Genomic DNA, 90,082 nt, shown 5'->3' with positions numbered 1-90,082 from the left:
ACGCGCTTCAGAAGCTTGGCGATCTTGTCCCAGTCCTGGCGGGCGGCATAGCGGAAGGAGCTCCGCAGCAGGTGGAGCCGTACGGAAACAAGGTGTCGCTTTCGGCAGTGGGCCTCGTTGACCTGGTATGGCGTTTTCGGAGGAGGAGCACGGTCAACTCGCCTTGCGGTTCGAGGTGTTGCTGCCCCATCTGGACGAGCGGCAGCGGCGTTTGCTGCTGGCGGCCGAGGCGAGGTTGCTGGGACATGGCGGTGTCCGGGCGGTCGCGGGGGTGAGCGAGACCACGGTCCGCCGGGGTGTCTTCGAACTGGAGGCTGGCGAGGCCCCACCGCCTGCAGGCCGGACTCGCAGGTCGGGCGGGGGCCGCAAGCGGGCCGAAGACGTCGATCAGGCTCTGCTGCCTGCGTTGATGGCGCTGGTCGAGCCGGATGAGAGGGGCGATCCGACGTCGCCGCTGCGGTGGACGACGAAGTCGCTGCGGAACCTCGCCGAGGAGCTGACGCATCAGGGGCATCCGGTGTCCGCGATGACGGTAGGTCGGCTGCTGAAGGACAGCGGCTTCAGCCTCCAGGCCCAGGCCAAGACTCTGGAGGGCGAGCAACATCCGGACCGGGACGCGCAGTTCCGCTACCTCAACGAGCAGGTCAAGCAGCACCAGGCCGACGACGAGCCGGTCATCAGCGTGGACACGAAGAAGAAGGAGATGATCGGCCGACTGCCCAACCCCGGACGGCAGTGGCGCCCGAAGGGCGACCCGGTCCGGGTCGACGACCACAGCTTCTTCTCCGGGCCGACGGGTGAAGTGGCGATCCCGTATGGCATCTACGATCTTTCGGCGGACACCGGCTGGGTCAATGTCGGCACCGACCACGACACCTCGGTCTTCGCGGTCGCTTCGATCCGCCGCTGGTGGCAGGCGCGGGGCCGCCACGACTACCCGCAGGCCACCCGGCTGCTGATCACCGCGGACGCGGGTGGCTCCAACGGCTACCGCTTCCGCGTCTGGAAGGCGGAGCTGGCCAGACTCGCCTCCGAGACGGGCCTGTCGATCACCATCTGTCACTTCCCTCCCGGCACCTCGAAATGGAACAAGATCGAGCACCGGCTGTTTTCTCACATCACGATGAACTGGCGGGGTCGCTCGCTGACCAGCCATGAGGTCGTTGTCGAGTCCATCGCCGCGACACGCACCCGCAGTGGGCTGCGGGTCGAAGCCGAACTCGACACCCGCCGCTATCCCCTGGGTCCGACGTCGGTCAGGACTGTCTTGGAGCGTTTGCCGTTGCGGGAGTTGCCGCCGTTCTTGCCCTCCGGGTCGTGCTTGTCATAGCCGAGGTGGTCGGTGATTTCGCCCTCCAGGGCGGACTCCAGCAGCCGCTTGGTCAGCTGCTGCAGCAACCCGCCCTCACCAGTCAACTGCAGACCCTCGGCCTGAGCCCGGCCCACGTCGATCAACTGGTCGTCCACGGCCTTCGCCGGCACAGCCTCCACGGGCTCGACAGCCTCGGAGCCGGACACGTTCTCACTGGTCATCGATGTATCTTCCATGATCGGGAGTTACACCGAACGTTTTACAGTCCCCCACAAGACGGTCATCGCCCATCGCGCCGGCTACTCCCTGGCCAGGGCTCAAAGCTGAGGCAACGACGGCATGGGCTCGTCGTCGGCACCTGTGAGCGTCGCCTCCATCCAAGCGTCGCGAACATGTCCGCGACGCATTGGAGCAGCTCAGGAACATCCCGAGCGCTTCCAAACTCGGTAAAACGGACGAGGCGCACCGGACGTCGGGTCGGTTGGGCAAGCCGTGGGCGGTCGTTCACGACAACACCCGCATCCCGTCCCTGCGGCGCGCATGCCACACTGACCATCACCAGATTCCGGATGCGCTGCGTCTGCGTCGCGCGGCAGAGCAAAACACATGCCCTTTCCGTACTATCACTAGGACATTGCCGTGCAGGAGGGCCTGCTCCCGTACACGTGGCAGCAGGCCCTGAGAGTACACGCATGAGATTCGCACACGCCGCGAGCTTCGCCCCGTCGATCGTGGCACCCAGAAAGGGACCTAAGCACATGCCCGAAACCACTGCTCCGCCCAGCCAGTTGACCTCGCAGTACAGCACGAAGGTGGCGGATGACCTCGAGCTCAACCGTAAGGAACAGGAACGAATCAGCGGTGAAATCGAAGCGCTGAAGGCACAGTTGGTCGCGCTGGAGCAGGACCACACCGTCCTGGTGAACGTCCAGCAGGCCCTCGGGGCCGCGGCAGCACCCGCTGTATCCGAGTCCACCACAGCAGTGCGCGCACCCCGCAAGAAGAAGACGGCCACGTCGAAGGTCGACAAGCAGCCGCAGGTAAAGAAGTCCGCCACGCCGGCCCCCAAGCAGACCCGCAAGAAGAACACGTCCAAGGCATCCGCCGTACAATCGGCTCAGCCCACCCTCGTCGACTTGGTCCGCGAGCACCTGACAGGCCAGGGCGAGCCGCGCTCCGCAGCCGAAATCACCGCCGCGCTCGACAAGCAGCACCCCGAGCGCAACGTCAAGAACACCGTCGTGCGCACCACGCTCGAAAACCTCGTGGCCAAGAACCAGGCCCAGCGCACCAAGCAGGGCTCGTCCGTCTTCTACACCGCCGCAGAGGCCGCCGGAGCTGCCGTACAGGACAAGCCGGGAGACCAGCAGTCTGCGGGCTCTGACCGCTGAAGCGCGGTGGCCGTGTCGTCGTCGATATCGAGCAGGTCGGCCGTTGAGGTCGGGCCGATGGCTCCCGGGCGCCCCAGGGGGCGAGTCCGGCGACAGCCGTGCCCTCACCTACGCCGAGCTCAAGGACGGGGTGGCCATGACCGCCACAACACCCTGCTGGAGTTGGGAGTACAGGAGGGCGACCGGTCGCCGTCTACATGCCGATGATCCCGGAGACGGCCGTCGCGATGCCGGTCTGCGCCCTGATCGGCGCCGCGCGCTCGGTCGTCTTCGGCGGGTTCTCGGCGGACGCCCTCACCACCCGTATCCAGGAGGCAGACGCCAAGGTCATCATCACCTCCGACGGCGGCTACCGGTGCGGCAAGCCGTCCGCGCTCCCGCACGCAACCGTCGTGGTCGACGAGTCCGCCGCGTCGAAGCTGAAGCTCGCCGGCTACTTCAGGGCCACTACGCGGCCGAACCCGCGTGGCAGGATCGTTCCGCTGCGTAGGACTCCATGACCGTCACCACTGGCCGGGCCCGCTGATCTGACCGGTCGGCGGGCCCACACCGGCAGGCCGTCGAACGCAACTGATCCAATTCGCTGCTGATCGCATCCCGCAGCACGTCATGCTGCGGACCGAGCCTGAACCGCTCATCACTCCACCGCTCATGCGGATACAGCCATACAGGCTTGCCTACCAGCTCGGTCGGCTCCCACTCGAACCGCGGCCAGACGTGGGCATGCAAGAACGGGTCCGTGTTACCGAGGATCTCCAGGTTGACCCGGCGAAAATCGGGATCCAGCCGCCGACAGACTCGCTCAACCGCTTCCCCGAGCTGGTCCATATCGGACAGAAATGCCAGCCGCTTGGTCTTCGGCAGGTCAGACAGCCGCTGAACACCGGGGTCGTCCACCAGGAGGACTGAGTAGCCCGGCAAGAACTGAACATCCCCGATCACCGCGAATCCCGACTCAAGCCGCCGCAGAACGGTTGGGTTCTCCCCTCGCAGAGCAGCCCCGATCCGATCCATCCGCCAGTCACCAGTCATGGCCAGAACCTACCCGCAGGTGATCAAACCCCGCTCCTCGCTCCCCAGCGTCCCCACACATCAAGGACCAACCAAGTAAGGCGAGGAGCGGCCCCAGCCGTTTTCAGGGCTCTGGCCGCAGTTCCGTGAAAGCACAGGTCAGCGACAGGAAGGCAACACCTTCGCCTGGGACACCTCGCCTTGTGGCGATCAATTCGGCCGCGGAGGTATGGGCAGCGGCCGACGATCTCATGGTGATCCGATGGCTCGGCCGGTTCACGCCTGGAACTGGGTGAGATCGATGGTGTAGACGCGCAGCGGATAGCCGTACACGGGGTGTGTCGTCACGCCTTCCGGCACCATGCGGTGCCGCAGGGCCGTGGCCGGCTCGGGCCGCTGCCGGTGTGAGACTGCGAACAGCGGTCCCAGTTGCCGCATAGTCAGGTTCGTCCGGTCACACAGTGGCAGCAGCCGCTCGGCCAGCGGCAGACTCCACAGCCGGCCCTGCATCGTGCCACTGCCACCGCGCCCCCGCACTGCCTTGAGTAACTGCAGAAACTGCGTCAACCGCAGTCCCGTGAACGTCTCCACTCATACCCGCTCAGCCCTCAACACCTCAGCCATACCGAGGAAGTGCCCAGTTCGCAGCCGTGCGCAACACCCTTGAGTAAGCCCTTTATTCGCGCCTCTGACTGATCGGACCCTACGGCGCGGTGGCCTGGATGCCGGCCAGGACGATGTCGACGATCTTCTCGGCCACCTCTCGGGTGAAGGGGTGGCGTCGCCGATGGATGTAAAGGTACACCGGCCCGGACAGCAGTTCGGTGAGGAAGTAGCTGTCAACAGGGGGAATCTCTTCCTTGTCAACGGCGCTGTCGAATCGCTTTCGGGCGGTGGCGAGCCGTTGGTCGTAAGCAACCCGCACTGCCTCATCGAGATCCGTGTTGCCGGGAGTCGCGAGGGCGGCATGCACCAGGGCCCGGCCGATCGGGCTCGACATGCGCTCGGACAACACCATCAGGAAGTCGACCAGATCACGGCGAAGGTCGCCGGAGTTGTGGAGAGGCGCGGAGTCCTCTGCGTACTGCAGCAGTGCGTCGCTGATGAGTACGGCGCGGTCCGGCCAGTTGCGGTAGACGCTGTTCTTGTTGACTCCGGCGAGTTCGGCGATCTCTTCGTAGCGCAGGCCGACCACACCGTTTCGAGCGACGAGCTCCATCGTCGCCGCGAGGATCTGCGACCGCACCCGAGCGTTGCGACCGCCCGGCCGCGCTGCCCGTCGCGCGCCGGCATCAGTCGTTTCCACGGTCTCCGCGTTCTCTGGCACACCTCTGATTGTCACATCCACCTCTCCGTAGACGCCACGGCAGATCGGTAGTACCTTAAAGAGACTACTCGTCTCTTTAAGGGCGTGAGCGTTTTGAAGTCCACCTATCCGAGCGCACCGGACGACACCCTGGTGTTCGAGAACGATCGAGTGCGAGTCTGTTCGACGATGCTGGAGCCGGAGGGCATGTACGACGTCCATCAGCACCACCACGACTACGTGATCCTGTGTCCGGGCAGGAGGCAGGCCGTGACGCAGAGGCCCGGCAACCCCGACCGGGAAACCTCACTGGCGCCCGAGCCGGGCTTCATGTGGTTTCAGGCGGTTGACACTGCGAAGCCCCTCATCTCGCACCGCGTCCGCAAGGTGAGTGACACGGCGGTCACGCACTACATCATCGAGCGATCACCGAGTGAGAAACGCCTGCCCGCGGAGACCAACAGTCGGGGACCGTTCGTCAACGGGACCTGCGAGGGGCGGAAGTGACTACCGCGCTGGGCACGGTAAAGGCCGGCGAGATCGAGATTGCCTACGCGGAGTCCGGTGCCGGCGAGCCGGTGATTCTGCTGCACGGCGGCGAAAGCACCCGCATCCAGTACGACACCTTCCGGCCTCTGCTCGGTGACGGCATCCGCGCGATCGCCTATGACCAGCGCGACAGTGGAACGTCGGTCAACCCGCCCAGCCCCTACAGCATCCCCGACCTGGCCGAGGACTGCGCCGCACTCATCAGGGCACTCGGATACGAACGAGCTCACATCTTCGGATCCTCATTCGGCGGCTTCATCGCTCTGCAGGTCGCGGTATCGGTGCCTGACGTCGTGCAATCGCTGACGGTCGGCGCCACTTTTCCCGACGCCTCGGCCCTGCAAGCTCCCGTAGCCTCCGAGATCATCGAGTTGTCGCCGTCGCAGCGCGATGCGCAGATGCTTTCCTTCGCCCTGTCCACACGCGGACAGGCGGACGAGAAGCTGCTGGCCGAACTGCGGTCGATATTGGTCCACCGCTCACCGGAGGCGGATGCGCGACGACTGGCCGCAATCCTAGGCTACGACCTCACCGATCGCCTGCCCGAGATTACGGCACCCACCTTGCTCATCTACGGCGAGGACGATCCCGCCGCTCGTCCCGAAATCGGACAGAAGATAGCTGACGCGATCCCTGGGGCGAGGCTGGAAGTGATCCCGGGGGCGCGCCATGGAATCACGGTGGAGTTCGCACGAGAAACCGCCCAGTTGCTCCGTGATTTCGCGCTCACCCACCCGTCGCAACCGACACGGTAAGAGTCCTCCGGCCCATCGTCACTATTGTGGAGAACGCATGAAAATTCTTGTCTCCGGCGCGGGCGTCGCCGGCCTCTCACTCGGACGTACCCTTGGGATGCGAGGTCATCACGTCACGATCATCGAGCGAGCCGACCGGCTTCGGGGCAACGGTTCGCCCATCGATGTCCGCGGCGACGCGATCGAGGTCGCCGAGAAAATGGGCATCCTGTCCGCGGTCCGCGATGCGCGCATCCGAATGACCGAGCAGGTGCATTTCGTCGATGAGAACGGCGCGGCCGTCGGTCGGTTGCCTGACGGCATCGGCGATTCGCCCGACGACATAGAAATCGCCCGGGAGGACCTGTCCAGGATTCTGGCCGACGCGCTGCCCGAGAACGTGGACCTGCGTCTGAGAGAGTCAGTGAACTCGATCGCCGAGCACAACGACCGGGTGGATGTCGACTTCGCTTCCGGCAACTCGGAAAGCTTCAATCTGGTTCTCGGCGCCGACGGCATACATTCGACGGTGCGACGGCTCGTGTTCGGACCGGAGCAGGAGTGGATTCGGCATCTCGGTCTCTACGTCGCCATCACCGACATGCCCGACGAGGCCGATGCCGAAGCCGAGCGAATTAATCCCATGTACAGCTACCCCGGGCACCTGGCCGGCATCGCCCGGTTCAAGGACAAAGCAATAGGTCTGCTGATGTTCGCGTCAGATCCCATCGACTACGACTACCGCGACGTCGAAGCGCAGAAGAAGATCCTTTTTGGCCAGTTTGCCGAATGCCGCTCGTGGAAGGTCCAGAAGATCCTCGACGCGGTGGGCGCCGATCCCGATGTCTACTTCGACTCGGTCAGCCAGATTCACATGCCTATCTGGCACCGGGGCCGGGTCGCGCTGGTGGGCGATGCCGCCCACTGCGCATCCCCTCTCGCGGGCCGGGGCACCTCCCTTGCGCTAACTGGGGCTCAGTTCCTCGCCGAAGAGCTTGAGCGATCGGATGGAGATCACGTCACAGCGTTCCCGCAATACGAGGCTCGCCAACGGCCCTACGCCGATTTCGCCCAGGGAACGGTCGAGGGTGGCGGTGCGCTTCTCGTACCACCCACTGAGGAAGCGATCGTCGTACGGAACCAGCTGCTCCAGCCGGTCGAAGTCGGTCAGTGAGCTTTTTCAGAGTGGCCACTGATCGGGTCACACCTCGGACGATGACGTGTTGCGGGACTACAGCGACTGCCCTGCTCGCGGCTTCATCAGCGACTCGGCGAGCAGGCCTTCCAGTTCGCCGAGCACTCCGTCGGTTGAGATCTTGGCTGGCCCGAGTCTCAGTAAGCCGGTTCAGAAACAAGTACTCAGCTTGCCGTTCAACCTCGGCGCTCGATGAGACGGGCGAGTGATTCCGTGGGCCAGCAGAGCCACTGCAGGAGTGGGTCGGTGACCACGAAGTAGTGGGCGCTGACCCAACCTCGCTTCTTGTGCAGGATCTGCGGGGCCTCATCGCGGTAGACGTAGCGGAGATAGCGGCGGCGGATCGGTGCTCCTGCTATCAGCAATACTGGTGAGGCGACAAGGATGGCCAGCGGGATCAGGGTTTTCACGGCCGTGAGCTTGGCTCTCTCCTCATAGCGCATGCGCTCAGTGTGCTGGTCCTCTGTGTCGCTCGTCAGCCTGTTCTGAGGGTTTGGTGCCGATCTTGTGGTGGGTGGGACGGCTGTATGCCTCGCCGGTGGCGAGGACGCGTCCCACGTCATGACGGATAGCCGGATAGCGGTACTTCGAGCCGAGCGGTCGGCCGGGGCCGGGACGAGAGGGTTTCGGTGCACCGGTCGGCGAGCCGGTCTTTGTGTGGAGGTTTCTGAACCCTCTGCGGACGCGGGCGGGTGTCAGTTTGTTCGGCTCGGTCGGCTTCTCCCAGGGGCGTCGGAGGTCGGTGGCCAGTGGGCGGGCGAGCCGGAGCTGGGCATAGGCGGCGATCACCGGCCAGGTCCACCGGTCGGCCGCTTCCGGGCTGCGAAGCCGGGGCCTGGTCCAACCGAGGGTCTGCTTGCACACGCGAAACGTGTGCTCGATGTCGAAGCGACGGAGGAAGGACTGCCGAGCAGGCCCACCGCGCGATCACCCAAGCCCTGTCCCAACCGCCGTCGGCGGGCACGTGACCAGCCCGGGCCCGCATGATGCCGCTGCATCTGACCGGCCTCACCCGGCGCGTTACCCTTGCCCAGGCCCTGCACCGCGCCACCCTGCTGGTCGAGGGCAGCGGCCTGCTGCCCGCCGTCGAAGCCACACTGCACCACCACACCGGCGCACACAGGGAGTTCACCGCCCGCGCCCTGCTCGCCGGACTGGCAGTCCACGGGCTGCGGCTGGAGGAGATGCACCTCACCAAGGTCCTCGACACTCTCGCCAAGCTGCCCCGCACCGCCCATCGCGACCTCGGTCTCACCGGCCAGGCGACCTACCGGATGCTCTGGCACGCCCTCGAAACCGGCACCCTCGCCATCCCCCACAACCGCCTCCACCCAGCGACCGCACCCGACATTGACCCGGCGGCGGACGGCCGGCACGCGCCATGCCCCCACCAGGACTGCCCCTACGAACCGATCACCCTCAGGGCTCTCACCGGGCGTCTCCTGGACGCCTCCCTCCCCGAAGGGTTCCCCCTCACCGGGGTGCTGGCGATCGACTCCACCGACTACGAGACCTGGGCGCGCCGCCGGGCCTGGACACCCGATGTCGACCCCGACCATCCGCCGGTCAAGGACACAGCCCCGCCCCGCCACAAGCGCCCGCCGAACGAACCCGGCTGGCCGACCACCGGGCACGACGGCCACCTCCAGCGCACGATCGACCCCGACGCACGCGAGGGCTACCGCTCCGGCACCAACGCCTCACCCGGCAACGTCTTCTGCGGCCACAACCTCCACCTCGCAGTCAACGCCCGCGCCCTCGGCGGTGCAGAGGTCCCCTCCGTGATCAGCCCCATGCACCTGGCCCCGGCCGGATCCCACCAAGGCGATGCCGGTATCGCTCCGATCGACCAGCACATGGCCCTCCACACCGGTGCCCGCGAGGTCATCGCCGACCGCGGCTACTCCCACTGCACGCCCACCCGCTGGGCCCTCCCCGTACGACTCCGCGGTCTGGAAGCGGTCATCGATCTCCACCCGGCCCAGCGTGGCACCCACCCGAGCCCCCTCACCGGAACCGTCACCATCGACGGCACTCTCTTCTCCGCAGCCCTGCCGTCGCCGGACGCCTGCGCTGCCCCAACCACCCCCGCTCCATGCGCCTGCCCCACACCATCCCGCTCAGCAACTGCCGCCCGGGCGAGGACTGCGCCTGTGGAAAAACCATCACTCTCAGCCCCGACGAAATGGCCTGGACCCGCCAGCGCAACATCTGGGGCACCGCCACCTGGGCCACCGACTACGGACGTCCTGCCGCCGTCGAATCCGGCAACGCCGAAATCAAGACCCACCGCCTCCACATGGACCGCGGCTTCACCCGCGTCTTCGGCACCACGAAAAACAGCGTCCTCCTCGCCTTCGCCCTCGTCGGCCTCATCAACGGCGCACCACCCGGCTGACACCCCACCGAACCAGTACCACACACAGCCGCACCATCAAGCGGCCCCGTCACGCTCCCACATACCCTCGAGCCGCCCTCCGGGCCCTGGGCAACTCGACCCTCCGATCAACACCAGTGGGACAAGCCGACCAGAATCCCCGCCCGCCCCGGACGATGCAGCGGCACCGCACAAGATCCCCGAACACCAAAAGAACTCCCAGCCCGGACCAAGGGACGCATCGCCCGCAAAGGCAGCGAGTCCAATGAACGATTAGGGCGCCGCCGCTGGGTCAGCGAGCGCACGATGTCCTTGCTGTCCGGCTACCGCAGACTCAGCCCCCGCTACGAACGCAACCCCCGCAACTACCTGGCGTTTCTCGGCCTGGCCGCGTTCCTGTGTTGCTACAAGTGCCTTATCCACCTCACCACGTAGGACACGGTCTTCATTGATATACCGGCGAGGGTGTGAGGACAGTGAGGGCCCCTCCGGCACCGGTCAACCTCTCCGGCACCTACAAGCTGGGCTTCGGCAGCAGGCTCTTGGCGGCCTCGGTGATCGTCTCGACGGCATGGGTGAGCACGGGAATCTCCCTGGCTCCGAGGCGGGTGACGGCCATGATGCGACGGGCCGGGGCCGGTTCGCCGTGCAGCGGGATGCGCGCCACCAGCGGCTCCTCGTTCAGAGGCGCCAGGCGCGGTACGAGGATGACGCCGAAGCCGTGGGCGACCAGGGCGGTTCCGGTGGCCCACTCGTCCGCGTGGTGCGCGATATGGGGTGTGAAGCCCGCGCTCATGCAGGCCGTCAGTACCAACTGGTGGTACGTCGTGCCCGGATTGCCCACGATCCACGGCTCGCGCGCGGCGTCGGCCAGCGTGACGCGCCGCTGCCGGGCCAGCGGATGGTCCCGGGGGACGACCAGGTCCAGCGGATCGTCCAGCAGCGGCCGCTGGTCGAAGCGCTGATCGGTCATGGGCGGCGAATCGGCGGACACGACGAGCAGCGCGAGGTCGGCCTCCTCCGAGAGCAGCAGGTCGAAGCAGCGGTCGGGTTCGGCCTCGATGATCCGCACCGTGAGGTGGGGGTGGGCGTCGCGCAGGTCGGCCGCGGCGGGCGGCAGCAGACGGCTGGCCGCGGTGGAGAACCCGCACAGGGTGATCTGCCCCGTGGGCTCGGTACCGGCGGCGGCCAGCTCCGCCCGGGCCCGCTCCCACTGTTCCTGGAGGCGCTCCGCGTGGCGCAGCAGGATGCGGGCCGCGTTGGTAAGCCGGATGCCGCGGCCCTGCTGCACCACCAGGTCGGTCCCGATCTCGGCGGCGAGCTGGCGCAGTTGGTAGGAGACGGCGGACGGCGTGTAGTGCAACGCCTGCGCCGCGGCGGTCACCGTGCCGTGCTCGGCGACCATCTGGAGAATCCGGAGCCGAGAGTCAATCATGCGAATAGTTTGCATGATTGAGGCGAGAACCGTTTGATTCTCTTCGCCTTCGCCCGGCATCGGACTGGCTGGCGTGATGGAGCAAAGGGTGGGGTCGGAACGGGCGGTACGGACCTCCGTTCTGCTGGTGGTGGTGCTGACGGCGGGGGCGTATCCGCCCGGCCCGCTGTATCCCGGCTGTCAGCGTCTGTTCGGGTACGACGACCTCGTGATGACGCTGCTCTTCGCGACATTCGCATGGGCCAGCGGACCGGCGCTGCTGCTGTGCGGACCGGTGGCGGACCTCTCGCGCAACGGGCCGGTGCTGCGGCTGAGCGTGCTGCTCGCCGCCGCCGGTTCCGGCTGCTTCCTCCTCGCCGACAGCCCCGCGTGGCTCTTCACCGGCCGGATCGGCGACGCGCTGGCCCTGGGCGCCGCGACCGGGGCGGCGCAGGCACTCATCGCGGGCCACGCCCGCCCCACGGCCCGTATGGCCGGACCGCTGCTCGCGGGCCTCACCTTCGCGGCGGGCACCGCCCTGGGGCCGATGGTCTCCGGTGTGCTCGCTGAGTACGTCCCCGGGACACTGATCACGCCCTCGGTAACGCATCTGACCCTCCTGGCGTGGGTGTGGCAGCGACTGCGCCGGACCGTGCCCGCGCCGATGGCCGACCGCGCGGCAGGGATGCGGTGGCACCCCACGCACCCGCACATCCCACGCGATCTGCGCACGCTCTTCCTGGTCGCCGGGCTCGGCGGGTTCCTCGCCCGGGCCGTCGTCGGTATCTACCTCGCCCTCCTCCCGGCGCTGCTCGAACAGACTCCCGCACGGCGCCCATCCGGCCCTGACCGGGGGCGTGCCGGGGAGCGTCCTGGTGTGGTCCCTGCCGGCCCAGCTTCTCGGCGCGCGCCGCTCCCGTACGCCGCCCGGAGTTACGGCCTCGTCGCGCTCGCCGGGAGCCTGCTGCTCCTCGCATCCCCGGAGCCTCCTCCCTGCCCGCCATGCTCACCTCCACGGTCCTCGCCGGGTTCGGGCACGGGCTCGCTGTACGGCGGTGCCGCGCGGGCTCGCCCTGGCGGCCACGTTCTGGTTCGCCTCCCCCGCCCGGAGGCGCGTCCTCCGGCCGCGTCAGGCGTCGATCACCAGGTCCTCCAGGGGCGTTGAGCAGCACAGAAGGATCTTATTGCGCGCCACGTCCCCGGGACGGAGGCCGCCGTTGTCCCGCATGTCGACGGTCCCCTTCTCCAGGGTGGTGACGCACGTACCGCACAGGCCCTGCCCGCAGGAGGAGGGGAGGGTGATGCCCGCCCGGGCGGCGGCCTCCAGCAGGGGCGTACCGGTGTCGCAGGCGATGGTGGTGCCGCTGCGGGAGAGATGGACCGCGAAGCCCGTGTCCCCGGCCGTCTTCCTGGCGACCGGGGCCGGCGCCTCGAAGCTCTCCTCGTGACAGCGGTCCTCCGGCAGCCCCGCCGCGGCCAGCATCCCGCGGACCGCCCGCATGTACCCCGGCGGTCCGCAGGTGAACACCTCGCGCCGGGGCAGATCGGGGGCGATCCGCCGCAACATGTCAAGGGTGAGACGGCCCCGGTGGCCGTCCCACCGCTCCACCGGCCCGTCGTCCTCGCAGACATGGGCGACCCGGATGTGCGGCGCGGTCGCCGCCATCAGCTCCAGCTCCTGCCGGAACGGGATGTCGTCGGGGGTGCGGGCGCTGTGCACGAAGACCACGTCCGCCGGGGACGCCAGGTCGTACAGGGTCCTGGTCATGGACATCAGTGGTGTGATGCCGCTGCCGCCGGACAGGAAGAGGTACGCGGGCGCCGGGTGCCGCGCGGTCGAGAACCCGCCGAGCGGGCCCCGGGCGCGCACCACGTCGCCCGGTGTCAGGTGGTCGTGCAGCCAGTTCGAGACCCGGCCGCCGGGCACGCGTTTGACGGTGATCGCGGCGAGGTGTGGCCGCGACGGCGGGGAGGAGAGCGTGTAGCAGCGGTCGGTCTCCCGGCCGTCGATCTCGAAGGTGAAGGTGAGGTACTGGCCCGGGTCGTGCCGGAAGAGAGCGGATCCAGGCGCTTCGAAGACGAAGGTCTTCATGTCGTGGGTGACGTCGCGGACCTGCCTGCACCTCAGCGGGCCGGTCATCGTCGCCGCTCCTCGCGCAGCCGGGCGATGTACCAGCTGCAGAACGCCTCGACCTGGTATTCCGTCGGGGCGTACGGGCCGGGTACATAGGCCGGGCTGGAGACGCCCCGCTGGGCGCGGGCGACGAGGCGCGCGTCCTGCTCGTTCGTGGCCATCCACACCGCGAGCAGGGTGTCCGGGTCGTAGTCGACGCCCTCCTCGGCGTCCGGGTGGACCAGCCAGGTGGTGCGCAGCAGCGTCCTGTCCGGCGCGAGTGGCAGGACGCTGAAGGTGATCGCGTGGTCGCCGACCACATGGAACCAGGAGTTGGGCTGCATGTGCAGGGAGAGGTGGCCGAGGCGTGGCGTGGGCAGGTCGCCCAACAGTCGGCGGCAGGCGGCCCGGCCGTCCGGGGTGAAGGACTCACCGGCCAGGTCGAGCGCGTCGCGCTGGACGCGGAAGCCGGTGGTGCGGTGGTCCAGTTCCTCAATGAGCGCGTACGGCAGGCCGAGCCGTTCGTATGTCGCGCGCAGCTCGGCGTCGGCCCGCAGATAGCGTTCGTGGGCCGGGCGCAGCGGGGCGGGGATGTCCTCCTCGGCGTAGCCGTAGGTGGGGAAGAACGTGCGCAGCAACTCGGGGTGGCCGTCGCAGTGGTAGCACTCCCGGTTGTTCTCCATCACCAGCTTCCAGTTGCCGTCCTCGACGAGGTCGGTGCGGGCCGCCACCTTCGCCCGGCGCAGGCCGTGCGGCAGCAGATACGGCTCGATACGGGCGGCGACGTCGGCGAAGTCGGCCGGGGGCCGGTCGGCGAGGCAGACGAACACGAGTCCGCCGACGCTGCGCACGTGCACCGCCTTGAGGCCGAAGCAGTCGCGGTCGAAGTCGGCCGGCTGGGAGGGGGCGTACCGCAGGGCGCCATCGGTTCCGTACGTCCACTTGTGGTAGCCGCAGACCAGGTTGCCGACCGATCCGCGTTCCGCCTCCAGGAGGCGGGCGCCGCGGTGACGGCACACGTTGTGGAACGCGCGCAGGTTCTCCTCGTCGTCGCGTACGACGATGACCGAGTACGGGCCGATCTCCACCCTGGTGTAGTCGCCGGGCGCGGGGATCTCGGCGTCCACGGCCACGAAGAGCCAGTGGCGGGTGAAGACGGCCTCGATGTCGAGGTCGTAGAACTCCCGGTCGGTGTAGAAGGGCCGCTCCAGGCTGTGGCCGACGGCCCGTCGCGCCACCGCGTCCCGGACCCGGGACGTCTCCCGCTCCTCGGGGGGCCCGGCGGTGGCCGGTGGTGTCACGGTGCTCACGGTGCTCTCCTCTCACATCGGCAGGCAAAGACGCAGTGCGTCGAGCACCGCGGCGTGGATGTTGCGGCTGGTGACGGCGTCTCCGATGCGGAACAGCTGGAAGCGGCCCTCGGGGTTGTCGGCTTCCCGCTGCGGTTCACCGGCCAGCAGGGCCGGGTGGTTCACGCGGCCGAGGTTGCGCGAGGCGGGGAGCAGGTTCCAGTAGAGGTCGGCGAGGGGCAGCGTCCCGTGTTCCACCACCACGTGGTCCACGATCCGCTCCGCCTCGGTGTCCGCATACGGGCTGCGCAGCGTGGCCGCCAGACGGCCGTCCTCGGTGCGGCGTACGGACGTCAGCCGGTGGGCCAGGGTGGTGCGCACCGTGTGTGCGGCGAAGGCCCGCAGATAGGCGGGCGAGTTCATACTGCCGACGTCGGGTGCGAGGGTGCGCTCCGGCGTCACGTACTCGATGGGCAGCCCCTTGCGGGCCAGCACCTCGGTGGCGTCCAGGCCCGGGTAGGCGCCGTTGTCGTCGTAGACCAGGACGGGTCCGTGGGGGCGCAGGGCACCGCCGAGGACGTCCCAGGTGTCGGACACCAGGTCGGCGCCCTCGGCGAGGAAGGAGACGTTCGGCAGCCCGCCGGTGGCGACGAGCACGATGTCGGGGCGTTCGGCGAGGACGTCCTCGGGCTCGGCCAGCGTCCCGAGCCGCAGGTCGACGCCGAGCACCTTGCACTCGTCGACGCGCCAGTCCACGATGCCGAGGAGATCGCGCCTGCGGGTGTTGGACGCGGCGATGCGTATCTGCCCGCCGGGCAGGTCGCCGGCCTCGAACACGACCACCGCATGGCCGCGCTCGCCCAGCACCCGGGCCGCTTCGAGACCCGCCGGACCGGCTCCCACGACCACGGCCTTCTTCCGCTCGGCCGCGGGCGGAACGGTGTGCGGCAGCCGCTGCTCCCGCCCGGTGGCGGGGTTGTGGACGCACTTGGTGTCCCCGGAGTCGTAGATCGCGTCGAGGCAGTAGCTCGCCCCCACGCACGGCCGGATGCGGTCCTCGTCTCCGGCGGCCACCTTGGCCACGAGGTGGGGATCGGCGATCTGGGCCCGGGTCATGCCGACCAGGTCGAGCAGCCCCTCCCGCACCGCGTACCGCGCGGTGGCGACGTCGGCGATGCGGCCCGCGTGCATAACGGGCACATCGATCCGTCGCTTGATCCCGGCGGTGAAGTCGAGGAACGGCGCGGACGGCATGCCCATCGTCGGGATCGCCCTCGCCAGCGTGACGTCGCTCTCGATCGAACCCCGGATGGTGCTGACGAAGTCGATACCGTCCGCGACGTACGCCCGGAGCGCGGTCAGCGCCTCGTCCAGGACCAGCCCGCCAGGCCGGTCCTCGTCCATCATCATGCGGATGCCCACGATGAAGTCCGGCCCGACCGCCGCCCGGACCGCCCGGATCACCCGGCGCGGGAAGGCCATGCGATGCGCGAGGCTGCCACCGAACTCGCCGTCCCGGTGGTTCGTCGTCGGCGACAGGAAACTGTCGAAGAAGTGTCCGTACGACTGGATCTCGATCCCGTCCAGCCCCCCGGCCTCACAGCGGGCGGCCGCGTCCGCGTAATCCCGTACGACCCGGTCCAGGTCCCACGCCTCGGCCTCCTTGGGGAATGCCCGGTGCGCGGGTTCCCGCACCGGCGACGCGGAGAGCACCGGCAGCCAGTCCCCCGTGTAGTTGCTGGTGCGCCGCCCCAGATGCGTGATCTGGCACATGACCGCCGTCCCGGCATCGTGCACATCGTCGGCCAGCCGCCGGAACCACGGCACCACCTCGTCGCGGTAGAGCAGCAGATTGCCGAAGGACGGGGGGCTGTCGGGCGACACCACCGCCGACCCGCCGATCATCGTCAGCCCGACCCCGCCGCGCGCCTTCTCCAGGTGGTACATCCGATACCGGTCCCGCGGCAGCCCCTCTTCCCCGAACGCCGGTTCATGTGACGTGCTGACCACCCTGTTGCGCAGGGTGAGGCTCTTGATCGTGAAGGGCTGGAGCAGGGGATCCATCGTTCGCGCATGCATGTGGCGCTCCTCCCTGAGCAGGACAAGCCCAGCATGGAGGTGACACCCGTCACGGACAATCAAACGATCCCTCAGGAAACCATGCGAATCGGCTCCAAGATCGAAGCCGCCGCGCCACTTCCCGCGCCTCCGGTGAACTGCTAGCCGTTGCTGGCAAGCACGTTCCAGCAGGCACTCAAGAGGAACACGTCCAAGGCACCCGCCGTATCATCGGCCCAGTCCACACTCGTCGACCTGGTGCCGCATCTCGGTCGACGCGAAGGTAAGCAAGGCACAGATGTACGCCTACTACGGCAGCAAAGAGAGCCTGTTCGACGCCGTTCTCGCCGACCAGGTCGAAGGCATCCTCGAAGCCGCACCGCTGACCGCCGAGGACTTGCCCGGTTACGCCGTCCGCCTCTACGACGCCTATCTCGCCCATCCGCAGCTCGTGCGCCTGGCCACCTGGGCCCGCCTGGAGCGCACCCCTGCCGGACACCTGTTCTCCGAGGCCGACGAAAGTCCCAAGATCCAGGCCATCGCCCGGGCACAGGACTCCGGGCACATCGATCCCGCTCTGCCTGCTGCCGATGTGCACTCCATGGTGATCTCCATGGCCATGACCTGGTCACCGGGAAGCCTCACCTACACCGCTACTGCGGCCGACCCCAGCGCTGACCACGACCGCCGCCGTACCAGCCTCGCCGCGGCCGTGCGGCGCGCCTTCCGCTCCTGACGCAGATCTGTCCTGGCCCACCAAGCCTCCCGGACAATTTCACCAACCGGTCGGCCGGGTAGAGACCGGTGGGGATCACGGGAAGTTCTCCGTCCTGGTGTCGAGCCGGGCCCGGACAGCGAGCCGGGCCGTTCTCGACCAGCCAGGCCGCTTCACCGCGGCCTCGGCCTCGGCAGTGTGCGGCATGCGAAGCCATCGCACCGGGGCGGGCGGAGCACCTCGCTTCTCCTCGCGGGAGTCCGGGTCGACAGCGCCGGTAACGCGGCGGTCACCCCTCTCCGCCCGCCGCGGGTGAGCGGTCAGGGGGAAGCGTGCGGTGGCCGTCGTTCCGTACTCTGGCGGCATGCACACGCGCCCCACGTTGAGCTGGACTCCCGCCGAAGACCTGCCGCCGGGCAGCACGGACCTGGAACCGGTCGCCGACGCGCTGCGCACCGGCGGTGTGCTGGTGCTCAGCGGGGCGGGCATCTCCACCGAGTCGGGCATCCCCGACTACCGGGGCGTGGACGGGAGCCTGAGCCGCCACACCCCGATGACCTACCAGGACTTCACGGCCGACGCCCGGGCCCGGCGCCGGTACTGGGCGCGCAGCCACCTCGGCTGGCACACCTTCGGCCGCGCCCGTCCCAACACCGGCCACCGGGCCGTGGCCGCCTTCGCACGGCACGGTCTGCTCTCGGGAGTGATCACCCAGAACGTCGACGGCCTGCACCAGGCCGCCGGCAGCGAGGACGTCGTGGAACTCCACGGAAGCCTGAGCCGGGTCGTCTGCCTTTCCTGCGGCACCTTCAGCCCACGCCGCGAACTCGCCCGGCGGCTGGAGGCGGCGAATGCGGGCTTCGCGCCCGTGGCCGCCGGGATCAACCCCGACGGTGACGCCGACCTCACCGACGAACAGGTCGGGGACTTCCGCGCGGTGCCGTGCGCGCACTGCGGCGGCATCCTCAAACCGGACGTGGTCTTCTTCGGTGAAGCCGTCCCGCCGCAGCGGGTCGAGCACTGCCGCGAGCTGGTACGCGAGGCGGCCTCGCTCCTGGTCCTGGGCTCGTCACTGACGGTGATGTCCGGGCTGCGATTCGTCCGCCAGGCGGCCCAGGCCGGAAAGCCGGTGCTGATCGTCAACATGGACCCGACCCGGGGCGACCGGCACGCGCTCACCCGGGTCTCTCTCCCGCTGGGAGCGGCCCTCACCACCGTGGCCGCGCGGCTGGGCATCCCCGGGCCGGCCCAGGCGTGACACGGGCCCCGGCTCACGGGAACGCCTGATGCGCCGCCCCCTGAGCCGGGGGCGGACGATTGGGGGGGCCGGTTCAGCGGCCCGTCATCAAGGAGGCCGGGCGCGTGGCGTACCGCGGACGCCGAACACGAGGAGGCACCGCCCGTGGACACGGTGTCCCTCAGGCGGGTGGCACCACACCGGTGTGAACGCGCTCCCACCCGGCACAGGGCGGCGGGGTGGTGCCGTGGCGGGCGAACCGGGCCGGGTGGCGGTATGGGCGAGCACCGTGCGCTGCGCCGCCGGATCGGCTACCTGCCGCAGGGGTTCGGCTACTACAAGCGCTTCACGGTGCGTGAGTTCGTCGAGTACATGGCAGGGCTGAAGGAGGTGCCGAAGGCGGACATCCCGGCGGCGGTGCAGCGCGCCGTGGAGCGGGTGGGGCCGGCGGACCGCGCCGAGGAGAAGAGACGCCGGCCGCGCGCCATGTCCCGGCCGCGCCGGTGGGCCCGCCGGCGCGCCGCGGCCGACGTCGCGGCGGCGCGGCCCACCGCGTGGATCGCGGTCCGCACGCCCGGGGTGCGTTCGCCCTACGGCGTGTAGACGGCGTCACTGCCGTACAGCTCCCTGGTGAACGCGGAGACATCGGCGCTGCGATCGGCGCCGTCGAGGTTGTACGTCAGATAGACGCCGTACCCCTCGCCGACGGTGCGGCGGGCGAGGTCGGCGGCCGTGCTCCGCGAGGTACGGCCGATCTCGACGGCCGCCGGCGACAGCTTCGCCTTGGGCAGTGCCACCCGGGGAACCTGCCAGGTGCCGTAGTACGGGTTCCAGGCGTAGTCGAACATGGACGAGACGTCGACACCGCCGTAGGAGAGACGCGACGCGGCCGGGCCGATGTTGTAGAGGCTGATGATCTTGCCCGGCAGGTTCGCGCGCAGCGCCGTCACCAGGTGCACGAACGAGCTGTCGTTGGGCTGGCCGGTACCGTTGTTGCCGTAGTCCGCGTACTCGTCATCGAAGTCGATGCCGTCGAGACCGTACCTGGCGACGGCGTCCGACAGTTGTCGCGCGAACGCCGAAGCCTGTTGCTGGGAGGGGAAGTTGGCGAAGCCCGCGCCCTGATGGTTGCCGAGCACCGAGAGGACGACCTTGATGCCCTTCTGCTGCAACGGCCGGATCTGAGTGGCGGCGTTGTCGAGGACGCGCTGCACGTTCTCGTTGAAGTGCAGGTACGCCGCCTTCGTGCCCGTGTCGTAGTTGATGTTCGCCGCGAACACCACGGCGACGTCGAAGACGTTGCCGCCGCCGTTGGCGAGGGTGTACTTGCCGACGTTGCGCACGCTGTTGTTGTTCACCTCGACGTACGCCACCGAGGTCGGCCCCTGTTTCACCGCAGCGGGGGCCGCCGACGCGCCGGTCGCGGCGGTCCCACCGAAGGCGAGGGCCACGACCGCGGAGAGCGCGACCGCGGCCGTCCGTAATCTGCTCCGTACCAGAGTGAACATCATTGACCGGTCTCCCCTCGCATGGGTCGGCGTCCGACCTGTCCGCACGCCGAGTGATCCCTCCAAGTTTTCCGCTCCCATGGCGGAATCCAAAGGATCGCGTGCGAACTCTTCACCACTCCCTCGCACCCGGCATCCGGTCGGCCCGGATCTGGCCGACGACAGCCGGGCAGAGCCCGAACAGCCCGGACACGGCATGCCGGAGCGCGCGTCCGCCTCCCATCGGATCATCCGTCAACGCGCCTGAACGGCCTGGTCCCACCGCGTGAAGCCGAGTCGTTCCGCGAGCTCGTGGACCCCGACGCCGTATGTCTCCCCTCTCCCGCCGGAGGCGTGTGCCGCTCACCGACCTCGCCGCCGCCGACCTGATCGTGCACTCCGCCGACCGACGCTCGGTGATGTACGGCGTCGTCCTGGTCCTCCTTCGCGATGCGGGCGTCGAGCCGCACATCCGCCACCAGGTCGGCGAGACCTCGCCCCCGGTCACCCTCGTCGCCGGCGGCCTCGGTGTCGCGGTCGTGCCCGAGCCGGTGACCACCCTGGCCCTCGATGGTGTCGTCCACCTGCCGCCGGCCGGAGCCGGCGCACGGGTGGAGCCGGCCGTCGCGCACCGCGCGGATCGCTCGGAGCCGGGTGGGCTCGTGCGGGAGCGCTCAGGCTGCGGGCCGTGGTGCGGGGACGGGTGGCGCCGGGCTCGTCACAGTCCGAGGAACGCCCGCGCGTTGGCGGTGAGCGTTCCGGCATCCGGTCCGTGGTCGGTGGCGAAGCGGACAGGGTCGCCCTGGGCCATGTCGAACGGGTAGTCGCTCCCGCAGACCACGCCGCCCTTGGAGGCGTGCGCGGTCAGCAGCCCCAGCGGCCCGGGGTCGTGCGTGACGCTGTCGAAGAACAGCTCGCCGAACACCTCCTGTGGCGGGCGGGTCGAGTGGCGGCGCACCTCGGCCCGGGTCCGCCAGCCGTGGGACCACCGGCCGAGCAGCCATGGTGCGCAGCCACCGCCGTGGACGAAGCAGATGCGCAGCCGCGGCAGCCGCTCCTTGACACCCCCCAGGATGAGCGCGGCGACGGCGGTGGCGCTCTCGACAGGGTTGCCGATGAGGTTGGAGAGGTAGTGCTCGGACCACTTCGGCCGGGACAGTTGCATGGGATGCACCAGCACGGCGAGATCGAGTTCGGCGGCGGCGGTGAGGACGTGGCGCAGCACGCCGTGGTCCAGGGAGCGCCCGGCGAGCAGCGGCGGTATCGCGATCCCGGCGAAACCGTCGGTCCGGGCCAGCCGCTCCATCTGGGTGCGCGCCCGGTCCGCGTCGTCGAGACTGACCAGGCCGAGCCCCACGAGCCTGCCACCGGCGTCGGAGACCACGGCGGACAGCGCCTCGTTGAAGGCGGTGACATACGAGCGAACCAAGCAGCGGCGGACGGTCCCGGCCCTGTCCGTAGGTGGCGAGAAGTCGTGGAACCGCATGACACCTGGAAAGCGCAGAGCGCGCTCGCCAAAATTCTCGACTACGCGGGCAGCGGGGCGCGGCACTGGCCGATCCACATACTCCAGCGGTCGCTCGAGTACACCGCCCAGTTGCAGGGCAGTACCGGAGAGCAATTGCCGGCGGAGATGGGATATTCCATCGACGAGGGTTTCTTCCTGCGCACCATCGAGTCGAATCTGGCCGTGGGCAGGCTCCGCATGGCCATTGCGGCCAGCCGATTTCCGCCCGAATTCAACCGAGGTTTCTATTTCTCGGTCAGCAGCCGAGCGCCGCCGAGGTGTACGGCGTCGAACCGCGCCGCTTCTCCGACGGGCCCCATGCGGCGTTCATCCCGAAGGTGCACCTGAACGGCCCGCGGACGGCGGAGGCGGGGAATCGGCCGGGAAACCGGACCCGGTTCCCCGTAGGCCGCTCGATCGACCGTCGGCCGCTTCCCGCGGATCAGTGTGGTCCCGCCTGCCACGAGCACCGGTGAACCGCTCCGGGCGCGGTGGAGATCCGCGCCTCCGGCTGCCGTGTCAGCGCCCCGGACCAACGAGACGTACCGCTGGAGCGTCCACGGCGCCGGGTCCCGCGAACTGACGCCGCGACCGGGGCCGGCGCACATCCACGTTGCCGCTGTCGACCGTCGGACCATGCGCCGTGACAATCGGCTCGACGGCCTTCGCTTTGGCCCGCGTGCTCGTGACGAGCCCGCGGGCCGGTGCCCTGCGCAGCCGAATCCGCCCCCTGAGGGGCGAAAGGGCATCGGGGGCCACGTGGCGGGAAGCTCGGCAATGGGGTGTCCGGGCCGTCACAGCCCGCAGGATCCCCTGTCGAGGTGGAAGTACCGGGCGTTGGCCCAGCGGCACAGCCGGATACCGACGGCGACGCCGGCGATCGTGACCACGGCGGGCAGGTATCCGCTGGCAACCTGGATGACCGGGATTGCCGGGCATCCGCCCGAGATGGCCCAGCCGGTACCGAACAGCACCGCGCCTGGGACCACGCCGGCGTGGATGCGCCCCGGTGCGCGGCGGACTCGCAGCAGGGCGAACGCGCACACGATGATCCCGACGGCCCCGATGAAGGCGAAGAACATCCGCGGGTCCTGGAAGGTGAACATGCGGTTCAGTTCGGCGTAGTCGCCGAAACCGATGTTGGTGACGGTGTAGCCGAGTGCCAGACCGGTGATGATGGTGGCCAGCAGTATCGTGCCCCGGGTACGCATCAGATCACCTTCCACAGAAGGAACGACACCGCGACGGCGGTACCGAAGAACACGGCGGTCGCGACGATGCTGACCGGACTCAGCCGACCGCAGCCGCTCAGCCCGTGGCCGGAACTGCATCCGCCGGCCAGTCGGGTACCGAAGCCGACCAGGACGCCCCCCGCGAACAACAGGGCGATGGTGAGGGCCGGATCGGCGGTGACCACGTCCCGGAAACCAGGGCCCATATCGAAGCGGAGCCGGAACCGCCCGGACGTGACGGCGGCGATCCATCCGCCGACGAAGATCGACACCAGCAGTACAGCCTGGGTGACCACCGGGACCGGGCGCAGGCTTGTGGCCGAGGGGCTCGTGTCCGCTGCCGGCTCGGCGTCCGGGGTCAGCGGCCGCGCCTTCTGCTGCGGGACCGGTGGCGCGGTCGGTGCGGCGGGGCCGGTGCCGAAGTGCTCGGCGGTGGCTGCGGCGAGCGCGTCGGCAAGGACACGATCATCGGTGAACTCCTCGTCCAGCCGCTCGAGTCGGTGCTCACGCCGCCAGTGCAACACCCGGTCCCACGCCGAGGAGACACCGAAGGACCGGCCGGTGGCGAGGGTGTAGGCGACAGTGACGAAGGCGAGCCCGATCGCGCCCGCCCACCAGGGCCAATAGGAACTCACGCTGAACCTCTCATCCAATCGACGACCCGGGCCCAGCACCCGCGCCGAGCGGGGCGCTCCGGTGGGTGGGCAACCGGTGTGGGCGGTGCCGGCCGGTGATGCTGGGCCGGTGCGGGTGAAGGTGCCGGTTCCATCTGGGCCGTGGTCGGCGATGGGGGGGTCTGCCCGGATATCTGCTCCGAGGTGGCCGCACGGGACGGGTCGGCATCGGCCGCGCGCCTGATGTGATGCGCGTGGCGTCCGTTGGGCAGCAGGCTGATGGGCACGCGCTCGCCGGTGAGTGACAGCCTATAACGTGCACAATCGTGCCACCGGTCCTCGCTATCACAATAGTAATCGCGCCAGCCCTCCAGACTCGCCCTGAGCAAGGGGAAGAGTGGACATCCTGCGGCGTGCGAGCAACCCACGTTGCTCCTTTCTGACCAGCTACATCGCCCCCGTCCAGGGACAGGCGGTGCCGTTCTGTCGTCGTTTGCCCCGCACAGTCGACGCCTTTCCCTGCGTCCGGAGAGGCGGGCGCCACACGTGTGCTGATGGTTCGTCACCAGTGCAGGCGTGATGCAATCACTGATTGCCGCCTGGAGCAACCTGGAGGCGTTTTCCTATAGGGCCGCACGGCGGCCGTATCGCATCGTGAGATTTCCGCGCGATAGATACACCAACCCGTCCGGCATTGTCCGGATACCGGCTGGTCGAAATAGAGCCACTTTTGATTGCGCTACGGCCCAGTGGTTGTTGCGTCCCCCGAGCTCCCTGGGCGGGTGGGAGTTGGCGGTGGCGGTGGCCGCGGCGACGAATGCCGAAGTCCGTGGACGGGAAAATCCGGCGAAGGAAGTTCGGACCACAGGCGCACGGCCGGCCTGAGCGTTGGGGAGTTCGATACCGATTCCTTGACTTTACGCGCGAAGACAAGACGCACCGTGGGGTTTTCGAGGCGGTCGCCGCAGGCGATCCGCCGTCCGCCATCGCCGCGATGAGCCGCCACTTCGACAGCGCCGACCGGTACGTCGCCGAAGTGATCGCGCTGACGGCCGGCCCCGGAGCAGACGGCGGCGCCTCGGGAACGCGAGGGCGGAGCGGGGCCTCCCCTGCGGAACCGGACCAACGGCCGTGCCGCGGGCGCACCGGGCCGAAGTCAGCCGTCACCGGCTCTACCGCGTTGATCCCCTCGCGGCCCCGAGGCGCCCCTCCGGCGGCGTCCGCTCCGCCAGCGCGGGGATCGATGTGCGGCCGGGGCGGTGGAGATGGCGGAACGGGGCGCGGTGTCCTCGGACAGCGTCGTGGCCCCAGCCCCGGGGCCGGGGTGCCGGATACGGTCCGCCCTCCCCCGTTCACCGTCAGGCATCCGGCTCCTCCCGTTTCATCGGAGGCTCGACGGGGGCGGGGGCGGGGGCGGGGGCGGGGGCGGGCCTTGCGGGCCGAAGAACACGGCACGGGCCACCGCCGGGGCGAACAGCGCGCTGATCGGTTCCTTCAACGTCAGGACCAAGCGGAAGGCGTCGCCCACCCCGTGTCGCCGGGGGCGCGCTCCTGGGCCCGGCGCGGATACCAGCCGACGGGCCGGTCCACGGCCCGTGAGGCGACCGCGTTCCCGATGGCGCCCGGCTTGCTCCTGCCCGCCCCGGCCGAGATGTCCCATGCCTGCCGGGACGCCACGAAGAAGGCACGCTGCACCCGGCGTGTCGCCGGTGTCCGGCGTGTGCCGACCAGCGCGTCACGCAGGGCCACAGCGGTCATCGCCGCGAGTAGCGAGTTCACGTCGCCCCTTGCTCCCTTGTTCCAGCACGTCGGCCCCGAACGACGAGCGTCTCGTGGGCGAGAGACGGTTGAGGGGATTCCCGCCGAACCTCCGTAGCGCGCGCCGTGTCACACCGGCGCCGGGCGGGAGGATCTCCGCCCCGTCATCACGCCTCGGCACCGGCGTCCTCGGTTCCGTCCCACTGGTTTTCGGATCCGTCGGTCCACACCCCACGTGTCCCGGTTCGGCGGTCAGGCGCGCCCAGCGGCTCCCGTCAGCCACCGTCGATATCGCGTCGCCGGTACCGCGTGGCGGATGCCCGGTCAGGACCGGCCACCTGATGAGACGCCGGCACCACGCGCCCGCTTCACCCGTAACGGCCGCTGTCGGCACTTGGGATCCCGCCTCCGGCGCCGAGGTGGCGCGGTGGTGGCGCGCCCCGCGCGCCGATGTGGTACCCGTTCAGGACCTGTGCGAGGTGGGTGCGCCGTGTCGTACCGGATGGCGAAGGGATGGCCATGACGGTGAAGTCCCTCTCAGGACTCCTCGGCCGCGCCGAGTGTCATCATCAGCCGGTTGGCCCAGGCGAACATGGCGCTGACCGCCATCATGTCGGCGACCGAGGCGTCGTCCAGGCCGATCCCGCGGAGCGCGGCGATGTCGTCGGCATCGAGAGTGGCCGGGGTGGGGGCCAGCTTGGCGGCGACGCCGACGAGTACACGGGCGCGCACGTCGGTGAGCACCTCGGGCCCGAAGGCGGCGAGCGCGGCGGCGCTGGCCTGGTCCTTCGACAATTGCACATGCCGACGGCCGTGCACCGAGGCGCAATAGCGGCAGCCGGTCACGAGTGACGTGGCCAGCGCCACCAGCTCGCGCTCGGCACGGTCCAGCGCGCCCTCCCCCGTCATGATGGCGTCGTAAAGAGCCGTCCGCTCCGCAAGCACCTCGGGGTCGTGGAGCAGGGTGCGATAGAAGGGCGTCCACTTCTTCGGCGTCTTGGCATCGGCTCCCGCTTCACGGTCGGGTTCGGCCGGCGCCGGCACCCAGGGACGCCACTTCAGCACGGGGAAGGCCGCGGTGCCCTGGGGTACGGCCTCGCGCGACGGCGCGACGGCCTCGGGGCGCCGCCCCGTGGGCTGCGCGGGACTGTGCGCGAGGCAGGTCAGGCCGCGCAGCAGGCGCGAGCGGTAGCTGACGTAGCAGACAACCTGGGCGGCGGCCACCGCGACCTGCGCGGGCACGCCGGCCGCCAGGAGCGCGGTCATCTCGGACTCCCCGCTGTCGGCCGGGTCGAGCGCCACCTGCTCGCAGTGCGCCAACAACGCGGCGGTCCGCGGCGGGAGTGTCGTCCACTGCTGGGGGTCCTCGACCACGGCCACCGCGCCGGGCGCCTCGGCCTCGAGTTCAGCAGCGTAGATCGCGCGCAGGGCCGCATCCTCGTTGACGTCGGCGACGCGCAGCGCGATGCGCAGCCGGTCGGCCCGGGACAAGCCCCGGTCGTCGGCGGGGCGCATGACGACGGCGTCCACGTCCGCCGTGTGTCTGCGCAGGTCCTCGCGCAGCAACGACCACGGGTCGGGCGTGCTCACGGCCGGATCCTGCGCCGTTGGGCGGGGGTGTCGCCACACTCCCGTGCGCAGGAAGTCGTCGAGCCGCCTGGTGGGCTCGATAAGATCGATGCCCTGGTCGGAGACCCAGGCGTCGGAGAAGTAGGTGTCGCCGTAGCGCAGTCCCGAGTCGCACACCAGGGTGACCACGCTGCCCCGCTGGTCGGCGGCCCGCATGCGCGAGATGACATCGAAGGCTCCGATCAGGTTGGTGCCGGTGGACGCGCCGGGGCAGATGTGGCTGCGGGCGGCCAGCCAACGCGCGGCGGCGATGGAGTCTCCGTCCGCCACCTCGATCATCTCGTCGATGACGCCGGGCACGAACGACGGTTCGACCCGCGGGCGGCCGATGCCCTCGATCCGTGACCCGGGCGCGGTGACGCTCGTGTCGCCCTCGCGCCACCCTCGGGTGAACGCCGATCCCTCGGGGTCGACGACGGCCAGCTGGGTGTCGGCTCCGATGTAGCGCACGTACCGCCCGATGGTGGCGCTGGTGCCGCCGGTACCGGCGGCGACGACGATCCAGGTGGGTACCGGGTGCGGCTCATGGCTCATCTGGTCGAAGATCGCGCCGGCGATGTTGTTGTTGCCGCGCCAGTCGGTGACTACGCTCGCCCGGCTGAACTGGTCGAGGTAGAACCAGCCGGACCGCGCGCCCAGCCGCTCGGCCTCGTCGTAGAGGTCGCCGGCGCCCACGATGTGGCAGCGGCCGCCGTACTTTTCGATGAGGTCGAGCTTGGCCCGCGAGGTGCCGCGCGGCATGACAGCGACGAAGTCGACGCCGATCAGCTGGGCAAACCACGCCACCGAAACGGCGGTGGAACCGCTGGAGGACTCCACCAGGGTGGTGTCCTGACGGATGTCGCCGTTGACCAGGCCGTAGAGCACCAGGGACCGGGCCAGCCGGTGCTTGAGCGAGCCGGTGGGGTGCACCGACTCGTCCTTGAGGTAGAGGTCGATCCCCCAGTGCTCGGGCAGCGGGAACCGGTGCAGGTGGGTGTCCGAGCTGCGGTTCTGGTCGGCCTCTATGGCGCGCACGGCCGCATGGGTCCACGCGGAGTTGCCCGCATTGGCGGAGGCAGGAGAGACCGAGAGAGGAGACACGAGATGGGGCTCGATTCCGGTGAGGCGCGACGGGGCGGCGCCGGAGCGCCTGCTTCAGCGTGCGCTGCTTTGTTCATAACCGCAACGGTCAACTACTTTGCTGTGAGATAGCTAGCGCTTATACAATGGGACATGATCGAACTCAAACATCTGCGCACACTCAACGCCGTCAGCCGGCACGGCTCCATCTCGGCGGCCGCGCGCGAGCTCGGCTACTCCCAACCCGCCATCAGCCAGCAGATCCAGGCGGTCGAGCGGCATCTGCGCACGCCCGTGCTCATCCGCGGACGGCGTGGCATCCGGCTCAGCGAGGCCGGCGAGGTGCTGGTGCGCCACGGCGAGCAGATGCTGCGGGCGATGGCCGCCGCGGAGGCCGAGGTCGAGGCGGTGGTGGGGCTGCGCGCGGCAACAGTGCGCATCGCCAGCTTCGACAGCGCGGCCGGGGCCCTGCTTCCTCAGACCTTCGCGGCGATCAAGGCCGAGCACCCCGGCGTCGCCTTCGAGATGGTCGAGGTGACACCCGAGCAGGCGTTGTCGATGCTGCGCGAGGGCAAGGTCGACCTGGCGATGGTCTACCACCACGAGATGCTGGGGAAGTCGCTCGATCGGCTCGAGCTGACCGACGAGGAAATACTGACCCCGGTACTCGATGAGCGTGTCCACGTCGCGCTCCCGCCGTCCCACCCCTTGGCCGCGCGGCGGTGGGTGGAGGTCGCCGACCTGGCGGCGGAAACCTGGATCGCCGGGTGTCCGGTGTGCCGGAGCAACCTGATGAATGTCTGCGCCAGCGCGGGCTTCGAGCCGGTGATCGGGTTCGAGACCGACGACTACCTGGCCCTGCACCAGCTCGCCGCGCAGGGCCTGGGCATCGCGTTGGTGCCCGAGCTCATGCACACCGTGCTGCCCTCGCGCGGCAGCCTGGAGTTCCGCCTGCTGGACCCGCTGGTCGTACGGCACGTCGGAGTGGTCACCTTCAAGGGGCTCCGTCGGGTTCCCGCCGTGGCACGCACGGTCTCCGGGCTGGTGGCCTCCGGGCGGGAGCTCGGACTGCACTCGCCGCACGAGCACGGCCCGTCATCCGCTGGGCATAGGTGAAATTTATGTCAACTGACAGATGTATGAATGTTACTTTTCGATCGGGGTCTCTTGTCGGCAGAGTGCCGTTTCACACAAACTGACACGACCCGATCGCGCCGGGCAGCGTGGCCCAGCTGGCGCAGTCCCTCCATCCCGCCTCGCGGGAGATCGACCGAATTGAGCAGTTCCATGAACGCAGCTCCAAGTCGCCCTGGCCCACGGACCGCCCTCGTGCTGGCCGTCGCGAGCATGCTCCTGGCCGGCTGCGCCGATGGCGGCGCCTCAAGCTCCTCCTCCGACGGCTCCACGATCAAGGTGGGCCTGGCCCGCACCCTGACCTACATGCCCGGCGAACTCGCCGAGAGCCTGGGCTACCTCAAGGAGGAGGCGAAGAAGGTCGGCTCCACCGTGAAGATCGTGCCGTTCGACTCGTCCAGCCAGAGCCTCGCCGCCCTCGCCGCCGGTCAGATCGACATGGACGTGCAACTGGCCCAGAACGCCGCCCGCGCCCAGACGAAGGGACAGGATCTCGTCATCACGGAGGTGCTCAACGACGTCGGTGTCGGCGGACTGGTCGTCTCCAAGGACATCTCCTCGCCGAAGGACCTCGAGGGCAAGACCGTCGCCTTCACCGGCAAGGCGACGGCCGCCTACCCGCTGCTGCTGGCCGCCCTCAAGAGGGACGGCGTGAACACCTCCAAGGTCCACTTCCTCACCATTTCCGACCAGTCCGCCTTCCAGCAGACGCTCTCCAGTGGCCAGGTCGACGCGATCCTCCCCGGCGAACCCGTCATCTCCCAGGCGGTCGCGGCCGGGGACGGCAAACTCATGTACAACTTCTTCAATCGTGATCTGGTCAACACGATCATGGGCGGCAGGTACGCCTCGGTCACGCTCATGGCCAACGGCGGCTACCTGAAGAAGAATCCCGACCAGGTCCGCGCCGTCACCCGGGCCTTCGAGCGCACCATGATCTGGATGAAGGAGAACAAGAACCACCCGGACACCGTGCTGGCCAAGCTGCCCCGCGACTACTCCGACCTCAAACCGATCTTTCCCCAGATCTTCGGCCGTGTGGAACAAGCCCTGCCCGAGAACCCGGCCGTCAACGCCGCGGCCCTCAAGCGGATCTTGAAGATCGACCAGGAGCAGGGCGCGATCGACCCCGGGCAGAAGGTCGATATCGCCAAGCTCTACAACAACTCCTTCCTGCGATGAGCGTGGCCACAGCGCAGTCCGGTCGGTCCCAGGTCCGTCGTCTGCCTGACCTGAGCACCACGGGGGCGCGCCTCGGCGTCATCCTCTTCGCCCTGCTGGTCTGGGAGGTCGCCACCGCTTCCGGCGTGGTCGGCCCCGACTTGCTGCCGCGCCCCGGCGCCGTCCTCGACGTGCTGGTGCTCTGGCTCCGCGACGGCACCCTGCTGCCGAGCCTCTCCTCCACCGCCACGGCCCTCGCCCTCGGCCTCGTGGTCGGGACGGCGGCCGGCACGGCCGCCGCGTTCCTCCTCGGCGCGCTCCCGCCCCTCGCGGTGGCGCTCCAGCCGTTCCTGGTCTCCATCAACGGTCTGCCGCGTGCCGCGCTCGCCCCTCTGTTCCTGCTCTGGTACGGCGTCGGCCTGCGAACGCAGATCGCCCTGGCCGCGCTGCTGATCTTCTTTCACGCCTTCCTCACGGTCTACGAGGGGCTGGTCGGCGTGGAGGAGCGGATACTGGACAACCTGCTGCTGCTCGGGGCCGGCCGCCGGGACCTGATGCGCATCGTCTACCTGCCCACGGCCGTGTTCCGCATCCTGGCCAGCCTCAAGGCCTCCATCGGCCTCGGATTCCTCGGAGTCGTCGTCGGGGAGTACCTCGGCTCCTCGGTCGGCCTCGGCGCGCTGCTGGCCTCGGCCCGCAGCGTCTCCAACCTCGATCACGCTGTAGCGGCCCTCGTCGCCATCATCGCCGTCGCCCTGCTGATCGCGTCCCTGGTGGGCACGCTGTCGTCCCGCTTCGAGGGAAGGTCACTGAAATGAGCGCCCCCATGATTCGGCTCGAGTCGCTCTCGCACCGGTTCCGCACCAAGACCGGCGAGGTGCTCGCCATCACCGACGTCGACCTGGAGGTGGAGAAAGGTTCCTTCGTCTCGGTCGTCGGCCCATCGGGCTGCGGCAAGTCGACGCTGCTCTCGCTGATCTCCGGACTCGTGCCGGTGCAGGACGGCCGCGTGGTCGTCGACGGAGGCGATGTCAGGGGCATTCGCCGCGACACCGCGATGATGCTTCAGGGCGACGCCCTGCTGCCGTGGCGCAGCGTGCGCAAGAACATCTCGCTGGCCCTGGAGATCCGCGGGGAGTACCGCGCGAAGGCCGACCGCGTGCAGCAGCTGATCGAGGAGGTCGGGCTGGGCGACTTCGCCGACTCGCTGCCCTCCGCCCTCTCCGGCGGCATGCGCAAGCGCGCCCAGCTGGCCGCCACCCTCGTCTATGACCCCTCCATCATCTTGATGGACGAGCCGTTCGGCGCCCTGGACGCCTTCACGCGCATCAACATGCAGCAGTTGCTCAAGGACCTCTGCCGCGAGATCGGCGCCACAGTGCTGTTCGTGACCCACGACCTCGACGAGGCCGTGGCGCTCTCCGACAAGGTGGCGGTGTTCTCCAAACGGCCCGGCACCATCAAGGCGGTCCACGACATCGACCTGCCCCGCGACCGCGGTGTCGCCGCCGTGCAGTCGCTGCCGGGATTCGCCGAGGCACGCGGCCTGTTCTGGTCGGAGCTGCGCGACGAACTCGACGTCGTCGAGGACCGCCGGGCGGCGAGCCATGTCGGTTGAGCGCACGCGCAAGCGCCCGTTCCGTCGACCCCACTATTCGGCCGGAACGCGACTGGCGCTGCAGCTGACCGCGGCGGTCGTCATCATCGGCGGCTGGGAACTCGGGGCGCGCACGGGCGCGCTGGCGCCGTTCTTCTACGCCTCGCCCGCGGCCGTGGTCGACTCCGTCCAGCGCTGGCAGAGCGAGGGCATCCTGTTCCCGAGCATCGGCACGACGCTGACGGAGGCCGTGCTCGGATACGCGCTCGGCGCTTTCGCGGGCGTCGTCCTGGCGTTGTGGCTCGGGACCACGCGGCGGCTGGGGCCGATCCTCGAACCGTTCTTCACCGCCCTGTACTCGGTGCCCAAAATCGCGCTGGTACCATTCCTGATCCTCTGGTTCGGCCTCGGGCTGGCCTCGAAGGTGGCCGCCGCGGCGCTGGCGGTGGTGGTGTTGGTGTTCTTCAGCGTCTACGCCGGCGTGCGCAACGTCGACCCACAGCTGATCTCTCAGGTGCGGCTGTTCGGCGCCGGTCGCTGGGACCTCTACCGCAAGCTGTACCTGCCGGCCACGTTCGTGTGGCTGGTGGTGGGCCTGCGCAGCAGCCTCGGTTTCGCCTTCAGCGCTGCCGTGGTCGCCGAGTACCTGGGCTCGAAGCAGGGCCTGGGCTACCTCATCCTGCAGGGGCAGTCGACGCTGCGAACCTCCGACATCTTCGCCGGCCTGGTCATCACCGCGCTGGTGGTCGTCGGGATCGACTTCCTGCTCTCGCGCCTCGAGGCGCTGGTCGCGGCACGGCGGCTTGCATGAACGGCCGGAAACCCCCGGAGCCACCGCTGAGCGTGGTGGTCGTCGGAGCAGGCCCTCGCGGTCTGGCCACGGCGCTGGAGATCCAGGCGGCGCTGGCGGGCGGGGTATCCCTGACGCTGGTCGACCCGCATCCGGGTGGCCGGGTGTGGCGCGAGGACCAGGACCGCAGCCTGCTGATGAACTCGCGGCTACAGCAGGCGACCCTCTTCGCGCCGTCCACCGGCGAGGCGCCCACGTTCGCCGACTGGTACGCCTCTTATGGCCCCGACATCGGCGGCGCCACCCCTCTGGGCCCCACTGACTTCGGCTCGCGGGCACTCTTCGGCGGCTACACCAGGTGGGTCCTCGAGCGGCTGCTCGCGGGCGGGGCCGCGCTGGCGCGTGCCGAGGCCGTCCGGCTCGAGCCCGGTCGCGAGCGCCGCCACCGGGTGCTCCTGGAGGACGGTACGCCCCTGGAGGCGGACGCCGTCGTCCTGGCGCTCGGCCACCTCGACGTCGAGATGGGCGAGGTCGAGCGGGCGCGGGCCGAGTTCGCCGCCCGGCACGGGCTCGGCTATGTCGCGCCCGGCCCGGCCGCCGAGGCCGACTGGACCCGAATCGGCCCCGGCGACGATGTCGCCGTGCTCGGCGCCGGGCTGAACTTCTACGACGTCATGGCGCTGTGCACCGTGGCGCGCGGCGGCCGCTTCACCCACGACGGCGATGTCGTGCGCTATCAGGCCAGCGGCGAGGAGCCCGTCCTCTGGGTCGGCTCGGGCCGCGGCGTTCCCTATCTGCCCCGGTCGAGGCGCCCCACCGGGCAGCGGCCGGCGTTCATGAACGCCGACTGGATCGCCGCGCATATCGCCCGGGACGGCGGCGGCCTGGACCTGCGACGCGACGTGTGGCCCGTCGTGGTGCGCGAGATGCGTCACGCCTGGCTGATGAGCGCCTGTCCGCGGACGCGGCCCGACTGGCTGGCGCGGCAGCTGCGCGATCTTCCCGCCGAAGGGCCCGAGGTCGAGCGCTGGTGCGCCGTCCAGTTGCCTGGTGCGCCGCCATTCGACCTCGACCGGCTCTGCGATCCGCTGCGGGGCATCGTCGACCACGCCGAGGCGGAACACCTCGTGCGTGCCTTCCTCACCGACCTGGTGGCGCAGGCGACGGCGGAGCCCGCCGGGCCGGCCATCGCCGTCGGCGAACGCCTCGCACAGGCCAAGGACGCCGTTCGCGAGCTCGTCGCGCACGGCGCCATGTCGCCCGAGTCGGTACTCGGTGACCTGCAGGGCTGGTTCCGCACGGTCGGCGGCTTCGTGGCCGCCGGCCCACCCGTGTCACGGGTGGTGGAGCTGCTGGCGCTCATGGAGGCGGGCCTGGTGAGACTGGCCGGCCGACGCGCGCGCGTCGACTCCGACGAGCAGCGCGGCTTCGTGCTCAGCTCGCAGACGCTGCCCGAGCGTCCGGTGCGCGCTCTGGTGGAGGCCCGGCTGCCGGCCGACGATCTGCGCCTGACGACCTCGTCCCTGGTGCGCGACCTGCTGGAGCGGGGCACCTGTCGCCTCGCCGAGCTGACCGACGGACATCCCACGGGCGGCCTCGATGTGACTCGCACCGGATCACCCGCCCCGTGCCGCGTGATCGGAGCCGACGGCACGGCCGACCCCACACTCTTCGCGCTCGGCATCCCGGTGCAGCCCCTGGAGTGGAACATCGCCAACCTGCCGCAACCGGGCGCCACGGCGCGCACGCTGCAGCAGGCCCGCCAGATCGCCGGCCAGATCGCCGCGCTGCGCGAGAGCGTGGCGCCCTCGGCGACCACCGGACACCACAGATGAAGGAAGGCCATGCGCACGCTCATCAACAACGTCACCGTCGTCACCGGCAAGCACCGTGAGGTCCATCAGGGGGGCTGGGTGCTCATCGAGGACGACGTCATCGCTTCCGTCGGCGGCACCGGTGAGACCGCGCCGGCCGCCGAGGAGCGGGTGGACGGCGCGGGCGGCACGCTGACCCCCGGCCTGTTCAACATGCACGACCACATCGCCCGTAAGAAGCTGCGGATCTCCGACCTCTCCACCACCTACCGCGCCCAGAGCGACATCCTGATGCGCCAGCCGGTGGAGTTCCTCACGCTGCACGCGGCCGCCAACGTGCTGGCCCAGCTGCGCTCGGGCGTCACCCACATCCGCGACTTCGGCCTGCCCGGCACGACCGGCATCCAGACCTCGCGGGCGGTGCGCGAGGGCGTCGTCCCCGGTTCCTCGGTGATCTCCGGCGGCGACCCGATCTGCATCACGGGCGGGCACGCCGGCCACTGGGGCGCGGAGGAGGCCGACGGCCCCGTCGAGGTGGTCCGGGCGGTGCGCCGTCAACTGGCCAAGGGCGCGGCGGTCATGAAGTTCATGGGCTCCGGCGGTCTGGGCACCTACCCCGAGGAGGACCCGGGCATCCCGGAGCTGACCACCGAGGAGCTCCGCGCCGGCATCGCCGAGGCGCACAAGTTCAACAAGCGCACCGCAACCCACGCCTACAGCACCGAGGCGATCCTCAACGCGGTGCGGGCCGGCAGCGACACCATCGAGCACGGCGCTTTCTGCACCCCCCAGGTGATCACCGCGATGCTCGAGCACGGCACGTCGCTGGTGCCGACGCTCTCCAGTGTCATCGCCATCGGCTTCCAGCACCGGCTGGTGGGCAACGAGCACATGTACCAACGAATCATGGACGACATCGTCGCCCCGCACATGGAGAGCGTGCGCCTGGCCTGGGAGGCCGGGGTACCGGTCGCCGCCGGCACCGACACCTCGGGCGAGGTCGTCGAGGAGCTCGAGCTGATCGGTGAGGCGACCGGAGCCGATGTGCTCGACCTGCTGCCGGCCGCCACGTCCACGGCGGCCGACATGGCGGGCGTCGGGGAGCGGTACGGCTCCATCGAGCCCGGCAAGCACGCCGACCTGCTGCTGGCGGACGGCAACCTGCTCACCGAGGGCCTGGAGGTGCTGCGCCGTCCTGTCACCGTCTGGCGCCATGGTGTCGCCCACGCCGGCCTGCGACTTCCCTACGGCGTTCGGCTCTCGATGCTGCGCGAGGGGCTCGGCTCCCGCTGACGCCGCGACGATCACCCCGGACGCCACGCCCGTGGTCCGCGCGGAGGCGTAGATGCCGACCCGCGGCCCACGCCGACGCTGCTCGGGGTGACCGACCAGGCGCGCACCCGGCATCCCGAGGTACTCGTGCTGACGGGTGGCGAGGACGTGTGGTGTTTCGGCGGTGACGTCGCGACATTCGCCTCGTCCCAGGATCACCAGGGCTGCATCGACGAGCTCGCGACCAGGCTGCCCGCCGCGGTGTCCGGACTGCAGTCGCTCGACTCGATCGTCTTGTCGGTGGTCGACGGTGCCGCGGCGGGTGCGGGCATGCCGCTGGCCACGGCCGGGACACCGTGCCGGCCAGCAGCCGCGCCAGGTTCACGCTCGGATACACGAAACTGGGGCTGACTCCCGGCGGGAGGGACGACGATGCTGTCGGCGTCACTCGGCGTCCACCGGTTACTCCATGCGGCCCTCGTGAATCCGGTCATGAACGCCGGGACCGCGCTGTGGCAGTGCCTGGTCACGGAGGTCGTGCAGCCGGAGGGCCTGATGACGCGGGCACGGCACCTCGCCGAGACGCTCGCGGACGGTTCGGCGGAGGCTCTCCCGGCGACGAAACACCTGGTGCGCCGGCAGGCCCTGCCGGCTCCCGCGGAGGGGCTCGAGCGCGAGCAGACGGCGCTGCGGGCTGCCGCCGGGAGCAGGGACGCGGCCGAGGGCCTCGCCGCGTTCACCGAGAAGCGCGGCCCGTCGTTCACCTGACCGGCCGGCGCCCGCTGGTCCGGCCGACACGGCTGGACGCGCGGGAGGCTCGCCCGGCTGTCCGTGACGGCCTGTCCCCACGGCTCGACGAGTCCGCTCTCGGGGATGGTGGCGCCCCGTACGGCGGGCGGTGCGGGGCGAAACGGTGTTCACGGAGGGAGTTCGGAAAGGGTCAGGTGACGATCTCGTGGGAGGCCATGTCGGCCAGCGTCCACTCCTCCACCTCGGCGAGGTGGAGTGCCGCGGCCTCCTGAGCGGCGGCGACGTCTCGGGCCGCCATGGCATCGAGGATCTCGAGGTGCCGCTGGGTGGATCCGGCGAGGCGGTGCGGGCCGGTGGCGCCGAGGACACGCAGCCAGTAGACGAAGGGTTCGACCGATTCGCGGGCCGCGATCAGGCGGCTGTTGCCGGTGCTGGCGATGATCTCGCGGTGGATGCGGGTGTCACTGAGGAAGAACGGTTCGTAGTCGCCCTGTTCAGCGGCGCGCAGCGCGGCCAGGGACTCCTCACGCAGATCGGCGATCTGCTCCTGCGACATCGCTTCGGCGGCGACGCCCGTGGCGAGCCACTCCAGGCCCTTGCGCAGTTGACACACCTCGTGCACGTCCTGGTGGGTGGGTCGGGTGACGAATGTGCCGGAGCGTGGACGCGTCTCGACGAGCCGGTCGTGTTCCAGACGCACCAGCGTGTCGCGCACCGGGGTGCGCGACACGCCGAACTCGTTCGCGATGGCCTGCGGATCGAGCCGGGATCCGGGCGCGTACACGCCGGTGGTGATGCGCTCGCACAAGATGGAGTAGAGCTGCTCGGAGATCGACTCCACAACCAGGGGGGCGGTGCCACGATGGCTGCGGACGGACGGGGTGGTCATGATCGCCCTTCTTCTCCAAGAATCGCTACGGCGCCTGTCGGCGGTGCGGGCCCGACGCCGTGGATACAGCATCTAATCGATCAGATGAGCCTCGCGCAAGGCGGCCTCGATGCGCTCGCGCTCGGTTTCGGTGGCGGGCTTGAAAGGCCGGCGTGGCAGGCCGGGCGAGCGGCCCTGGAGTTCCAGCGCGGCCTTCAGCGTCGCGGGCAGGTTGGGCGCGTCGATCGCGCGCCAGACTGTGAGGATCCGCTCGTGCAGGGCGAGCGCCTTGGCATGGTCGCCGGCCTGGACGGCGTCCCACAGTTCGACGCTCAGGCGCGGGGTGACGGTCGGGATGGCGGCGAGAGCACCGTGGGCACCCATGACGAACGCCGGGTAGTGCAGGTCGTCGAGTGCGGCGAGCACGGTGAACCGGTCGCGCATGCGGTGCAGCAAGTCGGCGAGCAGATGGACGTCGCCGCCGGACTGTTTGATGGCGACGACGTGCGGCACGTCCCGCAGCAGTTCGACCGTGCTCACCGGGACGAGCGCCCAGGGCACCACGTTGTAGAGCACGATGGGCAGATCCGTGGCCTCACCGATCTCGCGGTAGTGCGCGACGGTCTCCTCCGGCGAGGGTGCGAAGACATAGTGGACCGGGGTGACCTGGAGGGCATCGACGCCGGCCTCCTTGAGCGCGAGCGAATAGCGCTTGGCCTGGGCCGTGGAGTTCTGGATGACACCGCCGATCACGGGGACCCGGCCGGCCACCTCGTCGACGACGGTGGCGCAGATCGCGGCGCTCTCCTCCAGGGAGAGGGTCTGCCCCTCGCCCGTGCTGCCGCAGGCGCAGATGGCGGTCACACCCTGGTCGAGTAGGTACTTGACCTCGCCGCGCAGGAGGTCGAGATCGACCTCGTCGTTCGCGTCGAACGGCGTGACGACAGTGGAGATCATGCCACCGAGCTGGACGTCCTTCACGTGCATCTCCCGGGTATTGCCGCAAGAACAGCGCGGATGTAATGTCTGATACATCAGATGTTAGCACGCGGACCCCTCCAGGAGAACCGCCGCTTTCCGGGCACGGTCCCGCCCGCCCACCATGAGGCAAGGGCGCCGACCGCGTCATCCGAGCCGCCATCGCAATGGAGCGAGCATGCCCTCACCGGCCGCGACCCCCGATTCCCGGGCGTCCTCCCTGCGCAAAGTCGTCACCGCCAGCGCACTGGGCACCACCGTCGAGTACTACGACTTCACCCTCTATGCCACCACCGCGGCGCTGGTCTTCGACAAGATCTTCTTCCCCGACGCCTCCCCTCTGGTCGGCACCCTGGCCGCCTTCGCCACGTACTTCGTCGGCTACGCGGCCCGCCCGCTCGGTGGCATCCTCTTCGGCCACTTCGGAGACCGCCTCGGCCGAAAGAACATCCTGGTCATCACGATGCTCATGATGGGCCTCGGGACGTTCGCGATCGGCCTGCTCCCCTCGTACGGCAGCATCGGCATCGCCGCGCCGCTCCTGCTCGTCCTGATCCGGCTGATCCAGGGCCTGGGCATGGGCGGCGAGTACGGCGGCGGCGTACTCATGGCTCTGGAGTACAGCCCTCCTTCCCGTCAGGGCTTCTTCACCTCACTCGTACACATCGGCACGCCCGCCGGTGTTCTGATCCCGGTGGGTCTGGTCACCGCTCTGGACGCCACGCTGCCCTCGGGTTCCTACGAGTCCTGGGCCTGGCGCCTGCCCTTCCTCGCCAGTCTTCTCCTGGTCGGGGTCGGCATCTGGATCCGGCTGCACATCACCGAGAGCCCCGAGTTCGTCAAGATGCGCGAGAACCGCGAGGTGCACAGCCTGCCCGTGCGGGAGGTCGTGACCCGGCGACCCGGAACCGTCGTCCTCTCCATTCTCGCCAAAATCGCCGAGAGCGGTCTGTTCAACATCTACTACGTGGTGGCCATCACCTACGTCACCACCGAACTCGACCTGGCCAAGGGCCCGGTACTGCTCGCCGTGCTGATCGCCTGCGCCGTCGAGTGCTGCACCCTCCCCTTGTTCGGCGCCCTGTCCGACCGCATCGGACGGCGCAAGGTCTATGTCGCCGGGGCCGCCTTCCAGGCCGTCCTCGCCGTACCGTTCTTCCTACTGATGGAGACTGGCCACTTCTGGGGGTATGTCCTCGGGATGACGCTCGGGCTCGGCGTCGGGCACGGCGCGATGTACGGCGCGCAGGGCGCCCTGTTCTGCAACCTCTACCCGGTCAACATCCGCTACACCGGGCTGTCGGTCACCCAGCAGTTCGGGGCCACGCTCGGCGGTGGACTGTCCCCGCTCATCGGCACGGCCCTGCTGTCCGCCGGAGGCGGCCATTGGGCATGGCTGATCATCTACTGCGTCGGCGTGGCCGTCGTCTCCGGTGTGGCCGCGACCCGCCTGGGTGCGGGCGAAGCCCCCGACCACCTCACCCGTCCCACGAGCGCCCCGCATCTCCCCGAAGGGACCAAGGTCTCGTGAACCGTCTGTTCCTGCCCGCCGAAAGCCCCGTGGAACAGGCCCTTCACGGCCTGGCCCTGGCCCACCCGCGGCTGCTGAACCTCAATGAGGACCCGCTGTACGTCACAGCCCGCCGACGGCACACCGGCCGACGCGTCGGGATCGTCTCCGGCGGTGGCTCGGGGCACGAGCCGCTGCACACCGGATTCGTCGGTTTCGGCATGCTGGACGCCGCCGTCCCGGGCCGCGTCTTCTCCTCCCCGCACAACCGGCAGGTCTACGAGGCGTCAAGAGCCGTCGCCGGCCCCGACGGTGTCCTGCATGTCGTGAAGAACTACACCGGTGACCGCATCAACTTCGGCATAGCGGCAGAACGTCTGCGCGCCGACGGCATTCCGGTGCGCCGCGTACTCGTCGACGACGACCTCGCGACCGAAAGCGCCGAGACGGCGACGGGCCGCCGCGGCACGGGTGCCACGGTCATCGTGGAGAAACTCCTCGGCGGCGCCGCCGACTCGGGGCTCGGACTCGACGAACTCGCCTTGCTCGGCGTCGAGTTCGCTGCGGCCTCACGCAGCATCGCGGTGGCCGCACGAGCCCAGACGTCCCCCTCCCGCGGCGGCGAGGCCTTCGAACTCCCCGACCGGACACTCGAATACGGCGTCGGCATCCACGGCGAACGCGCTCCCGCGACGCTGGAGCACCCCGGTTTCGAGCGGCTCGTGGACCGCATGACCCGACAACTACTCGACGCGCTTCCGGCGTCCGGCCGTTCCGTGGTCCTCCTGGTCAACGGACTCGGCGCGACCACGCTGCTCGAACTGTACGCGGTGCACGCCCGGGTGTCCCAACTGCTCGACGAACGGGGGCTGGAGGTGGTCGACAGGCTGGTCGGCACGGTCGTGCCCGCACTGGACATGAGCGGCTTCTCACTCACCATCACCGAGCTGCGTCACGACTGGACCGCCTTCTGGCGCGCCCCGGCCCTCACCCCCGCCTTCCCCGCGCAGGAGTCCACACGATGACCACCGACCCACGGCTCGTCCTGCGCACCTACACCGAGGCAACTCATACCGCGTACGAGGTGCTCACCGCCCTCGACCAGCTCTCCGGCGACGGCGACTTCGGCGACAACCTGCGCGAAGGACTCGACCGGATTTCCACGGCGCTGGAGGCCCGCCCCGCTGACCCGCCCTTCGCGGTCGCCGCCGCGGTCTTCCTGGACGACGTCGGCGGAACCAGTGGCCCGCTCATGGGTCTGCTGTTCCAGGAACTGGCCCGAGCCTTCGCCACCCATGACGACGACCGCGCGGCCTGGCGTTCCGGTGTCCGTGAGGGCCTGGCCGCGATCCAGCGGGTCGGAGAGGCGGAACCCGGGGACCGGACCATGGTGGACGCCCTGGTCCCCGCCCGGGACGCCCTGGAGGCGGGCCTGGACGTGCGGGACGTCGCCGCGGCCGCCCTGGCGGGTGCGCGGGCCACCGCGTCCCTGCGCGCCCGCCGGGGACGCGCCTCCTACGTCGGGCAACGCGCCCTCGGCGCGCCCGACCCAGGGGCCATGGGCGTGGCCCTGCTGTTCTGGTCCCTGGCGCGGGCACAGGGCCGGGCGCCGGGCGACCTGGCGGAGCAGTTGCCCCTCATACCCGGACCGCACGGCCAGGCCGCCGGCCGGGAGTCCCCGCGCTGATCCGATGACGACGAAGCGCCGCAGGCCGGCCACTCGTCCAGGGCATCACAAGGGCTGCTCGGCCACCTCTTGTAGCAGGCCGGTCCGTTGCCGGCTCGGCCTTCGGCGACGGAGCCCGCCGTCGGCCGCCGGAGGGTGGGAGCGCCGGCTCCGGGGGCCAGGCGCCGGGTATGCCGCCGTGCGCACCGGGGCCTGGGAAGCGTCGGCACCTACCGTCCGACGGATGGCACGTGGACGGGCGCGGGTTCGTGGCGGGCCGAACGGTGAGCGACGGTCTCAGGCCGTGCTGCACCCCCGCCCGGGGGCCGGAACCGCTCCGGCTCCGGCCCCCGGGCGCCGCGGGCACGTCGTCGAGCGTGCCGGAGAACACGGCGCCGGCAATGGAGTGGCAGGCGGTGGAGCGAGGAGCGGCTGAGTCACGGCACGGTGTTGAACAGGTACTCATCCCCGGCGGCGTGTTCGCGATGGGCGACCACCATGGCGACGGCAGGCCCGAGGACGGCGAGCGGCCGGTGCATACCGTGTGGGTACCGGAGTTCACGATAGACGCGACGTGTGTCACCAACGACGACTTCGCCGCGTTCGTAGCCGACACCGGATACCGTACCGAGGCCGAACGATACGGCTTCTCGGCCGTCTTTCACCTGGCCGTACGCGCCGAACCCGGCGACGTGCCCGGCCGGTCCGGCGAGGCGCCTTGGTGGCTTGGGGTGCGTGGCGCCGACTGGGCACACCCTGGCGGCCGGCGTTCCCGCCTGGACGGGCTCGGTGACCACCCGGTCGTACACATCTCGTGGCACGACGCACTGGCCTACTGCGCGTGGGCCGGAAGGCGGCTGCCCACTGAGGCCGAATGGGAACACACGGCCCGTGGCGGTCTCACGGGAGCCCGCTACCCGTGGGGCGATGAGCTTGGTGACGAATGGGAGTGCAACATCTGGCAGGGTGAGTTCCCCGTCCACAACACCCTGGACGACGGCTGGCTCACGACGGCACCCGTACGCTCCTATCGGCCGCACGGGTACGGACTGTGGCAGATGGTCGGCAACGTGTGGGAGTGGTGCGCCAACTGGTTCGGTGCTGGATACTATCGCGCGTCGGCATCTGACAACCCGCGCGGGCCGGAGGTGGGCAACGCCCGCGTACTGCGCGGTGGTTCGTATGTGTGCCACGACTCGTACTGCAACCGCTACCGCGTTGCTGCCCGCTCCTCCAACACTCCTGACTCATCCATGGGCAACGCCGGCTTCCGGACAGTCTCCGCAGGGTGATGGCGCGGTGTCACGTTCATCTCACCTCGGATCCTGACGTATCCCCAGGTCGGGTTCTCTCGCGCCAGACGCTGGATGAGGGCGGCCGTGCCTTTTGGCATCGGTGGACGTACGCCGAGAAAGTCACCCCTCAAGAGTCGGCCGTGGTGGTGGCGCCATGGGGTTCCACGGCTGCACGTTCAGGAACCGGGTTGCCGCGCACCGCGCGACCAGCGGTGCGCAGCTACGAACAGGCGCGTCAGTCCAGCCGTAGCCGCCGAAAATTAGTCCTTCCTTAACTGAACGCTGTGGCAACGCTGTCCTTGCCCTGAACCAGTGGCTCCTAGGGTGGTCTGCGGCCCCGCCCCCATCCGCCGCCGCAAGGCCGAAGCACCCGGCGTCGTGACATCGGCTACCAGGAGGAGATGTGCCACCCGATTCCGGAGCCCGAGATCCGTCGTCACCGCTGGCGGAACACCACGTGGACGATGAGCGAGCCGTCACACGCGTGTGGCGGACCAGCGACTTCGCCGAGACGCGGATCAGGCCCGACGAAGAGAGCGACGACGACGCGAGCGTCCGGGACCGCTTGGGGAGCCGCAAGACCACGGTTCTCACCGCGGCAGCTGCTGCTCTCGTCCTTACCGGGTGTCTCCTGGCCATGTCGACGATCATCGACTCAGCTTCCTCCTCCTCCGGCGACAGGTGGCCCTCAGGAGGAAAAGTCTCGATCACCGCCCCTCCGGGCCAGGAGGACGAGCTCGCCCCCTCATCCGCCCCCGAGGAAAACCCCTCGGCCGACTCCACCGCCGCACAACCGCCGCTCACCAACAGCCCAGCCGGCCCGTCCCAGGGCGATGGCGGAGACGAGCGCGAAGGCGACCGTGAAGACGAAGACGACGAGGAAGACGATGACCATGAGGACGAAGACCGTTGAAAACCGCGTGGTTGCCCTGCGTCGCCGGCAGCGACAGCGGCGCCGGCCGCCACGGCATTGATCTCTACCGCCGGAATTGACCAACTACCGGTAGGATGAGTAGGAGAGGCCGATCTGATGCTCTCGGCCAGGACGATGGCCAGGGCGGCGAGTTCGGGCTCCACCGGCTGACGGTTCCCGCGGAGTCGTGCGGGCCGGGAGCGGGTGGCGCGGGGTGGTTATGGTCGCTGCGGGGTGGTCGGACACGACGGGGGGCTCGCGTTGGATCGGCTGGCCGGAACGCACCTGGAAGTCGGCCCAACACCGTTTGTGCTTGACCGGTTCGTCGTCTTGCGCGGTCCGGTCCCGCAGCCCGTACAGGCTGACGATCCCGGCCGTGTCGGCGGGCGGCAGGGGGCGTTCGGAGAGGTCACTACCGCCGGTCGGCCGGGCGCGGTGGGCGTGTGACCGGCCGGTCGGCGCCCGCGGTGGTGCCCTGGTCGCTGCGCGCGTGGCTCGGTTCGATCGCGGTCCTGGCCGCGCTGGTGGTCGGCGTGCTCGGGGTCCGGTACGCCGGCCACGGCGAGCCCGGCAGGGTGGACGGGTGGATCGTCGAGCCGACGGCGGACAGTGTGCGGCCGCCGTGGAGGCGGGTTGCTCTGGCCCTGGACTTCTTGGGGGAACCCGCCGGAGCGGCGACGCTGATCGTGGCCGTCGTGGCGGGCTGCCTGCTGCTTCGGCGTCCTCGTGCGGCGGTGCTCGTCGTTGCCGGCGCCGCCGCGACGGTGGGGGCGGCGACGCTGCTCAAGCATCTGGTGGGACGCACCATCCACGGCGACGGCAACCTGTCCTATCCGAGCGGGCACACCGCCTTCCTCACCGCGCTCGCCCTCATCGCGGCGCTGCTCGCCACCGGCCGGCTCGGCCTCGGCAGGGCGGCCGGAACGGCACTCGTGCTCGCCGCGGCGCTCGTGGCCGGCGCCGCGATGGGGTGGGCGCAGGTCGCCTTGGGCGCGCACTATCCGACCGACGTCCTCGGCGGCTGGTGCACCGCGCTGGCGGTGGTTCCGGCGACCGCGTGGCTGGTCGACCGGATGGCCGACGCCCGCCGTCGCGAGCGGCGCTGACGTCACGCCAAGCGGCGGAATACAGGCCGCACCGGTCGTCCGCCCAGCCAGGGAGTGGGATCGGCGGCATCGAGGGCCTTCCGGTACACCGCGCAGGCCTGGGCCACCACGTCGACGGTGTGATCGATGTCGGCGTCGCTGAGCGCGCTGCTCACCACGAACGACGGGGCGAGCACCCCGCCCGCGAGGAGCCGGCGCAGGAACAGGGTGCGGTATCGCTGCGACGGCCGCCCGTTCTCGTCGAGGGTGGCGAAGACCAGGTTGCTGGCCCGGCCCCGGACGACGATGTGCTCGCCGACGCCCGTGGCGGCCGCGGCGGCGCGGACACCGGCGGCCAGCTTCTCGCCGAGGGTGTGCAGTCGCGCGGTGACGCCCTCTTCGGCGTAGGTGGTCTGCACGGTCATCGCGGCGGCCAGTGAGTGCGTTTCCGCACCGTGCGTGGTGGACAGCAGGAACACCCGGTCGCCGGAGTGACGCACACCCCCCAGTTCCATCAGTTCGCGGCGCCCGGCCAGCGCGGAGACGGCGAATCCGTTGCCCAGCGCCTTGCCGAAGGTGGAGAGGTCGGGGACGACGCCGTACAGGCCCTGGGCGCCCGCCTCGGACCAGCGGAAGCCGGTGATCATCTCGTCGAAGATCAGTACGCAGCCGTGCCGGTCGGCCAGCTCGCGCAGGCCGGCGAGGTACCCGGGGGAAGGCTCGGTGTGGGTGGCGGGTTCGAGGATCAGGCAGGCGACCTCGTTCTGGTACCGGGTGAGCAGTTCTTCCGTGGCGGCCAGGTCCCCGTAGGGGAAGGACACGGTCAGCTCATTGGTGGCCGCCGGAATGCCGGCGGACATCGGCGTGGTGCCGATGAACCAGTCGTCGACGGAGAAGAACGGATGGTCGGCGCAGATGGCCACCCGCGGGCGCCCGGTGGCGGCGCGGGCGAGGCGCACCGCGGCGGTGGTGGCGTCGGAGCCGTTCTTCGCGAACTTCACCATCTCCGCGGTCGGCACGGTGGCCAGGAAGCGTTCCGCGGCTTCGGCCTCCACGATGGACGGCCGGACGAAGTTGCTGCCGCGGTCGATCTCCCGCCGCACCGCCTCGGTCACGCGTGGGTGGGCGTGGCCGAGGCTGACCGACCGCAGGCCGGAGCCGTACTCGATGTAGCGGTTGCCGTCGATGTCCCATACGTGGGCGCCGCGGCCGTGGCTGATGACCGGGGCCAGGTCCTCGGGGTACTGGTCGTCGCCCTTGGCGTAGGTGTGCGCGCCGCCGGGGATCAGGGCGTGCAGCCGCTCGTTCGCCGTCCGCGACCGGGGCAGGAGGAACTGCGTGGTCTGCTCGGTGTGTTCGGTGTCCAAGCCGCCTTCACCCTTCCTTGTGTTTCAGGACCTCGGCGAGGCTCGGTGCCTCCCGGTCCCGCTGGGACATCGAGGTGACCGGCAGGGGCCAGGGTATGGCGAGCTCGGGGTCGTCGAAGGCGATCGTCACGTCCTCGGCCGGGTCGTGCGGGCGGTCGATCCGGTACGAGGTGTCGGCGGTTTCGGTCAGCGCCTGGAAGCCGTGCGCGCACCCCGCCGGGATGTACAGGGTCCTCTGCGTCTGGCCGGACAGTTCGAAGAAGGCCCGGCCCAGGTAGGTCGGCGAGTTGGGGCGCAGGTCCACGACGACGTCGAAGATCTGTCCGTACGAGCACCGCACCAGCTTCGCCTCGCCGGCGCCGGAGCGCAGGTGGAGGCCGCGCAGTACGCCCCGGACCGAGCGGGACACGCTGTCCTGGACGAAGGCGTGCGGGTCGAGGCCCACCGAGCGGATCACATCGGCGTCGAAGGTGCGGCAGAAGAAGCCGCGTTCGTCGGCGTACGGTGTCGGCTCGAACAGGTACGCGCCGGTGATCTCCGGGATTGCGGTCGCTTTCATGGAGCCTTCCGTGGGACGTGGGCGTGGTCGTTCGCCGGGAACAGGGTCGTGGTCAAGGCGGTGAACTGGGAGGCGAGTTGCTGTGCGGCGACCCGGTTTCGCTCGGTGAGGGTCTGCCGTAGCTCCGCCGATCGTTTCTCCAGCGCCCGGAACTGTTCGAGCAGCCGGTCGGCGTCGACCTGGCGAGCCGGGTGGCAGAACGCGCCGAGGCCCATCCGGTCCATGAGAGCGTCGCTTTTCGCCGCATAGCAGAGGGCGAGCACGGGCGTGCCGGTCTTCAGCGCGCAGATCAGGTTGTGGTAGCGGACGGCCACCACGGTCTCGGCGGCCGCCATCTCGTTCATCAGGTCGGTCAGTGAGGCCGGTTCGGCCGCGGTGACCAGCGGTGAGTCGACCGCGTCGAGGATCGCGGCGACCACCGCCACATCGCACTGGTCGCCGGTGAGGAGCCGGACCGGTCTGCCCTCCTCGACCAGCGCGCGGACGAATCGGATCGTCCCGTCGAGGTAGCGCCGGTGGATCTCCTCGGCCCGGGCGCGGTCGTCGTTGCCGCCGTGGAAGTCCATGACACCGAGGCAGACCAGGCCCGGCGGGCCCGGGGGCGCGCTCGTCGGCGGCGTCGGCAGGGAGAAGGCGAGGTCGGGGTGGACCTCGTCGCGCGTGGTGTCCACGCCCATGGCCCGCATCGCGTCGCGGGACGGGGTGTCCCGGTACGACCGGTACGCGGCCAGCCGCGCCGACCAGCGCACCAGGGCCCGGGTCGGGCGGCTTTGGATCTCGGCGGCGCCGACGCCGACCAGCGCGACCCGGGTGCGCAGCAGCCGGCCACTCGCGCAGAGCAGGAACAGCGCGTACGGGAAGCCCCACGGCCGCAGCGGCAGCGTGGCCTCCAGGACGCCCATGCCGGGCACGATCACCACGTCGTGCCGGCGCACCCAGGCGGCGGTGCGGAAGACGTCGACGAGTTTGCCCAGGCCCTTGCCCGCGATCGCGCCCGCACGCGACGCGGTCCGGTACTCCCCGCGGTACCAGTGCAGTCGTGTCGCGGGGATACCGAACCGGGCCGTCACCGCCTCGGGACCGCCGCACAGCGCGTCCACGACCGCCTCCGGGTGCTCGGCGCGGAGGTATCCGAGGACGGCCTCGAGTGATCCGTCGTTGCCGAGGTTGCCGGAGCCGAGCAGGCCGAACAGCCCCACACGTGTCGCCGTCCTCATACCCGCCTCCCTTCACGGCCGGCGACGAGGGCGTCGACGGAGACGGTCAGCTTGGCCGGGTCGACCGGGGCGCGGTCCTCGACCCGCTCACCGGCGCCCGACCGGGCCCGGCTGGTCATCCATGCGGCCAGGTGGCGGTAGCAGGCGCGGCGGTCGGCCGGGGACAGCGGGGCCCGCCGGATCGCCGAGGCGAAGCCCCGGACGTATTCGGCGAGCAGCCGGGGCGTCGGGTGCAGCGGGCCCGCCCGGCGCGGGTCGAGGTTGACGCAGCGGGCGCGCTTGGAGGGGTTGGCCCGCTCGGCCCGGGTGGGGTGGTCGCGGCGGAAGTACAGGAGTTCGGGCACTTGGTGGAAGCGACCGTGCAGGGCGATCTCGGCGACGAACGTGCGGTCCGCGTGGTGGTAACTGTCCATCGGCTTCACCCGGCGCAGCGCTTCGGCCCGGATCACCCCGTAGAAGTCGTCGCCGCCGGGCTCGAACAGCATGCTGCGGAAGCGCTCCGGCGGGTGCGGTGAGTCGGTGGCGAGCGTGTATGCGTAGGGGACTTTCACCTGGCCGCCGCCGTCGATGACCGCCTGGTCGGCGTGGGCGAGGATGACGTCCGGCCGTTCGTCCAGCGCCTCGACGCAACGCCGCAGCAGGTCGCGGGCGTACAGGTCGTCGTGCGAGGCCCACTTGAACAGCTCGCCGCGGCATTGGGTGAACACGTAGTTGTGGTTCGGTGTGGCGCCGACGTTCCGGAGCAGCCGGATGTATCGGACGCGCGCGTCCTGCGCGGCGTACTTGCGGCAGATGTCCTCGGTTCCGTCGGTCGAGGCGTTGTCGGAGATGACCAGTTCGAAGTCCTCGTAGGTCTGGCCGAGCAGGGCGTCGAGCGACTCGGCCAGGTACTCCTCGCCGTTGTACACGGGCAGGCCGATGCTCAGCCTGGGGTGGGCGGTCATGTCGTCCTCATTTCGGGAATGGGGTGGTGGTGCTCGCGCAGGGCGGACCGCAGGTGCAGCCACCACACGGCCGAGCCGCTGACGGTCGCGGCGGCGACGCCCCAGGCCGAGCCGACCGTGCCGGCGACGGCCGCCCCGCCGAGCCCGCCGCCGACGTAAGCGGCGGAGGCGAACAGCTGGGAGCGCAGGCTGCGCCGGGCGGCGCCGAGCGCGCGCAGCCCGGCCGCCGCGCCGGTGCCGAGGCCGGCGCCCGCGACGCCGAGGGTGATCGGCACGATGAGCTGTGCGGCGGAGGTCCAGACGCCGCCGAGCGCGAACGCGCCGAGCCGGTCCGGCATCAGCAGCAGCGACCCGCCCCAGAGCAGCGCCCCGGCGGCCTGCGCGCCACCCAGCAGGAGGCAGAACGCGCCGAGGCGGTGCGGCGTCCGCCGCAGTACCCGTGCCGCCTCCGGGACGGTGACCAGCGAAAGGCCCATCAGCACGGCGAGGAACGGGCCGAGCAGAAGCTCGGCGCCGCGCACCGCGCCCACCGCGCCGACCCCGGCGATCGCGCCGAGCCCGTACGCCCGCAGCTGGCTCGCGCCGCTGAGGCAGGTGTTCTCGACCAGGTACCGGTAGCCGAGGTCGCGCTGCTCGCGCAGCCACCCGCGCGTCTCGGTCACCCGGGGCCGGATGCCGGACTGGAGGTAGCCGTACCCCGCCGCGACCGTGGCGGACGCGCCCCAGGCGAGGACGAACCCGGCCACGCTGCCCACACGGGCCGCCACGATCATGGCCGGGACGAGCGCGACGCCCCACACGATGTCGTTGAGACACGCCTTCCGCCCGGCGCCGGCGGCGAAGAACGAAAACCGCCAGGCATCCTGCAGCAGCAGCCCCGGCAGCATGACGCCGAGGCAGACGAACGCGGGCCCCACGCGGCCGCCGAGGGCCGGCCCGGCCACCAGGCACACCGCGCCGATGGCCACGCCCACGCCGAGTGCGGTGCCCGTCGACCGGGCCACCGCCCCGCGCCAGGACGCGTCCGACACGCCGCTGAAGCGCACCACGAGCGGATCGGTGGCCAGCCCGCGGGAGATGTTGAGCACCACGCCGTAGGTCACCCAGGCCAGGCTGAACACGCCGAACGCGGTCACCCCCAGCGAGCGGGCCACGTAGATGCCGACCGCGAAGTTGGACATGCTGGAGGCCGCCTGGTCGGCCAGTCCCCAGGACAACCGGCCGACGAGGGCCCGCTTGGCGGATCCGGCCGGTGGCACCGTCGTCCGCGGATTCTCCCCCTCGGTGGTCATCGGCGTCATGCCTTGATCAGCCCGGCGCCGTGCAGGGCGCCGGCCGCGGTGGCGACGGTGTCGAACGGCAGTGCGGACCGCTCGGCGATGTCCAGCAGACTGTGCTCGCCGTCGGAGAGGTTGAGCACCCAGAGCATGGCCATCTGGGCCTGCTTGGTGTCGCTGCGGCCGCCGAGCGCGTCGTACAACCCGCGACGGCCCAGCTGGGGTTCGCCGTAGGGGCTGAGGTTGAGGTACCGCCGGTTGTGGTCGAGGACGGTGAACGCCTCGCGGCAGACGGCGAGGGTGTCCGCCATCGCCTCCGGGGAGACGAAGTCCAGGTTGTCCGCCGAGGTGTGGTATTCGGGGTAGCCCGCGTACGGGGTGCGGGTGAGCGAGCCCACGCCGAGATTGAACCCGGGCGAGCAGTACTGCCGCTCGTCGTAGCCGTACGGGGTGAACTCGGCCACGTGGTGCGGGCGTTCGGAGGCGGCCAGCACGTGCCGCATCACCCGGTCGATCTCGGCGTCGCCGCGCCTGCTCTGCTTGTACGTCAGGCTGCCCGGGTCGCCGGCGCAGGCCAGCACCAGTCCGTGCTCGACCCTTCCCCGAGCTCTCGGCTCCGCTCGAGCGGGGGATACCCCATTCACCCTTTCCGCGTTGCGGGCCAGCCAGGTGATCGCCCCGATGGTGCCGGGCGCGAAGATGAACCGGTAGGTGTAGTACGGCGTACGCTCCGCCAGCGCCCGGGCCAGGAACGTCGCCACGGCGATGCCGGCCAGGTTGTCGTTGGCCAGCGACGGGTGGCAGACGTGGCAGGAGACGATCACCTCTTCGGCGACCTGCCCGGGGACCACGTGCTCGGCGTAGGTGAGGTGGCCGTCGGTGAGGGTGGAGTCGATACGCACCTCGTAGTCGCCGTCCGGCAGCGCGTCCAGGGTCTCCTGGGCCAGGCAGAACCCCCACTCCGGTTTGTAGTAGCTGGTGCGGTAGGGCACCCAGGCCGGGTGGTCCGGCAGGGTGTACAGGTGCGCGCGCAGCTCGGACAGCGGCATGGTCGCCGACACCGGCACGCTGTAGCCGAGCACGTGCAGGCTGGACGCCCGGAAGTCGACGACCCGGTGGCCGTCCGAGTCGGCGATGTACGCGTCGCGGATGTTCCACTCCTGCGGCACCGTCCAGTCGAGCACCTGCGTCCCGGTCGGCACCTCGTGCACCTGCAGCGGAATGTACTCGCCGACGATGTCCAGGGTGGCGCGCACACCGTCGCCGGTGATGCTCCGGCAGAGCGGGTACAGCCGCTCCACCAGGGCGTACATCTCCTCGCCGGCACCTCCTCCTATCTGCGTGGTCACCGGCGCCACCGCAGGGTGGCGTCGACGGTGCCGGCGTCGGACGCCGCGCGCAGCACGGCGAGGCGGGTGAAGCGCCGCTCGAAGTCCTCCCGGGTCAGGTCGAACTTCCGGTAGGCGTCGGCGAGTTCGAGCGCGCCCTGCTTCACCGTCCACTCGCAGTCGAAGCCGGGTATCGCGGCGCGGAAGCGGGAGAAGTCCACCCGGTAGGACCGCGGATCGGCGCCGGTCTCCCCGGTGATCACCACCTCGGCGCCGGCCACCGCCTCGGCGACCTGCCCGGCGATCTCGGCGACCGTGACGTTGTTGGCCTCGCTGCCGATGTTGAACGCCCGGTCGTGCACCGCGTCCCTCGGCGCGGCCAGCGCGGCCGTGAAGGCCCGTGCGATGTCGGCGGCGTGCACCAGCGGCCGCCAGGGGGTGCCGTCGGAGAGCACCAGCACCTCGCCGGACAACAGGGCGTGGCCCACCAGGTTGTTCAGCACGATGTCGGCACGCAGCCGGGGCGAGTAGCCGAAGGCGGTGGCGTTGCGCAGGAACACCGGGCTGAAGTCGCCGTCGGCCAGGTCGTGCAGGTCGTCCTCCACCCGCACCTTGGACTCCGCGTACGGCGTCACCGGGCGCAGCGGGGCGTCCTCGGCCACCAGGTCCTCACCGCCGGCGGCGCCGTAGACCGAGCAGGTCGACGCGTACAGGAAGCGCCGCACTCCGGCGTCGCGGGCCAGCCGGGCCAGCCGCACGGACGCGTGGTGGTTGATGTCGTGGGTGAGCTGCGGCGCCAGCGATCCCAGCGGGTCGTTGGACAGGGCGGCCAGGTGGATCACGGCGTCGGCCCCGGCCACGTGTTCGGCCGTGACGTCGCGCAGGTCCACCCGATGCCCCTGCGGGTCCGCGGGAGCCGGGCCCAGGACGCAGTCGGCGAACAGGCCGGCGTCGAGGCCGACGACCTCGTGCCCGGCGGCGGCGAGGACCGGGGCCATGACGGTTCCCAGGTAGCCCTGGTGTCCGGTCAGCAGTACGCGCATGGTTCAACCCCCCAGGTTGAGCGTGAGTTTGGTGACGGCGAACGCTTCGGCGTAAGCCTCGTGGCATTCGATGCCGCGGATCCGCGCGAGGCCGAGGAAGGCCTCCCGGTCGTACCAGGGCCGGTGCCGCTGCGAGGGGTAGTGCTCCTGCAGCAGCCGCACCTTCTGTTCTGCGGTGTCCGTCGACAGTGGCTGGTACGCCGCGGGGCGGCCGAGGTCGCCGTCCCACTTGACGATCTCGTAGCCGAGGACGAGGTGGTCGCGGAAGGCGGTGGGTACCAGCCGCGCCAGGCCGCGGTGGTCCTGGTGCGCGTCGTCGGTGCGCGGGGCCAGGATCAGATCCGGGTCGGTCCGCTCGCGCAGTTCCTCGAGGGCGGCCTTGGCCTCTTCCCAGTGCGCGGGCAGATGGCCGTCCGGCAGCTTGTGCACGGTCAGCCGCAGGTCGGCGCCGGGACAGAAGGCGGTGAGCGCGGCGCGCTCCTCCTGCTCGCGTTCGCCGCCGCCGCCGGAGAGCACCAGCGCGTCGACCCGGAGACCGGGCCGCGCGAGGCACATGGCGAGCAGTGTGCCGCCGGCGCCGATGGCGATGTCGTCGCAGTGCGCGCCCACGGCGACGATCCGGTCCAGGGGGCCGGCCCCGAGCCGGATCACGCGCCCACCCCCGCGTTGTCGTGCTCCCACACGGCCCACGGGCGGTCGCCCCGTGCGTAGGCGGCGTCGAGCGCGGCCCGCTCCTTGACGGTGTCGGTCGGTTTCCAGAAGCCGCGGTGCTGGTGCGCCATCAGCCTTCCGCGCTTGGCCAGTTGTGCGCATCCGTCGGCGACCAGGTCGCCGTCCTCGGGGATGTGGTCGAAGACCTCCTGGCGGAGCACGAAGTAGCCGCCGTTCTCCCACAGCGGCAGTTCGCTCACCGCGGTGATGCCGCCCACCAGGCCGTCCTCGCCCAACTCCACGCAGTGGAACGAGGACTGCGGCGGTACCACCATCATCGACGCACCGGCGTCGCGCGCGCGGAACCGGTCGATCATCTCCGGCAGGGGGGCGTCGGTGAGGACGTCGGCGTAGTTGGCGAGGAACATCTCGTCGCCGTCCAGGTGGTGGCGCACCCGGCGCAGCCGCTCCCCGATGGGCGACTCGACGCCGGTCTGCGCGAACGTGATCGTCCAGTCCGAGATGTCGGTGGACAGCAGCTCGGTCCGCCCGCCTCGCAGTACGAAGTCGTTGGACGTCGTCTCCTCGTAGTTGAGGAAGAAGTCCTTGATGTGGTGGGCGCCGTATCCGAGGCACAGGATGAACTCCGTGTGCCCGAAGTGCGCGTAGTAGCGCATGACGTGCCAGATCAGCGGCCTGGGGCCGACCATCGCCATGGGCTTGGGCACATCGTCCGCGGCACCGCTGCGCATCCGCATCCCGTAACCGCCGCAGAACAGAACGACCTTCATGCTGTGCCCTTTCACGACGCGACCTCGACAATGCTCAGTTCCGGGATGGGAAAGACCAGCCGGCCGCCCCAGTCGTGTACGAAGGACAGCTGCTCGGCCAGTTCGGCCCGCAGGTTCCACGGGAGGACGAGCACATAGTCCGGCTTGTCCTCGGCTATCCGCTCGGGCGGCAGGATCGGGATGCGGGTGCCCGGGGTGAACCTGCCGTGCTTGTAGGGGTTGCGGTCGACCGTGTACGGGAGCAGGTCGGGCCGGATGCCGCAGTGGTTGAGCAGGGTGTTGCCCTTGCCCGGGGCGCCGTAGCCGACGACCTTCCTCCCGCGCTCGGCCGCTTCGATAAGGAACCGCAGCAGATCCCGGCGCACCTTGGCCACCCGGGCGGAGAACTCGGTGTACCCGGACAGCTCCTGCAGTCCGGCGGCCTTCTCCCGGGCCAGTACGTCGGCCACGTGCTGCGTCGGCTCGCCGGCCGCCTCGGTGGGCCGGGCCCACAGCCGGATGGAGCCGCCGTGCGTGGGCAGCAGTTCGACGTCCACGAGCGTGAGTCCACCGCTCGCCAGCGCCCGGATCGCGGAGGCGACCGTGTAGTACTGGAAGTGCTCGTGGTAGATCGTGTCGTACTGGTTCTCCTCGATCAGGGTCAGCAGGTGCTGCACCTCGATGGAGACCCAGCCGTCGTCGGCGACCAGGGCGCGCAGCCCCTGGGTGAACCCGACCACGTCGGGGATGTGCGCGTACACGTTGTTGGCCACGACCAGGTTCGCCGGGCCGTGCTCGGCACGGACGGCCGCGCCGGTGTCCGGGGACAGGAACTCCGTGAGCGTGGGCACCCCCGCGTCCCGCGCCGCGGCGCCCACGTTCACCGAGGGCTCGATGCCGAGGCAGCGGATCCCCCGGTCCACCACGTGTCGCAGCAGGTACCCGTCGTTGCTCGCCACCTCGACCACGAAGGCGTCGGCGCCGAGACCGAGGCGCGCCGCGGCGTCGGTGACGTACGTGCGCGCGTGCTCCACCCAGGAGGTCGAGTACGAGGAGAAGTACGCGTACTCCTTGAACGTCTCCTCCGGCGTGATCAGTGGCGGGATCTGCGCCAGCCAGCAGTCGGTGCAGACCCGCAGGTGCAGCGGGTACGCCGGTTCCGGCTGGTCCAGTTGGTCCGCGGCGAGAAAGCTCTCACATGGCGGCGTCGCCCCGAGGTCGACCACGCTCGCCATCGCTTCCGAGCCGCACAGTCGGCATCGTGTCATCTGCTGTCCCCATCCCCCCTGCTCGCGCGGGAGTCCCCGCCGCGAGTCAGTGCTGACCGACCCGCGATCGCGGTGCGGTACTCCTCCACCAGGCGCTTAAGCCCGACGGCCGGGCTGAAGCCCTGTTCGTAACGGCGCCGGGCCGCCCGGCCCATCTCCCGGCCCAGGGCCGGCTCGGCCGCGATCCGGCGTATGCGGGACGCGAGCGAGGCGGTCTCGCCCGGCCGGTGCAGCAGCCCGGTCACGCCGTCCTCGACGAGTTCGACGAACGCACCGTGGCCGGCGGCGACGACCGGCACCCCGGCCGCCATCGCCTCCACGACCACCAGGCCGAACGCCTCCAGCCACGTCGAGGGGGCCACCACGGCGACCGATCGCGCGATGGCCTCGGCGCACTCCGCCGGGTCCAGCAGGCCGACGAACGCCACGTCGTCCCGGCCCGCCGCCCAGGCGGTCACCTCTGCCTCCAGTGGCCCCGCGCCGGCGATCACGAGCGGTGCGCCCACCCCGCCGTCCGCCGCGATCTCGTCCCACGCGGCCATGAGCAGCGTCACGCCCTTGGCCTCCGCGAGCCGGCCGAGATAGAGCAGATGCTCTCCCCCGCCCACTCGGCGGGCGCCCGGGTCGGGCACGAAGTTGTGCTTCACCGCCAGCCGCTCGGCCGGCATGCCGGCCCGCACCAGGACGTCGCGCTGCGCCGCGGAGATGCAGAAGAACCGCTCCACGCCGGACCACCATCGCCGCCGGTTGGCCGACAGGCCGACCGCGAGCGGCACCGTCGCCAGGCGGGAGCCGCGGTAGCAGCCGTGCCGGACGGCGGGCAGCGGCGCCGCCGACCCGACGCACTCGGTGCACGGCCGGCCGTCCCGCTGCAGCGTGCCGGGCGGGCACACCTGGGTGTAGTTGTGCAGCGTGGCGACGGCGGGTACGCCGGCGTCGGCGCAGGCGGCGAGCACCGCGGGCGACAGGAGCGGGAAGACGTTGTGGACGTGGACCACGTCCGGCCGCTCGGTGCGCAGCCGGGCGGCCAGCTCCGCGCGGACCGCCCGGTTCCAGGGCACCCGCAGGGGCACCGCGGCCTTGGCGAGGAGGGACATGGCGGCGATGTCGTCGCTGCGCCGCTCGAACACCTCGACCCGGTGGCCGGCCGCGCGCAGCAGCTCCACCTCCTGGTCGACGACCTTGTTCTCCCCGCTCGGCTGCGCCGAGGCGTAGCGGTTGTGCACCACGAGAACGTGCATGCTCAAGGAACCTCCGTTCGAGCCCGGGCCCAGCGCGGGATGTGTCGTCGAGGAACGTCGGGCGTGGCGAGAGGAGCGGCCTCGGCAGGCGCCGCCAGCAGCGAGGCGGCCAGGGCCAGGTGCAGCAGATACGGCGAGGCGTCGCCGAGACCGGCCTCGGTGTACGAGGCGATCGCGCAATAGCTGATCAGGAAGATCGCGCAGGCCCTCTGCAGCGACGGTGGCCGCAGCAGCGCGACCCCGCCCAGCACGATGATGATCGCAGCGACCAGGGTGACGCCGGCCAGACCCTGCTCGTTGTAGACGGCCAGCCAGCTGTTGTCGATCGGCAGCCCGCCGAACGACTTGTCGCCCAGGCCCACGCCGAACAGCTTCTCCCCCGTCGTGCGTGGCGCGGCCAGCAGGGCGTCCCAGACCTTGGCCCGGCCGGTGAGGCTGGAGAAGTTCTCCTTGGTCTGTCCGCGCAGGAACCACGCCTGGAGCACGGAGGCGAACCCCACCGCGGCCACCGTGGCGCACAGCACCGCCCAGGTGAAGAAGCGGCGGGCCGCGCCGCTGGTGAGGAGGAGCGAGCCGATCGCCAACGCCAGGCCGATGAACAGGCCGAGGGTGGCCGTCCGGGTATGGGTCAGCGCGAGCAGGACGAGTGACGGCACGATGACCAGCGCCGCGCTCGCCCTGCCGGTCCGGCGGCCCAGGACGAGCAGCACGGTGAGCCCGATGATCACCGCGGCGTACTGTCCGATCTGCGGCGGGGTGAGCGGCCACAGCGCGCCGACCAGCCGCCCGCCGTAGAGGTCGGGCAGGGCCGCGCCCGGTGAGATGACCAGGCCGGCGGCCACCGAGCCGAGCACCGCGAAGTACATCCGGATGTGGTGCCGGGCGAACGTCAGGCCGCCGTCCCACCAGCGGCTGAGCAGCCACAGCGTGCCGACGAAGAGAGCCAGCCGGGCGCAGCGGAACAGCGCGCCGAACCCGGACTCCAGGTGCGCGCTGGAGATCACGCTCGTCACCAGGAGCAGGGTGAGCAGGAACACGTACGCACTGGCTCGGATGCGCAGCCGGGGATTGACCGCGAGCGCCAGCGCGAACGCGGCGACCAGCGCCCCCATGGTGGCCATCTGGATGAGGGAGCGGGGCAGCGGGACGATGGTCTTCGCCCCGGCGGAGCCGAGCGTGTTGAGGACCAGCAGCCCCCAGACCGTCCCGGCGATCTTCGGTGTGTGGCCCCCGCCCATCTCAACCGCCGTCCCGTGCGCGGAGGGTGCTGCCCGCGTCCTGCTGGTACGGCGTGACCTGCCACTGCCCGAAGTCGAGCACCCGGCTCGGGTCATGGGCGACGAACTTCCATGGTCCGATGTAGACGTTGTCGTGCCAGCGGTTGTGCTGTTTGGTGGTGATCGCCTCGGCCACCCCTTCGCCCTGGTACGGCGACCAGTCCGGGTAGGTTCCGTAGTTGGCCAGCATCGCCATGCGGTCGCACTTCACCGTGCAGGTGACGACGGACGTGTCCAGCACGAAGCGGTTGTCGTGGATGTCCACCCGCTGGGTCTTCCAGCGGCAGTCGGCGTAGAGCGGTGCGGTGGCGATCGCCGGTCTCGCGCAGCGGTCGGTGTCCCGGACCAGCAAGGTGCAGTCACCGGAGGAGGTGTTGGCCGGGCTGTTGCAGAACCGGTCGGCGTTTTCCCACAGGGTGATCCCGGACCAGTTGTTCTCCAGCGCGTTCCGGTAGATCTCGATCTTGTCGGTGCGGGCTTCGATCCGTGGTTCGCCACCGGATTCGGACAGGTAGATGGTCGCGAGGGGGAAGCTGTCGCCTCGGTCGGCTGCCTTGCGGCCCTCGACCCAGTTGTTCCGCCGGATCGTGTTCTTTCGGATGACGGCGTTGTAGCTGGTCTCGTAGATCAGCGCGGCGCCGTCGTTGGCCTCGAGCACGTTGTCCTCGATGCGGAAGTCGTTGTTGTTGGTGTCCGCCCACAGCCCGGTGCCGCGGTTGTCGTGCACCCAGTTGCCGCGTACGTCGGCTCCGTTGACGGCCCAGAACTTGATGCCTCCGGTGCAGCCGCAGCCCTTCCGCCGCCGCTCCCAGTCGTCGGTGTTGTTGCCCACGATCTCGTTGCCCTCGACCACCAGGCCGCTGATACGGCCGGTGGTCTTGTACGCGTTCATGCCGTACTGGCCGTTGCCGCGCAGGCAGCTGGCGCGGACCCGCTGACGGGCACCGGCCATCAGACCGGCGCCGGAGTTGTCCTGGATGGTCGCGTGCTCGATCACCCACCCGTCGGCCGAGTCATGGTTGACCACGCCCTCGTTCTGCGGCGCGACGAAACCCCGCACGGTCAGGTAGCGGATGGTGACGTCGCGGGCGGTGCCGCCGAACGCGTACTGGTTGGTCTTCCGGCCGTCGAGCACCGCGCCCGGCGCGCCGAGGTAGGTGTCCCCCTTCTTGGGGATGACCTGGGCGTAGCGGTCCGGCTTGAGCCTGTGCTTGCCCGGCCGGAGCCAGAACGTGGTGTGCGGGGGGCTGCTGTTGGTCTTCGCGGCCAGGTCACCGGCCACCGCGGGGTCGACCGTCACCGCGCCCGCCGGCGCCTTCGCCGGCCCGGGCGTGGGTTTGGCGCACACCCGGGCCGGGGACGTGGACCGCGCCCCGGGCGTGGCGGGCACGGCGGTCGGGTTCGCACCGGTGCCCGAGGTGTTCACACAGCCGGTCGCCGCCGGCAGAGCCACCAGCGCCAGCGGTAACGCCCACGTCCGCCACTTGATCACCACGCTCCCCCCTTCAGCCGTGGAACCTGAGTACGGTGGTGAATCCCCGCACGCCGTCGGCGTAGCCGGTGCCGACCAGCGTGGTGGTGGGTTCCTTGCGCCCGAAACCGGCGGAGTACCAGCCCAGCGGCGGGTCGGTCTCGCCGCGATGTGCCCGCCAGGTCAGCTGCCCGGGCAGGTCGAGCACCGCGGAGCGGTCCTCGCCGTCCCGGGTCCAGGTGAGCCGTGCCCGGTGGTCCACCAGGTCCGCGGCGATGGCCGGGCCGAGGTGGAACGCCAGGCGTACGGCCCGGCGCGGGCCGCGCACCTCGTCGACCACCCGCAGCTCCTGGCTCGCGGCCGTCAGCTCCACCCGGCGGCGGTGCACGGAGCCCTGGTAGCCGTCGTGCTCGGCACACCAGCGGGCGACGCCCTCGCCGGATGGGTCGGCGACCAGGACGCGGCTCTCGGCATGCCGGGTCCACAGGAACGGGCCGCCGGAGACGGACTGGTCACCGCCGTCGAGTTGCAGGGTGTTGTGGCCGAGGGTCGACCGGAAGTACTGCCGCCACTCGGGCTGCCCGTGGTAGCAGTACGTCCCCGGGTCGGCGAGCACCTCGACCCCGTCGTGCCGGACCTCCACGGACAGGGCGTCCGCGTGGGCATGCGCGGCGATGGACAGGAAGCCGTGCGGACCACCGTCGCAGCGGCACCAGATCTCCCCCGGACCGCGCAGGATGGTGAGCCCCGCGTCGGCGAAGTGGCCCGGTCGGCTCGGAGGGCGGACCACAGACGGTTCCGTGGGTTTGATGAACGCGGACAGCAGCGGGGTGCGCGCATCGGTTCCGGTCACCGCCGGCCACCAGGCGAGCCGGCCGAACACGGCGTCCCCGGTGGCCAGCAGCGAGCCCCAGCGGTCGGTGCCCGCGCCGTCCACGACCAGGCCGTACCCGTCGTCGGCGTCCCCCTGGCGCGGTGGCCGTAGCCGGCCGTCCACGATGGCCGCGAGCGCGTCGGTCATCCGCAGCAGCACCAGGCGGACCGTCGCGGGGACCGGCACGCCTGCGGCATCCGCCTCGGCCACCGCGGCGAGACCCAGCTCCAGCACCAGTCCGTGATACTCGGTGGCCAGCTCGCGGTTGAGCCCGGAGCCGAAGGTGTTGCCGCGCAGATGCCGCTCCAGCGACCGCAGCGCGTCGGTGCGCCAGCGCGCCGAGGAGGGGAACCACCCGAACGCGCAGGCCGCGGCGAACTGCCCGGCGGCCTCGGCGATGACGTGGTTGTTCGCCGAGGACCCCCGGCTCGGGAAGGCGGCCAGCCAGCGCTGGTGGTGCCAGATCTGGTTCACCGCCACCGGGTTGTCCTCGAACAGCCCGGCCGCGCCCGGCCAGCCGTCGAGGAGCCGGCGGATCCACACCCAGGACAGCAGCCGGATCCCCAGCTCGATGCCGCTGGTCCAGTGCACTCCGCGCAGCGGCGCGTTGGCCGTCCACCACGACCGCAGGTGTTCGGCCACGCGCTCGGCGTACCGCTCGTTCCCGGTGATCGCGTAGGCGGCGGCGAGCTGGGTGAGGTACTGGTGCCGGGACGGCTCCCAGATCTGCTTGATGTCCCCGACCGCGTCCTCGTCGCGGTACGGCACGTCGAAGGCGTAGCCCGACGGGGCCCGGCGCCCGGTCTTCGGGTCGTACCACCAGTCCGGGTCGGCCAGGTCGTCGCGGTCCACCCCGAAGTACTCGGCGTGCCCGGCCATCAGCCGGTCCGCCTCGGCGATGAGGCGTTTCGCGGCGTCCGGTGGCACCGCGGCGATCGCCCCCGCGGGCAGTACGGCGGTGAACCGGGCGCCGGTCACGCTCGGGCAGTCCGGCCGCGCCGACCGCCACCGCCGTCTGCGCACCGCGTCGCCCGCCCGGCCGACGGCCTCCCGCGGTCCCATCCGGGACAGCCGCCGCAGGTACCAGCCCGCGCTCATGGTCACAGGGCCCTCGCCAACGTCAGCGGCGCACCACCGGCCAGGCCGGCCTGTACGGCGAGGGTGGCCGCCGTGGTGGCGGCCACCGACTCCAGCGGCACCGGCATCGGCCCGCCGGTCCGCACGGCCTTGATGAACGCGGCCAGCTCGGCGTTCTGGCCCTTGTCGCGGGCCTTGGGCAGCCGCGAACTGACCCACCGGCTGCGGCGGCCGTCGTACACGGTGGCGCGGACGAAGTCATCCAGCCGCAGCACCTTGCCGTCCGCGATCAGGTCCAGCGTCTCTTTCGGGAAGCCGGGCGCGCCGGTGGTGACGTAGGCGATGGTGGCGGTGGACCCGTCCGGGTAGCGCAGCACGACCTGGAGGTTCTCGTTGCCGGATGCGGCGACCGCGTACACCGAGACCGGGTCGGCCCCGAGCAGCCAGCTCGCGGTGTCGATGAAGTGTCCGCCCTCGCCGGCGAACCGCGATCCCTCGGTGCCCTGCCGGAGGTACCAGCTGCCGTGGTCGAGGCGGCCTGCGTTGACCAGGTAGCGGAGGCTGGCCGGTCCGGTCCGGGAGCCGAACCGCTTCCTGGCCTCCTGCAGCAGCGGCGCGAACCGGCGGTTGAAGCCCACCTGCAGCCGGTCGTTGCCGGACTCCTCCACCGCCGCGAGGACGCCGGCCAGCTCGTCCTCGGTGAGCGCCAGGGGCTTCTCCACGAACACCGCCTTGCCGGCCCGCAGCGCCCTCATGGTCAGTTCGGCGTGGGAGCTGTGGCGGGTGACCACGAACACCGCGTCGATGGACGGGTCGCCGAGCACGGTGTCGAGGTCGGTGGTCGCCTCGGCGAAGCCGAACTTGCGCTTCGCGTTGGCCGCGGACAGCGCCGTGGTGGTGACGACGGTGGACAGCTCGACGCCGTCGCGCCGTTCCAGGTGCGGCAGCAGCATCGACGTCGCGTAGTTTCCCGCGCCGACGAACGCCAGCCGCACCGACGCATTGGCGAGCCGGGCCGGGGTGGACGCTTTGCCGCCGCGTCGCACCGCGGGCACGGCCACCGCCGGGGCCCCCGTTTCCACGGCTCGGCCGGGGTGGCCGGGGTACCGGAACAGCACGGCCACGGCCTTCAGGTCGCCGTCCTTCAGGCGCTGGTACGTCTCCACGGCGTCATCGAAGTCGGCTATGTGGGAGACCAGGGGCTCCACGTCGACACTGCCACGGGCGAGGAGATCGAGGAAGCAGGCCAGGTTGCGGCGCTCGGTCCAGCGCACGTAGCCGATCGGGTAGTCCCGCCCCTCCAGCTCGTACTCCGGGTCGTAGCGACCGGGGCCGTAACTGCGGGAGAACCGGACGTCCAGCTCCTTCTCGTAGTACGCGTTCCACGGCAGGTCCAGGCGGCACTTGCCGATGTCGACGACGCGGCCGCGGTCCCGGCTCAGTCTGGCGGCCAGCTCGACGGGCTGGTTGCTGCCGCCGCCGGCGGCCAGATACACCTGGTCCACGCCCAGCCCGCCGGTGAGTTCGGCGATGGCGGTTTCCACGGCCGCGGAGGCGGGGTCGCCACAGGCCGCCGCGCCCAGGCGCTCGGCGAGCTCGCAGCGCGCCGGGTCGGGGTCGGCGCCGACGACGCGGACTCCGGAGGCGGCCAGCAGCTGCACCACCAACTGCCCGATCAGCCCGAGGCCGATGACCAGCGCCACGTCGCCGAGCTGTGGCTCACCGCGGCGGACGCCCTGCAACGCGATCGATCCGACCGTGCCGAAGGCCGCGTGCCGTGGCGCGAGGCCGTCCGGCAGCCGGGCGTAGAGGTTCTTCGGCACCCAGTTCAGCTCGGCGTGCAACGCGTGCTCGTTGCCGGCGCAGGCCACGAGGTCGCCGACCTTCACCTCGTCGATCCCGGCGCCGACCTGCTCGACCACTCCGCACAGCGAGTAGCCGAGCGGCGTGTAGGAGTCCAGCTTCCCCATCACCTTGCGGTAGGTGGCGGGCAGCCCGTTGGTGGCCGCGCTCTGCACGACCTTGGCGACCTGGTCCGGCCGGGAGCGGGCCTTGCCCACCATCGACATGCCGGCCTCGGACACCTTCATCAGCTCGGTCCCGGTGGATATCAGCGAGTAGGCGCTGCGGACCAGCACACCACCCGGCTTGCACCCCGGCACCGGCACGTCGAGCAGCGCCAGCTCGCCGCTCTTGTAGTTCTGCACAACCTGCTTCACCCGAACTCCTCTGATTCCTAAGCCGTCAACCGAGTGCTCTGGCCGGACCCAGAGGTCGCGTCGCGATACCAGTACTCGAGGGTCAGCACATGCCACAGATGCTTGGAAAAGTCCCGCTGCCCGGCGGCGTCCTCGGCGACCATCCGCGCCAGCGCGTCGCGGCGCAGGAGCCCGGAGCGGACGAGCACGCCGTCGTTGACCACCTCGCGCACCAGCGGTGCCAGGTCCCGGCTCATCCAGGCCCGCAGCGGGGCGCTGAACAGACCCTTGGGCCGGTACACGATCTCCCGGGGCAGGACGGAGGTGGCCGCCTCCTTGAGGACGGCCTTCCCCTGCCGTCCGACGATCTTGCGGTCACCGGGTACGGCGAACGCGGCCTTGACCACCTCGACGTCCACGTACGGCACCCGCACCTCGGTCGACGCGGCCATGCTGGAGCGGTCCGTGTACGTGAGGTTCAGGCCCGGCAGGAACATCCGGGCGTCGCCCAGGCACATGCGGTTGACGAAGTCGTCGAGGTCGTTGTCCTGGTAGACATCGGCGTGCTCGGTCAGCACGTCCTGAACCGTCCCGGCCAGGTCCGGGTCGACCAGGGCGAGCAGTTCGGCCTGGTCGTACATGGTGTAGCTGCGGCGGAACGCGGTCTCCTCCGGCAGATCGGCGAAGGAGAGGAACCGCTTCGCGAAGCGCACCGACCGGTAGCCCCGGCGGCTCGTCGCCACCGGCAGCCGGTCCACGGCCGCTGACACCCCGCGCCGCAGGGGCCGTGGCACGCGCTGGTAGCGCAGCGCGATCAGGTTGGCCAGGTGCTTGCGGTAGCCGGCGAACAGTTCGTCGGCGCCCATCCCCGAGAGCATCACCTTGACCCCGGCCTCCCGGGCGGCCGAGCAGATCAGGAACGTGTTGATCGCGGCGGGGTCGCCGATCGGCTCGTCCAGGTGGTACGTCATCCGCGGCAGCAGGTCGAGCACGTTCGGGGCGATCTCGATCTCGTGCAGGTCGACACCGAACCGCGTCGCCACCCGCCGGGCGTAGCGCAGGTCGTCCGGCATCGCCTCGAACCTGGCGTCCTCGGCGCGGAACCCGATCGTGTAGGCGGAGATCCCGGGTTGGTGGCGGGCCGCCAGCGCGGTCAGGTAGCTGGAGTCGAGGCCGCCGGAGAGGAAGGTGGCCACGGGCACGTCGGAGAGCAGGTGGCGCCGGGTCGACTCCTCGACGATGGCGGCGAGGTCCGGCCGCTCGCCGCCGCGGGCCCGCTCCCGGCCCTCGGCGGCGATGTCCTTCAGGTGCCAGAACCGGCCGCGCTCCACCCGGCCGTCGGGCCGGCACCTCAGCCAGCTCCCCGGCGGCAGCTTCTCCGCTTCGCGGAACGCGCAGCGCGAGTCCGGCACCCAGTAGTACAGCAGCGAGGCCACCAGCGCCGCATGGTCCACCTCCAGCGGCCCGCCGGTCGCGGTGGCGAGCGCCTTGAGTTCGGAGGCGAACACCAGTCCCTCGCCGCGCCGGAGCCAGAACAGCGGCTTGATGCCCAACTGGTCGCGAGCCAGCACCAGTTCGCCGGTCCGCTCGTCGAAGATGCCGAACGCGAACATGCCGCGCAGCCGGGGCAGGCAGTCCGTGCCCCAGCGCCGCCAGGCCTCCAGCAGCACCTCGGTGTCGGAGGTGCCGCGGAAGCGCACCCCGGTGGCCGTCAGTTCGGCACGCAGCTCGGGCGCGTTGTACAGCTCGCCGTTGTACGTCAGGACGAGGCCGCCGGAGACCATCGGCTGGGCGCCGGTCCCGGACAGGTCGATGATGGCCAGCCGGCGGTGCCCGAGGTGCACTTCGCCGTCACCGGCGGGGTGGCTGTACCGTCCCGTCCCGTCCGGGCCTCGGTGGGCGAGGGTGTCGGTGAGCCGGTCGGTCACGGCCTTCCCGTCCGGCCATCGGTAGGTGCCCGCGATGCCACACATGTCCTACCGTGCCTCCTGGTCGCTGTCCGGGACGCGTGCGGCCCACATCGGCGGCCGCTCCGTCCGTAGTTGGCCCGTCCCGTGTCGCGGGGCCGGCCGCCCGCCATGGCCCCGCAGCGCTATGTGCAGTCCGTCCCACAGCGTGCCGTCGGTCCGGTCACGCGGATCGGGGTCGATCAGCACCACGCCGATCACCGGAATGCGCTGGTCGGCGAGCTGCCGCGCCACGGTGTGCAGCCATGCGGCGCTGCCGTGCCCGGCACGTACGACGAGCACGGTCCGGGTACCGAGGTACTGGAGGTCGGTCCACGCCGTACCGGGCGCCACCGAGCCGACGCCGACCCGGCGCTCCTGGTGCGACACGGCCGTGGCCTGCTCGCCGCTGACCACGGTGGGGTCTCCTGGCTTCGGGCGGCGGCCTGCGAGCTGCGGGCCGGGCAGACCGTCGATGATGACCACCGGCCCGTCCGCCTCCAGTGCGCTGGCGAGGTCCCGGGCGATCTCGCTCGTGCCGCGCGCACAGCCCAGTTCCAGCAGCGACACCGGTTCCGTGGAGCCGCGCACGGTGCGGGCCAGGGACGCGGTGAGCCGTGTCCGTGCCGCCCCGGTCCGTCGGCGCCGCCACAGCGTGCCCGGCCGGCGGGGCAGCTCCGCGATGACCGAGGCGCCCAGGTTCGCCGCGATCTCCCGGCGCAGCACGGGGCGGTCCGCCACCACCGCGCCGACCGCGGCCACCGCGAGCCCGAGGACGAGCCCGAGGACGAGCCCGATCGCGGCGTTGGTGGCGGCGGTTCTGGGCAGGGAGTGCGGCACCGCGCGGGGGGCGTCCACGATCTGTGTGCCGGCGATGACCCGGGGCGCGCCGGTGCGGGCCTCAGCGGCGCGTTGGTCGAAGTCGGCGATCCGCGAGTTGAGTTCGGCCCGGCGGGCGAAGAGCGACTCGATGCCCGCCGACGCTTGCGGGTCGCTGCCCGGCGAGCGGTCTCCGATCGCCTTGTTGACCTCGGCGAGTTCGCGCCGCACGCGGTCACGCTGGTCGAGCAGGGCCTTGGACTCGGCTTTCGCGGCCTCCCGCATCCGCCGCACATGGTCCGCGACGAACGCGTCGGCCAGTGCCCTGGCCCGGGCCACCGCTTCCGCGTCGCTGTCACCTGTCACATCGATCTGCAGCAGGTTGTTGGTCAAACCGGTGCCCCGGTACTCCCGCATGAAGTCTTCGGGTTTTTCCGGGGACTTGAGGGACTGCAGGGCCTTGCCCGCGATCCGTGTGGTCCCCAGCAGCGCGACGTCGGTGCGGATCAGTGTTCCGGTGTCGTTCGGCTGGTCCTCCTGATGCGCGACCAGCACTTTGGTCACCGCGCTCGGCGGCGGTGGCAGCAGGGCCGCCATCGCCGCGCCGGCCAGCAGCCCCAGCACGGCCATGGAGCACCAGAGCCGGCGGCGCCTGCGCACCGCCACCACCAGCGCCTGCAGGTCGAACAGCGGAGTGGCCGCCGACCACTCCGGCGTCGTGCTCGCCGTCACACGGCACCTCCCGTCGCGTGGCCGGGAACGGCGAGCGCCGGAGTGGCGTCATCGGAAGGGGTGCCGGCAGACCGCTTCGGGCGGGCCCGGACCGTGCCGGCGACGACGATGCCGACGACCTCGTGCTTGCCGTCCACACACGCCTCGGCGATGCCGGCCAGCTCCGCCGCGCTCCAGCTGCCCGCGCTGAGCACGACCAGGGCGCCGGACTCGGTGCCACGGTCCGGCACCAGCGGCTGGGACACCGAAACCGCCACCACCCGCAGCCTGGGGTATCCCCTGGTCGAAGCGGACGGGGAGGGATCACCCCCGGACACGGCGACGAGTTGCTCGGCGGCCCGGCGGGCGATCTCGTCGCCTTCGGGTACGACCACCAGCAGCCGCCGTGGGGCCGGCAGCCGGTCCCGGAGGCGGGCGCACACCCGCCGGTAGCGGATGTGCCTGCTGGCCTCGTCGCCGGACGCCTGCGGCGCCGGGACGTCCCACCGGGTGTCGACGCCGAGCAGCCGGCGGATCCGGGCCCGCACACCACTGCCTTCCGGCCGGTGCGCGCGCCGTTCACCAGGCACGTCGACAGGTACGTCGACGGTACCCAGCAGCGCCGAGCCCAGCGCCGCGGCGATCTCCGGTTCGGTGCGCAGCCGGCGGCTCATCCGTGCGGCGGTGAGATGGCCGATGACCGCGAGCAGGAAGAACAGCAGCGCTCCGGCGACGATGAGCTGCGTCCTCGTCGGCGGTGCCGCGCCGGCCGGCCGGGCCGCCGGTCCCATGACGACCATGGTGGACTTGTTGGTCACCGGGTCGGCCTCGTCCAGCTTTTTCATGGCCTCCTGCAGCGCGATGCGCAGCTTCTCCAGCTCGGTGCGGCCCTGCACGCTCTCCACGGTCCGCCCCGGATCGGCCGCGTCGGCCAGCTCGGTGATGCGGCGGCTGGTCCGCACCACCATCTTCCGCAAGTCCTCGGGCCGGGCCGACGCTTCGGATTCGCTGTCCTCGCCTGCGAGCCGCGCGGCGAAGGTGACGAATTGCTGGGCCACTTGGTCGGAGAGCCGCTGCGCGCGCTCCGGTGTGTCGGCCGTCCCCGAGATCTTGATGATGTTCCCGTCGGTGGCCTCGGCGCTCACCCGGTCCCGCAGTTCGCTGCCGCCGGCGCCGGGCCGGCCGAGCGTGGCGGCCACGCGGTCGAGGACCACCGAACTGGTCGCGATCTCCGCCTGGGTCAGCAGTTCGCGCTCCTCCCACGCCCCCGGCAGCAGTACCGACGCCGACGTCGTGTAGCGCGGCGGAAACAGCAAGGAGGTGCCGTAGCCGACGAGCGCCCCCACCACGGCGAGGACGGTGAGCAGCCGCCAGCGCCGACGGATCATCCGCCCGATCGTGACCAGGCGTATCGTGTCATCGCTCAACGGCGCGGCCTCTTCCCTGACCGGTCCGGGTTCCCCGCCGACGCGTAGGCGGCGAGCAGCGACGTTTGTGAGTTCCGCCAGGAGAGCGGCCCGCTGATCCGCTCCTGGCCGATCTTGCCCATCCGGGTCCGCTTCTCCGGGTCGTCGAGGAGCAGCGCGATGAGCTTCGCGAACTCGGCCTCGTCGTCGGCGGGCGCGTAGACGGCGGCGTCGCCGGCGGAGACCCGCGCCTCCTTCAGGTCGAACGAGACGATCGGCCGGCCCATCGCCATGTACTCCAGGACCTTGTTCATGGTCGACACGTCGTTGAGCGGATTGCGCGGGTCCGGGGAAAGGCACACGTCCGCGGTGGACAGGTAGCGCACCAGGTCGGCGTCCGGGATGCGCCCGGTGAACTGCACCTGCTCGGTGAGCCCGAGCCGCCGGGACAGCTCCACCATCGCGTCGAAGGCGTCGCCGGAGCCGATGAACACCGCGTGCCAGTCGGTCCGCCCGAGTTCGTCGCGCAGCCTGGCGAGGGACCGCAAGGCGTAGTCGACGCCGTCCTGCGGGCCCATGACGCCGAGGTAGCACAGCAGATGTGGCCTGCCGCGCTTCAACTCCGTTTCTTCCGGCACCGGTTGGAACCGCTCGACGGCGGGCGCGCTGCGCACCACGAAGACGTCCTCCGGCCGCTTGCCGCCCCGGCGCAGCGCGACGTCCCGGTAGCTCTCGTTCGTGGCGAGTACGACGTCCGCGGCGCGGTAGGTCCGCCGTTCCAGCGCGCACACGGCGCGGTAGAGCAGGTCCTCGCCGCGGCCGAACCGGGAGAGGTACAGCTCGGGCACCAGGTCGTGCTGGTCGAAGACGAACCGCGCTCCGCGCCGCTTCAGCCACAGTGCGGGCAGGAACAGCAGGTCGGGCGGGTTGCACGCGTGGACCACGTCGACGGGGCCGACCTTGCGGATCAGCCGGGCCGTGTGCCACAACGCCGATCCGTACTCCCGCAGGTAGCCGGCCGGTCCTCCGGTGGCCGCGCGCAACGGGTAGCGGTGGATCCGCACCCCGTCGATCACGGCCTCCGGCTCCGTGTCCCGTTTGCTCCCCCGGGGGCAGATGACGTGCACCGTCCAGCCCGCGTCGCGCAGTGTCGTGCACTCCTGCCACACCCGCCGGTCGAACGGCACCGACAGGTTCTCCACCAGGATCAGCGCACGCCGGCCCGGCCCGTCACCACTGATCGCGTCACCAGGCAAGGCCCATGTACCCCGGTTCGGTCCGGCGCGCCTCGGCGTCGGGAAGGCGGATGAGGTCGACGATCGCCGGGCCGTCGCCGCCGTGGGGCAGCGCCGACAGTACGGCCGGGTCCCTGGTCCCGACCAGGCACACCTCGGCGTGTTCGAGCACCTCGCCGACGGAATCCGCGAGCAGTTGCGCGAGGTGCGGCAGCCGGTTCTCGATGTATTCGCGGTTCGCGCCGAGCAGCCGGGAGAGGCTCACGTTGGCGTCGTGGATCCGCAGGTCGTACCCCTTGCCGAAGAGCCTCTCCGCCAGCTCGACGAGCGGGCTCTCGCGGAGGTCGTCGGTGCCGGGTTTGAAGGACAGCCCGAACAGGCCCACCCGGCGCTTGCCGGTGCGCTCGACCAGCTCCACCGCGCGCTGCAGATGGTCGGAGTTGGAGGGCAGCACGTGGGCGAGGATGGGCACCGAGACGTCGGCCCGCTGCGCCGCGTACACCAGGCCGCGCAGGTCCTTGGGCAGGCAGGAGCCGCCGAAGGCGAAGCCGGGCCGCAGGTAGGCGGGGCTGATGTTCAGTTTGCGGTCGGCCAGGAACACGTCCATCACCTGGTGCGAGTCCACCCCGAGCGCCTGGCACACCGCGCCCAGCTCGTTCGCGAAGCCGATCTTGAGGCCGTGGAACGCGTTGTCCGCGTATTTGATCGCCTCGGCCGTCGGGACCGGCACCCGGAACACCTCTCCGGGCAGGCCGTCGTACAGCGCCGCCACCACATCGCCGCTCGCCGGGTCGAGTTCGCCGATGACGGTCTTGGGCGGGTCGAAGAAGTCCCGCACGCTGGTGCCCTCGCGCAGGAACTCCGGGTTGACCGCGACCCCGATATCCACCCCGGCGGTGCCGCCGATGTACTTCTCCAGGATCGGCACCAGCAGGTTCAGGCAGGTGCCCGGCAGCATGGTGCTGCGGAACACGACGGTGTGCCGCCCGCCGCGCTCGGCGAGCGCCGCGCCGATCTGCTCGGTGACCCGCTCCAAGTACGTCGTGCACAGGCTGCCGTTGGGCTCCGACGGCGTGCCCACGCAGACCAGCGACACCTCGCTGCCCATGATCGCCTCACGGACGTCGACGGTGGCGCGCAACGCCCCGGCCCGCACGACCTCGGCGATCAGCTCGCCGATCCGCTCCTCGACCACCGGGGCCTTGCCGTCGTTGACCAGGTCGACCTTCACCTGGTTCACGTCCACTCCGATGACCTCGTGACCCATGCCGGCCAGGCAGGCGGCCGACACGCAGCCCACGTAGCCGAGCCCGAAAACGCTGACTCTCATGACCGTTCCCCCCTCAGGCACGCCCTTCCGGCCTGCCTTCCGTGCGCCGACCGGACGACGCCCCCGCCCATCAGTAGGCCCCCTGCCCCTGGAGCACCGCGCGCAGCGTCTTCCACAAGATCACTGTGTCCAGGGCGAGCGACCAGTCCTCCACGTACCGCAGGTCCAGCCGGACCGCCTCCTCCCACGGCAGATCGCTGCGTCCGCTGATCTGCCACAGGCCGGTGAGCCCGGGCTTGACCAGCAGCCGCCGCCGGATGTCCGGGCCGTACGCGGCGGACTCCTCCGGCAGCGGAGGCCGCGGACCGACGAGCGACATCGATCCGGTGAGCACGTTGAAAAGCTGCGGCAGCTCGTCGACCGAGTACCGGCGCAGCACCGCTCCCACCCGGGTCACCCGCGGATCCCGGCGGAGCTTGAACAGCAGGCCGGCGCCCTCGTTGCGGTGGGCCAGCGCGGCTCGCCCCCGGTCAGCCCCGGCGACCATGGTGCGGAACTTGAGAATGGTGAACTCCCGGCCGTCCTTGCCGACCCTGCGCTGGCGGTAGAACACGCCACCCCGGCTGTCCACCAGCACGAGCAGCCCGACGAACACCATCAGCGGCGCGAACAGCACCAGCAGGATCGCCGCGCCCATGCGGTCGACGACCCCTTTGACCGCCCGGCGGCCCCCGGTGAAGGTCGGCATGCTGACCCGCAGCAGCGGGATCCCGAGCACCGCGTCGATGTGCAGCCGCGGGCCGGCCACCTCCATCAGCACCGGGGCCACGACCATCTCGGCGTCGCTGCCTTCGAGGTTCCAGGCCAGCCGCTGCAGCCGGTCCGGTGACCAGTGCGGATCCGGTGTGACCGCGACGACACGGTAGCCGTCGCGGCGCACGTGGCCCGCGACGTCCGCCAGCGGGCCGACGACCGGCACTCCGTCCAGTTGGTCACCACCGAGGCCGAGACCGTCCGTCGTGCACACCGCCTCCACCCGCCAGCCGAGGTGCGGGAACTTGCGGGTTCGGGTGATCAGGTCGCGTACGGTGGCCAGGCTCCCGGCAGCGAGCACCGGTCGCAGGCAGCGTCCTTCCTTCCGCTGTTTGTGCAGCCACAGACGCAGCAGATACCGCGCGGTCATGGTGATGAGCGCGATCGCGGGGATCGCGACGAAGATCCAGAGCTTGATGTTGCGCGAGGTGAGGGCGATCCCGCCGAGCGCCAGCACGACGGTCGCCGCGAACAGTGAGCGTCCGAGCCTGCGGAACTCCTCGGCGCCCTGGCCGAGCACGGCCGGAGCCCACGACCGGGTCACCGCAAGCGCCCCCAGCACCAGCAGCTCGGTGCCGAACGCGAGAATTCCCCATTTTTCATGCCAGTTGGCCGCGTCCCGGGCCCCGAAGAAGTTGCCGATCGCCGCCACCACGCAGGCCGTGGCCACCGTATCGCTGGTGATCACGGTACGGCGGTACCGCTGCTCCCAGTCGGTGGCGGGCTGGCTGATTGTCCCGTCCGCCAAACGCCCTCGCGCCGGCGAAAACGGGTTGACTAATCCCCCTTGCCGCACAGAACCCCCCAGGTCCCCAGTGGTTCGACGTATTCGCCTAGCACTGTTCCTCCCCCTTCGGCAGGCCCCCGCCTCCCGTACTGTTCCTCCCCCACGGGAGGCCCCCCGCCCCCCGCGCCGCGCTGTTCCTCCCCGTGGGAGGCCCCCGCCTCCCACGCATGCCATGCCGGCTGTCTCAGACGTACGTGAACGACTCACCCTGGCGGCAGCGGACTCGCCTGTCCGGCCAGACTCTTGAGGTACGTGGGAGCCCGTCGCGTCCTCGGGCGCTCCCCGCACCCAAGGCCCCCCTCGGCTCCAAAAATCGATCACCCCCACGTCCGGCGCCGACGAGGCGACTGCTCGCTACTCGTAGAGCCGGACCCATAGATCATTATTTGTCGCCTGGTGTCCAAACATGTGAAGCACGGGCCAATCTAGACCATCGGGGCCCCGCTGAAGAGAGGATGTGTGGAATTTGTGCCCAAACCTTGAAGCCGCTTCCACCGATCGGTGAGCGTCCGCCGGCGCCTCGGCGATGAAGGCATGCCTTCTGAGCTGCCGTGAAGGACGTTCTCCTGGCTGTCTGCACCGGCACCCCGGACACGTCCCGGCACTGCCGACTGGGCCGCGTTGAGGACCCTGTCCGGTGGCGCCGCACACCGAGTGCGCGTGCCGGTTGCCGTCCGCGCCGGCCTCGGCCCGGCCACCGGCGTGGCGGCGGCCTTCATCGACCCGCCGCCATGTCGATCCTCACGACCTCGTATCCGGGGGCCGCAGCGCGACAAGGCCCTGCTGGTCTTCGGCGGCTCCCTGCCGGCGGTCGTGGCCTACGGACCATTCCTGCCGGCCGGCCACCGCACAACGCCTTCCCCTATCCTGTCCAGTCCCCGATCGGTAGGTGATGTGCCCTACAGTGATGGCCCATGCCGGTGCCTGGACCGCCGACCGGCGACCGGCGAAGCCCGGACGGGGCGGTCAAAGGGCATGGCGCGGGCGGGATCGAGCATGATCGCGCTTGGCCGGGCTTACCCAGGAGGCGGTCAAATGGCAGCAGGGCCCCAGGAGTCGCGGGAGCCGTCGGAGTCCACGACTGTCGTGGTGATCGGTGCGGGTCCGGCCGGTTTGACCGTCGCCAACCTTCTGCGGCGCAGCGGTATCGACTGCGTGATCCTGGAGCGCCTGAGCCGCGGGCGCGTGACACAGCGCCAGCGGGCCGGCATCGTCGAAACCCGCGCCGTCCGGATGTTCGACTCCTGGGGGCTGGCCGACCAAGTCCTCGGTGGAGCCCCGTCCGATGGCCTCATGGAGTTCCGGGTGGATGGTGAGAGCCACCTGGTGTCCGATGACGACGGCTCCGAAGGCCCCCGGGCCCGTCTGTGCCCGCAGCAGGTGCTGGTCCAGAAGCTCACCGCCACATACCTCGCCGATGGCGGCGACCTGCGCTACGAGGCCGCCGACATCTCCCTGCACGATCTGGCCGGCGACCGCCCGACCGTCCGCTACCGCAGCGCCGACGGCACTCTCCGTGCCATCTCGTGTGCCTTCGTAGCCGGTTGCGACGGCGACCATGGCGTCAGCCGCGCCGCCGTCCCCGACGGTGTTCTCACCGCCCACGCCTTCGATCACGGCATCGGCTGGCTCACCGTCCTCGCCGACGCCCCGCCGCCGGCCCGCCCCCTCCTCGCCGTCAGTGCGCACGGCTTCGCCGCCCACTTCGCCCGCGGCCCGCACACCAGCCGCTACTACCTTCAGTGCCCGCCCGAGGACCGGCCCGACGCCTGGCCCGACAGCCGTATCTGGGAGGCCCTGCGCACCCGGCTCGCCGACCCCGCCCTCGTCCCCGGCCCGATCACCGACCGCGAGGTCTTCCGGCTCCGCAGCGTCGTCCACGAGCCCATGCGGTACGGCCGCCTCTTCCTCGTCGGCGACGCCGCCCACATCGTCTCCCCCCTGGGAGGCAAGGGCATGAACCTCGCCCTCCACGACGCGGACCTCTTCGCCCGCGCCGTCCGTGACTCGGTCCACGACCACGACGACACAGGCCTGCACGCCTACTCACGCCGCTGCCTCCGCCGCGTCTGGAACGACCAGGAGTTCTCCCACTGGCTGACCCGGACCCTCCACGACGCCGGTGACGACACCCACTCCGGCCCCTTCCAGCGAGGCCTGGCCCGCGCCAGACTCGACCGCCTCTTCACCTCGCGCAACGCCGCCCGCACCTTCGCGGAACTGATGACGGGGCTGGACTTCGTCCCGGACGCCGAGGCCCACGACGGCCCAGGGCCGGTGGCGCGCGGCAGTGCGTCGGCCGGCGATTGACGACCGGGCGTTCGCGTTCCACGGGCTGGTAGCCGTGCTTCCGGCGGCGCCGCCGAGGTGATCGGTCAGTCGTCGGCGAGCACTACGCCCGGCCAGACCGCGCCGGCCCGGTATCCGGCCAGCAGGTTGTCGATCCGTTCCGCCTGGCCCTCCGGGGTGAAGAAGCCGGCCGGCTGGGCCGGTTCCCACGGCCGGAAAGCCTCGAAGTCCCGCACCCGATGCGCGGCGATCGGGGCAGCGTCGGTGGGCTCGATCAGGCGGATCCTGGTGCTGCCGCGCATGGGCTGATCCTCGTCGCAGTGCGTCGGATGAGACGGCCACCCTATGCCAGGGTGCCCCCGCCGGGCGGTTGCCGCTGGTCAGCGATAGGACGCAGACTGTGGCCCCGTCCCCGACCACGGGGCGATACCACAGCCGTACCGGAGGGTGGAGTCCGTGACCACGTCGATCACCGAGATCGAGACCCATGGTGTCGACCGCATACCGGACGAGGAGCGGTCGGCCCGCCCGATCGACCTCTTCCGGCTGGCTTTCGGCGGCGCCAACACCTTTGCGACGTGCGTACTCGGCGCCTTTCCCGTCCTGTTGGGGCTGTCCTTCCTGCAAGGTCTCGCGGCGACCGTCTTCGGCCTGGTCGCGGGGGCGCTGCTGCTCGCCCCCATGGCGCTGTTCGGCCCGGCGAACGGCACGAACAACGCGGTCTCATCCTCGGCGCACCTGGGGGTGCACGGCCGGATCGTCGGCTCGTTCCTCTCGCTGCTCACCGCGATCGCGTTCTTCTCGATCTCGGTGTGGTCATCGGGTGACGCGCTCATCGGCGGGGCGCACCGGCTCGCCGGTGTACCGGAGTCGGAGGTTTCGTACGGCGCCGCCTACGCGGTGTTCGCGGTCCTCGTCCTCATCGTCTGCGTCTACGGCTTCCGCTTCATGCTGCTGGTCAACAAGGTTGCCGTGACGGCCGCTTCGGCACTCTTCGTGCTGGGCGCCGTCGCCTTCGGCGGCGATTTCGACCCCGGCTACGCGGGCACCTTCACCTCCACCGCCGACCCGCTGTTCTGGCCCTCGTTCATCGGCGCCGCACTGATCGTGCTGTCCAACCCGGTCTCCTTCGGCGCCTTCCTCGGTGACTGGTCCCGCTACATCCCGGCCGCGACACCGCGCCGCCGGGTGATGGGCGCCGCGTTCCTCGCCCAGCTCGCCACCCTGCTGCCGTTCGTCTTCGGCCTGGCCACCGCCTCGGTCATCGCCACAAAGGCCGCCGCATACGTCGACCCGGCCGCTCCCAACTACGTCGGCGGGCTGCTGGCGATCTCACCCGGCTGGTACTTCCTGCCACTGTGCCTGATCGCGCTGATCGGCGGTCTGTCGACCGGCACCACAGCGCTCTACGGCACCGGCCTCGACTTCTCCAGCGTCTTTCCGCGCTTCAGCCGGGTCAGGGCGACCTTCCTCATCGGGGCCCTGTCGATCGTGTTCCTCTTCCTCGGCCGGTTCGTCCTGAACCTCACCCAGTCCATCTCCACCTTCGCGACGCTGATCGTCACCTGCACCGCGCCCTGGATGATCGTGATGGTTCTCGGCTATGTCACCCGCCGTGGCTGGTACGACGCTGAGGCGCTGCAGGTCTTCAACCGCCGTCAGCGCGGCGGCCGTTACTGGTTCACCCACGGCTGGAACTGGCGCGGGATGTCCGCCTGGCTGGTGTCGGCCGTCGTGGCGCTGCTCTTCGTGAACCTGCCGGGCCAGTTCGTCGGCCCGCTGGGTGATCTCGCGAACGGCGCCGACATCTCCCTGCCGGTCGGCCTCGCCCTCGCGGCCGTGAGCTACCTCGGACTGCTGACCGCGTTTCCCGAACCGCGCGCGGTGTACGGGCCGGACGGACCCCGCCTCGTGCGGGCCTCGGCCGCCGGCACCCCGCCCATCACCGACTCCCCGGGCAGCGCCGACGGCCACTGCGCCACCAGCGCCAGCGCCACCGCTCCCGAGCACACCTGAGCGGCCATGGCCGCTCAGGTTCACCCGTAGGGCATGTCCCAGTCAGCTCCAGCCGACGCGGCTCACGCCGCGGTCCCCGTCACGGGGATGCCCCGGGGCGCGACGCTGGGCCGCTCTCGCGGTGATGCTGGTCGGCACGCCGCTGGCCAACCTGGATGTGTTCATCGTGGTCGCCTCCGCCGGGTGCGCGCCGGCGCCCACCGCCGGGGGGCTGGCCCCTGCTCGGCTGCTGCGAGGCGCGGGCCGGCTTTGATCGCTTTGTTCACCTGCGGCCTGAACGCCTTCTTTCTCGTTCTGGGCCTCTACCTGCGGGAGGGGCTGCGCTGGGGCCCCTGGCCGCGGGCGAGAAGGATGCTGCCGCCGGCCGGCCTGTTCGCCGTCACCTCGCTGGTGGTGCCGCCGTATCCAAGGTCGACGAGTCCCCTCTGCTGGTGGCGGGAGGACTTGTGGCCGCCGGCGGTCACGCTGCCGAGCCCGTCTGCGCGCTCGGCGGTGACAACGGTCCGCTCCTGGTCGCCGAACAGCCATCCGGCTGCCTCCACAGGCCGCTCACCCGCCCCCTGACACTACGGCTGTTCCCCAGCCCCTTTGACCTGCTCGTGGGTCTCCGGCTCCTCCTCGACTTGGCGCCGCGTCGCAGGTGGAAACCTGGTGCGCCGACCGTGCCCGCCTTTTGTCACCCTGACCCACCCCAGGTATGGCACGAACAGTGGCTCTGGGGGGTGATGTGGGGTGAGCGCCGCGCTTCCTAACATGCCGGCTCACACGGACAAGGGGGCGCACGTGCTCAAGCACAGTGCCCGAACCGGGCCCGGCGAAACGGCAGCGCTACGCGCGTTGCCGAACCCTCACGCGTCCGACAACGAAGGAAAGAACATTCATGACCACAACCCTGGCGCCCCCGCTCCGCATCGGGAAGGCCGCTGTCGGGGCCCTCGGCATGCTGGCGGCCGCCACCGGGACCCTGGAGTCGGTGGTGACCCCGACGCTCCCGCTGCTGCAACGGGAATTGTCCATGAGTCCCGCCCAAGGGGCACTGCTCAGCATCACGATGCTCATCACCGGTGCTCTCGTCACGCCCGTCGCGGGCAACCTCGGTGACCGCTACGGCGGGAAATGGATGATGCTCCGGCTGATGGCGGTGGTCTCGGCCGGTGGACTGGTGTCCTCGCTGGCACCGAACCTGCCGGTCCTGCTGCTCGGTCAGGTGCTGGAGGGCGCGATGGTGGGCGCGATGCCGCTTTCGTTCATCCTGGTACGCAAGCACCTCCCCACGGGAGAGTCCCAGGTGGCCATCGGGGTGGTCAGCGGGTTGTTCGTGGGCGGCGGCATGCTGGGGACGCTGTTGGCCGGGCCCATCGCGGAAGGGCTGTCCCGGCACTGGATGTTCGCGATACCGACGATCGCGGTCGCCGTGGCGACCCTGCTGGTCCACCGGCTGATGCCGAACGATCCGCCGGCCCGGTCGGACGCCAGGATCGACTGGCCCGGCCTGGTCCTCCTGAGCGGCGTTCTGCTGACCCTCATGCTCGGGCTCTCGATGGCGCCCGAGTTCGGCAGCCGGCCGCTGGCGCTCGGCGCCCTCGTTGTGCTCCTGGCCCTCCTCGTGACCGGATGGATCTTCGTTGAACGCCGGTCACCCTCGCCGATGGTCGATCTGAACCTGGTGGCGAAGCCAGCGATATGGAGCTCCTATGCGGTCACATTCGCCGTCTGCGTGGGTACCTCGGTGTCGATGTATCTCGTTCCGCAGCTGTTCGCGGTGTCCGCCGACGGATACGGGTTCGGGGCCGGCTCCACCGACATCGGGCGGTACCTGTTGCCCGGCGCCGTCGCGGGGGCGATCAGCGGGCCGCTCGGCGGGGCCGCGGCGCGGCGTTTCGGCTCCAGCGCCGTGGTCACTGCCGGAGTCGGCGTCATGACGGCCACGTTGGTCGCCCTGGCGTTCGTGCACACCGAGATCTGGCACCTCGTCGTCGGTAAGGCGCTGATCGCCCTGACCAGCGGTGTCTGCATCACGGCGATGGTCGTCAAGACCGCCACCTCGGTCGATCACGGCAACACCGGCACCGCCACCAGCCTGGTCCTGGTGACTCGCGTGATCGGCTTCGCGGCAGGCGCACAGGTCAGCGGCGCCTTCCTCACCGCCGGGACCCATCCCGGGATGGAAGGCCCGGCCGAATCGGCCTTCGTCACCGGCTTCGTCATCGCCGGCGCCGTCACGGCGCTGTCCCTGCTTGCCGTCCGCACCATGAGCAAAGGAGTCAAGGCATGACCCTCACCGATCCGTTGACGGACATCCGCACCACGCCGAGGCACGAGGTCTTGATTTCGGGGGCCGGCATCGCGGGGTCCGCCCTCGCGTTCTGGCTGAACCGCTACGGATACGCGGTCACGGTGGTGGAGAAGGCGGGCGCACTACGGAGCGGTGGATACCCCATCGACGTGCGCGGCACCGCACTGGAGGTCGTCCGGCGGATGGGAATCTTGCCACAATTACATGACGCACACGTCGACTTGCGTCGGCTCACCTTCCTCGACGGGGACGGCAGCAAGGTGGCCTCGGTCAACCCGCATACCGTCGTCGGCAGTGTCGCGGGACGGGACCTGGAGGTGCGGCGCGGGGATCTGACCGACGCTCTTTACACGGCGGTCCGTGACGACGTGGAGTTCATGTTCAACGACTCCATCGCCACCCTCGACCAGTCCGGCCACGGGGTCGATGTCACCTTCCGCGGGGGCGGCAGACGTACGTTCGACATGGTGTTCGGCGCGGATGGTCTGCACTCACGTACCCGGGAGTTCCTGTTCGGCCCCGAAGAGCAGTTCCACCGGTATCTCGGGTACTGCTTCGCCGTGTTCACGATGCGCAACACCTTCGGCCTCTCCCACGAGACCATGATGTGGAACACCCCCGGCAGAGCCGCGGCTCTCTACGCCGTAGGGGACGACGACGAAGTGCACGCCTTCCTGAACTTCGCCCACCCGGAACCGCCACTCGACGCGCTCCGCGACCCAGAGGCCCAGCGGGACCTGGTGGCCACTCTTTTCGCCGACGCGGGATGGGAAGTCCCGGGCATGATCGCCGCCATGCGCGAGGCGGATGATCTGTTCATCGACGTGGTCAGCCAGATCCGCATGCCTCGCTGGTCCAGCGGCAGGGTCGCCATGGTGGGCGACGCCGCGTACGCACCCTCGTTCCTCACCGGACAGGGCACCAGCCTCGCGCTCGTCGGTGCGTACATGCTGGCCGGTTCCCTGGCCGACCGTGACGCCACCGCGGGCTTCGCCGCCTACGAACACGACACGCGTGAGTTCGTGACCCTGAACCAGGGGCGGATCGGCGTGGGCGACGCCACGCTCTTCCCCACCACCGCTCGCGCCCTGGAGCGGCGCAACGACATGCTGCGCGATCTCAGCACCATGCCCTCCGGGGAGGGACGACCGGCCCACTCGGCCCTCACCCTGCCCGCATTCCTGGCCGCGAGGTAACCCCAGACAGGCGCCGATGGCGGCCGTCACCGGGGGGAGATCGGCTGCGCGATGCCGGCCTCCCCGACCGCGGTCCTCGCGGACGGCGGCTATCGGGCGCGCCGGCGGCCTGGCCAAAGGAGGCCCGAGGGAGACGGCTCCCGCCTCGCCGCCTTGGAGGACGCTCAGCCGAGGCAGAACTCGTTGCCCTTGTCGGCAGGAGGGCCCCTGCTGGCCGCCGCTGTGTCGTGCGGTCGCAGGGGGTCAGCTGATGTCGATGCCTCCATGGGGATCGCCCTGCGTGGACAGCCCGCGAGAACGACCCGGGCCTGGCGGCGAGGCCCGCCGGAGGCTGGAGCCGCCCGCAAGATCGTGACCGCGGTCATCACCGCGTCGAGCAACCGAGCGGCCCGGATGCTCAGGCCGGACTCTGCTGCGTACTGGACGTCACGAACGGTGGTCCACCGTCCGGCTATCGTGGCTCCGCATGACCCACACCGAGATCGAGATCACCGCGGAACTGGTCCGGGATCTGCTACGCGACCAGCACCCCGACCTGGCAGATCACCCTGTGCGGCTCGGTGCGCGGGGCTGGGACAACCAGCTGTGGCGGCTCGGCGACGACCTCGCCGTCCGGCTGCCCTGGGCGACGCTGTCCGCGGACGCGCTGCTGCGAAAGGAGCACGCCTGGCTTCCCGCTCTCGCCCCGCACCTTCCCCTGCCGGTCCCCGTACCGCAGCGCCTCGGCGAACCCTCCGAGCGGTTTCCGCGGCCCTGGATCGTCACCACCTGGGTGCCGGGAACGCCCGCCGACCGCGCCCCCGCCACGCGCGCCGCGGAGGCGGCCGACACCCTGGCCGCGTTCCTCACCGCTCTTCACCGACCTGCCCCCGCCGGGGCGCCGACCGGTCGTGACCGCGGAGGGCCGCTGACCGATCAGGCGGAAGGGTTCGAACAGGCCTTGGCCTCGGCCACCGAGTCGCGGCTGATCCCTGACCCGGACGCTGTCCGCGCCGTCTGGGAAGATGCCGTCGCCGCACCCGACTGGACGGGGCCGGCACTGTGGCTGCATGGCGATCTGCATCCGGCCAACGTCCTCACGGCGGACGGCACCTTCTGCGGTGTGATTGACTTCGGCGATCTGTTCGCGGGCGATCCGGCCTGCGATCTCGCTGCCGCCTGGATGCTTCTGCCGGACGGCGCCGTCGACCGCTTCCACGACGCCTGCCAACCGGCCGCCGACGCAGCGACCCGACGCCGCGCCCGCGGCTGGGCCGTGTTGAAAGCCCTCGCTTGCATCTTCATCGGAGAGGCAGGCGTCCACGGCCGTCCGGGCGGCAAGCGCACCTGGGGCCCGCCCGCCCAGACCGCGCTGCGACGCCTCACCACGACGATCCGCCCCTCCAGTCCCCCAGCGCCGAAGAGGTGACGTCAGGGATTCGGGGCGGCGGGCGGCGGCCACCGCGGTGTCACCGGCGCCGAGAGCTGCCCGCGCGATCGCCTGCCCGAAACCGGAGCCGGCGCCGTTGATCAGCCAGACCTTGCCGGTTGCGGAGCGGGCGGGGTGGCGACGGGAGCAGAAACGGCGCGGGCGTTGTCGCACATGGAAATCTCCAGGGTGGTTCCGGAAGCCGACGGGGTACCAGCCGGCGAGCACGCCCGGGCGATGTCCCGGCGCGCGTCTCCATGACGGCCACCGCCCGTTCCCGTTGTCCAAGACAGAAATCAACGCGCTTCCTCCGCCGGGCGGCAGCGCGGCTGTACGTGAGCCAGCCAGCCCTGTCGTACGCGCTGCGGAAGCTGGAGGCGGAAGCCGGGGCCCGCAAAAAGGGGATCACGATCCGGGCCGGCCGCCTGCCAACGGGCTGGCGGCCGAGCCGGAGGACCACGCGCTCGGACGCTCGCGCGGCGGCCTGACAACCAAGATCCACCTCGCTGTCGAAACCTCCTTTCACGTCCTGTCCGCCGTGATCACCACCGGACAGAGCGCCAACGCGCCGGTGTTCACCAAGGTCATGGACCGCATCCGCGTTCCACGGCCTGCTGGTGGACGACCACGTGTCCGCCCCAGCCACCTCCTTGCCGATCGCGCCTACTCCTCCCGCCAGATCCGCGAGTACCTGCGCCGGCGGCAGATCCCGCACACCATCCCGGAGAAGCGTGACCAGGCAGGACACCGTCTCCGCCGCGGTTCGGCAGGCGGCAGACCACCAGGCGTCAACCGCGACATGTACAAGCGCAGGCACAAAGTCGAGTGCCGGAAACGGACCACCCGCGTTGTTCGAGCTCGTCGTACGCGCCGCCTTGCCACGTCGACAACCGTCCGGCTGGATGCGCAGCAGGTGGCGGCGTCGACGAGAGGCGCCTACCGTCCCGCTGTGCTGTTTCGGTGCTCTGACGCTGCTGACGGTGCATCATCCAGCGGTTGATTGGGACGGGGTACCAGATCGAGCACCACCTGGTCGCGTCCATGCCGAGCCGGCGTCTGCGCCGTTGCCGCTTGCTGGCCATGGCTCGCTATGGAATCGTTCAGGATGTTCTGGAGCGTGGCGACAGCGGAGCCGGTGAGACGTCCCGCTGCTGCCGCGCGGTACACAGTGTGGCGGGCCATGGCCAGGTAGGCGTGGTGGTCCTCGGCCGAGTGGCGAGCCAAAGCGTCGAGGTGACCGGCGACCACGCGGCTGTCTCCGCGTGCGATGGGGCCGGTCAGGGCGTCCACGCCACGGCGCAGCGTGTTGTCCAGGGCGGCCCGCGTCAGCGGACCGAGCAGCTCGGCGGGGTCGTCCACTCCGGTACTGCGCAGCATGTCAAGGCTTGCGGATACCAGGGCGACGAGGTGATTGGCAGCGTGCGTGACAGCCGCGTGGTAGAGGCTGCGGTCCTCTGGCAGGGAAAAGGGCGTGCCTCCGAAGTCGGCTATGAGGGCGCGGATGGTGGCGGTGAGGGCGGATGGTGCGGTGAGGCCGAATGGCGTGCCGGCGATCCGGTCAAGGTCGTCGCGTTGCCCGGTGAACGTCATCACGGGATGGATGGCGGCGGTGCCGGCGCCTGCCTCGGCCAAGGGGGCCAGATCCTGGACGGCGTACCGGCCGCTGGTGTGCACAACGAGCTTGCCGTGCCAGGGGAGGGGCTTCAGCTCCTCAACTAGGGTGTGCAGAGAGTCGTCGGGTACCGCGATCAGCACAAGCTCTGCGGCACGGGCGGCCTCCAGCGGCGTGCTGATCTGTGCTCCGGGCAACCGCTCGTCGATCAGACGCCGGGAGGCCGGCGAGGATCCGGAGGCGCACACCACTCGGTGCCCGGCACCGGCCAAGATCGCGCCGAGTGCGGTGCCGACCCGCCCCCCGCCGATCACGCTCACGGTCCATTGCGCTCTACCGTTGCTCATTTGATCGCGAGGGGGTTGACGGGAGAACCGGTGGCTGCCGTGATCTTCAGTGGTGAGGCCGCGTACAGGAAGGTGTACTGGCTGTCGCGGGCACAGTCCATGGCGAGCTCTTCCAGCGCGGCCAGCTCGGTGAAGACCACGCCGAGGTTGCGCATGAGCGCACCGTGCAGGGCGAATTGGGAGCCGCCGGGGGTGCGGGTTGCTTCGTTGGCGATGGTGTCGGTGACCAGCACCGGAATCTCCATGCTCCGGAACCATTCGACGAGTTCGGGGCTGTAGAGCAGTCCCGGCTCGTTGAGGTCGGTCAGTACGTCGGGACCTGCCTGCGTGCAATAGCGCGGCCAGCCGGTGCGGATCACCAGGATGTCCCGGGGAGTGAGGGAGATGCCCTGGGCACCGGCGCATTCGACAATGTCGTGGTGGTCGAAGGTCTCGCCCGGCTCCAGCGTCTCTTTGCCGCGGTGCGCGGCGATGTCGATGAGTACGCCGTGACCGACGATGCCGCGTTCGGCCAGCGGCAGGGCCCCGGCATGCTGCATCCCACCGACGGTGGTGTCGGCGCTGCGGCCGTTGTAGATGGTGTCGTCGAACCAGGCGTGTCCGAGGCCGTCGACGTGGGTGGTGCCCTGCAGATGCATGGAGAGTGTGTCATCGGCAAACTGCAGACCGCCGGGGAAAGGCACGGCGCTGCCGTTCCGGTAGCTCTGCCGGTCCTGAGTGATCGTGTGCTGTGCGGGATCGCGGCTGGGGTGCATCAGTTCGTCCGCTGCGTCCCCGATGAGCTGCTGCAGCGTCACCACGCGGCCCTGCCGTATCGCCTGTGCGCCGCGCAGGACTTGTCCGGTGTCGAGCAGGTTCAGGCATCCCACCTCGTCGTTGTCGCCCCACCGGCCCCAGTTGGTGGGGGCGTCCTTCAACAGGGCGGTGAGGTCACCGGCTGTTTGTGTAGTGTTCACGGGATTTGACTCCTACGAGTAGCAGTGCTGCGAGTCCGGGTATCCGCCAGCGGCCACGTCGTCGATGAACTCGCCGACCGCCGCAGCCAGTTGTGAGCGCATGTCGGCGTAGCGCTTGACGAATTTCGGTGCCGGCTCGGGAGTCAGTCCGGCCAGGTCCTGCCAGACGAGTACTTGGGCGTCGCAGTCGGCGCCCGCGCCGATGCCGATCGTGGGAATGTCGACTTCGGCGGTTACCCGACGCGCCAGATCGCTCGGCACCACCTCCAGGACCAGAGCGAACGCCCCGGCCGCTGCCAGCGCCTTGGCATCGGCCAGCAGTTGCTCACCGGCTTCCGCGCGGCCTTGGACCCGGTAGCCCCCCAAAGCGTGGACCGACTGCGGGGTGAGCCCCAGATGGCCCATCACCGGGATGCCGGCCTCCACCAGCGCCGACACCTGGTCGACCACCCGGGCGCCGCCCTCCAGCTTCACCGCCTGCGCCCCGCCTTCCTGCAGGAACCGCGTAGCACTGGTCAGCGCCTGGGTAACGGAATTCTGATAGGAACCGAACGGCATGTCCGCCACCACCAGGGCATGCCGCGTTCCCCGCACCACTGCCTGCACCAGCGGCATCAAATGGTCCATGCCCACACGTACCGTGGAGTCGAAGCCGTAGACCACGTTCGCCGCGCTGTCGCCCACCAGCAGCGCCGGCACCTTCTGTTCATCGAAGAGCCCTGCGGTGAGGGCGTCGTACGCCGTCAGCATCACCCAACGTTCCTGACGCCGCTTGGCTTGCGCCAACTCGCGAACTGTCACCCGCTGCCCTGATTTGCGCCCGTACAACCCGCTCGCCGATTCCGTACCCGAACTCAACAGATTCTCCTCGCCCACCCACCGCAGTGCCGACACGGCGCCTTACGTTGCAAGTGTGAAATCCGGAATATGCAAATTCGCGCGCACGACGTCGACGGGTGACCGACTCCGGGCACGTCGCATTCATCCCCTGACGGGCGGACCCATTCGCCGACCGCGCGCATTGCTCACGTTCCACCACTCCCGGGAGGGAGTCAACGCCTGGGGCGCATGAGGTTGTTGAGGTGAGCCGGCCTCCGTGATGATCTCGGAGGCGTTGAACGGCACCTTGCAACGCTGTGACCAGCGCTTATGCTTCCGTCCTTCCGGTCAAACGCGAATAGCGGCCATGTGGAGGCAACTTGAGTGGAGGTTTTGTGAGCTGCAGGGCTCGGTGCGCGCTGCGATCAGGCGCGATGTCGCTCTGCGGCACCAGCGGTCATGAGCCGGCATGAACGCCCGTGTGCTCGTGATGCGCAGGCCAGAGCTCCCCGTCCAGCACATGGGCGTCAAGGTGCCCTTCGTCTCGCCCGGAACCAGGTCGCCGACCTGGTGAGGCTGCTCAGTCATCGGTACCGTGATGGCTGTCTTTGCGGAGTTTGACGGTCTGCACGGCATCGGGCCCGTTGTGCGACAGTGCCGTCATGCCGATCGTGATGGCCGGTCTCCCGGCGGCGAGGCAGCGGGGGCGTCGGGCCACCGGTCGTGAGCGGTGGGAGCGACGGTCCCGGGGCGTTGAGGCATCGAGGAGCCGACCTGGGAAGCGGTTCAGCGGCGACGGGCCGAATCGGGCCCTGGGCGGATCACCGGCTGGTCCTCGATTCGAACGCCGATCTGACCACGAACGTGGTGAAGACCCAGGGCGATGTGGCCACAGGAGCAACGGTCCTCACCATCCACCTCCTGACTCTCTTCTCGACGCGCGCCCCAAAGCCTCACAACTGCGCTCGCTTGGGCAAGGTGAGGATTTCGGCTCCGTCGCCGGTGATGGCGATCGTGTGCTCGCTGTGTGCCGTCCGGCAGCCTGTCGCGCTTCGGAGCGTCCATCCGTCGGCATCGGTGACGAGTTCAGCGGTGTCCGCCATGATCCACGGCTCCAGTGCCAGCAGCAGCCCAGGGCGCAGTTTGTATCCACGGCCAGGCCGGCCGGCGTTCGAAACGTGCGGGTCCTGGTGCATCGTTGACCCGATGCCATGACCTCCGAACTGGGTGTTGATCGGGTAACCCGCCTCGCCGAGGACCGTGCCGATGGCATGGGAGATGTCGCCGATGCGGGCCCCGGGCCCGGCAGCGGCGATCCCCGCGGCCAGCGCGCGTTCGGTGGCACTGATCATCGCGACGCTCTCCGGGGGCTGTGCGTCGCCCACGATGAAGCTGATGGCGGCGTCTGCGGCTACGCCGCCTTGGGAGACGGCGAGGTCGAGGGTCAGCAGATCGCCGTCGGCGAGCGTGTAGTCGTATGGCCGTCCATGGAGCACGGCGTCGTTGACAGCCGTGCAGATGTAGTGGCCGAACGGGCCGCGCCCGAAGGAAGGCTCGTAGTCGACGTAACAGGACAGCGCTCCCGCCTCGACGATCATGGCCTTGGCCCACCGGTCGATGTCCAGCAGGTTCGTGCCGATCGTGCTGCGGCTCTTCAGCGTCTGCAGGATGTCAGCGACCAGGGCGCCGGTGTCTTTTGCTCGGGCCAGCTGGGTGGAGCTCAGGATCTCGATCATGCGGCGCCCTCTCATGCAACCAATAACTATACCGGCCATACTATACCGGTACGAGAATTGGGTCTCTGGTCAGGCGCCGCTCACCGCGGTGCGTGGGCAGCCCCGCCTACGAGGACCCGGCCACCGGCGGCGGGTCCTGAGGCGCCTCCGCCGGCTGCGCGGCCGCCGCGTTTTCCAGGTCGTCGATGCTGCCGGACATGATCGTGTGGACGTGTTCGGTGATGCGCCGGAGCGGCCAGTGCCACCAGGCCAGGGCCAGGAGGCGGTTGACGTCCGCATCGCTGTAGCGGCGGCGGATGAGGCGGGCGGGGTTGCCGCCGACGATGCCGTAGTCGGGGACGTCGTCCACGACGACGGAGCCGGAAGCGATGATCGCTCCGTGCCCGATGCGGACGCCGGGCATCACCATGGCCCGGTAACCGAACCAGACGTCATGGCCCACCACGGTGTCTCCCCGCCCGGTCAGGCCGGTGATGAGGGGGAAGTGCTCGGACCAGGAACCGCCCATGATCGGGAAGGGGAACGTCGAGGGGCCGTCCATGCGGTGGTTGGCACCGTTCATGATGAACCGCACGCCCTCGCCCAGCGCGCAGAACTTCCCGATGACCAGCTTTTCCGGTCCGTAGTGATAGAGCACGTTGCGCGTCTCGAAGGCCGTCGGATCATCGGGGTCGTCGTAGTAGGAGAACTCTCCGACCTCGATCAGCGGCGAGGTGACCAGTGGCTTCAGCAGGACCACCCGCGGCTGCCCGGGCATCGGATGGAGCACGGCCGGGTCGGGGGGAACAGAGGGCATCACGAGTTGCTTCCCTTTCTGAACAGGTGTCGGCTGGCCCGGAGGCCTCAGCACCGGGTGGCGGACGTCGAGGTGGCGCGCATGGCCAGGTGGGCGCCCTGCCAGCGCCGACGCAGCCGGCGGTCATGGCTGACGATGACGATGGCGCCGTTGTACCCGGTGAGAGCGGCCTCCAGCTCCTCGACGAGGGCGGGCGACAGATGGTTGGTGGGTTCGTCGAGCAACAGGACGTCGGACGGCTCGCTGAGCAATCGTGCCAGGGCGAGACGCTGCAGCTGCCCGGTGGACAGTCGGCCGACCGGCACCGTGAGCTGGTCGCGGCCGAACAGGCCGAGGGACAGCAGTTGCTCGGTGTACGCGGCGGCCTCCCCCGCCCGTCCACGGGCGAAGGCGGCCAGCACGGTCTCGTCCGGCTCCCCGGGGTGCGGCTCTTGGGGGAGGTGCCCGACCCTGCCGCGGCGGGTGACGCTCCCGCTGTCGGGGGCGACTTCTCCGGCCAGGACGCCGAGCAGGGTGCTCTTGCCCGCTCCGTTCGGCCCCGTGATCAGCAGGCGTTCGCCCGCCGTGACGGTGAGGCTCGCACGGTCGAGCCGGTCGGTGACGGCGATGTCCACGGCGTCGAGTACGACGCTCTGGAGGTGGCGGGCACGCAGCACGGGGGTGAAGCGCAGCGGCTCGGGCGGGGGCGGGACCGGGTCGTCGAGCAGGCGGCGCAGCCGTTCCTCGGCGTTGCGCACCCGGCTGGCCAGGGACCGCTGCACTCGTCCGCCCGCCCGGTCGTAGGCCATCTTGTTGCCGTCCTTCATCGGACGGCCGGGGCCACCTGGCGGGCGGTGGTCTTCCCGCGGGGGCTGACACCTTCCACAGAGATCCTGCCGGGCGCCCATCCGGCAGGCGTGCGACAGCAAGGAACCACCATGCCCCCTGAGATCACGATCATCGGTGCCGGACTCGGCGGCCTCACACTCGCCCGCGTCCTGCACGTGCACGGCGTCCCGGCCACCGTCTACGAGGCGGAGTCCTCCACGACGGCGCGCACCCAGGGCGGGATGCTCGACATCCACGAGGACAGCGGACAGCCGGCCTTACAGGCGGCCGGCCTGACGGACGAGCTCCGCGGCCTCGTCCTGGAAGGCCGCCAGGCGATGCGGGTCCTGGACCGGGACGGGAGCGTTCTGTTCGACCGGGCCGACGACGGTACCGGTGGCAGCCCCGAGGTGTGCTGCGCGGTGAGCTGCGGCAGATGCTCCTCGGCTCGCTCCCGGCCGACACCGTCCGGTGGGGGCACAAGGTCAGCGGAACCCGCGCCCTCGGCCGGGGCCGCCACCAGGTGACCTTCACCGACGGCACCACCATCACCACCGGCCTGCTGGTCGGCGCGGACGGCGCGTGGTCCCGAGTCCGGCCGCTGCTGTCCGACGCCACCCCCGAGTACATCGGCATGTCGGGCGTCGAGACCTACCTGTTCGACGCCGACACCCTCCACCCAGCCGCCGCGAAAGCGGTCGGCGGCGGGTCGCTGTTCGCGCTCGCGCCCGGCAAGGGATTCCTGACGCACCGGGAGAAGGGCGGCACGCTGCACACCTACGTGATGCTCGCCCGGCCGCGGGACTGGTTCGCGGCCATCGACTTCACCGACGCCGCCGAACTCGGCAAGGCCCTCGCCGCGCACCCCGACGACCTCGAGACCGCGCTCACCGCATACGAGCAGGCCATGTTCCCCCGCAGCGCCGCGGCCGCCGTCGAAGGCGCCTTCGTCCACGAGTTGTTCTACGGAGACGACGCGCCCCACGGCCTGATCAACATGTTCACCGTGGCCCCCTCGGCCGGCGGCTCACTGCTCTCCCCCGACGATGACGAGCACGCAGCGGAGGACTGAGCGGTCCGGTCGCTTCCCCGCCCGGAGGGGCGCCACCGACGCCCCTCCGGGCGGGTGGGCTTGTGCGGAGGTGTTCGGGAGTCAGGTCACCGCACGGGCTGCCGGCAATCGCCTCGCCTGGCCGCGCCGGACCGGTGGCCGTCGCCCTGGTACTCGGATGCACGGCCGACCGGTGGCGTCACGAGCGTCGCTTCCGCCTCCACCGGCTTCGGGATCAGGAAGGACGTCGCGAAGGCGGTGGCGATGAGTGCGGCTCCGGTGATGATGCCCGCGCCGTATCCGGTGGTGGACGTCTTGTCCGCGGGCTCGGCGGCGGTCCGGGCCGCGTAGACGAGGGCGAAGCCGAGGCCCGCGCCGAGG

70 protein-coding genes and 15 pseudogenes (1 of these 85 cut by a window edge) are annotated in these 90,082 nt (G+C 70.4%); 36 read left to right on the top strand and 49 right to left on the bottom strand.

The features are described 5' to 3' along the window. Nucleotides 1–127: 127 nt before the first annotated feature. Nucleotides 128–1,285 (top strand): annotated as a pseudogene (locus ASC60_RS25445) (ISAzo13 family transposase); the annotation flags it as partial. On the opposite strand, the pseudogene ASC60_RS25440 reads toward ASC60_RS25445, so the two are convergent. Further along, a pseudogene (locus tag ASC60_RS25440) lies at nucleotides 1,243–1,533 on the bottom strand (transposase); the annotation flags it as partial. The pseudogenes ASC60_RS25445 and ASC60_RS25440 overlap by 43 nt on opposite strands. Nucleotides 1,534–2,070: 537 nt before the next feature. On the opposite strand from ASC60_RS25440, the gene ASC60_RS25435 reads away from it, so the two are divergent. Both ASC60_RS25435 and ASC60_RS25430 read left to right on the top strand, forming a co-directional pair. Beyond that, nucleotides 2,071–2,703, top strand: a complete 633-nt coding sequence (locus ASC60_RS25435; protein ID WP_055554810.1) for a BlaI/MecI/CopY family transcriptional regulator — start codon at nucleotides 2,071–2,073, stop codon at nucleotides 2,701–2,703. A gap of 79 nt (nucleotides 2,704–2,782) precedes the next feature. Beyond that, nucleotides 2,783–3,110 (top strand): annotated as a pseudogene (locus tag ASC60_RS25430) (AMP-binding protein); the annotation flags it as partial. A 151-nt stretch (nucleotides 3,111–3,261) separates the two neighbouring features. On the opposite strand, the pseudogene ASC60_RS39670 reads toward ASC60_RS25430, so the two are convergent. From ASC60_RS39670 to ASC60_RS25415, 3 genes and pseudogenes are all read right to left on the bottom strand, one after another. Beyond that, nucleotides 3,262–3,735, bottom strand: a pseudogene (locus ASC60_RS39670) (HIT family protein); the annotation flags it as partial. A gap of 384 nt (nucleotides 3,736–4,119) precedes the next feature. Next, a pseudogene (locus tag ASC60_RS43160) lies at nucleotides 4,120–4,305 on the bottom strand (IS5/IS1182 family transposase); the annotation flags it as partial. Nucleotides 4,306–4,417: 112 nt separating this feature from the next. Next, nucleotides 4,418–5,041 (bottom strand): TetR/AcrR family transcriptional regulator, encoded by a 624-nt coding sequence (locus tag ASC60_RS25415; RefSeq protein WP_234357118.1) that lies wholly within the window; start codon nucleotides 5,039–5,041, stop codon nucleotides 4,418–4,420. An 84-nt stretch (nucleotides 5,042–5,125) separates the two neighbouring features. Here ASC60_RS25415 and ASC60_RS25410 point away from each other — a divergent pair, with 84 nt between their 5' ends. Genes ASC60_RS25410 through ASC60_RS25400 form a run of 3 tightly spaced genes read left to right on the top strand, consistent with a single transcriptional unit; the run spans nucleotide 5,126 to nucleotide 7,477 of the window. Next, nucleotides 5,126–5,527, top strand: a complete 402-nt coding sequence (locus ASC60_RS25410; RefSeq protein WP_063787201.1) for a hypothetical protein — start codon at nucleotides 5,126–5,128, stop codon at nucleotides 5,525–5,527. Further along, nucleotides 5,524–6,324 carry an alpha/beta fold hydrolase gene (locus tag ASC60_RS25405; protein ID WP_063787200.1) on the top strand — a complete coding sequence of 267 codons (801 nt, stop codon included), beginning with the start codon at nucleotides 5,524–5,526 and terminating at the stop codon, nucleotides 6,322–6,324. Before ASC60_RS25410 ends, ASC60_RS25405 begins: the two co-directional genes overlap by 4 nt. Before the next feature lie 37 nt (nucleotides 6,325–6,361). After that, entirely contained in the window at nucleotides 6,362–7,477 is a 1,116-nt protein-coding gene (locus tag ASC60_RS25400) for an FAD-dependent monooxygenase (protein ID WP_055554801.1), read from the top strand. Between the two features lie 197 nt (nucleotides 7,478–7,674). Here the strand turns inward: ASC60_RS25400 and ASC60_RS25395 are convergent, their stop codons facing one another. The 3 genes and pseudogenes from ASC60_RS25395 to ASC60_RS25390 all read right to left on the bottom strand — a co-directional run bounded on the left by ASC60_RS25395 (nucleotide 7,675) and on the right by ASC60_RS25390 (nucleotide 9,474). Further along, entirely contained in the window at nucleotides 7,675–7,941 is a 267-nt protein-coding gene (locus tag ASC60_RS25395; protein WP_055554799.1) for a hypothetical protein, read from the bottom strand. Between the two features lie 4 nt (nucleotides 7,942–7,945). After that, nucleotides 7,946–8,404: pseudogene (locus ASC60_RS43895) on the bottom strand (transposase); the annotation flags it as partial. Between the two features lie 794 nt (nucleotides 8,405–9,198). Continuing rightward, entirely contained in the window at nucleotides 9,199–9,474 is a 276-nt protein-coding gene (locus tag ASC60_RS25390; RefSeq protein ID WP_159043309.1) for a hypothetical protein, read from the bottom strand. A 119-nt stretch (nucleotides 9,475–9,593) separates the two neighbouring features. Here ASC60_RS25390 and ASC60_RS25385 point away from each other — a divergent pair, with 119 nt between their 5' ends. Together ASC60_RS25385 and ASC60_RS25380 are read left to right on the top strand one after the other, a co-directional pair. Continuing rightward, a complete protein-coding gene (locus ASC60_RS25385; RefSeq protein ID WP_159043308.1) occupies nucleotides 9,594–9,896 on the top strand; it encodes a hypothetical protein in 303 nt (100 codons plus the stop codon). A gap of 216 nt (nucleotides 9,897–10,112) precedes the next feature. Beyond that, a pseudogene (locus tag ASC60_RS25380) lies at nucleotides 10,113–10,310 on the top strand (IS5/IS1182 family transposase); the annotation flags it as partial. Between the two features lie 79 nt (nucleotides 10,311–10,389). Here ASC60_RS25380 and ASC60_RS25375 read toward each other — a convergent pair. After that, nucleotides 10,390–11,310 (bottom strand): LysR family transcriptional regulator, encoded by a 921-nt coding sequence (locus tag ASC60_RS25375; protein WP_055554793.1) that lies wholly within the window; start codon nucleotides 11,308–11,310, stop codon nucleotides 10,390–10,392. Nucleotides 11,311–11,398: 88 nt separating this feature from the next. Between ASC60_RS25375 and ASC60_RS25370 the strand changes: the two genes are divergently transcribed. After that, nucleotides 11,399–12,454 carry an MFS transporter gene (locus ASC60_RS25370; protein WP_055554791.1) on the top strand — a complete coding sequence of 352 codons (1,056 nt, stop codon included), beginning with the start codon at nucleotides 11,399–11,401 and terminating at the stop codon, nucleotides 12,452–12,454. Here the strand turns inward: ASC60_RS25370 and ASC60_RS25365 are convergent. From ASC60_RS25365 to ASC60_RS25355, 3 genes are read right to left on the bottom strand one after another with little or no spacing between them, the layout of a single operon-like run. Continuing rightward, nucleotides 12,419–13,429: a hybrid-cluster NAD(P)-dependent oxidoreductase gene (locus ASC60_RS25365; RefSeq protein ID WP_055554789.1), complete on the bottom strand. Its 1,011-nt coding sequence runs from the start codon at nucleotides 13,427–13,429 to the stop codon at nucleotides 12,419–12,421. The two genes, ASC60_RS25370 and ASC60_RS25365, sit on opposite strands and share 36 nt — an antisense overlap. After that, the gene (locus ASC60_RS25360) at nucleotides 13,426–14,712 is read right to left on the bottom strand and encodes an SRPBCC family protein (RefSeq protein ID WP_234357117.1); all 1,287 of its coding nucleotides are present in this window, start codon (nucleotides 14,710–14,712) and stop codon (nucleotides 13,426–13,428) included. The genes ASC60_RS25365 and ASC60_RS25360 overlap by 4 nt, the downstream gene beginning before the upstream one ends. Nucleotides 14,713–14,724: 12 nt before the next feature. Then, the gene (locus ASC60_RS25355; RefSeq protein WP_055554788.1) at nucleotides 14,725–16,770 is read right to left on the bottom strand and encodes an NADH:flavin oxidoreductase; all 2,046 of its coding nucleotides are present in this window, start codon (nucleotides 16,768–16,770) and stop codon (nucleotides 14,725–14,727) included. Nucleotides 16,771–17,047: 277 nt separating this feature from the next. Between ASC60_RS25355 and ASC60_RS25350 the strand changes: the two genes are divergently transcribed. The 3 genes and pseudogenes from ASC60_RS25350 to ASC60_RS25340 all read left to right on the top strand — a co-directional run. Next, the gene (locus tag ASC60_RS25350; protein WP_159043307.1) at nucleotides 17,048–17,485 is read left to right on the top strand and encodes a TetR/AcrR family transcriptional regulator; all 438 of its coding nucleotides are present in this window, start codon (nucleotides 17,048–17,050) and stop codon (nucleotides 17,483–17,485) included. A 343-nt stretch (nucleotides 17,486–17,828) separates the two neighbouring features. Beyond that, nucleotides 17,829–18,722, top strand: coding sequence for an NAD-dependent protein deacetylase (locus tag ASC60_RS25345; protein WP_055554786.1), 894 nt, complete (start codon nucleotides 17,829–17,831; stop codon nucleotides 18,720–18,722). 249 nt (nucleotides 18,723–18,971) lie between these two features. After that, nucleotides 18,972–19,175: pseudogene (locus ASC60_RS25340) on the top strand (ABC transporter ATP-binding protein); the annotation flags it as partial. Nucleotides 19,176–19,291: 116 nt separating this feature from the next. On the opposite strand, the gene ASC60_RS25335 reads toward ASC60_RS25340, so the two are convergent. Then, the gene (locus tag ASC60_RS25335; protein WP_199831043.1) at nucleotides 19,292–20,209 is read right to left on the bottom strand and encodes an endo-beta-N-acetylglucosaminidase H; all 918 of its coding nucleotides are present in this window, start codon (nucleotides 20,207–20,209) and stop codon (nucleotides 19,292–19,294) included. A gap of 308 nt (nucleotides 20,210–20,517) precedes the next feature. Between ASC60_RS25335 and ASC60_RS39655 the strand changes: the two genes are divergently transcribed. After that, entirely contained in the window at nucleotides 20,518–21,012 is a 495-nt protein-coding gene (locus ASC60_RS39655; RefSeq protein WP_234357116.1) for a LysR substrate-binding domain-containing protein, read from the top strand. Here the strand turns inward: ASC60_RS39655 and ASC60_RS25325 are convergent. After that, entirely contained in the window at nucleotides 20,907–21,617 is a 711-nt protein-coding gene (locus tag ASC60_RS25325) for an amidohydrolase family protein (protein WP_234357115.1), read from the bottom strand. The genes ASC60_RS39655 and ASC60_RS25325 overlap by 106 nt on opposite strands. A 45-nt stretch (nucleotides 21,618–21,662) precedes the next feature. Between ASC60_RS25325 and ASC60_RS40990 the strand changes: the two genes are divergently transcribed. Beyond that, a complete protein-coding gene (locus tag ASC60_RS40990; RefSeq protein WP_055554778.1) occupies nucleotides 21,663–22,043 on the top strand; it encodes a hypothetical protein in 381 nt (126 codons plus the stop codon). A 446-nt stretch (nucleotides 22,044–22,489) separates the two neighbouring features. Here the strand turns inward: ASC60_RS40990 and ASC60_RS25315 are convergent, their stop codons facing one another. The 4 genes and pseudogenes from ASC60_RS25315 to ASC60_RS43890 all read right to left on the bottom strand — a co-directional run bounded on the left by ASC60_RS25315 (nucleotide 22,490) and on the right by ASC60_RS43890 (nucleotide 27,945). Beyond that, a complete protein-coding gene (locus tag ASC60_RS25315) occupies nucleotides 22,490–22,906 on the bottom strand; it encodes a YeeE/YedE thiosulfate transporter family protein (protein ID WP_055554776.1) in 417 nt (138 codons plus the stop codon). Then, nucleotides 22,906–23,562, bottom strand: a complete 657-nt coding sequence (locus ASC60_RS25310; protein WP_055554774.1) for a YeeE/YedE family protein — start codon at nucleotides 23,560–23,562, stop codon at nucleotides 22,906–22,908. Before ASC60_RS25310 ends, ASC60_RS25315 begins: the two co-directional genes overlap by 1 nt. A 1,360-nt stretch (nucleotides 23,563–24,922) precedes the next feature. Continuing rightward, nucleotides 24,923–25,308 (bottom strand): annotated as a pseudogene (locus tag ASC60_RS25305) (monooxygenase); the annotation flags it as partial. Between the two features lie 528 nt (nucleotides 25,309–25,836). Next, nucleotides 25,837–27,945: a pyridoxal-phosphate dependent enzyme gene (locus ASC60_RS43890; RefSeq protein ID WP_063787199.1), complete on the bottom strand. Its 2,109-nt coding sequence runs from the start codon at nucleotides 27,943–27,945 to the stop codon at nucleotides 25,837–25,839. Between the two features lie 198 nt (nucleotides 27,946–28,143). Here ASC60_RS43890 and ASC60_RS25295 point away from each other — a divergent pair, with 198 nt between their 5' ends. From ASC60_RS25295 to ASC60_RS43150, 8 genes and pseudogenes are all read left to right on the top strand, one after another. Beyond that, entirely contained in the window at nucleotides 28,144–29,106 is a 963-nt protein-coding gene (locus ASC60_RS25295; RefSeq protein WP_055554770.1) for a LysR family transcriptional regulator, read from the top strand. 213 nt (nucleotides 29,107–29,319) lie between these two features. Then, nucleotides 29,320–30,306 (top strand): ABC transporter substrate-binding protein, encoded by a 987-nt coding sequence (locus ASC60_RS25290; RefSeq protein ID WP_055554768.1) that lies wholly within the window; start codon nucleotides 29,320–29,322, stop codon nucleotides 30,304–30,306. Next, nucleotides 30,303–31,103, top strand: a complete 801-nt coding sequence (locus ASC60_RS25285) for an ABC transporter permease (protein WP_079038595.1) — start codon at nucleotides 30,303–30,305, stop codon at nucleotides 31,101–31,103. Before ASC60_RS25290 ends, ASC60_RS25285 begins: the two co-directional genes overlap by 4 nt. Before the next feature lie 8 nt (nucleotides 31,104–31,111). After that, nucleotides 31,112–31,903 carry an ABC transporter ATP-binding protein gene (locus ASC60_RS25280; protein ID WP_055554764.1) on the top strand — a complete coding sequence of 264 codons (792 nt, stop codon included), beginning with the start codon at nucleotides 31,112–31,114 and terminating at the stop codon, nucleotides 31,901–31,903. Next, nucleotides 31,893–32,693, top strand: a complete 801-nt coding sequence (locus ASC60_RS25275) for an ABC transporter permease (RefSeq protein ID WP_055554763.1) — start codon at nucleotides 31,893–31,895, stop codon at nucleotides 32,691–32,693. The genes ASC60_RS25280 and ASC60_RS25275 overlap by 11 nt, the downstream gene beginning before the upstream one ends. Further along, nucleotides 32,690–34,507 (top strand): FAD/NAD(P)-binding protein, encoded by a 1,818-nt coding sequence (locus tag ASC60_RS25270; RefSeq protein ID WP_079038594.1) that lies wholly within the window; start codon nucleotides 32,690–32,692, stop codon nucleotides 34,505–34,507. The genes ASC60_RS25275 and ASC60_RS25270 overlap by 4 nt, the downstream gene beginning before the upstream one ends. Nucleotides 34,508–34,516: 9 nt before the next feature. Further along, complete coding sequence (locus tag ASC60_RS25265) at nucleotides 34,517–35,779, top strand: amidohydrolase family protein (RefSeq protein ID WP_055554759.1); 1,263 nt, start codon at nucleotides 34,517–34,519, stop codon at nucleotides 35,777–35,779. Nucleotides 35,780–35,866: 87 nt separating this feature from the next. After that, nucleotides 35,867–36,526 (top strand): annotated as a pseudogene (locus tag ASC60_RS43150) (enoyl-CoA hydratase/isomerase family protein). 172 nt (nucleotides 36,527–36,698) lie between these two features. Here the strand turns inward: ASC60_RS43150 and ASC60_RS25250 are convergent. Both ASC60_RS25250 and ASC60_RS25245 read right to left on the bottom strand, forming a co-directional pair. Further along, a complete protein-coding gene (locus tag ASC60_RS25250; RefSeq protein ID WP_055554753.1) occupies nucleotides 36,699–37,397 on the bottom strand; it encodes a GntR family transcriptional regulator in 699 nt (232 codons plus the stop codon). A 72-nt stretch (nucleotides 37,398–37,469) separates the two neighbouring features. Then, nucleotides 37,470–38,363, bottom strand: coding sequence for a dihydrodipicolinate synthase family protein (locus tag ASC60_RS25245; protein WP_234357114.1), 894 nt, complete (start codon nucleotides 38,361–38,363; stop codon nucleotides 37,470–37,472). Nucleotides 38,364–38,532: 169 nt separating this feature from the next. On the opposite strand from ASC60_RS25245, the gene ASC60_RS25240 reads away from it, so the two are divergent. From ASC60_RS25240 to ASC60_RS25215, 6 genes are all read left to right on the top strand, one after another. Then, nucleotides 38,533–39,885, top strand: coding sequence for an MFS transporter (locus ASC60_RS25240; RefSeq protein ID WP_055554751.1), 1,353 nt, complete (start codon nucleotides 38,533–38,535; stop codon nucleotides 39,883–39,885). Then, a complete protein-coding gene (locus tag ASC60_RS25235; RefSeq protein WP_055554749.1) occupies nucleotides 39,882–40,889 on the top strand; it encodes a dihydroxyacetone kinase subunit DhaK in 1,008 nt (335 codons plus the stop codon). The genes ASC60_RS25240 and ASC60_RS25235 overlap by 4 nt, the downstream gene beginning before the upstream one ends. Then, complete coding sequence (locus tag ASC60_RS25230; protein WP_055554747.1) at nucleotides 40,886–41,551, top strand: DAK2 domain-containing protein; 666 nt, start codon at nucleotides 40,886–40,888, stop codon at nucleotides 41,549–41,551. Before ASC60_RS25235 ends, ASC60_RS25230 begins: the two co-directional genes overlap by 4 nt. Nucleotides 41,552–41,931: 380 nt before the next feature. Beyond that, nucleotides 41,932–42,822 carry a formylglycine-generating enzyme family protein gene (locus ASC60_RS25225; protein ID WP_055554745.1) on the top strand — a complete coding sequence of 297 codons (891 nt, stop codon included), beginning with the start codon at nucleotides 41,932–41,934 and terminating at the stop codon, nucleotides 42,820–42,822. 460 nt (nucleotides 42,823–43,282) lie between these two features. Next, complete coding sequence (locus ASC60_RS25220) at nucleotides 43,283–43,738, top strand: hypothetical protein (RefSeq protein WP_055554743.1); 456 nt, start codon at nucleotides 43,283–43,285, stop codon at nucleotides 43,736–43,738. A gap of 443 nt (nucleotides 43,739–44,181) precedes the next feature. Beyond that, nucleotides 44,182–44,844: a phosphatase PAP2 family protein gene (locus ASC60_RS25215; RefSeq protein WP_055554741.1), complete on the top strand. Its 663-nt coding sequence runs from the start codon at nucleotides 44,182–44,184 to the stop codon at nucleotides 44,842–44,844. Between the two features lie 2 nt (nucleotides 44,845–44,846). Here the strand turns inward: ASC60_RS25215 and ASC60_RS25210 are convergent, their stop codons facing one another. From ASC60_RS25210 to ASC60_RS25110, 21 genes are all read right to left on the bottom strand, one after another. After that, complete coding sequence (locus ASC60_RS25210) at nucleotides 44,847–46,190, bottom strand: glutamate-1-semialdehyde 2,1-aminomutase (RefSeq protein WP_055554739.1); 1,344 nt, start codon at nucleotides 46,188–46,190, stop codon at nucleotides 44,847–44,849. Nucleotides 46,191–46,197: 7 nt separating this feature from the next. Further along, entirely contained in the window at nucleotides 46,198–46,749 is a 552-nt protein-coding gene (rfbC, locus tag ASC60_RS25205) for a dTDP-4-dehydrorhamnose 3,5-epimerase (protein ID WP_055554738.1), read from the bottom strand. Next, complete coding sequence (locus tag ASC60_RS25200) at nucleotides 46,746–47,966, bottom strand: polysaccharide pyruvyl transferase family protein (RefSeq protein WP_055554736.1); 1,221 nt, start codon at nucleotides 47,964–47,966, stop codon at nucleotides 46,746–46,748. Before ASC60_RS25200 ends, rfbC begins: the two co-directional genes overlap by 4 nt. After that, on the bottom strand, nucleotides 47,963–48,910 hold the full coding sequence (locus tag ASC60_RS25195; RefSeq protein ID WP_055554734.1) for a glycosyltransferase family 2 protein: 948 nt from the start codon (nucleotides 48,908–48,910) through the stop codon (nucleotides 47,963–47,965). Before ASC60_RS25195 ends, ASC60_RS25200 begins: the two co-directional genes overlap by 4 nt. Next, nucleotides 48,907–50,211: a hypothetical protein gene (locus ASC60_RS25190; protein WP_107097159.1), complete on the bottom strand. Its 1,305-nt coding sequence runs from the start codon at nucleotides 50,209–50,211 to the stop codon at nucleotides 48,907–48,909. Before ASC60_RS25190 ends, ASC60_RS25195 begins: the two co-directional genes overlap by 4 nt. Then, complete coding sequence (locus ASC60_RS25185) at nucleotides 50,208–51,500, bottom strand: DUF4910 domain-containing protein (RefSeq protein WP_107097158.1); 1,293 nt, start codon at nucleotides 51,498–51,500, stop codon at nucleotides 50,208–50,210. The genes ASC60_RS25190 and ASC60_RS25185 overlap by 4 nt, the downstream gene beginning before the upstream one ends. Nucleotides 51,501–51,532: 32 nt before the next feature. Continuing rightward, the gene (locus ASC60_RS25180; protein WP_055554728.1) at nucleotides 51,533–52,558 is read right to left on the bottom strand and encodes an NAD(P)-dependent oxidoreductase; all 1,026 of its coding nucleotides are present in this window, start codon (nucleotides 52,556–52,558) and stop codon (nucleotides 51,533–51,535) included. 3 nt (nucleotides 52,559–52,561) lie between these two features. Continuing rightward, on the bottom strand, nucleotides 52,562–53,209 hold the full coding sequence (locus ASC60_RS25175) for a PIG-L deacetylase family protein (RefSeq protein ID WP_055554726.1): 648 nt from the start codon (nucleotides 53,207–53,209) through the stop codon (nucleotides 52,562–52,564). Then, the gene (locus tag ASC60_RS25170) at nucleotides 53,206–54,000 is read right to left on the bottom strand and encodes a hypothetical protein (RefSeq protein ID WP_055554724.1); all 795 of its coding nucleotides are present in this window, start codon (nucleotides 53,998–54,000) and stop codon (nucleotides 53,206–53,208) included. Before ASC60_RS25170 ends, ASC60_RS25175 begins: the two co-directional genes overlap by 4 nt. 11 nt (nucleotides 54,001–54,011) lie before the next feature. Then, nucleotides 54,012–55,247, bottom strand: coding sequence for a class I SAM-dependent methyltransferase (locus ASC60_RS25165; protein WP_055554722.1), 1,236 nt, complete (start codon nucleotides 55,245–55,247; stop codon nucleotides 54,012–54,014). Beyond that, nucleotides 55,244–56,488: a glycosyltransferase gene (locus ASC60_RS25160; RefSeq protein WP_055554720.1), complete on the bottom strand. Its 1,245-nt coding sequence runs from the start codon at nucleotides 56,486–56,488 to the stop codon at nucleotides 55,244–55,246. The genes ASC60_RS25165 and ASC60_RS25160 overlap by 4 nt, the downstream gene beginning before the upstream one ends. A 2-nt stretch (nucleotides 56,489–56,490) precedes the next feature. Then, nucleotides 56,491–57,726 (bottom strand): O-antigen ligase, encoded by a 1,236-nt coding sequence (locus tag ASC60_RS25155; protein WP_055554718.1) that lies wholly within the window; start codon nucleotides 57,724–57,726, stop codon nucleotides 56,491–56,493. Between the two features lies 1 nt (nucleotide 57,727). Then, entirely contained in the window at nucleotides 57,728–59,260 is a 1,533-nt protein-coding gene (locus tag ASC60_RS25150) for a right-handed parallel beta-helix repeat-containing protein (protein ID WP_055554716.1), read from the bottom strand. Between the two features lie 10 nt (nucleotides 59,261–59,270). Continuing rightward, nucleotides 59,271–61,208, bottom strand: a complete 1,938-nt coding sequence (locus tag ASC60_RS25145) for an alginate lyase family protein (protein ID WP_370592963.1) — start codon at nucleotides 61,206–61,208, stop codon at nucleotides 59,271–59,273. Between the two features lie 2 nt (nucleotides 61,209–61,210). After that, entirely contained in the window at nucleotides 61,211–63,406 is a 2,196-nt protein-coding gene (locus tag ASC60_RS25140) for a bi-domain-containing oxidoreductase (protein ID WP_055554712.1), read from the bottom strand. A 17-nt stretch (nucleotides 63,407–63,423) separates the two neighbouring features. After that, nucleotides 63,424–65,358 carry an asparagine synthase (glutamine-hydrolyzing) gene (asnB, locus tag ASC60_RS25135; protein ID WP_055554711.1) on the bottom strand — a complete coding sequence of 645 codons (1,935 nt, stop codon included), beginning with the start codon at nucleotides 65,356–65,358 and terminating at the stop codon, nucleotides 63,424–63,426. A gap of 3 nt (nucleotides 65,359–65,361) precedes the next feature. After that, nucleotides 65,362–66,882, bottom strand: a complete 1,521-nt coding sequence (locus ASC60_RS25130) for a Wzz/FepE/Etk N-terminal domain-containing protein (protein ID WP_055554709.1) — start codon at nucleotides 66,880–66,882, stop codon at nucleotides 65,362–65,364. After that, the gene (locus ASC60_RS25125) at nucleotides 66,879–68,288 is read right to left on the bottom strand and encodes a Wzz/FepE/Etk N-terminal domain-containing protein (protein ID WP_055554707.1); all 1,410 of its coding nucleotides are present in this window, start codon (nucleotides 68,286–68,288) and stop codon (nucleotides 66,879–66,881) included. The genes ASC60_RS25130 and ASC60_RS25125 overlap by 4 nt, the downstream gene beginning before the upstream one ends. Further along, entirely contained in the window at nucleotides 68,285–69,523 is a 1,239-nt protein-coding gene (locus ASC60_RS25120; RefSeq protein WP_055554704.1) for a glycosyltransferase family 4 protein, read from the bottom strand. The genes ASC60_RS25125 and ASC60_RS25120 overlap by 4 nt, the downstream gene beginning before the upstream one ends. Then, on the bottom strand, nucleotides 69,513–70,832 hold the full coding sequence (locus ASC60_RS25115) for a nucleotide sugar dehydrogenase (RefSeq protein ID WP_055554702.1): 1,320 nt from the start codon (nucleotides 70,830–70,832) through the stop codon (nucleotides 69,513–69,515). The genes ASC60_RS25120 and ASC60_RS25115 overlap by 11 nt, the downstream gene beginning before the upstream one ends. Before the next feature lie 70 nt (nucleotides 70,833–70,902). Further along, entirely contained in the window at nucleotides 70,903–72,381 is a 1,479-nt protein-coding gene (locus ASC60_RS25110) for a sugar transferase (RefSeq protein WP_055554700.1), read from the bottom strand. Nucleotides 72,382–73,407: 1,026 nt separating this feature from the next. On the opposite strand from ASC60_RS25110, the gene ASC60_RS25105 reads away from it, so the two are divergent. Beyond that, nucleotides 73,408–74,682, top strand: coding sequence for a 4-hydroxybenzoate 3-monooxygenase (locus tag ASC60_RS25105; RefSeq protein ID WP_055554698.1), 1,275 nt, complete (start codon nucleotides 73,408–73,410; stop codon nucleotides 74,680–74,682). 68 nt (nucleotides 74,683–74,750) lie between these two features. On the opposite strand, the pseudogene ASC60_RS25100 reads toward ASC60_RS25105, so the two are convergent. Continuing rightward, nucleotides 74,751–74,963 (bottom strand): annotated as a pseudogene (locus ASC60_RS25100) (N-acetyltransferase); the annotation flags it as partial. Between the two features lie 154 nt (nucleotides 74,964–75,117). Here ASC60_RS25100 and ASC60_RS25095 point away from each other — a divergent pair. Continuing rightward, nucleotides 75,118–76,677, top strand: a complete 1,560-nt coding sequence (locus ASC60_RS25095) for a cytosine permease (RefSeq protein WP_055554834.1) — start codon at nucleotides 75,118–75,120, stop codon at nucleotides 76,675–76,677. Nucleotides 76,678–76,979: 302 nt separating this feature from the next. Here the strand turns inward: ASC60_RS25095 and ASC60_RS25090 are convergent, their stop codons facing one another. Beyond that, nucleotides 76,980–77,219 carry a hypothetical protein gene (locus tag ASC60_RS25090; protein WP_055554697.1) on the bottom strand — a complete coding sequence of 80 codons (240 nt, stop codon included), beginning with the start codon at nucleotides 77,217–77,219 and terminating at the stop codon, nucleotides 76,980–76,982. Between the two features lie 338 nt (nucleotides 77,220–77,557). Here ASC60_RS25090 and ASC60_RS25085 point away from each other — a divergent pair, with 338 nt between their 5' ends. From ASC60_RS25085 to ASC60_RS43145, 5 genes and pseudogenes are all read left to right on the top strand, one after another. Further along, nucleotides 77,558–78,952, top strand: a complete 1,395-nt coding sequence (locus ASC60_RS25085; protein ID WP_055554695.1) for an MFS transporter — start codon at nucleotides 77,558–77,560, stop codon at nucleotides 78,950–78,952. Beyond that, nucleotides 78,949–80,169: an FAD-dependent monooxygenase gene (locus ASC60_RS25080; RefSeq protein WP_055554692.1), complete on the top strand. Its 1,221-nt coding sequence runs from the start codon at nucleotides 78,949–78,951 to the stop codon at nucleotides 80,167–80,169. The genes ASC60_RS25085 and ASC60_RS25080 overlap by 4 nt, the downstream gene beginning before the upstream one ends. A 466-nt stretch (nucleotides 80,170–80,635) precedes the next feature. Continuing rightward, nucleotides 80,636–81,577, top strand: a complete 942-nt coding sequence (locus ASC60_RS25075) for an aminoglycoside phosphotransferase family protein (RefSeq protein WP_055554690.1) — start codon at nucleotides 80,636–80,638, stop codon at nucleotides 81,575–81,577. Between the two features lie 257 nt (nucleotides 81,578–81,834). After that, nucleotides 81,835–82,065, top strand: coding sequence for a LysR family transcriptional regulator (locus tag ASC60_RS39640; RefSeq protein ID WP_079038590.1), 231 nt, complete (start codon nucleotides 81,835–81,837; stop codon nucleotides 82,063–82,065). Then, nucleotides 82,023–82,577, top strand: a pseudogene (locus ASC60_RS43145) (transposase); the annotation flags it as partial. The gene ASC60_RS39640 and the pseudogene ASC60_RS43145, both read left to right, overlap by 43 nt. Here the strand turns inward: ASC60_RS43145 and ASC60_RS25070 are convergent. The 6 genes and pseudogenes from ASC60_RS25070 to ASC60_RS25045 form a co-directional block, all read right to left on the bottom strand. After that, nucleotides 82,514–83,536, bottom strand: a complete 1,023-nt coding sequence (locus ASC60_RS25070) for a Rossmann-like and DUF2520 domain-containing protein (RefSeq protein WP_079038589.1) — start codon at nucleotides 83,534–83,536, stop codon at nucleotides 82,514–82,516. The pseudogene ASC60_RS43145 and the gene ASC60_RS25070 sit on opposite strands and share 64 nt — an antisense overlap. Further along, complete coding sequence (locus ASC60_RS25065) at nucleotides 83,533–84,453, bottom strand: cyclase family protein (RefSeq protein WP_234357111.1); 921 nt, start codon at nucleotides 84,451–84,453, stop codon at nucleotides 83,533–83,535. The genes ASC60_RS25070 and ASC60_RS25065 overlap by 4 nt, the downstream gene beginning before the upstream one ends. A 51-nt stretch (nucleotides 84,454–84,504) precedes the next feature. Then, a complete protein-coding gene (gene panB / locus ASC60_RS25060; protein ID WP_199831042.1) occupies nucleotides 84,505–85,368 on the bottom strand; it encodes a 3-methyl-2-oxobutanoate hydroxymethyltransferase in 864 nt (287 codons plus the stop codon). Nucleotides 85,369–86,264: 896 nt separating this feature from the next. Next, nucleotides 86,265–87,047, bottom strand: coding sequence for a type I methionyl aminopeptidase (gene map, locus ASC60_RS25055; RefSeq protein WP_055554685.1), 783 nt, complete (start codon nucleotides 87,045–87,047; stop codon nucleotides 86,265–86,267). 106 nt (nucleotides 87,048–87,153) lie between these two features. Continuing rightward, nucleotides 87,154–87,843, bottom strand: coding sequence for a CatB-related O-acetyltransferase (locus ASC60_RS25050; protein WP_055554683.1), 690 nt, complete (start codon nucleotides 87,841–87,843; stop codon nucleotides 87,154–87,156). Between the two features lie 47 nt (nucleotides 87,844–87,890). Beyond that, nucleotides 87,891–88,684 (bottom strand): annotated as a pseudogene (locus ASC60_RS25045) (ATP-binding cassette domain-containing protein); the annotation flags it as partial. A 76-nt stretch (nucleotides 88,685–88,760) separates the two neighbouring features. Here ASC60_RS25045 and ASC60_RS38490 point away from each other — a divergent pair. Next, nucleotides 88,761–89,722: pseudogene (locus ASC60_RS38490) on the top strand (FAD-dependent oxidoreductase). A 188-nt stretch (nucleotides 89,723–89,910) separates the two neighbouring features. Here the strand turns inward: ASC60_RS38490 and ASC60_RS43140 are convergent. After that, nucleotides 89,911–90,082 (bottom strand): annotated as a pseudogene (locus tag ASC60_RS43140) (MFS transporter); its annotated part runs 47 nt beyond the window's last position; the annotation flags it as partial.

The sequence above is a fragment of the Streptomyces sp. NBRC 110028 genome, assembly GCF_001417735.1.
Classification (GTDB): Bacteria; Actinomycetota; Actinomycetes; order Streptomycetales; family Streptomycetaceae; genus Streptomyces.
Note: the sequence above shows the minus strand (reverse complement) of the source record. Positions and strands in the feature narration are given on the sequence as shown.

What these genes read in the sequence shown, in the direction of transcription:
- ASC60_RS25435 (WP_055554810.1), top strand. Translation starts at nt 2,071, where the DNA reads ATGCCCGAAACCACTGCTCCGCCCAGCCAGTTGACCTCGCAGTACAGC.
- ASC60_RS25400 (WP_055554801.1), top strand. Translation starts at nt 6,362, where the DNA reads ATGAAAATTCTTGTCTCCGGCGCGGGCGTCGCCGGCCTCTCACTCGGA.
- ASC60_RS25395 (WP_055554799.1), bottom strand. Translation starts at nt 7,941, where the DNA reads ATGCGCTATGAGGAGAGAGCCAAGCTCACGGCCGTGAAAACCCTGATC.
- ASC60_RS25385 (WP_159043308.1), top strand. Translation starts at nt 9,594, where the DNA reads ATGCGCCTGCCCCACACCATCCCGCTCAGCAACTGCCGCCCGGGCGAG.
- ASC60_RS25375 (WP_055554793.1), bottom strand. Translation starts at nt 11,310, where the DNA reads ATGATTGACTCTCGGCTCCGGATTCTCCAGATGGTCGCCGAGCACGGC.
- ASC60_RS25365 (WP_055554789.1), bottom strand. Translation starts at nt 13,429, where the DNA reads ATGACCGGCCCGCTGAGGTGCAGGCAGGTCCGCGACGTCACCCACGAC.
- ASC60_RS25355 (WP_055554788.1), bottom strand. Translation starts at nt 16,770, where the DNA reads ATGCATGCGCGAACGATGGATCCCCTGCTCCAGCCCTTCACGATCAAG.
- ASC60_RS25350 (WP_159043307.1), top strand. Translation starts at nt 17,048, where the DNA reads ATGTACGCCTACTACGGCAGCAAAGAGAGCCTGTTCGACGCCGTTCTC.
- ASC60_RS25345 (WP_055554786.1), top strand. Translation starts at nt 17,829, where the DNA reads ATGCACACGCGCCCCACGTTGAGCTGGACTCCCGCCGAAGACCTGCCG.
- ASC60_RS25335 (WP_199831043.1), bottom strand. Translation starts at nt 20,209, where the DNA reads ATGTTCACTCTGGTACGGAGCAGATTACGGACGGCCGCGGTCGCGCTC.
- ASC60_RS39655 (WP_234357116.1), top strand. Translation starts at nt 20,518, where the DNA reads ATGTCTCCCCTCTCCCGCCGGAGGCGTGTGCCGCTCACCGACCTCGCC.
- ASC60_RS25315 (WP_055554776.1), bottom strand. Translation starts at nt 22,906, where the DNA reads ATGCGTACCCGGGGCACGATACTGCTGGCCACCATCATCACCGGTCTG.
- ASC60_RS25295 (WP_055554770.1), top strand. Translation starts at nt 28,144, where the DNA reads ATGATCGAACTCAAACATCTGCGCACACTCAACGCCGTCAGCCGGCAC.
- ASC60_RS25285 (WP_079038595.1), top strand. Translation starts at nt 30,303, where the DNA reads ATGAGCGTGGCCACAGCGCAGTCCGGTCGGTCCCAGGTCCGTCGTCTG.
- ASC60_RS25280 (WP_055554764.1), top strand. Translation starts at nt 31,112, where the DNA reads ATGATTCGGCTCGAGTCGCTCTCGCACCGGTTCCGCACCAAGACCGGC.
- ASC60_RS25275 (WP_055554763.1), top strand. Translation starts at nt 31,893, where the DNA reads ATGTCGGTTGAGCGCACGCGCAAGCGCCCGTTCCGTCGACCCCACTAT.
- ASC60_RS25270 (WP_079038594.1), top strand. Translation starts at nt 32,690, where the DNA reads ATGAACGGCCGGAAACCCCCGGAGCCACCGCTGAGCGTGGTGGTCGTC.
- ASC60_RS25265 (WP_055554759.1), top strand. Translation starts at nt 34,517, where the DNA reads ATGCGCACGCTCATCAACAACGTCACCGTCGTCACCGGCAAGCACCGT.
- ASC60_RS25250 (WP_055554753.1), bottom strand. Translation starts at nt 37,397, where the DNA reads ATGACCACCCCGTCCGTCCGCAGCCATCGTGGCACCGCCCCCCTGGTT.
- ASC60_RS25245 (WP_234357114.1), bottom strand. Translation starts at nt 38,363, where the DNA reads ATGCACGTGAAGGACGTCCAGCTCGGTGGCATGATCTCCACTGTCGTC.
- ASC60_RS25240 (WP_055554751.1), top strand. Translation starts at nt 38,533, where the DNA reads ATGCCCTCACCGGCCGCGACCCCCGATTCCCGGGCGTCCTCCCTGCGC.
- ASC60_RS25230 (WP_055554747.1), top strand. Translation starts at nt 40,886, where the DNA reads ATGACCACCGACCCACGGCTCGTCCTGCGCACCTACACCGAGGCAACT.
- ASC60_RS25225 (WP_055554745.1), top strand. Translation starts at nt 41,932, where the DNA reads ATGGAGTGGCAGGCGGTGGAGCGAGGAGCGGCTGAGTCACGGCACGGT.
- rfbC (WP_055554738.1), bottom strand. Translation starts at nt 46,749, where the DNA reads ATGAAAGCGACCGCAATCCCGGAGATCACCGGCGCGTACCTGTTCGAG.
- ASC60_RS25200 (WP_055554736.1), bottom strand. Translation starts at nt 47,966, where the DNA reads ATGAGGACGGCGACACGTGTGGGGCTGTTCGGCCTGCTCGGCTCCGGC.
- ASC60_RS25195 (WP_055554734.1), bottom strand. Translation starts at nt 48,910, where the DNA reads ATGACCGCCCACCCCAGGCTGAGCATCGGCCTGCCCGTGTACAACGGC.
- ASC60_RS25190 (WP_107097159.1), bottom strand. Translation starts at nt 50,211, where the DNA reads ATGACGCCGATGACCACCGAGGGGGAGAATCCGCGGACGACGGTGCCA.
- ASC60_RS25185 (WP_107097158.1), bottom strand. Translation starts at nt 51,500, where the DNA reads ATGTACGCCCTGGTGGAGCGGCTGTACCCGCTCTGCCGGAGCATCACC.
- ASC60_RS25180 (WP_055554728.1), bottom strand. Translation starts at nt 52,558, where the DNA reads ATGCGCGTACTGCTGACCGGACACCAGGGCTACCTGGGAACCGTCATG.
- ASC60_RS25170 (WP_055554724.1), bottom strand. Translation starts at nt 54,000, where the DNA reads ATGAAGGTCGTTCTGTTCTGCGGCGGTTACGGGATGCGGATGCGCAGC.
- ASC60_RS25165 (WP_055554722.1), bottom strand. Translation starts at nt 55,247, where the DNA reads ATGACACGATGCCGACTGTGCGGCTCGGAAGCGATGGCGAGCGTGGTC.
- ASC60_RS25160 (WP_055554720.1), bottom strand. Translation starts at nt 56,488, where the DNA reads ATGCACGTTCTCGTGGTGCACAACCGCTACGCCTCGGCGCAGCCGAGC.
- ASC60_RS25155 (WP_055554718.1), bottom strand. Translation starts at nt 57,726, where the DNA reads ATGGGCGGGGGCCACACACCGAAGATCGCCGGGACGGTCTGGGGGCTG.
- ASC60_RS25145 (WP_370592963.1), bottom strand. Translation starts at nt 61,208, where the DNA reads ATGAGCGCGGGCTGGTACCTGCGGCGGCTGTCCCGGATGGGACCGCGG.
- asnB (WP_055554711.1), bottom strand. Translation starts at nt 65,358, where the DNA reads ATGTGTGGCATCGCGGGCACCTACCGATGGCCGGACGGGAAGGCCGTG.
- ASC60_RS25115 (WP_055554702.1), bottom strand. Translation starts at nt 70,832, where the DNA reads ATGAGAGTCAGCGTTTTCGGGCTCGGCTACGTGGGCTGCGTGTCGGCC.
- ASC60_RS25105 (WP_055554698.1), top strand. Translation starts at nt 73,408, where the DNA reads ATGGCAGCAGGGCCCCAGGAGTCGCGGGAGCCGTCGGAGTCCACGACT.
- ASC60_RS25085 (WP_055554695.1), top strand. Translation starts at nt 77,558, where the DNA reads ATGACCACAACCCTGGCGCCCCCGCTCCGCATCGGGAAGGCCGCTGTC.
- ASC60_RS25080 (WP_055554692.1), top strand. Translation starts at nt 78,949, where the DNA reads ATGACCCTCACCGATCCGTTGACGGACATCCGCACCACGCCGAGGCAC.
- ASC60_RS25075 (WP_055554690.1), top strand. Translation starts at nt 80,636, where the DNA reads ATGACCCACACCGAGATCGAGATCACCGCGGAACTGGTCCGGGATCTG.
- ASC60_RS39640 (WP_079038590.1), top strand. Translation starts at nt 81,835, where the DNA reads ATGACGGCCACCGCCCGTTCCCGTTGTCCAAGACAGAAATCAACGCGC.
- ASC60_RS25070 (WP_079038589.1), bottom strand. Translation starts at nt 83,536, where the DNA reads ATGAGCAACGGTAGAGCGCAATGGACCGTGAGCGTGATCGGCGGGGGG.
- map (WP_055554685.1), bottom strand. Translation starts at nt 87,047, where the DNA reads ATGATCGAGATCCTGAGCTCCACCCAGCTGGCCCGAGCAAAAGACACC.
- ASC60_RS25050 (WP_055554683.1), bottom strand. Translation starts at nt 87,843, where the DNA reads ATGCCCTCTGTTCCCCCCGACCCGGCCGTGCTCCATCCGATGCCCGGG.